Source organism: Streptomyces sp. NPDC045955 (assembly GCF_056430805.1).
Genome location: NZ_JBWKKY010000016.1, coordinates 57,672 through 171,387, shown reverse-complemented (window position 1 = coordinate 171,387; position 113,716 = coordinate 57,672). Strand labels below are relative to the sequence as shown.

Genomic DNA, 113,716 nt, shown 5'->3' with positions numbered 1-113,716 from the left:
GGCCTGGCGAACGTGTACGCGCAGACGCTGGGCACGATCTTCTCCAGCGCGGCGGAGAAGCCGTACGAGGTGGAGCTGGTCGTCGCGGAGGTCGGGGAGACGCCCGAGGGCGACCAGATCTACCGGTTGCCGCATGACGGCTCCATCGTGGACGAGCACGGCTCGGTCGCGGTGGGGGGCAACGCGGAGCAGATCAGCAGCTATCTGGACCAGCGGCACCAGGACGGTATGACGCTGGCCGAGGCGCTGAAGCTGGCGGTGCAGGCGCTGTCCCGCGACACCAACGGCAGCGAGCGGGAGATTCCCGCGGAGCGGCTGGAAGTGGCGGTGCTGGACCGTACGCGGCCGCAGAAGCGGAAGTTCAAGCGGATCAGTGGGCGCCAGCTGGGCCGGCTGCTGGAGGCGGACGGAGCGAGCACGGCGTCGGAGGCCGAGGCGGACGCCGCGGCGGAGGCGTCGGACGACGAGTGATCTCCACTGCCGCGCGCCCTGGCCGTTCTGCGGCTTGGGCGCGCGGCCTTGTGCCTGCGGCGGCCTGCTCGGGTGGGGTGGGGGTGCGCGTAGCGCCTGATGCCGGGTGGTGGGTCGGGGCCGCGTCGGGGGGTGTCCGTCCTCGGAACGGCGCGATGGGGTCGGATACCGGCTAACCGTTCGTTGACGCGCCAACCGCTGCGGGCGGACACCCCCCGACACGTCCCCTTCTCGCCGTGCGCGGGTGCGGGTCCGCTCAGCTGCCGAAGGGCCGCCGCTGCGGGGCGCCGGTCCCGCTCAGCTGCGGGCAGTCGTGCCGCTGGGGCGGCACGGGTGGGCGCAGCGGCACCCCGCTACGCCGGGCTGCGCAGTGCCCCGCCCCAGGCACCCAACGGCCCCCTACGGCAACCCGGGCGGTGCCGTGGAGCCCCGTACGACCAGCCGTACGGGGATGTCCCCGCCCTCGGGCTCGCGGCCCTCCAGGACGGCCAGCAGCGCCGCCATGCCCCGTTCGCCGAACAGCTCGGCGTCCAGGCGGACCGTCGTCAGCTCCGGGTCGATCGCCGTGGCCAGGGCCAGATCGTCCAGGCCGGTGACCGACAGGTCGTCCGGGACGCGCAGGCCCAGGCGGCGAGCTGCCTTGTACGTGCCGGCGGCCAGCAGGTCGTCGTCGCAGATCACCGCCGTGGGGAGGGGGCCGGGCCCCGAGAGGGCGGTTTCGGCCGCAGTCACCGCGCCTTCGATGGAGATCGGTGAGCGAGCCGTACGGACGGATGTGCCGGGCACCCCGGCCAGGCGGGCCGCCAGCTCCCGGGCGCGTACCTCGAAGGTCCAGGACGGCACGTCCGCCGCCAGGTGGAGGAACCGCCGGTGGCCCAGGGACAGCAGGTGTTCCGCGACCTGGCGGACACCGTCGGCGATGTCCAGGTTGACCGTCGCCGCCCCCAGACTGCCCGCCGGGTCGCTGTCCAGCATCACCAGCGGCAACGCCTCCCCGCGGATCGTGGTCAGCGCGTCGGCGGCCATGGAGGACGCGATGACGCCGTCGAGGGCGGCCTGCGCGGAGGCGAAGGGGTCCCGGGCGGGGCCGATGCCCTCGGGGGAGGGGTACAGGACCACGCCGAAACCGTGCTCGGCGGCGACGCGGGTGGCGCCCGTGTAGACGCCTGCGAAGAACTCCGTGGTCAGGGCCGGGACCACCAGCAGGACCGTGCGGGTACGGCCCAGGCGCAGGTTGCGGGCGGCCAGGTTCGGCCGGTAGCCCAGGTCGCGGGCGGCCTCGCGGACCCGCCGAGCGGTCGCCTCCGAGACGCGGCCGTGCCACTTGTCCCCCAGGACCAGGGAGACCGCCGCCTGGGACACGCCGGCGGCCTGGGCGACGTCCCGGCTCGTGGGGCGGGTGCTGCCTCGTGCCACCGTCGGGATGCTCCTTCGTCTGGACTCGTGAACAGCGGCCATGGTACGTATGGAGGTAGACGTTATACGTAAAACCTAGGGCGGGGACATGGCCACGGGATACCTGGAGATCCTTCGGGCGCGACACGCCGCCCGGCTGCTCGTCGGCACGCTCGTCGGCCGGCTGCCGAACGCGACGGCGGCCATCGCGATCCTGCTGTTCGTGCGGGCCGAAGGCGGTTCGTACAGCCTCGCGGGGGCGCTCGCGGGTGTGTACGGCGTCGCCAACGCCGTGGGGCAGCCGGTGCTGGGCCGGCTCGTGGACCTGCGTGGGCAGCCGCGCGTGCAGCTGCCGGCGGCCGTTGTCTCCGGGCTGGCCATGGCCGTCTTCGCCTTCGCCGGGATCGGATCGCTGCCCCTCGCGTATGCCGCCGTGGCCGGTGCCGGGCTCTTCACGCCGCCTCTCGAAGGCGGGCTCCGGGCCCTGTGGTCGTCGGTCCTCCGCAAGGAGGAACACGTGCACACCGCGTACGCCATGGACGCCGTGGCCCAGGAGGTGATGTTCACCGTCGGGCCGCTGCTCGTGACGCTGTGCGTGTCCCTGTGGTCGGCACAGGCCGCGCTGCTCGTGCTGAACGCGGTCGGGGTGCTGGGTGCGCTGTCCGTGGTGGTGTCGCCGCCCTCGCGCGCGTGGCGGTCGGCGCCGCGTGAGGCGCACTGGCTGGGCGCGCTGCGCTCGCCGGGGCTGCTCGCCCTGCTGGCGGCCTTTCTGTTCATCGGGATGGCACTCGGCTCCATCACGGTCGCCTCAGTGCCCTACGCCGACGACCACGGCGGTGACGTGGTGTACGGCTGGCTGATGGCGGCCCTGGGGTTCGGGGCGCTGGTCGGCGGCACCGTCTACGGAGCCCGGCAGTGGGCCGGTGAGCCCGCGCGGCGACTGCGGGTGCTGGTGGCCCTTCTGGTGGTGTGTTACCTGCCGCTGCTGCTCATGCCGGACGCGGTGCCCATGGTGGCGCTGACCGCCCTCGCCGGGGTCTTCCTCGCGCCCGCCATCGCCTGTGCGTTCGTCCTGGTCGATCGGCACGCGCCGCGCGGCACGGTCACGGAGGCGTTCTCCTGGCTGGTGACGACGTTCACCGTGGGCCACTCGGTCGGAACGGGCGTCGCGGGGCCCGTCGTGGAGACGGGCGGGGCACTGTGGGGCTTCGCCGTACCGGGTGTCGCGGGTGGCGTCTCCCTGCTGGTTTTGACGGCCACGGGACGGGTACTCGCAGTTCCCGGCGGGGGAGCGGTGGTTGCCGCCGGTTCGGAAAATGATCCAAACCGTGCCGTCGAACCCCGTTTCAGTTCAGGGGATCGGGCGTAATGTTCCCTCATGGACCGCCGCATTTTCGGGCTGGAGAACGAGTACGGCGTCACGTGCACGTTCAGGGGACAGCGCCGCCTGTCTCCTGACGAGGTGGCGCGGTACCTCTTCCGCCGTGTCGTGTCATGGGGCCGCAGCAGCAATGTCTTTCTGCGAAACGGCGCCCGCCTCTATCTCGACGTGGGTTCACATCCGGAATACGCCACACCCGAATGTGACAACGTGACCGAGCTGGTCACCCACGACAAAGCGGGCGAACGCATTCTCGAAGGACTCCTGGTGGACGCCGAACGACGCCTGCACGAGGAGGGAATCGCGGGCGACGTCTACCTCTTCAAGAACAACACCGATTCGGCGGGCAACTCCTACGGCTGCCATGAGAACTATCTGGTCGCCCGGCACGGGGAGTTCTCCCGGCTCGCGGACATTCTGATTCCGTTCCTGGTCACACGGCAGTTGCTGTGCGGCGCGGGCAAGGTGCTCCAGACGCCGCGCGGTGCCGTGTACTGCGTCAGCCAGCGCGCCGAGCACATCTGGGAGGGCGTCTCGTCGGCGACGACCCGCTCCCGGCCGATCATCAACACGCGTGACGAGCCGCACGCCGACGCAGAGCGCTACCGCCGCCTGCACGTCATCGTGGGCGACTCCAACATGTCCGAGACGACCATGCTGCTCAAGGTCGGCGCCACCGACCTGGTGCTGCGCATGATCGAGGCGGGCACCGTGATGCGGGACCTCACCCTGGAGAACCCGATCCGGGCGATCCGCGAGGTCAGTCACGACATCACCGGCCGCCGCAAGGTCCGCCTGGCCAGCGGACGCGAGGCCTCCGCCCTGGAGGTGCAGCGCGAGTACTACGAGAAGGCCGTGGACTTCTGCGAGCGCCGCGGCATCCGCACCGGCACCGTCGAGCAGGTCCTGGAGCTGTGGGGCCGCACCCTGGACGCGATCGAGACCGAGGACCTCGACCGCATCGGCACCGAGATCGACTGGGTCATGAAGTACAAGCTCCTCGAGCGGTACCGGGCCAAGCACAACATGACCATGTCGCATCCGCGCGTCGCGCAGATAGACCTCGCCTACCACGACATCCACCGGCGTCGTGGCCTGTACTACCTGCTCGAGAAGAAGGGGCAGGCGGCGCGCATCTGCAACGACTTGAAGATCTTCGAGGGCAAGTCCGTTCCGCCGCAGACCACTCGGGCCCGGCTGCGTGGTGACTTCATCCGGCGCGCGCAGGAACAGCGCCGTGACTTCACGGTCGACTGGGTGCACCTCAAGCTCAACGACCAGGCCCAGCGCACCGTGTTGTGCAAGGACCCGTTCCGGTCCGTGGACGACCGGGTGGAGAAGCTGATCGCCGGAATGTAAGCCGGTTCCGGCCGGTCCGGGAAGCCGATGCCCGGAGGTTTTCGGACCTCCGGGCATCGGCCCTTTCCGTTCCGGACCCGCCCGTGCGGGAGCGGCCCGGGTGCGGCGTGTCGCGAGGTGAGGCGAGTGAGGAGCGTGTACGCCGTAGAGTGGCGGCCATTGCCCCCACACCACCGATCCCAGTTGGACTGATGAACTACAACACGAAACGACGCGTGGCCGCGCTGCTGGCCGTTCCCGCCCTGTTGTTCACCGCCGCGTGCGGATCGGACGACGGGAACAACGGCGACACGGCGGGAGGCGTCGCCGAGGTCAAGGGGAAGGTCGGGGCGAAGCCCGAGATCTCCGTGCCCAAGGACGGCAAGCCGTCCGACAGGACCGTGGTCAAGACGGTCTCGGCGGGCAGCGGAAGCCCGATCAAGGGCTCGGACTTCGTCCGCCTGGACTGGACCGTCGAGAAGTGGGGCGGTGGCCAGGAGCTCGGCGGTACCTGGGCCGCGGGATCGACGAGTGCCAAGGCGCCCCGGCGGCAGTCCATCGAGCAGATCGGCAAGCCGAGCCAGCAGCTGCCCGAGAAGGTCCTCGACGCGGTGAAGGGCAAGAAGCCCGGCAGCCGGATCCTGGTGCAGGGCACCGCGGGCGACCTGATCGGCCAGAGCCTGAACACCTCCTCGGGGATCTCCGCGAAGGACGTGCTGATCTGGGTGGTCGACCCGGTCGGCGCCGCGAGCGTCGACTCCAAGGGTGAGGTCAAGGGAGAGCAGGTGCCCTCCGAGGCGGGCCTGCCCGAGGTGAAGTCGCCGTCGCAGAAGGCCGCGGCCATCACGATCCCCAAGGGCGGCAAGGCTCCCAAGGACCTCGAGGAGCAGGTGCTGGTCAAGGGCGACGGCAAGAAGGTCGAGGCCGGGCAGGGCCTCATCGCCCAGTACACCGGGGTCAAGTGGGAGGACGGCAAGAAGTTCGACTCCTCCTGGGACCACGGCGGGGCCACCGCCTTCCAGATCGGCAACGGCTCCGTGGTGGCGGGCTGGGACAAGGGCCTCGTCGGCAAGCACGTGGGTGACCGCGTGCTGCTGGTGATCCCGCCCTCGCTCGGCTACGGCGCGAGCCCGAACAGTGAGCTGGCCAAGAACACCCTGGTCTTCACGGTGGACATCCTCGGCACGGTCTGACCCGGCCGGTCTGTGAGACTGTTCCCGACGCAGGTCACGTAACAAGGAGAGATGAAGTGAGCATCGACAAGCCCGAGATCGACTTCCCGGGCGGCGAGCCCCCGGCGGACCTCGAGATCAAGGACATCTGGGAGGGTGACGGCCCGGTCGCGCAGGCCGGCCAGACCGTCACCGTGCACTACGTCGGCGTGGCCTTCAGCACGGGCGAGGAGTTCGACGCCAGCTGGAACCGCGGTACCCCGTTCCGCTTCCCGCTGGGCGGCGGCCGGGTCATCAAGGGCTGGGACCAGGGCGTGCAGGGCATGAAGGTCGGCGGCCGCCGCCAGCTGACCATCCCCGCCCACCTCGCCTACGGCAACCAGAGCCCGACCCCGGCCATCAAGCCGGGCGAGACGCTGATCTTCGTGGTCGACCTGCTCGGGGTCTGAGCAGGATCCGAACAAACTCGATCACGTGGGGCCCATGCCTGTTCGGGCATGGGCCCTCGGCTTTTGCCGGGCCACCGTGTGGCGGTACGGTCATCGCTCGTAAGCACCATAGGGAGGCGAAGCGCTTCGATGGCCATTGCCAAGGCCGAGCGTCTGATGAACCTGGCGCTGTGTCTGCTCGGGACGCGGCGGCCGCTCAGCAAGCGTGAGCTGCGCGACTCCATCGAGGCCTACGTCGAGGCCTTCGGGCCGGGCAACGGCCCGGGCGGCAACGACGACTCCTTCAACCGCATGTTCGAGCGGGACAAGGACGACCTGCGCGAGCTCGGACTGGTCATCGAGACCGTCGAGAGCCTCGACGGCGAGGTCGGCTATCTGGCCCGCCGCGACAGCAACCGCCTCCCGCCCATCACACTGGACGCCGAGGAGGCCGCCGCACTCGGGCTCGCCGCCAAGGTGTGGCAGCAGGCCCGGCTCGCCGGCGCCGCCAGCGGCGCCCTGCAGAAGCTGCGCGCCGCGGGACTCCCCGAGGACGTCGACCCCTACGGGTCGCACGGCGCGCTGGAGCCGCGCATCCCCGTGCACGAGGCGGCGTTCGAGCCGCTGATGCTCGCCTGCCGGGACCGCCGGCCCGTCGTGTTCGACTACCGCAAGGCCACCGCCGCCCACCCCGAGCAGCGGCACGTGGAGCCGTGGGCGCTGGAGTGCTGGCGGGGCCACTGGTACCTGGCGGGCTGGGACCGCGATCGGGGCGCCGAGCGGGTCTTCCGGCTGTCCCGGATCACCGGCAAGGTCCGCTCGCGCGGCGGCCGGTACACCGCCGACGTGCCGGACGTCGTCACCGTCCGTGAGACCGTCGCGAGCTGGGCCGGGGAGATCACCGACCGCTCGGCGCGGATCCGGCTGCGCTCGGCCGCGGGGTACCCCCTTCGGGCGAAGGCCACCTCGGTCCGGGAACTCGGTGACGGCTGGGACGAGTTGGAGATTCCGTACGGCCACGGGCTGGACGCCTGGCTGGTGGAGTTCGGGCCGGACGTGGTCGTCCTGGAGCCCGCCGAGCTGCGGGCCGACGTGGTGGACCGGCTGCGGGCCGTGGCCAAAGGCTGAGGGGGAGCGGACGAGACAGTGGCAGGCAAACCGGTCAGGCCCGTGAGCGCCATCGACCAGACCCGGCGGATGCTCTCCCTGGTGACGTATCTGAGGGAGCGCCCCGGGGCGCGGGTCGAGGACGTCGCGCGCGCCTTCGGCATCACCGAGGACGAGCTGGTCTCCGACCTCGACGTGCTGCCCATGTGCGGCACCAGCTTCCGCGGCGGTGACCTGCTCGACATCGACACCGACGGCGAGCGCATCTGGTGGCACAACCCGGCCGCCCTCGCGGCGGAGGCGGCGGAGCCGCTCAGGCTCGCCGCCGACGAGGCCACCGCCCTGCTCGTCGCCGCCCGGGCCGTGGCCACGCTGCCCGGACTGCGCGAGAGCGACCGGCAGGCCCTGCTGAGGGCCACGGCCAAGGTGGAGACGGCGGCCGGCGAGGCGGCGGGCGCCAGCTCGCGGCTGTCGGTGACCTTCGAGTCCGAGGGCGGCGTCTTCGCGGACGTCGACCGGGCGATCGCCGAGCGCCGCCGGCTGTGGATCCGCTACTACTCGCCCGCGCGCGACGAGGTCACCGAGCGGGAGATCGACCCGATCCGCCTGGTCAGCGTCGGGCACACGTATGTCGAGGCCTGGTGCCGCCGCTCGGAGGCGCGCCGCACCTTCCGGCTCGACCGGGTCGCCGAGATCAAGATCCTCGACGAGCCGTCGGCGCCGCCCGAGATCGAGCTGCGGGACCTGTCCGAGGCGCTGGTTCAGCCCGCTGCCGAGGACCCGGAGGTCGTGGTCGAGGTCGGGCCCGGCGGCCGCTGGGTCGCCGAGTACTACCCGCACGACAGTGCGGATGAGCTCCCGGACGGCGGCCTGCGTATCACTCTGCGGACCCCCGACCCGGCGTCGCTGCGGCGTCTGGCGCTGCGGCTCGGGCGGGACGGCCGCATCGTGTCGCCGCCCGAGCTGGCGGACAGCGCCCGGCAGGCGGCCCGCGAGGCGCTGGCGGCGTACGACGGGATCGAGGCCGTGGAGGCGGCCGGCGGGGCCGAGTCCGCCGGCGCGGGCGGGCCGGTTGCGGTGCACGCCGTCGCGGACGGGCCGGACGGCAGACGCGAGTGAGCCGCGGGTGCCACCGGCGTCGACGGCGGGAGCCGATCGTCCCGCGACACCGGCCGTGGCGCCCACGAGGCGAACGACCCGAGAAAGAGGAGCCAGGGCTGTGAGCGAGTCGGTGACGTCCGGTGCGGTGGGCATGACGGTGGAGTCCGCGTTCGCCGGGATGAGGACCGTGGCCCCGGTGGTGTTCAGGGCGGGCTGCCCGGACTGCCGGGAGCGCTTCGAGCTCACCGCGGGCGCCCTGCGCCTCGCCATCGGCGCCACGAGCCGCACGACCTTCTACTCCTTCACCTGCCCGGAGTGCGGCGCCGCTGTCCGCAAGCCCGCGGGGGAGCGGATCGTGGAACTGCTCACCGACGGCGGGGTACGCACCCTGCGGCTGCACTCCACGGTCTAGTGGGGCGGGGAATCCGGCCCGTCGGAAGGGTCTAGGCTCGGTGTCATGTTCTGGCCGATGTTCGCGATTGCCGTGGGATTCGTGGGTCTCGCCGTGCTCGGGGTGCTCGCCGTGCGGGTCTTCGTCGAGGCACAGCGCCTGGGCAGCCAGGTCTCGGACTCGGCGCGCCGCATCAACCGGGCGGCGGAGGACCTGGAGCGGGCCGCGGAGAGCGCGGCCCGGTCCGTGGACGCCCTGTGAGGTGTCCGGCCGGTGCCTGCGAGTCCGGCATTGGGACACTTCGCCCTGTCACCTCGGCGGTTAGGACAGGTACGCTGCTGGTCGCGGCCCGGTTAACGAGGCACTGGCCGCGGACGGGAGTACGCACAGGGGATGCAGAGGGATTGCCCCACGTTCACCCCTGAGCGTTACGATCGCTGTCAACACGATCGTTCGGACACATGTCCGACCGGTCGGACAGCACCCCACCACAGCCGCCTCGGTGAGAAGGTAAAGACTTATGTTCGGAAGGCTCGGAGCCCCCGAGATCATTCTCATCCTCGTCGTCATCATCCTGCTGTTCGGCGCGAAGAAGCTTCCGGACATGGCTCGGTCGCTCGGCAAGTCGGCCCGCATCCTCAAGAGCGAGGCCAAGGCCATGAAGGACGAAGGCAAGTCGTCCACGACCCCGGCCGGCCCGCCCAACACCGACGAGCCCTCGCAGCGCACCATCCAGGCAGCGCCCGGCGACGTGACCAGCTCGCGCCCGGTCAACGAGCCGACGGACACGACCAAGCGCTGACGCAGGGCCGGTGACCTCCGGCCCGCCGCACGAGATGGGAACGTGGGTTGCTGAAGTCTGCCCGCAAAAAGGAGAGGGATCCCGAGGGGCGGATGCCCCTCGCGGAGCACCTTCGCGAGCTCCGCAACCGGCTCGCCAAGGCGATTCTGGCGATCGTCGTCGTCACGGTCATCGCCGCCTTCTTCTACAACGACATCATCAACTTGATCACCAAGCCGATCCTCGACTCGGTCGGCTGTGACAAGACCTTCGCGGAACTGGCCCAGTCGCAGCCGGGCTCGAAGCCGTGCGCGCAGATCACCATCAACGGCCTGCTCACCCCCTTCACGCTGGCGCTGAAGGTGTCCCTGATGGCCGGTGTCGTACTGGCCTCGCCTATCTGGCTCTACCAGCTGTGGGCCTTCGTCGCGCCCGGCCTGCACCGGCACGAGAAGAAGTACGCCTACGCCTTCGTGGGCACGGGCGCCCCGCTGTTCGCAGTCGGTGCCTACTTCGCGTACACGGTCCTTCCCACCACCGCGAAGGTGCTGCTCGAATTCACCCCGGGCGGCACGTCCAACCTCCTCCCGCTGGACGACCTGCTCGACCTGGTCATGCGGATGGTGCTCGTCTTCGGTCTCTCCTTCGAGCTGCCTCTGCTGCTGGTCATGCTCAACCTCACCGGGGTGCTCACCGGTAAGCGCATGCTCGGCTGGTGGCGCGGCATGATCATGGGCATCACGGTGTTCGCGGCCATCGCCACGCCCAGCACCGACCCGTTGACCATGCTGGCCCTCGCGGCGCCGATCTGGATCCTTTACTTCGCCGCGGTCGCCTTCTCCCTGGTCAACGACCGCCGCCGCAACCGTCGTGAGGCCCTCGGCCCCGCCGACGACGAGGCCTCCGAGCTGGACCTCACCCCCGAGGACATCGGCGAGATCGAGCCCGTGACGACCAGCCGCGCCGCGCTGCCCGAGCAGGCGAGCGGGGACCGCACGGACCGGGTCAACGGTTATGACGACGTGACCTGAAGATCCGCGGGCAGCTCATAGGGTCGGTCGCGTGACCAGCGAGATCACCCTCTTCGTCAATCCCACCGCGGGTCGCGGCCGGGGCGCCCGCGCGGCGCAGCCGGCCGCTTCCGCTCTGCGGGCGGCCGGTTACTCGGTGCGTACGGTGCTCGGTGAGGACGCCGCGGACGCCCTCACCCGCGCGCGCGGCGCTGTCGCGGGCGGCACCGGAGCGCTGATAGCCGTCGGCGGTGACGGCATGGCCCAGCTCGCCCTGCGGGCGGTCGCGGGCACGAGCACCCCCCTCGGCCTGGTCGCGGTCGGCACCGGCAACGACTTCGCCCGCGCCCTCGGGCTGCCTGTGCGCGAGCCGGCCGCCGCGGGCCGCATGATCGCCGACGCCCTCAAGTGCGGCCGGCTCCGCGACATCGACCTGGGCCGAGTGGGGGACCACTGGTTCGGCACGGTCCTCGCCTCCGGCTTCGACTCCCGGGTCAACGACCGGGGCAATCGCATGCGGTGGTCCTCCGGCCGCTTCAAGTACGACCTCGCGATGATCGCCGAACTCGCCGCGTTCCGGCCCCTCCCGTACCGGCTCCGCCTCGACGACGGCGAGGTCCGCGAGATCGAGGCGACCCTCGTCGCCGTCGGCAACGGCTCGTCGTACGGCGGCGGCATGCGGATCTGTCCCGGCGCCGACCTGACCGACGGGTTGTTCGACATCACCGTGGTCGGGGACTGCGACCGTACGACGCTGTTGCGGGTGTTCCCGCGGGTGTACCGGGGGACGCACGTCGAACATCCGAAGGTGACCGTGCTGCGGGCGGCCCGGGTCGAGATCGCCGCCGAGGGGATCACCGGGTACGCGGACGGGGAACCGCTCGGCCCGCTGCCGCTGACCGCGCGCTGCGTGCGCGGGGCCGTGCGGGTCGTCGGCCCCTGAGCCGCGCTGCCCCTGAGCTGCGCCTATCCCCGGTTTCACAGGAACGGATCCGGATAATGATCGTCCTGTTGTCAGTGCGGCCCGGTACGCTCGAAAGCACGATGACAGAGGATCTCTCACCGGCCGAGCGGTACGCGGCAGCCCGTAAGCGTGCTGCCGAGCAGGCCACCGCACTCGCCTCGTTCCGCGAGATGTACGACTTCGGCCTCGACCCCTTCCAGATCGAGGCCTGCCAGGCGCTCGAGGCGGGGAAGGGCGTGCTGGTCGCCGCGCCCACCGGCTCCGGCAAGACGATCGTCGGCGAGTTCGCCGTCCACCTCGCCCTCCAGCAGGGCAAGAAGTGCTTCTACACGACACCCATCAAGGCCCTGTCGAACCAGAAGTACGCCGACCTGTGCCGCCGCTACGGCACGGACAAGGTGGGCCTGCTCACCGGCGACAACAGCGTCAACTCCGACGCCCCGGTGGTCGTGATGACCACCGAGGTGCTGCGGAACATGCTGTACGCCGGTTCCCAGACCCTCCTGGGCCTCGGCTACGTGGTCATGGACGAGGTGCACTACCTCTCCGACCGGTTCCGCGGCGCCGTCTGGGAAGAGGTGATCATCCACCTCCCCGAGTCGGTCACGCTCGTCTCCCTCTCGGCGACCGTGTCGAACGCCGAGGAGTTCGGCGACTGGCTCGACACGGTCCGCGGCGACACCGAGGTGATCGTCTCCGAGCACCGGCCCGTGCCGCTGTTCCAGCACGTGCTGGCCGGGCGGCGGATGTACGACCTGTTCGAGGAGGGCGAGGGCCACAAGAAGGCCGTCAACCCCGACCTCACGCGCATGGCGCGCATGGAGGCGACCCGGCCGTCGTACCAGGACCGCCGGCGCGGCCGGCTGCGCGAGGCCGACCGCGAGCGTGAGCGCAGACAGCGGTCCCGGGTGTGGACGCCGAGCCGGCCCGAGGTCATCGAGCGGCTCGACGCCGAGGGGCTGCTGCCCGCCATCACCTTCATCTTCAGCCGCGCCGCCTGCGAGGCCGCCGTCCAGCAGTGCCTGTACGCGGGCCTCCGGCTGAACGACGAGGAGGCACGCGAACAGGTCCGCTCCCTCGTCGAGGAGCGCACGGCGTCCATCCCGCGCGAGGACCTGCACGTCCTCGGCTACTACGAGTGGATGGAGGGCCTGGAGCGCGGAATCGCCGCTCACCACGCGGGCATGCTGCCGACCTTCAAGGAGGTCGTCGAGGAGCTGTTCGTACGCGGCCTGGTCAAGGCCGTGTTCGCGACCGAGACCCTCGCCCTCGGCATCAACATGCCCGCCCGCTCGGTGGTGCTGGAGAAGCTCGTGAAGTGGAACGGCGAGCAGCACGCGGACATCACCCCGGGTGAGTTCACGCAGCTGACCGGGCGGGCCGGGCGGCGCGGCATCGACGTCGAGGGCCACGCCGTGGTGCTGTGGCAGCGCGGCATGAACCCGGAGCACCTGGCGGGCCTGGCCGGCACGCGCACATACCCGCTGCGCTCCAGCTTCAAGCCCTCGTACAACATGGCGGTCAACCTGGTCGAGCAGTTCGGCCGGCACCGCTCGCGCGAGTTGCTGGAGACGTCCTTCGCGCAGTTCCAGGCGGACAAGTCGGTCGTCGGGATCTCCCGGCAGGTGCAGCGCAACGAGGAGGGTCTTGAGGGCTACAAGGCCTCCATGACCTGCCACCTCGGCGACTTCGAGGAGTACGCGCGACTGCGCCGCGAACTGAAGGACCGGGAGAACGAGCTGGCCCGGCAGGGTGCGGCACAGCGGCGCGCGGAGGCCGCAGTCGCGCTGGAGAAGCTGAAGCCCGGTGACGTCATCCACGTGCCCACCGGCAAGTACGCCGGCCTGGCCCTGGTGCTGGACCCGGGCCTGCCCGCGGGCCGTTCGAACGGCCATCGCGGATTCGAGCACCATGACGGGCCGCGCCCGCTGGTGCTGACCGCCGAGCGGCAGGTGAAGCGGCTGGCGGCCATCGACTTCCCGGTGCCGGTCGAGCCGCTGGAGCGGATGCGGATCCCGAAGTCCTTCAACCCGCGTTCCCCGCAGTCCCGTCGGGACCTCGCGTCCGCGCTGCGCACCAAGGCCGGGCACATCCCGGCCGACCGGCACCGCAAGCGGCGCTCCCAGGCGGCCGACGACCGCGAGATCACCCGGCTGCGGACCGCGCTGCGCGCGCACCCCTGCCACGGCTGCAGCGACCGTGAGGACCACGCCCGTTGGGCCGAGCGCTACCACCGGCTGCTGCGGGACACCTCGCACCTGGAGCGGCGCATCGAGGGCCGTACGAACACCATCGCGCGGACGTTCGACCGGATCGTGGCGCTGCTGACCGAGATGGACTACCTGCGCGGCGACGAGGTCACCGAGCACGGCAAACGGCTCGCGCGGCTGTACGGCGAGCTGGACCTGCTCGCCAGCGAGTGTCTGCGCGAGGGCGTCTGGGAGGGGCTCGGCCCGGCCGAACTGGCCGGGTGTGTCTCGGCGTTGGTGTACGAGGCGCGGGTCGGGGACGACGCGCTGGTGCCGAAGCTGCCGTCGGGCAAGGCCAAGTCGGCGCTGGGCGAGATGGTGCGGATCTGGGGGCGGCTGGACGCACTGGAGGAGGAGTTCCGGATCAGCCAGACCGAGGGGGTCGGGCAGCGGGAGCCGGACCTCGGGTTCGCCTGGGCCGCGTACATGTGGGCTTCCGGGAAGGGGCTCGACGAGGTGCTGCGCGAGGCGGAGATGCCGGCGGGGGACTTCGTGCGGTGGTGCAAGCAGGTCATCGATGTGCTGGGGCAGATCGCCGCGGCTGCGCCGCAGGGCTCCAGTGTCGTGAAGAACGCCCGTAAGGCCGTTGATCTGTTGCTGCGGGGGGTTGTCGCCTACTCGTCGGTGGGGTGATTGCCGCGGTGCGGGTGCGGTTGTCCGTGGTTGCTCGCGCCCACGCGGCGGAGCCGCACATTGACACAGCCCCGCGCCCCTAGAGGCCTTTTCCCCAAGCCCCTCACCCGTTGCGGTGAGGGGCTTTCGCACGCCTGTTTGCTGTTACGCGTTGTATTCGAACGGTGTCGCAGCGTGTAAACGGCTGAGCGTACTATCCCTCCCCGTCCGGTTTCCGGCAGTTGCTGAATATGACACGGCGATGATCCGGTCGGACTAAGCTCGCCCGCGGCGCACCGGCTTGAGCTGAATTCGTGCGCTTGTTCCCCAATGTGCGGAAGAGTCCTACAGTTTCATGACTTACCCCCCTGCAAGCCCTCCCGAACCCCAGCCGACTCCTTTCAGAAGGCCCACATGGTGAGTGTTCAATCCCCTCCCGGTCGCGGTGAACTTCCCTACGCGCGCGTGCTGCTGCTGCCGGCCATAGTGATGGCCGCGGCGACCGGAGCCGCTGTCGCCCTGGTGACGGCGCCGGCCCGGCTCGCCGTCGGCTGGTGCGGTGGTATCGCCACCGTGCTGGTGATCGCGACGGCGGCCGAGGCGGTGCGCCGCGGCCGTGCCCTGCGCAAGCAGCGGGGCGAGCACGCCCGTCACACCGCGCACCTGGAACAGCGGATCGCGGCCCACGAGAACGAGTTGGTCCGCTTCTCGCGGGAGATCATCCCCGCGGCGCTCCGGCTGCTGAGCACCGGAGAGTCCCCCAGGGAGGTGATCCGCAAGCTCGGCCTCGCCGACCCCCAGTACCGCGACCTGCCCGCACCGCAGACCGAGACGCTGCTGACGGTGCTGAAGATCGTCGACCGCGAAGTGACCATGCGCGACGCCGCCGCGCGCTCCTTCGTCAGTGTCGCCCGCCGCGTCCAGGCGATCATCCACCAGCAGGCCGAGGAGCTCCGGGAGATGGAGGAGGACCACGGCCGCAACCCCGAGGTCTTCGACGACCTGCTGCGCATCGACCACGGCAACGCCCTGATCGGCCGCCTCGCCGACTCCGTCTCCGTCCTCGGCGGCGGCCGCCCCGGACGGCAGTGGCCCGAGCCGGTGTCCCTCTACAGCACACTGCGCGGCGCGATGTCCCGCATCCTGGAGTACCGGCGCATCCAGCTGTCCTCCATCGCCAAGGTCAGCGTCAAGGGCATCTACGTCGAGCCGGTCATCCACGCCGCCGCCGAACTCCTCGACAACGCCACGCGCTACTCGCCGCCGCAGACCAAGGTGCACGTCACCGCCACCGAGGTGCAGACCGGCGTCTGCATCGAGATCGAGGACGGCGGTGTCAACCTCAACGAGGAGGCACGCGCCCGGATCGAGGGCATGCTGGAGGCCGCCAAGGCGGGCGTCGACCTCCAGGACATCGGCGAGCACCCGCGCCTCGGCCTCGCCGTCGTCGGTCGCCTCTGCGCTGCGTACAACATGCAGGTCTCGCTGCGCGCCTCCGCGTACGGCGGTGTCCGCGCCATCCTCATCGTGCCGAGCGAGATGATCACCCACGAGCCCGGCGTCGGACTCGCCCACGGCATCGGCGCCACCGGCATCCCCATGCCGGTCGGCATCCCCGAGGGCCCGAAGCGCACGCCCAAGAAGCGCCGCCCCACCAACCCGCGCGTCCCCGAGACGGTCTCCCTGGAGGACGACGACGTCCCCGTGGTCACCGAATGGACGCCCAACGGCCTGCCGCAGCGCCGCAGCCGGGTGAAGACGTCCCTCACCGAGAGGATCGCCCAGCAGGCCGCCTACGACCGGGAAGACCGGGAGGCCGCGGCACGGGGCGAGGCGAACCCCTGGGCGACACCCGAGCCGGAGCCCAAACCCCTGCGCGACATGAGCGCCCCCGACGCCCCCGGCAAGGGCCTCGAGGCGTTCTGGGAGGGGCTCAAGCAAGGCATCGAGCCCGGCACCCACCCCACCGACTTCATCCGGAACCCGACCAAGTACCTGCACCTGCTCAACGACCCGGCACCCACCGAGGCCGATGACGAGGGGGACCTCAAGTGATCCAGCAGCGAGGCAACTTCGACTGGATGCTCAAGCAACTCGCCGACGGCGTGCCGGGCATCGAGATGATCGTGGTGCTGTCGGCCGACGGTCTGCGTATCGCCCGCTACGGCGGCGAGCCCGACGCGGCCGACCGGGTCGCCGCGGCCTGCGCCGGCCTGCAGTCCCTCGCGGGCAGCGTCTGCCAGGAACTCACCGTCGGCGACGGTGAGATGAAGCTCGTCATGATCGAGATCGACCGCGGCTACTTCTACCTGATGAGCGCCGGAGCCAACGCCTTCCTCGCGGTGCTCTCCGACGTGCGGTGCGAACCCGGCCGGATGAGCGCGATGATGCGCGACCTCGTCGTCCGCATCGGCGGCCATCTGACCAGTCCGCCCCGGCGGAACGGGCAGATCGTATGACGCCTCCCCAACGCCAGAGGCGCGAGCCCGCTGCGGAACCGCCCAAGCCCGAGGAGGGCGAGGGCAACGTCCGCAACCCGGAGCGCATGTACGTGGTGGCCGGCCCGGACGGTGAACGGGCCGAGCTCGACCTGGTGACGTTAATCGTGGCGCGTGCCGCGGACCCGCCGCCCTCCGCCTCGCCCGAGCAGGCGGCGTTGCTCCGGCTCTGCGCCGCACCCCTGTCCGTGGCCGAGCTCTCGGCCTATCTCAGCCTGCCGTTCAGCGCGATCGGCGTGCTGCTCACCGAACTGCTGACGGCGGATCTGGTGACGGCGCGCTCCCCGATCGTCCGCCAGGCGCTCCCCGACCGTTCCCTCCTCGAAGCGGTGATGAATGGACTTCAAAGGCTCTGACACCATCCCGGGCCCCCGGGCCGAGGACCAGTTGCCACACACGGCACAGGCCGCGGCCAAGATCGTGATCGTGGGGGGCTTCGGTGTCGGAAAGACGACCATGGTCGGCTCGGTCAGCGAGATCAAACCGCTGACCACCGAGGAGACCATGACGCAGGCCGGCATCGGTGTCGACGACAACTTCGGTTCCGCGTCCAAGACGGCCACCACCGTGGCGATGGACTTCGGCCGGATCAGCATCACCGACCAACTCGTGCTGTACCTCTTCGGCACACCCGGCCAGCAGCGCTTCTGGTTCCTGTGGAACGGCCTGTTCGAGGGTGCGCTCGGCGCGGTGGTGCTGGTCGACACCCGCCGTCTGGAGGTCAGCTTCGACGTCATGGGTCGCCTGGAGGAGCGCGGCGTGCCGTTCGTGGTCGCCATCAACTCCTTCCCGGACGCGCCCCGTTACCCCGTCGAGGAGCTGCGCACGGCGCTCGACCTCTCCCCGGACATCCCGATCATGGAGTGCGACGCGCGGCGGCGGGCCTCCAGCCGTGACGTCCTGATGACCCTCATGCGCTTCCTGCACTCGCTCGCCATGACGGGCTCGCTCACCTGATCCGGTTCCGTCCCACCCCACACCTCCCCCCCCCAGACACCTGGAAAGTTTCGGAGCGACCACTGTGACGCCTGAATCCCACGCCTCGACGGGTACGGACACCCCCCTGCCCGGCCCGCCCTCCGGCTGCCCCGCGCACGGCCTCGGGCCGGGAGGGCTGCACCGGCTGCACGAGTCGGAGGACCTGGCAGGGCTGTACGAGCAGCTGCGGAAGGAGCACGGCCCCGTGGCGCCCGTGCTGCTCCACGACGACGTACCGATCTGGATCGTGCTCGGCCACGCCGAGAACCTGCACATGGTGCGCTCGCCCACGCAGTTCTGCCGGGACAGCCGTATCTGGAACCCGCTCAAGGAAGGCCTGGTCAAGCCCGATCATCCGCTGATGCCGCACATCGCCTGGCAGCCCATCGCCTCGCACGCCGAGGGCGACGAGCACAAGCGGCTGCGCGGCGCGGTCCAGGGCGCCATCTCGACCATCAACTTCCGCAGCCTGCGCCGCTACATCAACCGCAGCACCCAGGCCATCGTCAACCGGTTCTGCGAGCAGGGCGAGGCCGACCTCGTCGGCCAGTTCGCCGAGCACCTGCCGATGGCGGTGATGTGCGAGATCCTCGGCATGCCCGACGAGTACAACGACCGCCTCGTCGAGGCCGCCCGCGACGCGCTCAAGGGCACCGCGACGGCGATCGCCAGCCACGCCCACGTCATGGACGCCCTGAGCCGGCTCACCGCCCGGCGCCGCGCCCAGCCGGAGGAGGACCTGGCGAGCTACCTGATCACCCACCCGGCCCGGCTGAGCGACGACGAGGTCAGGGAGCACCTGCGCCTGGTGCTCTTCGCCGCCTACGAGGCCACCACCAACCTGCTGTCCAACGTGCTGCTCACGGTGCTGATCGACCCGCGGTTCAGGGCCCAGCTCAACGGCGGACAGATGACGGTGCCGGAGGCGGTGGAGCAGTCGCTGTGGAACGAGCCGCCGTTCAGCACGGTCTTCGCCTACTTCGCCAAGCAGGAGACCGAACTGGGCGGTCAGCGCATCCGCCGGGGCGACGGACTGCTCTTCGCCCCGCTGCCGGCCAACGTCGACCCGCGGGTGCGGCCGGACCTGAAGGCCAGCATGCAGGGCAACCGGTCGCACCTCGCGTTCGGCGGCGGCCCGCACGAGTGCCCCGGCCAGGACATCGGCCGCTCCATCGCGGACGTCGGTGTCGACGCGCTGCTGATGCGGCTGCCGGACGTCGAACTCGACTGCGAGGAGGACGAGTTGCGCTTGACGGCGTCCATCGCCTCCCGGCACCTCGTGTCCCTGCCGGTGGCGTTCGCGCCCAAGCCGCCGCAGGACGTGACCCAGACGCCGAACCACAACCACGTCCCCGCCCAGCGCTCCGACTGGCAGATCGGCATCACGCAGCCGCAGCCCGCGCCGGTCGCCGCCGCGCAACCGCAACCCCAGCCGGCCCCGGCGCAACCCCAGCCGGCTCCCGTACCGCCGCGGGCGCAGCCGGCGGAGGAACCGGCGCGCCGCAAGGGCGTCTGGCAGCGTTTCCTGAGCTGGTGGCGCGGTTACTGACCGTGCGACGGGCCGTCGGGCGCCCCGGCGGCCCACCGGTCGTACGACGCCCAGGCCGTGAGCACCCGGCCGCTGCGGAACCGGTGTTCCTCGCCCGTTACCGGGTCGGTGAACTCCAGGGCCCGTGCCAGCAGCTGGAGCGGGCGCCGGAAGTCACCGGCCGGCACGGGAGCGGTGACCTCGGGGTAGAGCGGGTCGCCGAGGATCGGCACGCCCAGCGCGGTCATGTGCACGCGCAGCTGGTGGGTCTGCCCGGTGCCGGGCACCAGCCGGTACCGGGCGAGTCCGCCGGCCCCGTCCGGGCGGTGTGCGACGAGTTCGACGCGGCTGACGGCGTTGGGTTCGCCCGTCACCTCCCGGGCGGTGAGCTCGCCGCGTTCCTTCACGATCCGGCTGCGCACGGTCCGGGGGAGCGCGAGTCCGGGATCGTACGGGGCGACGGCCTCGTACTCCTTGTGCACGAGCCGGTCGCGGAAGAGCGTCTGGTACGCGCCGCGCTCCTCGGGGCGCACGGTGAACAGCACGACTCCGGCGGTGAGCCGGTCCAGACGGTGCGCGGCGGCGAGCGTGGGGATGTCCAGCTCGCGGCGCAGCCGGGCCAGCGCGGTCTCGGCTACATGGCTGCCGCGCGGGGTGGTGGCGAGGAAGTGCGGTTTGTCGGCGACGACGATGTGCTCGTCCCGGTACACGACCTCCAGCGGGAACGGCACGGGCACCTCGTCGGGCAGTTCCCGGTGGAACCACACGAACATCCCGGGCACATACGGCGCGTCCGCCGGCACGGCCCGGCCGTCCGCCCCGACGACGAGTCCCGCGTCGAACATGCCGTCGACGACACCGGCACCGGCTCCCGAGAGCCGCTCCACCAGATGCTCACGCACCGTGGCCCACGCTCCTGCGGCGGGCAGCCGTACCCGCACCGGGTCCACCCCGTGGCGCTGCGGCAGGGGAGCGGGCGGGATGCGCGTCTTCCGTCTCATCGCGGCCCAGCGTACGAGGCGGCCGGGCACCGGCGGAAAACCACTGGGGCCGCCCACCGCCCCTTGTCAGGATAGGGGCATGCCCTTCCTCATCAGCCCGGTCCTGACCCCCGAGGCCTTCACCGGCCGGCCGCAGCCCACCCTCGTCGCCGGCGACGGGCTCCTCCTGCGCCCCTGGCGGGCCGAGGACGCGCCCGCGGTGTACGAGGTCTTCCAGGACCCGGTGATGCACCAGTGGCACGCCCGGACCGCCGGCTCCGAGGAGGAGGTCGCCGACTGGATCCGGGACTGGCGTCAGGCGTGGGAGGAGGAGCGGGAGGCGCAGTGGGCCGTCGTCGACGCGGACTCCGGCCGGCTGCTGGGGCGGGTGGCGCTGCGCGAGATACGGCTCGGCGACGGCACGGCGGAGGTGGCGTACTGGACTGTCCCGGCGGCACGCGGCCGGGGCGTGGCGGCCCGGGCCACGACCGCGCTGGCCCGCTGGGCGCTCGACGAGATCGGTTTCCACCGTCTCGAACTGCTGCACGCCGTGCGCAACGAGGCCTCCTGCCGGGTCGCCTCACGGACCGGATTCGCCCTCGAAGGCACCAAGCGCAGCGCCATCCTGCACCCGGACGGCTGGCACGACATGCATCTGCACGCGCGCGTGCGGGGCGACTGACCCGCACCGGCAGGCCGCGCACGCCCAGGGCCGCAGTGACGTTTTCGCGTCGGTCGCTCAGGCGGCCGGGGTGCTTTCCTGTTCCGCCTCGATGCGGGCGTTCCACTCGCGCTTCGAGGCCTGCCAGCCGTCCTCGTTGTGGCCGCGGCGCCAGTAGCCGGAGATCGACAGGTCCTCGCGTGCGATGCCGCGCTCGACGCGGAGCAGTCGGCGCAGTTCCTTCACGAAGTGCGCCTCGCCGTGGACGAAGGCGTGCACCCGGCCCTCGGGGAACGCAAGGCCCCGTACGGCCTCGACGAGGGCCTCGCCGAGCGGCCGGTCGCCGCGGTGCAGCCAGACGACCTCCACGTCCGAGTCGATCTTCTGCTCCTCCTCGGGGCCGGAGACCTCGATGAAGACGTGGGCCCTGGCCCCGCGCGGCAGCGACTCGAGGGAGCGGGCGATCGCGGGCAGCGCGCTCTCGTCGCCGACGAGCAGGTGCCAGTCGGCGTCCGGGTCGGGCGCGTACGCCCCGCCGGGGCCCATGAACCACACGGTCTCGCCCGGCTGGACGCGGGCCGCCCACGGGCCGGCCAGGCCCTCGTCGCCGTGGATGACGAAGTCCAGCGTCAGCTCGCGGTGTTCGGCGTCCCACTGGCGCACCGTGTACGTCCGGGTCACCGGCCACTGTTCGCGCGGCAGCTCGTCGCGGACGCGCTGCATGTCGAAGGGTTCCGGATAGGTCACGCCCTCGGGCGGGAACAGCAGCTTCACATAGTGGTCGGTGCACGTGCCCGCCTCGAAATCGGCGAGGCCCTCGCCGCCGAGCACCACGCGCTGCATGTGAGGGGTCAGCCGCTCGGTGCGGACGACCTGAGCGGAATGCGGCTTGCGCGGCTGGCGTCCCGGTCGCTCTGCCATGAGGGCCTCCCTGATTCGTGTAGTTAGGCTTACCTAAGTTAGCACCTCGCCCCCACTTGACACCTCCCGCATGAGAAGTTGATGAGGGCCACCGGCCTCAGGGGGCCACCGGCCCCCGCGTCCGTCACGTGGCGAGCGTCGTCAGCAGGCGCTCCAGTGACCCGCCCAGTCCCCAGCGCTCCGCCAGTACCTCCAGCTCCGCGGGGTCGCGCGGTGTCCGCGGCACCGCCGTCGCGACGTCCGGCAGCGGCACGTCGTCCGCGACCCGGACCACCTTCGGCGCGACCGCGAGATACGGGCGTGCCTCGTCCAGCCGCCTGCGCTGCGTCGGCGTCAGCTTCGCCCCCCGGTCGTCGACCGCCGCCAGGATCCCGGCCAGGTCCCCGAACTCGGCCAGCAGCTTGGCGGCCGTCTTCTCGCCGATGCCCACCACGCCCGGCAGGCCGTCGCTGGGGTCGCCGCGCAGCAGGGCCAGATCCGCGTACCCGCTGCCGTCGACCCCATACTTCCCACGGAGCCATGCCTCATCGGTGAGCTGCAGCGTGCCCACGCCCTTCAGCGGGTACAGCACGCGCACCCCGCGCGCGTCGTCCACCAGCTGGTACAGGTCGCGGTCGCCCGTGACGATGTCGACCGGGCCCTTCGCCCGCGCCGTGAACGTGCCGATCACGTCGTCGGCCTCGTATCCCGCGACGCCCACGCGCGCGATGCCCACCGCGTCCAGCACCGCCTCGATGACCGGCACCTGGGGCGACAGGGTGTCGGGCACCTCCTCCTCGTCCGGGCCGGCCGCGTGCTCCTCGGCGACGCGGTGGGCCTTGTAGGAGGGGATCAGCTCCACCCGCCAGTGCGGCCGCCAGTCGGCGTCCATGCAGGCCACGAGATGGTCCGGCCGGTGGTCCCGGACCAGGCGGTCGATGAAGTCGAGCAGCCCGCGCACGGCGTTCACCGGCGTGCCGTCCGGTGCCTTCACCGAGTCCGGGACGCCGAAGTAGGCGCGGAAGTACAGGGAGGCGGTGTCGAGGAGCATCAGTCGTCCGGTCACGTCACGCATCATGCCGTACGCCACCGACAGCGACATGCCTCATATGTGACACGCCCCACTTGTGCGTTTGGGATCCGGAATCGAGGGGAGGCGCCGCCCCGCAGCGAGGTTGGTTGCACAATTCAACTTTTGCGTCCTGGCCTCGCTCTGTTCCATTGCCGTCCAAATTGAGGTGCACGTGTCAGCAAGGCTTCAGGCAGAGGGCCTGTACAAGGTGTTCGGCAGGAGACCGGACCGAGCGGTCGAGCGGCTCCGCGCCGGGGCCGACCGGGAGGAGCTGCGCGCCGAGGGCGCCACCGCCGCCGTGATCGACGCGTCCTTCACCGTCGAGCCCGGCCAGATCTTCGTCGTCATGGGCCTGTCCGGCTCCGGCAAGTCCACCCTGCTGCGCATGCTGAACGGCCTGCTGGAGCCGACCGCCGGACATGTGCGCTTCGACGGCCAGGACCTGACCACGCTCGGCGACCGCGAGCTGCGCAAGGTCCGGTCCCAGAAGATCAGCATGGTGTTCCAGCACTTCGCGCTCTTCCCGCACCGCAGCGTCCGCGAGAACGCCGCCTACGGCCTGGAAGTGCAGGGCGTGCCCCGCGCCGAGCGCGTACGCCGCGCCGACGAGGCGCTCGCCCTGTGCGGCCTGGCCGGCTGGGAGAAGTCCTGGCCCGACGAGCTGTCCGGCGGCATGCAGCAGCGCGTCGGTCTCGCCCGAGCACTCGCCACCGACGCCGACCTGCTGCTGATGGACGAGTCCTTCAGCGCCCTCGACCCGCTGATCCGCCGCGACATGCAGGACCAGCTGCTGGAGCTCCAGCAGAAGCTGAAGAAGACGATCGTCTTCATCACCCACGACCTGAACGAGGCCATGCGCCTCGGCGACCGCATCGCCGTCATGCGCGACGGCCGCATCGTGCAGATCGGCACCGCGCAGGACATCCTGCTGCGGCCGGAGAACGACTACGTCGCCTCCTTCACCCAGGACGTCGACCGCTCCCGCGTGCTGACCACCGGCGAGCTCATGGACACCTCGGTCACCGGCGACGACCCCGGCTGTCACTGCGAGACCGCCACGGCCGAGACCCCGTTCACGGAACTGTGCGCGATCAGCGCCCGGCTCTCCCACCCCGTCTCGGTCGTGGACGAGGACAACAAGCTGATCGGCGTCGTCCCACGGCAGCGCCTGGTCGGCTTCCTCGGCGACGAACAGGACGCCACCCCGCAGCCCTGCGACTCCCCGCGGGACGCGGGCGGAGAGAAGGTGACCGCCCGTGCCTAGGATTCAGCTCGGCACCTGGGTCAACGACGCGGTCGACTGGCTCACCACCCACATGGGGTGGCTGTTCGACTTCTGCAAGACCGTCTTCCTCGGCCTGTACGACGGCATCAACGCCGTCCTCCAAGCCCCCCAACCGCTGCTCCTCGCGGGCATCTTCGCCGTGATCGCCTTCTGGCTGCGCGGCACCCTCGCGGGTGTCCTCACCTTCGTGGGCTTCGCGTTCATCGACTCCCTCGACCTGTGGGAGAACGCGATGATCACCCTGACGCTCGTCCTCGTGGCGACCGTCATCGCGCTGGTGATCTCCATACCGGTGGGCATCTGGGCGGCCCGCTCGGACCGCGTCAGCGGTCTGGTCCGGCCCGTCCTGGACTTCATGCAGACGCTGCCCGCGATGGTCTACCTCATCCCGGCGATCCTCTTCTTCGGCACCGGCGCCTCCGCCGGCATCGTCGCCACCCTGATCTTCGCGCTCGCCCCGGGCGTGCGCATGACCGAGCTCGGCATCCGCCAGGTCGACCGGGAACTGGTCGAGGCCGCCGACGCCTTCGGCACCACACCGCGCAACATCCTGCTGCGCGTCCAGCTCCCCCTCGCACTGCCCACGGTCATGGCCGGCGTCAACCAGGTCATCATGCTCGGCCTGTCCATGGCCGCGATCGCCGGCATGGTCGGCACCGGCGGTCTCGGCGGCGACGTCAATCAGGCCATCGGCCAGCTCAACGTCGGCCTGGGCGCCGAGGCCGGCGTCGGCATCGTGATCCTGGCGATCTACCTCGACCGCATGACCAGCGCGCTGGGCACCCAGGTCTCCCCGCTCGGCCGCCGCGCCGCCGCCCGGCTGCGCGCCGCCCAGGGGCTGAAGATCTGGTCGTACCGGCCCCGCCCGGCCGTCGCCGTGATCGGCGTCGTCGTGCTCGCCCTCGTCTCCGGCGGCATGGGTGTCTTCGGCAGCGGCGGCACCGGCACCACCGCCGCGGCCGGCGGCAAGGACGTCGGCCAGGGCAAGAAGATCAGCATCGGCTACATCCCCTGGGACGAGGGCGTCGCCTCCACCTTCCTCTGGAAGGAGGTCCTGGAGCAGCGCGGCTACCAGGTCGAGGCCAAGCAACTCGACGCCGGCCCGCTCTACACCTCCCTGGCCCAGGGCGACGTCGACTTCCAGACGGACGCCTGGCTGCCCACGACCCACGCCCAGTACTGGAAGAAGTACGGCAAGCAGCTCGACGACCTCGGCGCCTGGTACGACAAGACGTCACTGGAGCTCTCCGTGCCCTCCTACATGAAGGGCATCGACTCCCTGGCGGACCTCAAGGGCAAGGCGTCCGAGTTCGGCGGCAAGATCACCGGCATCGAGTCCAGCGCCGGCGAGATGGCCCTGCTCAAGAGCAAGGTCCTCAAGGAATACGGCCTGGACAAGGAGTACAAGGTCGTCGACAGCTCCACGCCCGCCATGCTGGCCGAGCTGAAGCGCGCGTACGCCGAGAAGGAGCCGATCGTCGTCACGCTCTGGTCGCCGCACTGGGCGTACAACGACTACAAGCTGACGAAGCTCAAGGACCCCAAGGGTGCCTGGGGCGCGGGCGACGGCGTGCACACGCTGGCCCGCAAGGACTTCGCGGGCGACGACCCGACGGTCGCCGGCTGGCTGAAGAAGTTCAAGATGAGCGAGAAGGAGCTCACCAGCCTCGAAGCCGAGATCAACAAGGCGGGCAAGGGCAACCAGCAGCAGGCCGTCCGCGCCTGGCTGAAGCAGCACCCCGGCTACGTCGACAGGCTCGCTCCCGTGAAGGGCGCCGGCCGCAGCACGCCCGCCGAGGCGAAGCGGCCGCTGGACGTGGCGTGGTTCCCCTGGGACGAGGACATCGCCGTCACGTACCTGTGGAAGAACGTCCTCGAACGGCGCGGCTACACGATGAACCTGAAGCAGATGGACGTCGGCCCCGTCTACACCGGTCTGGCCTCGGGCGATCTCGACCTCAACTTCGACGCCTGGCTGCCCTACGCCCAGAAGAACTACTGGGACAGGAACAAGGACCGGCTCAAGGACCTCGGCACCTGGTACGAACCGACCTCCCTGGAGATCGCCGTGCCGTCCTACGTCAAGGGCGTCGACTCCCTGGCGGACCTCAAGGGCAAGGCCGGCACCTTCGACGGGAAGATCATCGGCATCGAGCCCGGCACCGGCGAGATGGACCTGCTGAAGAACAAGGTCCTGCCCGGCTACGGCCTCGACAAGGAGTACGAGGTCGTCGACGGCTCCACCCCGGCCATGCTGGCCGAGCTGAAGCGCGCGTACGCCAAGAAGGAGCCGATCGCCGTCACGCTCTGGTCGCCGCACTGGGCCTACAGCGACTACGAGCTGACCAAGCTGAAGGACCCCAAGAAGGCCTTCGGCGAAGGCAACACGATCCGCACCATCTCCAACGAGAAGTTCCCCGAGGAGTACCCGCAGCTCACGAAGTGGATCAAGAACTTCAAGATGAGCGAGGACGAACTCGGCAGCCTGGAGAGCGAGATCAAGAACCGCGGCCAGGGCCATGAGGAAGAGGCCGTCGCCGCGTGGCTGAAGCAGCACCCCGACATGGTGGAGCGCATGACGCCGCAGTGAGACCCGGTACGGGGCGGGACGCGACACACCGCGTCCCGCCCCGTACGCGTACCCTCACTCGTACCCGGACCCCACTCGGGGCCCGGACGCACGAGCAGGATCCGGACAACCACAGAGCGCCATGCCACCCCCCGAACCCCTCGCTTCGCCCTGTTCCTCCCGTAGGAGGAATCCGCGCGCCGCCCGGGAGCGGGCGGATCCCTGGCGCGAAGTGTGAGGTCGCACACCGGCCGGTACGACGTCGATGTGACAGGCGCATGCACCGGTTTGCCGAACATGCGTAGGGTGCAGACAACTCAAGAGACGCAGTGCGCCGGGCCACCGGCGTACCGGGACCGGAATCGACGGGCGAAGGAGGGAGCCGGAGCGATGGGCGACCACAAAGAGCAGCCCCTTCGGGTGGGCGCGGCCGTGCGGCGGCGGCGCCGCGCCCTGGAGCTCACCCTCGCCGTCGTGGCCGAGCGCAGTGGCCTGTCGGTCCCGTTCCTCAGCCAGGTCGAGAACGACCGGGCGCGGCCCAGCACCAGTTCCCTGGAGAAGGTCGCCGACGCCCTGCGCACGACGGCGGTCGAGCTCCTCGCCGCGGCCGACCCGGCGTGCAGCGTGGACGTCGTGCGCGCCGACGACCCCGAGCCGGTGCCCCGTCCCAGGACCCGGTCCCTGGTGCGCGGCCACCACCAGATGCACGCCTCCGAGTTCACCGGCGACCACGACGCCGGCCGTGAGTTCCAGTACCGCAACGACCAGTTGATGTACGTCGCCGACGGCGCGGTGGAGATCGAGGCGGAGGGCCGCGCCTACCGGCTCGGCCGCGGCGACACGCTGTACCTCACCGGCGGTGTCCGGCACCGCTGGCGGGCGGCGGAGTCCGACACCCGGGTGATCGTCGTCGCCGTGGCGGAGCACATCGAGGCGGTCCGGGACCGGCCACGCCGGTGAGGGTCGTCTCGCTGGTCCCGTCGCTGACCGAGGCCGTGGCCCGGTCCGCGCCCGGCGCCCTGGCCGGAGCCACCGACTGGTGCACCCATCCGCACGGACTCGACGTCGTACGCGTCGGCGGCACGAAGAACCCGAAGACCGACCGGATCATCTCCCTCGCTCCCGACCTGGTGATCGCCAACGAGGAGGAGAACCGCGAACCCGACCTCGCGGCCCTGCGCGCGGCGGGTGTCGAGGTCCTGGTCACGGAGATCCGCGACGTGCCGCAGGCCTTCCGGGAACTGGCCCGGGTCCTGGACGCCTGCGGGGTGCCGGCCCGCCCGCGCTGGCTGGACGAGGCGGAGGAGACCTGGTCGTCCCTGCCGCCGCCCCCGGCCCGCCTGAGGGCGGTCGTACCCATTTGGCGCCGCCCCTGGATGGTCCTGGGCCGCGACACCTTCGCGGGTGACGTCCTGGCCCGCCTCGGTGTCGACCACGTGCACGCGACGCACCCCGACCGCTACCCGCGCGTCCCGCTGGAGGAACTCCGTGCCGCCGCGCCGGACGTGGTGATCCTGCCTGACGAGCCCTACCGCTTCACCGCGGACGACGGCCCGGAGGCCTTCCCCGGCCTGCCCTGCGCGCTCGTCAGCGGACGGCACCTGACGTGGTACGGGCCGTCGCTGGCCGAGGCGCCACGGGTACTGGGCCGGGCCCTGCGAGCAGCTCGCCCCTGAGCAGCCCGCGTACGGTGCCCACGGCGGCGGTGCCCCACGCGGCGACCAGCACCGCGTACAGCGCGAGAGCCGGCCCCGCGTAGGCCACGAGCCCGGTGTGGCGGCCGGGCGCCTCGGCGCCCGTGACACAGGTGCCGACCGGGAAGGTCAACGACCACCAGGTCATCGAGAACCGCATCCCCTGCCGCCGGGCGCGCAGCACATGGGCGGTGGCGAGGCAGAACCACAGCAGCGCGAACCCCATCACGGGGACGCCGTAGAGCACGGCGAGGACACCGAAGCCCTGGCTGTACGGCGCCGGCACGGCCCCGGGGGCGACGTCCGCGAACGCGCCGACGGCGGTCGTGGACTGCCCGAGCGGCCCGAGCACCAGGAACAGCGTCGGGGTGAGGGCGAGCGGCAGCGGCCCGCCGGTGATCAGCCGCCCGAAGACCAGCGGCAGCATGAGCAGGGTCGCGATTAGGCTCAGCCCGAACAGCGCGACGCAGACGAGCAGCAGCGTCTCGCGGGCCTGACCGGGAGGCAGATGCGGCACCAGCGGCGGCCCGACGGCGGCGGACACCATGGGCGCGACCAGCGGCAGCAGCCACACGGGCGTGGCCTGTCCCGGCTCGACCCGGTGGCGTACGGCCATCAGATACGGCACCGCGACGGCGGCGGCCAGCCCGAGAGCCGTACCGGCGCTGAACAGCACGGCGTCCAGTGCCACGGCCGCCCGCACGCCGATCCAGTCCCGGCCGACGCCGAGGGCACCCCCGCCGACGGCCAGCAGGGCCATGGCGAGGCAGCCGTGGAAGGGGGCCGTCGCCGGATCGAGGAGGTGGGCGCGGGCCTGGTCCCGGTGGCGGGCCCAGTGCGCGGCCCGGGCACAGAGCAGGGTGACGAGCAGAAGCAGCGAGAGGGCCCAGACACCGGCCAGCGCGCCGCGCAGTCCGGGGAGGTGCGGCGACAGGGCGGTCCCGGCGGTGGCGACCACGGCGGTGCCCATGACGGTGGCGTACCAGTTGGGCCCGAGGTGACGGACGGAGACTGCGCACGGAAGGGGCCGGGCCGGCCGGGCTGCGGTGACCATGACTCCCACGGTCGGGCCGTGGGCACCCCGCCGCCAGGGAGCATTCCTCTATGGCGACATAAGCTGGGTTTATGAGCAGGACGGAAGAGCAGGGTGAGGTCCCGGCCGGCGGGTCTCTCGCGCACCGGGTGCCGGATCTGGGCGGCCTGGAGCTGCTGCTGGCGGTGGCACGGCTCGGGAGCCTCGGCGGGGCGGCACGGGAACTGGGCATCACCCAGCCCGCGGCCAGCAGCCGGATCCGGTCGATGGAGCGGCAGCTCGGTGTGGCGCTGGTCGACCGCTCACCGCGCGGGTCCCGGCTCACGGACGCCGGCGCGCTGGTGACGGACTGGGCGCGGCGGATCGTCGAGGCGGCGGAGGCGTTCGACGTGGGGGCGCAGGCGCTGCGCGACCGGCGTGACTCGCGGTTGCGGGTGGCGGCGAGCATGACGATCGCCGAGTATCTGCTGCCCGGCTGGCTGCTCGCGCTGCGCGCCCAGCGGCCCGACACGGCGGTGTCCCTGCATGCCGGGAACTCGACGGTGGTCGCGGAGCGGCTGCTGGCGGACGAGGCGGACCTCGGGTTCGTCGAGGGGCTGACGGTGCCGACGGGGCTGGACTCGGTGGTCATCGCCCATGACCGGCTGATAGTGGTCACGGCTCCGGCCCATCCGTGGGCCCGGCGGCGGCGTTCCCTGGCCGCGCAGGAACTGGCGTCGACGCCGCTGATCCTGCGTGAGAAGGGCTCCGGGACCCGTCAGGTCCTGGACGCGGCGCTGGGCGGGCTGGCCCGGCCGTTGATCGAGCTGTCGTCCACCACGGCGGTCAAGGCGGCGGCGGTGAGCGGGGCGGGGCCGGCGGTGCTGAGTGAACTGGCGGTGGGGGAGGAGCTGGCGATGCGGCGGCTGGTGCGGGTGCCGGTGGAGGGGGTCGCGCTGGCGCGGGACCTCAGGGCGGTGTGGCCGACAGGGCACCGCCCTACCGGGCCGGCCCGGGATCTGCTGTCGCTGACGCGGGGATAGATTCCTCGCCTCCGCCGCCCCTGCCCGTCCCATCCCCAGGGGCTCCGCCCCTTCGACCCCGCCAGGGGGCTCCGCCCCCTGGACCCCCATCGGCCCTGAACGGCCTCGTCCTCAAAACGCCGGACGGGCTGGGGGAAGTGACTCAGCCCGGCGTTTCGACCCGGGCATCATGGCCGGCCGATTCGCCGGACGGGCTTGGGGGCCCGGCCGCTTGGCCGACCGATTCGGGTGGTGGGCGGGCATAGGCCTGGGGTCCAGGGGGCGGAGCCCCCTGGGACCTTGCGTTCACCGGCTCAGGCCACCATCGCCGCCTCCACCAACGCCCGCATCACCCGCACGTCCTCGCCCATCTCCGGATGCCACTGCACCCCGAGCACCCAGCCCTCCCCGGTCGGCAGTTCCAGCGCCTCCACCGTGCCGTCATCCGCGTAGGCCGACGGCACGAGTCCCTCGCCCAAACGGTCCACAGCCTGGTGGTGGTACGACGGCACCGACGTCTCCTCCGGCACGACACCCGCGTACAGACTCCCCGGCACCGGCTTGACCGCATGGCTGCCGAAGACGCCTACGACCTCCGCATGACCGTCGACGTGCTGCACCAGCGTCCCGCCCAGGGCGACATTCAGCAGTTGCATGCCCCGGCAGATGCCCAGCAACGGCACACCCGCCGTCAGCGCCGCGTCGATCAGGGCCAGCTCCCACGCGTCCCGCTCACGCGCCGGCGGCCCCGTGCGGGGATGCGGCTCGGCGCCGTACCGTACGGGCTCCACATCCGGCCCGCCCGCGATGACCAGCCCGTCCAGCCGGGCGACGGCCGCGGCCGCGTGCGCGGGATCGTCCGGCGGGAGCATCGCCGCCAGGCCGCCCGCCCGCTGCACGAGCCGGGGGTAGCCGACCGGCAGCAGCGCGGCCTCCAGTTCCCACACCCCCCAGCGCGCACCGGACTCCAGATAGGTGCTGACACCGATCAACGGCCTGGCCACCACAACTCCCTCGACAATCGACGCCTCAGTCCCGTGTCAACTCTGCCTCGGCTGCGGCCAGCGCCGCGAACTCCTCCTCCGGCGCCTTCGCCACCAGCCGCTTCCGGCTGTACAGACCGAAGTACGCGAGAGCCACGACGTACACCGCGAGGGCGATGAACGCCGCCGTCACATCCACCAGGAACGTCGCCACGAGCGCCGCACAGGCCAGCACCAGGGCGACGGAGGAGGTCAGCACCCCGCCCGGCGTGCGGTACGGCCGCGGCAGCTCCGGCTCGCGACGGCGCAGCACGATGTGCGACAGCGACATCAGCGCGTAGGAGATGGTCGCGCCGAAGACCGCGATGTTCAGCATCCGGGCGCCGTTCCCGGACACCGCAGCCAGCAGGAAGCCGATCGTGCCGGGCACCAGCAGGCCCAGGTACGGCGCCTTGCGGCGGCTGGTGAGGGACAGGAAGCGGGGCAGATAGCCCGCGCGGGACAGGGCGAACAGCTGGCGCGAGCCCGCGTAGATCAGGGAGAAGAACGACGCCACCAGGCCGGCCAGGCCCGCGTAGTTCACGATCCGGCTCAGGGTCGTCGCCCTGCCGTCCGGCTGGAGCGCCTCGACGAGCGGGTTGCCCGCCTCCTGGATCGCGGCCGAGCCGCGTGCTCCCGCCGCCGCGACGAAGGTCACCACCGCCAGGACCACCAGAATGCCCATCGACCAGCGGATCGCCTTCGGCAGCGTGCGGGCCGGCTCCCTGGTCTCCTCGGCGGCCAGCGGCACGCCCTCGACGCCCAGGAAGAACCACATGCCGAACGGGAACGCCGCCCAGATGCCGAGCAGCCCGAACGGCAGCCAGGAGCTCGACCCCGCGGCGTCGGGGTCGACGGGGATGTCGTCCAGCGAGGCGACCGAGAAGTCGGGCAGTGCCGCCAGCGCGAACACGACCAGGGCGACCACCGCGATGCCCGTGACGACGAAGCTGAAGCGCAGCGCCTCGCCCACGCCCCACAGGTGGATGCCGAGGAAGATCGCGAAGCAGACCAGGTACATCGGCCAGCCGGACTCCAGACCGAACAGGCCCAGAGACTCGACGTAGTCGCCGATGAAGATGACGATGGCGGCGGGCGCGAGGACGTACTCGATGAGGATCGCCGTACCGGTCAGGAAGCCGCCCCACGGGCCGAGTGCCCGCCGGGCGAAGCCGTAGCCGCCGCCGGCCGTCGGCAGGATCGAGGACAGCTCCGCGAGGGCGAAGACCATGCACGCGTACATGGCGCCCATGAGCACCATGGCGATCGCGAGGCCCCCGAAGCCGCCCTCGGCCAGGCCGAAGTTCCAGCCCGAGTAGTCACCGGAGACGACGTAGGCGACGCCGAGTCCGGTCAGCAGCACCCAGCCGGCACTGCCGCGGCGCAGCGCCCTGCGTTCCAGATAGTCGTCCGCCTGCGCGGCGGCGGGTGGGCTGGTGGATTCCTGGGGCATGGCAGACTCCCGAGCTCCGGCTCAATGGATCGGATCCATACCTTTTCGGTGCCGGCCGGGAATGGCAATACCCGTGCGTTAATCGCCCGTAAATCCTCACGCCGCCCGTACCCCCGCACGCGCCGCGAGCCGTGCCCGGCTCAGCCGAGGAAGCCGCGCAGCAGCGCCGCCGTCCCCGCGCAGTGCTCGCGCGTGATCTCCCGCGCCTGGTCGGCATCGCCCTCGATCACGGCCTCCACCAGGGCCGTGTGCTGCCGCTGCGAGTGTTCGAGGTTGCGCACGAGCAGCGGGATGCAGTCCAGCAGGTCGTTCACCGTGGCCCGCACCGCCGCGTACTGCGCGGTCAGTGTCGGGGAGCCGCACAGCTCGGCCAGCGTGAGGTGCAGCAGCGTGTCCAGGCGGCGGTAGTCGGAGAGCGGAGCGTCGTGCGTGCGCGCCAGGGCTTCCCGCAGCCGCCGCGCCTGCTCCTCGTCCAGCCCGTGCACCGCGCACAGCCCGGCCGCGCCCACCTCCAGCACCTCCCGGAACCGCAGCACGTCCTCTATGTCGATCTCGGCGATCCGGCGCCGCAGCTCGTCCTCGCCGCCGGCGTCCGTGCGGGGCAGCACGAACGTGCCGCCGTACCGGCCCCGCCGCGATTCCACCAACCCCTGGTCCTGGAGCACCTTCAGCACCTCGCGCAGCGTCACCCGGCTGATCCCCAGCCGCTCCGCCAGCTCCCGCTCGGCCGGCAGCCGCTCGCCCCCCGGTACCAGGCCCAGCCGTACGACCTGGAGGATCTGCTCCAGTGCCTCCTCGAAGCCGTTGCCCGCGCGCACCGGCCGCAGCACCGGCGTCAGCCCGTCCCGCATCTCGCCGCCAGCTTCCTCCGGCATGTGGCCGTACCCCCTTCCCAAGCAATGGTTCTCAGGAATACCTTATGGCTTCCGGCGGAACCAGAGCCAAGGAGGCCCTCCCGTGGCAGACCGCAGACCCCCGCTGAGCGTCGAGGAACTGCACGCCCTCGTCGCGGGCGGTGAGATCGACACTGTCGTCCTGGCCTTCCCCGACATGCAAGGGCGGCTCCAGGGCAAGCGGTTCGCCGCGCGCTTCTTCCTCGACGAGGTCCTCCAGCACGGCACGGAGGGCTGCAACTACCTGCTCGCCGTCGACACCGAGATGAACACCGTCGACGGTTACGCGATGTCCTCCTGGGACCGCGGTTACGGCGACTTCGCCATGCACCCGGACCTGAGTACCCTGCGCCGCGTCCCCTGGAACGAGGGCACGGCCATGCTCCACGCCGACCTCGCCTGGAACGACGGCTCGCCCGTGGTCGCCGCACCCCGCCAGATCCTGCGCCGCCAGCTGGAGCGCCTGGCCGAACTCGGCTACACCGCCCAGGTCGGCACCGAGCTGGAGTTCATCGTCTTCAAGGACACCTACGAACAGGCCTGGGACGCCAACTACAGAGGCCTGACCCCGGCCAACCAGTACAACATCGACTACTCGGTCCTCGGCACCGGCCGCATCGAGCCCCTGCTGCGCCGCATCCGCAACGAGATGGCGGCCGCGGGCCTCACCGTCGAGTCCGCCAAGGGCGAGTGCAACCCCGGCCAGCACGAGATCGCCTTCCGCTACGACGAGGCCCTGGTCACCTGCGACCAGCACGCCGTCTACAAGACCGGCGCCAAGGAGATCGCCTCCCAGGAGGGCATGTCGATCACCTTCATGGCCAAGTACAACGAGCGCGAGGGCAACTCCTGCCACATCCACCTCTCGCTCGCGGACGCGGACGGCACCAACGCCATGGCAGGCGACGGCGAGGACGGCATGTCGGACGTCATGCGCCACTTCCTCGCCGGCCAGCTCGCCGCGCTGCGCGACTTCTCCCTCCTCTACGCCCCCAACATCAACTCCTACAAGCGGTTCCAGCCCGGCTCCTTCGCCCCGACCGCCGTCGCCTGGGGCCATGACAACCGCACCTGCGCGCTGCGCGTGGTCGGCCACGGCCGCTCGATGCGCTTCGAGAACCGGCTGCCCGGCGGCGACGTCAACCCCTACCTCGCCGTGGCCGGGCTGGTCGCGGCCGGACTGCACGGCGTCGAGCAGAAGCTGGAACTGCCCGAGCCCTGCCCCGGCAACGCCTACACCGCCGACTTCGCCCACGTCCCCACGACGCTGCGCGAGGCCGCCGAGCTCTGGGAGCACAGCCCCATCGCCCGGGCCGCCTTCGGGGACGAGGTCGTCGCGCACTACCGCAACATGGCGCGCGTCGAACTGGACGCCTTCGACGCCGCGGTGACCGACTGGGAGCTGCGCCGCTCCTTCGAACGTCTGTGAGGCCCCCCTCTTGTCCTCTGAGTACCTTCTTGAAGTACTGAACCCCGCGACCGAGGAGGTCGTCGCCGCCATCGCCGGGGCGAGTCCGGCGGACATCGACGCGGCCGTCACCCACGCCGCCAGGGCACAGCGGATCTGGGCCGCCCTCACCCCCGGCGACCGCGCCCGGCTGCTGCGCCGCTTCGCGGCCACCGTCGACGAGCACCTGGAGGAACTGGCCCGCCTGGAGGTCCGGGAGGCCGGCCACACCATCGGCAACGCCCGCTGGGAGGCGGGCAACGTCCGGGACCTGCTGGACTACGCGGCCGGGGGAGTGGAGCGGCTCACCGGCCGGCAGATCCCGGTGCCCGGCGGCCTCGACGTCACGATCCTCGAACCACTCGGCGTCGTCGGCGTGATCGCGCCCTGGAACTTCCCCATGCCGATCGCCGCCTGGGGCACCGCACCCGCCCTCGCGGCCGGGAACGCGGTCCTCCTCAAGCCGGCCGAGACCACTCCGCTCACCGCGCTGCGCCTCGCCGAACTCGCCCTGGAGGCCGGGCTCCCGGAGCACCTCTTCCAGGTCCTGCCCGGACACGGCGCCATCACCGGCGACGCGCTGGTACGCCACCCCGGAGTCGCCAAGATCGTCTTCACCGGCTCCACCAGGACCGGCCGGCGCGTCGCGGCGCTCGGCGCCGAGCAGATCAAGCCGGTGACCCTCGAACTCGGCGGCAAGAGCCCGAACATCGTCTTCGCCGACGCCGACCTGAAGGCCGCCGTCGACCCCTTCTCCTTCCTGGACAACGCCGGTCAGGACTGCTGCGCCCGCACTCGCATCCTGGTCCAGGAGACGGTGTACGACGAGGTCCGCGAGCTGCTCGCCGAGACGCTGGCCGCCGTGGTGGTGGGCGACCCGGCCGACGAGAAGACCCAGATGGGCCCGCTGATCTCCCGGCAGCAACTCGACCGCGTCAAGGAGTTCGTGTCCGAGGACGCCCCGGCCCTGCGCGGCAGCGCGCCCGAGGGGCCCGGGTTCTGGTTCCCGCCGACCGTGCTCACCGGGGAGCGGCCCGACTCGGCGGCGGCCTGCGAGGAGATCTTCGGCCCGGTCGCCGTCCTGCTGCCCTTCACCGACGAGGCCGACGCGATCCGCCTCGCCAACGACACCCCGTACGGCCTCTCCGGCTCCATCTGGACCCGGGACGTCGGCCGCGCCCTGCGCGTCTCCCAGGCCGTCCGCGCCGGCAACCTGTCCGTCAACTCCCACGCCAGCGTCCGCTACTGGACCCCGTTCGGCGGCTACAAGCAGTCGGGCGTCGGCCGCGAGCTCGGCCCCGAGGCCCTGGCCGCCTTCACCGAAACCAAGAACGTCTTCATCAGCACGGAGGGCCCCGCACAGTGACCGCTCAGGAAAGCATCTGCCGCCGGCTGGTCGGCCGCACCGCCGTCGTCACCGGAGCCGGCAGCGGCATCGGTCTCGCCGCCGCCCGCCGCCTCGCCTCCGAGGGCGCGCACGTCGTCTGCGGCGACGTCGACGAGGTCCGCGGCAAGGCGGCCGCCGAGGAGACCGGCGGCATCTTCGTGAAGGTGGACGTCACCGACCCCGAACAGGTCGAGGCCCTCTTCAGGACGGCCCACGACACCTACGGCAGCGTCGACATCGCCTTCAACAACGCCGGCATCTCCCCGCCCGACGACGACTCCATCCTGGAGACCGGCCTGGAAGCCTGGAAGCGCGTCCAGGAGGTCAACCTCACCTCCGTCTACCTCTGCTGCAAGGCCGCCATCCCCTACATGCAGCGCCAGGGCAAGGGCTCGATCATCAACACGGCGTCCTTCGTGGCGAGGATGGGCGCGGCCACCAGCCAGATCTCGTACACGGCCTCCAAGGGCGGCGTCCTCGCCATGTCCCGTGAGCTGGGCGTGCAGTTCGCCCGGGAGGGCATCCGCGTCAACGCCCTGTGCCCCGGGCCGGTCAACACCCCGCTCCTCCAGGAGCTGTTCGCCAAGGACCCGGAGCGCGCCGCGCGCCGCCTGGTGCACATCCCGCTGGGCCGGTTCGCCGAGGCCGAGGAGATCGCCGCCGCCGTGGCCTTCCTCGCCAGCGACGACTCCTCCTTCGTGAACGCCACCGACTTCCTGGTCGACGGCGGGATCGCCGGGGCGTACGTCACACCCCTGTAAGCCCGTGTCCGGCGGGCCCGGGTCGCGCCCTACAGTGCCGGGATGAGCATGACGCCACCGCCCGGCTGGTACCCCGACCCGCACGGCCCTCATCTGGAACGCTGGTGGGACGGCACGGCCTGGACCGAGCACCGTCGCGCGCCCGAGGCCCCCGCCGCCTTGCCGCCGGGTGGCGGCACCGGCCGGACCAAGGTGGTCGCCCTGACCGCCACGGGCGTCGTCCTGGTCGCGGCGATCGTCACCGGAGCCGTCGCCCTCAGCGGGGGCGACGGCGGCGGCACGGAGATCAGAACGGCCCCGACTTCCACTGTCGAGCCCACCCCCGACTCGCCGGAGCCGACCCCCGAGGCGTCCACCTCCGAGCCGTCCGCCGACGACCCCGCGACCGTCGAGGACCAGCTCAACGGCATCACGTTCCCGCTGCTCGACGGCTGGGTCCGCCCCCAGTACGTCGCCCAGGACGACGTCGTCATGACGACCGACGGCACCTACGACTGCCCAGGCGGCGTGGGCCTGTGCCGCCACGGCATGGTCTTCTCCCGCACGGTGACCGAGAACGACGAGAAGTCCCCCGAGGCCCTCGCCAAGGCGGACATCAAGGACGCGGCCGACGGGGCCTACGACCGCGACGAGCTCGGCCGTGAGCTCTACGGGGGCATGACGTCCCACCAGGTCGTGAAATCCGGGCCGGTCGCGGTGGCGGGCCGCGCCGGGTACCTCGTGCGCTGGCGTGTCGGGACCGCCAAGGGTCCGGGCGGCTACGTCCAGTCGCTCGTCTTCCCCTCCAGCGTCGGCACCGAGTCACCGGTCCTCGTCCGGTACGTCTTCGACGCGGGCGAGGACGGACCGCCGCTCGCCGACATGGACCGCATCACCAAGGGCATCCGGCCGTTCGGCGACGCGGACACGGGCGGTGGCGTGGGCAGCAGCATCGGCCCGGCGGGCTGACGACGCACAGGCCCTACAGAAACGTGTGGCCCTCGCCGCGGTAGGTCGGCACCGTCGCCGTCACCGCGTCCCCTTCGACCAGGTGCAGCGCGTCGAACCGCTCGCACAGCTCCCCGGCCTTCGCATGCCGGAACCACACCTTGTCACCGATCAGCAGGTCGTCGGCGGGCGAGCCGAGCAGCGGCGTCTGCACTTCGCCGGCTCCCTCCTGAGGGTCGTAGCGCAGCCCCTCCGGCAGATACGGCACGGGCAGCCGGTCGGGCCCGGCCGCGCCGGAGGCGGGATACCCGCCGCCGAGGACCGTCACCACGCCCACCCCCGGTCGCCGTACGACGGGCTGGGCGAAGAGGGCCGCCGGACGGCCGCTGAACGACGTGTAGTTGTCGAACAGCCGCGGCACGTACAGTCCCGACCCGGCGGCGATCTCGGTCACCGCGTCCTCGGCCGCCGTGTGCTGCACCGAGCCGGTGCCGCCGCCGTTGACGAATTCCAGTCCCGGCACCACGGCCCGCACCGCGCGCACCACCTCCGCGCGCCGCTCGGCGAGTTCACGCTTGGCGGCGGCCTGCATCAGCCGGACGGCACGGGACCGCAGCGGACGCCCGGCCACGGCGTCCCCGACGCCGGCGACATGCCCCTCGTACGCCATGATCCCCACGACCTCGAAGCCCGGCCGGCGGGCCACGGCCCGGGCCACGTCGGCGACCTGGGCGGGGGAGTGCAGCGGCGAACGCCGGGCCCCGACGCGCACCCGCCCGCCGAGCAGCTTCAGGGAGGTGTCCAACTCCAGGCACACACGCACGACTTCACGTCCGCCGCCCCGCGAGGCGTCGATCAGGTCGAGCTGGGCGACGTCGTCGACCATCACGGTCACGGCCGCGGCAAGCTTGGGATCACCGGCGAGTTCGGCGTACGCGGCCCGGTCCGCGGACGGGTAGGCGAGCAGTACGTCGTCGAACCCCGAGCGCGCCAGCCACAGCGACTCGGCGAGGGTGAACGACATGAGCCCCGCGAAACCGTCCCGGGCCAGGACGCGTTCCAGCAGCGCCCGGCACCGCACGGACTTGCTCGCGACCCGGACGGGCTTGCCCCCGGCGCGACGGACCAGGTCGGCGGCGTTGGCGTCGAAGGCGTCCAGGTCCACGATCGCGAGGGGGGCGTCGAGATGGGCGGTGGCCCGGTCGTAACGGGCCCGGTCGGAGGCGCGCGCAGTCATGAACGCAGCCTGCCAGACAGGATTACCGCAGGGTAGGGGGACGTTCCGGGCAGATGCCCCGGGCTCGTGGACTGGTTCCCGTTCGCGCAGGAACAAGCCGTAGAGTGACGCGCACGTACGGCGGAGCGACGCCGGCCGGACTTCGCGCTGGGATGACGCTCCATCCGTACGGGTATGTGTGCCCGGGACGACTCAGTGCCGGGCCTCGGGCAGGACGACACGGCCCGCGCAGTACGCAGCGGCCCGGGTACGAGGAAACGGGGGGTGCATGAGCACGGAAGCGCAGCGTGCCTCTTTCCCTCCCCGCCCCAGCACCCCACCCCGCCCCTCGCACTCCCCGACCTCGCCCGAGGACGCCCGGACGGCACCTTCCGAGGCGACATCGGGTGACGCCCCGTCGGTTTCGGACGAGCGGGGGCGTTCCGGCGCGGGCGGGCCGAGTGCGGGTGCCCGGCGCCCTTCGCCGGAGCGGGACACGGACTCGTCAGGGTCCGCCGACGCCGGGCAGGAAAGGGCTGTTCGTGGCGGTGGTGCGGCTTCCGCTCGGGCCGACGGCTCGAACGACGGCCCCCGTTTCCCCAGTTTCGGCGCCACCCGTACCGAGCCCGCCGCGCCCCGGCGGGCCGAGCCCGCTTCCCCGCCCCCGCCCCGCGCCTCCGACCGCTTCCCGGACATGCAGCCCGGCGTGGGCCGTGTGACGCGACCCGAGTCGAGCAGGCCGTCCACCCCACCCGACGCCCCTCCGCGACCGCGTCACCTCCCCACTCCCGGCTCGTCCGGACGTCCGGGGTACACCCCCACGTCACGCCGTACCGGCGCACCCTCCGGAAATTCCTCGGAGACGACCGCACGCCTGCGGCCGGTCCCAGCCGACCCGTCACCCTCCGAGCGTGCCGAGCGCCCGTCCTCCGAGCCTGCTGAACCCTTCGGCCACCCCCGTCCCGCGCGGCCCGGTGTTCCGCCGCGCCCCTCGCGGGCGCCTCAGATCGGCGCCGACACCGACACCGGTGCCACTGCCGGGCGTGGCATGCGCATGCCCCCCGCGCCGGCCCACCGGCCCACCGGCGTCTCTCCCGACCCGTCCCTCTCCTGGAACGCCCCCGCGACCTCCGGCGCACGCCCCGTCGTGTCCTTCGGGGAGCCCGAGGGGTACGACGGCGACGCGCGGCCCCGGCCGCTCGGGCGGCGCGGGGCGTCCCAGGCCGCCGCTGCCGCCGTCTGTCTCGTGCTCGGACTGGGGCTCATCTCGGGCGCCGTCACCGGGAGCTGGCTCGTGGGGGACTCAGGGGCGAAGGGCTCGCCCTCCACCTTCGCCGCGGCCGGCAGCCTCTGGCACAGCGTGCCCGTCGACCAGCTGTTCCCGCCCACCGTGCAGGGGCAGGGCGCCGGCCCCGGCGGAGCCGACCGCACCTGGACCCGGATCGCCGTCGCCCCGGACAGCGGCTGCAAGGACGCCTTCGACCCCCTGCTGCGCAAGGCCCTCGCCCCCGTCGGCTGCGAGCGGCTCCTGCGCGCCACCTACACCGACGCCACCGAGAGCTACGTGACCACCGTCGGCCTGCTCTTCACCACGGCCGACGCCCCGGGCATGACCTCCCTCGCGAACCGTTTCCGCAACGAGCGCCTGGACCGCCGCAGCGACCTGATGCCCCTGCCGTACGCCGCGAAGGACACGCCCGCGGCCCGCTTCGGCCCGCAGCAGCGCGCCGCCTGGACCGTCTCCGTGCTGACCGAGGCCCCGGTCGTCGTCTACGCCGTGTCCGGCTGGGCCGACGGCCGTACCGTCGACGACCCGCAGCCCGCCGGGGACGCCATGGAGTCCGGCGCCACCACAGCCCCCGCGCAGGCCGGCCTCGGCAACGAGGCACAGGGCCTCGCCGACCGCGTCGAACGCGACCTGCGCAAGAACGTCCGCTCGGCCACGGAGCAGCCGTCGTGAAAGCCGTCATGTCCCGCGCGGGCGGGTTCCTGAGTGTTCTCCTCGCCGCCGGCCTCGTCCTGGCCCCCGCCACCACCGCGCACGCCGACGGCATCCGCGCCCAGCAATGGGCCCTGGAGGCCATGCACACCCAGGAGGCCTGGCGGACCACCAAGGGCGAGGGCGTCACCGTCGCCGTCCTGGACACCGGTGTCGAGGCCGACCACCCCGACCTGATCGGCAACGTCCTCACCGGCAAGGACCTGATCCGCTTCGGAGCCGAACCCGGCGACCGCGCCTGGGCCCGGCACGGCACCGCCATGGCCGGCATCATCGCCGGGCACGGACACGGCCCCGGCGACGCCGACGGCGTCCTCGGCATCGCCCCCGAGGCGAAGATCCTCCCCGTCCGTGTGATCCTGGAGGACGGCGACCCCTCCCGCGCCAAGGCCCGCAGCACCCGCGGCAACGCCCTCGCCGAGGGCATCCGCTGGGCCGCCGACCACGGCGCCGACGTCATCAACCTCTCCCTCGGCGACGACTCCGCCTCCGCGCATCCGGAACCCGCCGAGGACCAGGCCATCCAGTACGCCCTGAAGAAGGGCGTGATCGTCGTCGCCTCCGCCGGCAACGGCGGTGAGAAGGGCGACCGCATCTCCTACCCCGCCGCCTACCCGGGCGTCATCGCCGCCACCGCCGTCGACCGCGCCGGAACCCGCGCCCCCTTCTCCACCCGCCGCTGGTACGCCACGGTCAGCGCCCCCGGCGTCGACGTCGTCATCGCCGACCCCGACCACAAGTACTACGAGGGCTGGGGCACCAGCGCCGCCGCCGCCTTCGTCTCCGGCGCCGCGGCCCTGGTCAAGGCCGCCCACCCCGATCTGACCCCGGCCCAGGTCAAGTCGCTCCTGGAGGACACCGCCCGCAACGCCCCGTCCGGAGGACGCGATGACTCCCGCGGCTTCGGCTTCGTCGACCCGGCCGCCGCCATCAAGGCCGCCGGCCGGCTGAAGCCGCAGGGCCTGCACTCGGCGGCCTACGGCGCGAAGTACTTCGGCAGCGGCCCGGACGCCACCGGCTCCGGCGACGACACCGCCGACTGGGCCGCCCCCCTCGCAGGCAGCGCCGGCGGCGTCCTGCTGGTCGCGGCCGTGGTCCTGTGGCGCGGCCGCCGCGCGAGCCACGACGACTTCTGACCTTCGGCCGGCAGGACCGCCCGCCGAAGCGGCGGCACCCGGCCGATAGGCTCGACGACCGTGGCGAACAAGAACATCCCCGACCCCGGCTTCTCCGACGACGACGGCTCCGCCGACCCCCGGGTGAGCGCGGCACTCGCCGCCTGGTCGGAAGACCGCCGTGCCGTGGGCCCGGTCCTCGACGCCCTCAAGGGCGCCCGGCTGCTCGTCCCCGTCGTGGCCGTGCTCGGCGAGGTCGAGGAGGACGAGCGGGGACTGCGCCGCGAGAAGACCAGCGACATGGCCGTACCGACCCTGAAGGCCGGGAACCGCACCGCGCTGCCCGCCTTCACCTCCACCGACTCCCTCGCCCGCTGGGATCCGGAGGCCCGCCCCGTCGCCGTACCCCTGCACCAGGCCCTCCAGGCCGCCGCGCACGAGAAGGCGGACACGGTCGTGCTCGACCTGGCCGGGCCCGTGCCCTTCGAACTGACCGGCCCGGCCCTGCTCGCCCTCGCGGAGGGCCGTACGACCACCGACCCGCTCGCCGACCCGGCCGTCGTCGGGGCCGTACGCGACGCGGTGGCCGCCGAGCCCGCCGTCCGGCGCGCCCACCTCGGCCCGGGCCGGGCCGACGGCACCCTCGCCCTGGTCCTCGACCCGGCCGCGGCCCCCGCCGAAACCGCCCAGGCGGTCGCCCGGCGGCTCGCCGCCGACGAGACACTGAGGGCCCGCCTGGTGCACGGCCTCGACCTGGCACTGCTGCCGGCCGGGGCGACGCCACCGGGCGAGCCCTTGTACGAACGCTGAGGGACCTGCGTACCGGCTATCCGTAGACCGGGCCCGTGTACTTCTCGCCCGGGCCCTTGCCCGGCTCGTCCGGGACGAGCGACGCCTCGCGGAACGCCAGCTGGAGCGACTTCAGGCCGTCGCGCAGGGGCGATGCGTGGAACGAGCTGATCTCGGTGGCGGACGCGTCCAGCAGGCCGGCCAGCGCGTGCACCAGCTTGCGGGCCTCGTCCAGGTCCTTGTGCGTGTCGCCCTCCTCGGTCAGACCGAGCTTCACCGCGGCGGCGCTCATCAGGTTGACGGCGACCGTCACGATCACCTCGACCGCCGGGACCTCGGCGATGTCGCGGGCCATGGCGTCGAAGTCGGGGGACTCAGGAGGGGTCTCACTCATGCCCCACACGATAGGCGCAGGCCGGGCATGCGCCGTACCGGCCCCCGGGGCGCCACGATTCGCCGTTCCTGGCCAATCCTGGTAATCTCGTGTAACGACCGGTCGGACCCGTATGCCTAGCGGCCCGCGAGCCCGACCCACAAGTGGAGGCTTTCGAACTCCCACCTGACCGCCCCCAGGGCGTCGGGTCACCGGTCAGACGGTCCCGTCCCAGCGGCGGCGATCCGTCCGAAAGCGCGCCCCGCGGCTCCCCGCGGCGGTGCTCCGGTAGTTCGAGGAGCCCCGCCTGGGAATCGTCCGGGGCATTTTTTGTGCTTCGGCGCGGTTAGGTCTATCGAATAGAGACGTTACGCGGCCGTCCGCCAGACCGTCGCGTGGTGCTACCGAGGAGGATCCATCAGCGCCGAGCCCCGCATCAACGACCGGATTCGCGTTCCCGAGGTGCGACTTGTCGGTCCCAGTGGCGAGCAGGTGGGCATCGTCCCCCTGGCCAAGGCACTGGAGCTTGCGCAGGAGTACGACCTGGACCTGGTCGAGGTCGCGGCGAACGCCCGTCCGCCCGTGTGCAAGCTCATGGACTACGGGAAGTTCAAGTACGAGTCGGCCATGAAGGCCCGTGAGGCGCGCAAGAACCAGGCGCACACGGTCATCAAGGAGATGAAGCTCCGGCCGAAGATCGACCCGCACGACTATGACACCAAGAAGGGTCACGTCGTTCGGTTCCTCAAGCAGGGCGACAAGGTCAAGATCACGATCATGTTCCGTGGTCGCGAGCAGTCCCGGCCCGAGCTGGGCTACCGACTGCTCCAGCGGCTCGCGGAGGACGTCCAGGACCTCGGTTTCGTCGAGTCGAACCCGAAGCAGGACGGCCGGAACATGATCATGGTTCTCGGTCCGCACAAGAAGAAGACCGAGGCGATGGCCGAGGCTCGCCAGGCGCAGGAGGCCCGCAAGGCCGAGGCGAAGGCCAACCCCGGCAAGTCGCAGAACGCCGCCGAGGCCGAGCTCGCCGAGGACTCCGCCGAGGCTCCGGCCGAGGCTTCCGCCGACGCGTGATCCCGGGGGACGCGAGTCCCCAGGAAGCAACCGAAACAAGACGACGCTCCACCGTGCCCGGTTTCACGACCGGGCACCGGAGCGCCACCGACGAGGAGAGTACGGCGCTATGCCGAAGAACAAGTCGCACAGCGGGTCCAGCAAGCGCTTCAAGATCACCGGCTCCGGCAAGGTGCTCCGCGAGCGTGCCGGCAAGCGCCACCTGCTCGAGCACAAGTCGTCCCGTGTGACGCGTCGCCTCACCGGCAACGCCGAGATGGCCCCGGGCGACGCCAAGAAGATCAAGAAGCTTCTCGGCAAGTGACGCTCCGGCGCCTGAGCGCCGTACGTCAGGACCGGGACCCAATCGATTTCGGGCCGTGTGCGGACCACCGCGGCCCCGCTACAAGGAGTTAAAAAGTGGCACGCGTCAAGCGGGCAGTGAACGCCCACAAGAAGCGCCGGGCGATCCTCGAGCAGGCCTCCGGCTACCGCGGTCAGCGTTCGCGCCTGTACCGCAAGGCCAAGGAGCAGGTCACCCACTCGCTGGTCTACAACTACAACGACCGCAAGAAGCGCAAGGGTGACTTCCGTCAGCTGTGGATCCAGCGCATCAACGCCGCTGCCCGCGCCAACGGCATGACCTACAACCGCTTCATCCAGGGTCTGAAGGCCGCGAACATCGAGGTCGACCGCAAGATCCTGGCCGAGCTGGCCGTCAACGACGCCGGTGCGTTCGCCGCGCTCGTCGAGGTCGCCCAGAAGGCGCTGCCGAGCGACGTCAACGCCCCCAAGGCGGCCTGACGCCGGCTCCGAGCCGATGTGACTCAAGGACCCGCAGGCCACCGGCCTGCGGGTCCTGCTGTGCAGCCAGCTACTGAGAAAGCGAACGCGATGCCCCCCGCCACCCCCGAGCTCATCTCTCCCCGTTCCACCCGCGTCCTGGCCGCGCGGCGGCTGGCGAAGCGGAACTTCCGGGGGAAGGAGCGGCTGTTCCTCGCGGAGGGGCCGCAGGCGGTGCGTGAGGCGGCCGGGCACCGGACCGGGGGCGCGGCGACGCTCGTGGAGCTGTTCGCCACGCCGGAGGCCGCCGAGCGATACGCCGACATCGTGGGGGCGGCCCGGGACGCCGGCGCCCGGGTGCACCTCGCCGCCGAGCAGGTCATCGCCGACATCTCCACCACCGTCACCCCGCAGGGCCTGGTCGGCGTCTGCCGGTTCCTGGACACGCCCTTCGAGCAGGTCCTCGCGGCCCGCCCCCGGCTCGTCGCCCTCCTCGCCAACGTCCGCGACCCGGGCAACGCCGGGACCGTGCTGCGCTGCGCCGACGCCGCCGGTGCCGAGGCCGTCGTCCTGACCGACGCCTCCGTCGACGTGTACAACCCCAAGGCCGTCCGCGCCTCCGTCGGCTCCCTGTTCCACCTGCCCGTCGCCGTCGGCGTCCCCGTGGAGCAGGCCGTCGCAGGGCTGCGGGCCGCCGGTGTCCGGGTCCTCGCCGCCGACGGGGCGGGCGATCGCGACCTCGACGACGAGCTCGACAAGGGCACCATGGGCGGGCCGACCGCCTGGGTCTTCGGCAACGAGGCCTGGGGCCTGCCCGAGGAGACCCGCGCCCTCACCGACGCCGTCGTCCGCGTCCCGATCCACGGGAAGGCCGAGAGCCTGAACCTCGCCACCGCCGCCGCCGTATGTCTCTATGCGTCGGCGCGTGCACAGCGCGCCGCCGGAGGGTGCCGCTCCGTCACCGGGAACTAGTAGGGTGACCAGCTCAGGGACCCCTCTGTGGAGCCTTGGAGGTGGGGTACGGGGATGAGCGTCGGCACGAGCAGCGCACCGGGGGCCCAGGACGCCGGGAGCCCGCCCGCCGCGTCCCGGCCGCCCGGTGATCTCGCCGACGTCGGCATCGACCCCGACATGCTGCCCGACGGACTCGTCGTCGCCGACGAAGAGGGCCGGATCGTCTGCTTCAACGCCGCCGCCGAGCGCATCACCGCCGTCCGCACCCGGGACGCCCTCGGACAGCCCCTGGAGAAAGCCCTGCCATTAGAGGATCTGGAGGGGCGCCGCTGGTGGCAGCTGACCGACCCGTACGGCGGTCTCGCGATCCGGGTCGGACAGCCCGAGCGCAACCTCCTCCTCCCCGGCGGCCGTGAGGTGCTGGTCTCCGCGCGCTACGTCCGCACCCGGCCCACCGGGCCCCTGAGGCGCCTCGTCGTCACCCTGCGCGACACCGAGGCCCGCCGCCGCACCGAGCGCAGCCACGCCGAGCTGATCGCCACCGTCGCCCACGAACTGCGCTCCCCGCTCACCTCCGTCAAGGGCTTCACCGCCACGCTGCTCGCCAAGTGGGAACGCTTCACCGACGACCAGAAACGGCTGATGCTGGAGACCGTCGACGCCGACGCCGACCGGGTCACCCGGCTCATCGCCGAGCTGCTCGACATCTCGCGGATCGACTCCGGGCGCCTGGAGGTGCGGCGCCAGCCCGTCGACATCGGCGCCGCCGTCGGCCGGCACATCCAGGCCTACGTCGCCGCCGGGCAGCCCGCCGACCGGTTCCTGCTGCGTGTCCAGCAGCCGCTGCCCGACCTGTGGGCCGACCCCGACAAGATCGACCAGGTGCTCAGCAACCTCCTGGAAAATGCCGTGCGGCACGGTGAGGGAACTGTCACGATCGACGTCACGGCCACGGCGTCCCCCCGCGAGGGCGAGGACATCGGCACGTCGGTCACGGTGAGCGACGAGGGGCCCGGCATCCCGGAGGAGTCCATGAACCGCGTCTTCACCCGCTTCTGGCGGGGCAGCAAGCGCGGCGGCACAGGCCTCGGGCTCTACATCGTCAAGGGCATCGTCGAAGCCCACGGGGGCACCATCACGGTCGGCCGCGCACCCGGCGCCGGCGCCGAATTCCGATTTACGTTGCCCGTGAGCGCTCCGGCCTATCTCGCCTGAGCAGCCCGCGGGCGCATTCGTACACCTCCACCCCGTTAGACTCGGCCCTTGGCACCTTTGTGTCCCGCAGACGGCCGTCGGAGTCGGTGACGGGGACCTTCAGCCAGCCAATCGGAAGCACGGGAAGAGATGTCGGCACCGAATAAGTCGTACGACCCTGTTGAGGTCGAGGCGTTGAAACCGGAAGAGATCGAGCGCATGCGGGACGAGGCGCTCGCCGCCTTCGCCGCCGCGGACTCCCTCGACGCGCTCCACGAGGCCAAGGTCGCCCACACCGGCCCCGCCTCCCCGCTGGCCCTCGCCAACCGCGAGATCGGCGCCCTGCCCCCGCACGCCAAGGCCGACGCCGGCAAACGCGTCGGGCAGGCCCGCGGCGCCGTGAACAAGGGCCTCGCCGCCCGCCAGGCGGAACTGGAGGCCGAGCGGGACGCCCGTGTGCTGGTCGAGGAGGCGGTGGACGTCACCCTGCCCTACGACCGCGTACCGGCCGGCGCCCGGCACCCGCTCACCACGATGATGGAGCGGGTCGCGGACGTCTTCGTGGCCATGGGCTACGAGGTCGCCGAAGGGCCGGAGGCCGAGGCGGAGTGGTTCAACTTCGACGCCCTGAACTTCCTGCCCGACCACCCGGCCCGGCAGATGCAGGACACGTTCTTCGTGCAGGGCCCCAAGGGCACCGAGGAGTCCGGGTCCGGCGTCGTGCTGCGCACCCACACCTCACCGGTGCAGGCCCGTGCGCTGCTCGACCGTGAGCTGCCGGTCTACATCGTCTGCCCCGGCCGGGTGTTCCGTACCGACGAGCTGGACGCCACGCACACGCCCGTCTTCCACCAGATCGAGCTGCTCGCGGTGGACGAGGGCCTGACGATGGCGGACCTCAAGGGCACGATGGACCACATGGTCCAGGCCCTGTTCGGCGCGGACATGGAGACCCGGCTGCGGCCCGCCTACTTCCCGTTCACCGAGCCGAGCGCCGAGATGGACATGCTCTGCTACGTGTGCAAGGGCGAGTCCGCCGGTAACCCCGACCGGCCCTGCCGCACCTGCTCCTCCGAGGGCTGGATCGAGCTCGGCGGCTGCGGCATGGTCAACCCGCGGGTGCTCACCGCCTGCGGCGTCGACCCCGAGAAGTACAGCGGCTTCGCCTTCGGGTTCGGCATCGAGCGGATGCTGATGTTCCGCCACAACGTCGAGGACATGCGAGACATGGTCGAGGGTGACGTCCGGTTCACCCGGCCGTTCGGGATGGAGATCTGATGCGGGTCCCGCTTTCTTGGCTGCGGGAGTACGTCGACCTGCCGGCCACCGAGACCGGCCGAGACGTCCAGGCCAAGCTCATTTCGGCCGGTCTGGAGGTCGAGACCGTCGAGCAGCTCGGCGCCGACCTCAAGGGCCCCCTGGTCGTGGGCCAGGTCGCGACCATCGAGGAGCTGACGGAGTTCAAGAAGCCGATCCGCTTCTGCACCGTCGACGTCGGCCAGGCCAACGGTACGGGCGAGCCCCAGGAGATCGTCTGCGGCGCCCGCAACTTCGCCGTCGGCGACAAGGTCGTCGTGGCCCTGCCCGGCGCCGTCCTGCCCGGTGACTTCCAGATCGCCGAGCGCAAGACCTACGGCAAGATGTCCCGCGGCATGATCTGCTCCAGCGACGAGCTGAACATGGGCGACGACGGCACCAAGGGCATCATCGTGCTGCCCCCGGAGACCGAGGTCGGCAAGGACGCGATCGAGCTGCTGGAGCTGGTCGACGAGGTCCTCGACATCGCCGTCACGCCCGACCGCGGCTACTGCCTGTCGATGCGCGGCATCGCCCGCGAGACCGCCATCGCCTACGGCCTGCCGCTGCGCGACCCGGCCCTGCTCGACGTGCCCGGCCCGAACGCGTACGGCTACCCGGTGCGGATCTCCGACCCCACCGGCTGCGACCGCTTCACGGCCCGCACGGTGACCGGCCTGAGCGCCGAGGCCCGCTCGCCGATCTGGCTCCAGCGCCGGCTCCAGAAGGTCGGCATGCGCCCGATCTCGCTCGCCGTCGACGTCACCAACTACGTGATGATGGAGCTCGGCCAGCCGCTGCACGCCTACGACCGCGGCCTGGTCCAGGGCACGATCGGCGTGCGCAGGGCCGAACCGGGCGAGAAGCTCACCACCCTCGACGGTGTCGAGCGCACGCTGGACGCCGAGGACCTGGTGATCACCGACGACCGCGGCCCGATCGGCCTCGCCGGTGTCATGGGCGGCGCCAACACGGAGATCGCCGACCACGACGACACCGAGAACTCCACGGCCGACATCGTCATCGAGGCCGCCCACTTCGACGCGGTGTCGATCGCGCGCACGGCCCGCCGCCACAAGCTGTCCTCCGAGGCGTCCCGGCGCTTCGAGCGCGGTGTCGACCCGCAGGCCGCCGCTGCCGCCGCGCAGCGCACGGTGGACCTGCTGGTCCTGCTCGCGGGCGGTACCGCCGAGGCCGGCGTCACCGAGGTCCTCGCCCCGACCGCGCCCCGCACCATCACGATCCCGGCGGACCACCCGGACAAGGTCGCTGGTGTCGCGTACGGCCGGGAGACCGTCGTACGGCGGCTCCAGGAGATCGGCTGCGACGTGTACGGGCAGGACGAGCTGATCGTCACTGTGCCGTCCTGGCGCCCCGACCTCACCGACCCGAACGACCTGGCCGAAGAGGTCATCCGCCTGGAGGGCTACGAGAACCTGCCCTCCACGCTGCCCAAGCCGCCGGCCGGTCTCGGCCTGACCGATCGGCAGCGGCTGCACCGCCGCGTCGGCCGTGCCCTGGCCGGTGCCGGGTACGTCGAGGCGCTGAACTACCCGTTCATCGGCGAGCAGGTCTTCGACCAGCTCGGCCTCGAAGCGGACGACCCGGTCCGCCGCGTCGTGAAGCTCAGCAACCCGCTGAGCGACGAGGAGCCGGCGCTGCGCACGACGCTGCTGCCGGGCCTGCTCACCGCGCTGCGGCGCAACGACGGCCGGGGCTCGCACGACCTCGCGCTGTTCGAGACCGGCCTGGTCTTCAAGCCGCGCGAGGAGCAGCGGATCGCCGACGTGCTGCCCGTCGACCGCCGCCCGACCGATGCGGAGCTCGCCGAGCTGAACGCGGCGCTGCCCGAGCAGCCGCGGCACGCCGCCATCGTCCTCGCCGGTGCGCGGGAGCAGGCCGGCTGGTGGGGCAAGGGCCGCCCGGCCGACTGGGCCGACGCGGTGGAGGCGGCGCGTTCCGTCGCCCGTGAGGCAGGCGCCGAGCTGATCATCCGCAAGGGGCAGTACGGGCCGTGGCACCCCGGGCGGTGTGCCGAGCTCGCGATCACCGTGGACGGTGCCGAGCGCGTCGTGGGCCACGCGGGGGAGTTGCACCCGCGCGTGGTGAAGGCGCTGGGGCTGCCGGAGCGCACCTGCGCGATGGAGATCGACCTGGACGCGGTCGAGTCGGCGGGTGACGCCACGGCGCGGGCGCCGCGGATCTCCACGTTCCCCGTCGCCACGCAGGATGTCGCCCTCGTCGTCGACGCGGTCGTTCCCGCGGCGGAGGTCGAAAAGGCCCTGCGTGAGGGCGCCGGGGAGCTGCTGGAGTCGATCCGCCTGTTCGACGTGTACGAGAACGCCGAGCAGTTGGGGGACGGGCGCAAGTCGCTGGCGTACGCGTTGCGGTTCCGGGCGGCCGACCGGACGCTGACCGTGGACGAGGCTTCCGCTGCTCGCGACGCGGCGGTTGCGCTCGCGGGCGAGCGTGTCGGGGCTGAGCTGCGGAGTTGATGCCGCCTCACTCGTTTGAGTGGTAAAGGTAGGTAAGCCTGCCCTTCCGGGTGTGCTGTCGACAGAATCGGACCGGCCTGTTCGGGCCGGTCCGATTCTGTGTGTCAGGGGCCTATTGGGGGGCCATCGGCGTGATCCGCATCAGGGGTCGGGTGCGAAGTCTCGGTCTGCCGACGGTATGGGGCGCGGCGGCCGTCACGTACAAGCTGGCCTGTCCGCTCGCCCAGGAGACCGGCCTCGAAGCGCGGATCGTGACCAGTGCCGTGTTCTTCGCGGTCGGTACCGGGCTGATCCTCCATGTGCGGCAGACGCTGATGCGTGAGCTGCGGCAGTTGCGCCGTGTCGCGGGTGCCGCGCAGAGCGCGCTGCTGAGGCCGCTGCCCCCGTGTGTCGACGGACTGGACGTCGCCGCCGCCCAGTTGCCCTCGGAGCGGGAGGCGGCCATCGGCGGTGACCTGTACGAGGTCGTCGCCACCGAGTACGGCGTACGGGCCGTGATGGGCGACGTCCGAGGGCACGGCATCGGGACGTTCGGGACCGTCGCCGCCCTGCTCGGCTGTTTCCGTGAGGCCGCGCACGACGAGAAGGACCTCGGTGGGGTGCTGCACCGGCTGGAACGCGCCCTGGCCCGGCACCTGCGCCAGGAGCACCCGGCGGGCGCCGCCGAGGAGTTCGTGACCCTGCTGCTCGTGGAGATCAGCGCCGACGGGGAGATGACCGCACTGAACTGCGGACACCCGTGGCCGTACCGGCTGAGCGGCACGGACGCCGACCAACTCGCCCCGGCCGATCCGTATCCGCCCCTGGGCCCGTTCCCGCTTCCGGCCGAGCGGTCCACCGTAGGTCTGGGGTATCTGGAGCAGGGTGACGCCCTGTTCCTCTTCACGGACGGTGCCCAGGACGCGAGGGATGCCCGTGGCCGGTTCTTTCCCCTGTCGAGCGTCGTGTCGAGCGTCGTGCGGGAGGAGGCCCTTTCCGCGCAGACCGTTCTGCGCGGGATTCTCACCGCCCTCCAGCACCACACCGGGGGTACGTCGTCGGACGACATCGCCCTGATGGTTCTCAGGAACGACCGGGGCAGGTCCTTGAGGGGCGCGGGGCACTGCGCGACCAGCCACAGCCCACCCGCGGCCGACGACGCACCCCTGACGCCACGGCGATGACTCGCCCCGCCCGGCCGGCGGAGCCGTCCGCCCCGCCACGGAGTGTCGGGCAGGCGGCTGGGCGGACGGCGGAAGCGGGCCGCCGCACTGTACGAGGGGGAGCCGGCGGCCCGGCCGGCCTCTTTCGAGGCATTTCAGTCAACCGGCTGACGACTCTCCGCGACAGTGCGCGCACAGTGCGGATTCGAGCACTCCGTTCACACCCCGTGTGAAGGGGGAGCCACTAATCTGGCCGCACCGAGCCACCCGGGGGGCCCACATGCAGCCCAACACTCTCCTCGACGCGATCCTGGACGAGGCCGGGATCTCGCACGCGGGGCTGGCCGCACACGTCAACCAGGCGGGACGGGCGCGTGGTCTGTCCCTGCGGTACGAACACACCGCCGTCGCCCGGTGGTTGAAGGGGCAGCGTCCCCGGGGGCAGGTCCCCGACCTGATCTGCGAGGTGCTCGCCGCCCGGTTGCAGCGGCAGGTGACCCTGGACGACATCGGCCTGGGCGTGCCCGGGGAGCCGTCCGCCGCGCACACCGGTTCGCTGTCCGGCTTCGTCGAGCGGGCCACCGCCCTGTGGCGCTCCGACCAGCAGCAGCGCCCGCACATCCTGGGCGCGCCCGCGCTCACCGGCACGCCCGCCGTGATGCCGGTGTGGGAGTGGGAGAACCCGCCCGAGGACGTGGACGTCTCGCGCGGCGGCAGACACCGGGTCACCCCGGGCGACCTGGACATGCTGCGGGCCGCCCGCACGCACTACGAGATGCTGTACCGCAAGGCCGGGGGCATCGCGACGCGGGCCCGCATCGTCGGTTTCCTCAACTCCGAGGCCGCGCCGCTGCTGCGCGGCAGCTACACCGACGAGACGGGCCGTCAACTCCACCGCGCCACGGGCGGGCTGGTGGCCGTCGCCGGGATCTGCGCCTACGACTCCGACGCGCACGGCCTCGCGCAGCGCTACTTCCACCAGGCCCTGCGGCTCGCCAAGGCCAGCGGGGACCGCGGACTCGGCGCCTACGTCATCGCGCTGCTGGTCAACCAGTCGCTGTTCATGCGGGAGTACCGGCAGGCCGTGGCCTTCGCCGAGGCCGCGCTGCGGGCCGCCGGCAAGCACATCACCCCGGCGCTCGCCTCCGACCTCTACGCGATGCAGGCCAAGGCGTACGCGCATCTCGGCGACGGCACGAGCGCTCTGTCTTGCATCCGGCGGGCCGAGCAGGCCGCGTCCCGCATCCGGCGCGGCTACGAGCCCGACGAGACCGGTTATGTCCAGCCGGGGCTGGTCAACGTCCAGGTGGCGGAGGCGCTGCTGAGCCTCGGGGAGATCGCGGCCGCCGGGGAGCACGCCGCGGCCGCGGTCGACAACCCGGCGCACGACCGCGGCCGGGTGCACCGGCTCGCCATGCTCAGCACGATCGAGCTGCGGCAGGGCAACGCGGACAAGGCCGTGGCCATCGCCGTGCAGATGGCCGAGCAGGCCCGCGGCATGGAGTCCCAGCGGTTGCGCGACCGGCTGCGCGCGGTGCGGGAGCACCTGATGCGCAGCGGCTGCGCCGGCACGGCCGAGGCCGCCGAACTCATCGACGGGGCCCTGCGCGTACCGTTGTAGACCCCGGGCGCCGCCGCCCGTGTCATCCCGAGCGACGTCCAGTGCGCCTGCTGTCCGTACGTCCCTACTGCGATATTGCCACTTACTCGACGGAAGGTGGCAGAACCGTGCAGTGGACGAAACACAACGAACAAACTGTGTACTCAAACCGTTGGTTCAGCGTCAATCTTGCCGATGTCGGACTGCCGGACGGCCGGCATCTGGACCACTTCCTCATACGGCTGCGGCCCGTTGCCGTGGCCACGGTCGTGAACGCGGCCAACGAGGTCCTGCTGCTCTGGCGGCACCGCTTCATCACCGACAGCTGGGGCTGGGAACTCGCGGCGGGCGTCGTCGAGGACGGCGAGGACGTCGCCCGCGCGGCCGCCAGGGAACTGGAGGAGGAGACCGGCTGGCGGCCGGGACCCCTGCACCACCTCATGAGCGTGGAGCCGTCCAACGGACTCACCGACGCCCGGCACCACGTGTACTGGGCCGACGAGGGCGAGTACGTCGGTCACCCCGTGGACGACTACGAGTCGGACCGCAGGGAATGGGTTCCCCTCAAGCTCGTCCCCGACATGGTCGCCCGCGGGGAGGTCCCGGCCGCCAACATGGCGGCCGCGTTACTGCTGCTGCACCATCTCAGGCTCGGACAGGACACCTTGCCCTGAGCTAACGTCCCAGTGCCTGCCAGATCGCCACGACGAGGGCACCCACGGCGGTGAGGGCGGCGACCGCGGGCAGCGGCCAGCGCGCGTGTTCGAGTGAGTTGATCCGGGTGTTGAGCTCGTCGAGTTCCTTGGCGGTCTCCTCGGTACGGTGGCTGAGCAGAGCCAGCCCGCCCTCGACACGGGCGTACGCCACATCGAGGCGGCGTCGTAACTCTGCGAGTTCTCCATGAACGACCGGATGCTCGGGATCGACGGTCACGAGTCCGCTCCTTTCCGTAGTCGTTGCACATCCCTTGCATGCGCATGAGGAGTCAACTCGCCTGGTGGGCGGCTGGGGAGAGTGTGCGACGGGCATATGCGAGCCCGGCGCGCACACGGTGTGTGAATGCCATGGGCCCGGCACCCCTTCAGGTGCCGGGCCCATCGCTTGGCCGAATTCTGACCGTCCGTAATCAGCCTCGATGGCGTGTGCGGCGTCAGTCGTACGTGTAGAAGCCCGACCCGGTCTTGCGGCCCAGTCGGCCCGCGTCGACCATGCGCTGCAGCAGCGGGGGAGCGGCGTACAGGGGCTCCTTGTACTCCTCGTACATCGACTGGGCCACCGAGGCGACCGTGTCCAGGCCGATGAGGTCGGAGAGCTTCAGCGGGCCCATCGGGTGGGCGCAGCCCATCTCCATGCCGTTGTCGATGTCCTCGCGGCTGGCGATGCCCGTCTCGAACATCCGGATCGCGGAGAGCAGGTACGGGATCAGCAGCGCGTTGACCACGAAGCCGGAGCGGTCCTGGGCGCGGATCGCGTGCTTGCCCAGCAGCTTCTCGGTGAACAGCTGGGCCCGGCTCAGCGTGCCCTCGGACGTGGTGAGGGCCGGGATCAGCTCGACGAGCTTCTGCACCGGGGCCGGGTTGAAGAAGTGGATGCCGATGACCTGGTCGGGCCGCGACGTCGCCACCGCCAGCTTCACCAGCGGGATGGAGGAGGTGTTGGAGGCCAGGATGGCGTCGGGCCGGGTCACGACCTGGTCGAGCACCTGGAAGATCTCGGTCTTGACCTGCTCGTTCTCGACGACGGCCTCGATCACCAGGTCGCGGTCGGCGAACTCGCCGAGGTCCGTGGTGAAGCTCAGACGGGCCTGCGTGGCCTCCAGCTCCTCCTCGGTGATCTTGCCGCGCTCGGCTGCCTTGGCCAGGGAGTTGAACAGCCGGGTCCGGCCGATCTCCAGGGCCTCGCCGGTGGTCTCGGCGACCATGACGTCCAGACCGGACCGGGCGCACACCTCGGCGATCCCCGCGCCCATCTGACCGCAGCCCACGACTCCGACGCGTGCAATGTCTCCCGCTGGGGTGTCCGTCACATCGTCCCTTTCGCTGCTGATCCACTTCCGGGCAGGTGCTCCGGGTCCCGGTGCCTGCTCCGTTCGTGCACGTTACTCCCAAGTATCGATGATCGATCGCGGGGGTCGGGTCCGCTTCGGGCATGCTGGGCGCGGAGCGATCCGCGACCGGGCGGATCCGCGGCTTTTTGGGGCATGCGGATGGGACGAGTGTCACGCAGGGCGTTCGCGGTGGCGGCGCTGTCGGCTTTCACGATGATGCCTCCGGCGTCGGCCGCGCCCAAGTCGGCCGCCGGGGGGCACGGCCGGGGCGGCGACAGGGCGGTCTCCGAGATGCGGGGCGTGTGGCTGGCCACCATGGCCAACCGCGACTGGCCGTCGAAGCCGGGCCTGACCGCCACGCAGCAGCGGGCCGAGCTGATCACCCACCTCGACAGGGCGGTCCGCAACCGGCTCAACACGGTGATCTTCCAGGTCCGGCCCACGGCGGACGCCCTGTGGCCCTCGCCGTACGAGCCGTGGTCGCAGTACCTCACCGGCACCCAGGGCAAGGACCCCGGCTGGGACCCGCTGGGCACGGCCGTGGAGGAGGCCCACGCCCGCGGCCTGAAGCTGCACGCCTGGTTCAACCCGTACCGGGTCGCCGCCCACGCCGACCTGACCCGGCTGGCCGCCGGCCACCCCGCCCGCAGGAACCCGGACTGGGTGGTGACGTTCGGCGGGAAGCTCTACTACAACCCCGGGCTGCCCGAGGTGCGGGGCTTCGTGCAGGACGCGATGCTCGACGCGGTGGAGGAGTACCCCGTGGACGGCGTCCACTTCGACGACTACTTCTACCCGTACCCGGTGGCGGGCCAGAGCTTCGACGACGACGAGGCCTACGAGGAGTACGGCGGCGGCTTCCCGGACCGGGCGGCGTGGCGGCGGGACAACATCGACAAGCTGGTGCGCGAGACGGCGGAGCGGGTCAAGCAGGTCCGGCCCGGCACCCCCTTCGGCGTCAGCCCCTTCGGCGTGTGGCGCAACGCCGCCACCGACTCGCGCGGCTCGGACACCCGGGCGGGCGTGCAGACGTACGACGACCTGCACGCGGACACGCGCAAGTGGGTGCGCGAGGGCTGGATCGACTACATCGTCCCGCAGCTGTACTGGAACATCGGCTTCGCCGCCGCCGACTACGCGAAACTACTGCCCTGGTGGGCGGAGGTCGCGCGCGGCAGCTCGACGCGGCTGTACGTGGGGGAGGCGCTGTACAAGGCCGGTGACCCGGCGCAACCAGCGGCCTGGCAGGACCCCGCCGAGCTGTCCCGGCACCTGACGCTGGCCAGGGGGCACGCGCAGGTGCGCGGGAACGTCTACTTCGCCGCCAAGGACGTGGCGGCCGATCGGATCGGGGCGATGGCGAGGGTGGTCGCCGACCACTACGGGCAGCCGGCGCCGCCGCCGCGCTGAATCACGGCCCGGTGGTGGTCTCCCGGTGCCGGATCTCGGTGTCGGGTCCCGGCGAGCACACGCCCTCGTGCCCGTCCTCGAACCGGACGCGGTACGGGGGGTTGCCCTCCTGGCCCAGCACTTCGACGATCTCGCCGACCTTGTCGTGCTGACCGACCACCCTGCCGTGCTGGACAAGCTGGTCGCCCACGGTTGCGCGCATCTGGGGCCTCCTCACGAGGTGTGGAGCAGCGGTCCGTGGCCTTTGAGTCTACGGCCGGGGGCGCGACTCGGCAGGGGCCGTGCGGGCCCCGCTCAGCCGCGCGCCCGTTGTGTGACGGCGATGCAGACCAGCACCGCCACAGCTGTCAGCGGGGCGGCCACCGGCAGGTGCTCGCCCAGCAGCAGCACCGACCACACCAGTGTGAGCAGGGGCTGGGCGAGCTGCAACTGGCTGGCCTTCGGGATGCCGACGGCCGCCATGCCCCGGTACCAGACGACCAGTCCGAGGAACTGCGAGCCCGCGGCGACCCACAGCAGCCCGGCGACGCTGTGCGCGGTCAGCCGTACGGGTTCCTGCGCCAGGGCGAACGCGGCGACGGGCAGGGTCAGCGGCAGGCACAGCACCAGCGCCCAGCCGATGACGTGCCAGCCCGGCATGACCCGGGCCAGCCGGCCGCCCTCGGTGTAGCCGGCCGCGCACACCAGCAGGGCCGCGAAGAGGTACAGGTCGGCCCTGCTCAGGGCACCGCCGCTCTGCTGCACGGTGAAGGCCAGCACCGCCGCCGCGCCGGCGAGGGCCGCCGCCCAGAAGGTACGCGAGGGCCGGGTACCGACGCGCAGGGCGGACAGGAGCGCGGTGGTCAGGGGGAGCAGTCCGACCACGACGGCGGCGTGCGCGGTGGTCGAGGTCTCCAGCGCGAGCGTGGTCAGCAGCGGGAAACCGAGCACGACACCGGCGGCGACGACCGCGAGGCCGAACCAGTGGCGGCGGGCGGGCAGCGGCACCCGCAGCGCCAGCAGAGCACCGCCCGCGATCGCCGCGGCCAGGACGCTGCGGACGGCGACCAGCGACCAGGGACCGAAGCCCTCCAGACCCCAGGCAGTGGCGGGGAAGGTGAGGGAGAAGGCGATGACGCCCAGGGCGGCCTGGAGGGTGCCGAGGCCGGGCCGCTGCTCCCGCTCCGCGGCGACCGCTATCCTCGAAGGGGTAGTAGCGCTACTCTGTGCTCTCATGCAAGAGCGTAGCAGCGTCGGTGAACTGGCGGAACAGCTGCGGCGGGAGCTCGACCGCTACTCTCCGGGTGGAAAGCTGCCGTCGAGCCGGGCCCTGATCGAGCGGTTCCGGGTGAGCCCCGTGACCGTGTCGCGGGCGCTGGCGCAGCTCGCCGCCGAGGGACTGGTCGTCACCCGGCCCGGCGCGGGCGCGTTCCGCGCGCAGGCCCGGACGGCACCGGCCGCGGCCGGTGACACCTCCTGGCAGGAGGTCGCGCTCAGCGCGGACGGTGCCGCCGACCTCGTGCCGCGCTCGGTGGACGCCTCCGGGGTCCTCGTCTCGCTGGCAGCCCCGCCGCCCGGCGTGATCGAGTTCAACGGCGGCTATCTGCACCCCTCGCTGCAGCCGGAGCGCGCCATGGCCGCCGCCCTCTCGCGCGCCGGACGCCGCCCCGGCGCCTGGGGACGCCCGCCCATGGAGGGGCTGCCGGAGCTGCGCGAGTGGTTCGCACGGGGCATCGGCGGGTCCTTCACGGCCGCCGAGGTGCTGGTCACCGCGGGCGGGCAGTCCGCCCTCACCACCGCCCTGCGCGCCCTCGCCCCGCCCGGCGCCCCCGTCCTCGTCGAATCCCCGACCTACCCCGGCATGCTCGCCATCGCCCGTGCGGCGGGCCTGCGCCCGGTGCCCGTCCCGGTGGACGCGGACGGCGTGAAACCGGCGTTGCTCGCCGACGCGTTCCGGGCCACCCGTGCCCCGGCCTTCGTCTGCCAGCCGCTCTTCCAGAACCCCACCGGTGCCGTGCTCGCCCCCGAGCGGCGCGGCGAGGTGCTGCGCATCGCCCGCGCGGCGGGCGCGTTCATCGTCGAGGACGACTTCGTGCGGCGACTCGTGCACGAGGACGCGGGACCGCTGCCGCGCCCGCTGGCCGCCGACGACCCCGACGGTGTCGTCGTCCACGTCTGCTCGCTGACCAAGGCGACCTCCCCGAGCTTCCGGGTGAGCGCCCTGGCCGCGCGCGGCCCGGTCCTGGAGCGGCTGCGCGCGATCCAGGTCGTCGACACCTTCTTCGTGCCCCGGCCCCTTCAGGAGGCGGCACTGGAACTCGTCGGCTCGCCCGCCTGGCCGCGCCATCTGCGAGCGGTGTCCGCCGAGTTGAAGGCGCGCCGGGACGTGATGACCGCCGCGCTCGCGCAGCACCTGCCGGAACTCGTCCTGCCGCATGTGCCGTCCGGCGGCTACCACCTGTGGCCGCGCCTGCCGGACGGGACGGACGAGCCGGCCCTCATGGCGGCCGCCTTGCGCGCGGGCGTCGCGATCACCCCCGGCCGCCCCTACTTCAGCGCCGAGCCGCCGGCCGCGCACATGCGGCTGAGCTTCGCGGCGGTCGCGGGGACCGGGGAGATCACGGAGGGGGTACGGCGGCTGCGCACGGCCTGCGACGAGGTGCTGGGATAAGGGTTCGACGCTTGGCCCGCTGACCTGCCAGTATCCCGTCATGACCGACACACAGAGCCTGCCCGAGGGCTACGAGATCTCCACCGACACCGCCCGCGTCGACGCCGAGCGGGTCCACCACTGGCTGTCCACCGACGCGTACTGGGCGCTGGGCCGTACCCGCGAGAAGCAGGACCGGGCGATAGAGGGGTCGCTCAACTTCGGCGTGTACGACACGGTGTCGGGGGAGCAGGTGGCGTACGCCCGGGTCATCACGGACCGGGCGACCTTCGGGTGGCTGTGCGACGTGTACGTCGACCCGTCGGTGCGCGGCAAGGGTGTCGGCACCGCGCTGGTGGCGGCCGTACGGGACGAGCTGCGGCAGTACGGGGTGCGCCGGGTCCTGCTCGCCACGCACGACGCGCACGGCGTCTACGAGAAGCTCGGGTTCGCCGCGCTGGAGCGGCCCGAGGATTGGATGGCGCTCATCTTCGGCCCGTGAAGGCCGGTGCACCCTGGGTAACTCCCTGGTAATGCCTCTTGACCTGCGTACATGCGGCGCTCACCATCACCGCATGCCACTTCGGGTCACGTTCGTCGCCGCCGCGCGCAGCTCCCCGCTGCTCGCCGAACGCTTCGAGGACGACCGGCCGCTGGACCAGGCCGGCTGGAGTGAGGTGGAGCGCGTCGCACACGAGCTGCTGCCGCTCGCCGCGGCCGAGCTGCGCTACTGCTCGCCGACCCCGCGCAGCCGTGCGACGGGGGAGGGGCTCGGGTACGCGCCGCTCGTGCAACTCGGCCTGCGGGACTGCGACATGGGCCGCTGGCGCGGGCTGACCCTGGGCGAGGCGATGGCCCGGGAGCCGGAGGCGGTGGACGCCTGGCTCGCCGACCCGCGCGCCACACCGCACGGCGGGGAGTCGCTGGTGGACTTCATCACCCGCGTCGGCGGCTGGCTCGACACCCGGCCCGTCGAGGACGGCTGCCGGGTCGTGGCCGTCGCCGAGCCGTCCGTGATCCGCGCCGCCCTGGTGTACGTCCTGAAGGCACCGCCCTCGAGCTACTGGAACATCGACGTCCGCCCGCTGTCGACGACCGCCGTGACGGGCCGGGCGGGGCGCTGGAACCTGCGCTTCGACGGGGTGTCGGCTCAGACGTCCCGCGCGTAGCCGGTTCGGAGTTCGCGGGCGTAGCTCGCTTCGGACCGTGGGCTCGTAGCCGGTTCACACGTCGCTGGCGTCGCTCGTTTCGGACGTCGCGCTGGCAGCCGGTCCGCACTGCGCGCACGCAGCCATGTCAGACCTCGCGGGCGTATGCGGTGCGCAGGACGAGGTCCTTGGCCGGGCCGCGTACGTGCCACACCGTTTGCCAGTGGTCCGCGTCCCGGACGGTGAACTCGCCCCGGTAGAGGTCCGCCGCGCAGGGGTGGTCGGCGACGTGCCGCCCGGATGTCAGGTCCAGGTCGTGGAAGGGCCGCCCGTCCGCGAACCGCACGTCCGCCGTGCCGCCCGGACCCGGCAGGAACCGCAGCCTCCGTTCGGCGGGCCGGGCGACGCCCTGCCAGACGAACGTGCCGGACTCGTGGTGCAGCAGCCCTGCGCCCTCGAGCGGCCTGCCGCCCTCCACCGCGGTGAACACGGTCGTTCCGGAGAACTCCCCCTGCTCGCCGCTCGCGAGATCCCGCACCGACCGGGCCACGCGCCAGCGCCCGGCCAGGTACGCCAGTACATCCGGCACTGGCCAGAACTCGCCCATCCCGTACCGCTCTCCGTCCCAGCCGTTGCTGCGCGACCCATTGACGCGCATCCGCCCCCTCCCTATCTTGCCGTTCGAAGTGCTGATCAATGTCTGATATTTCGAACACTCCAACCAGAGAGCCGCGGAGTATCCATGCCACGCACCGCCCGCACCCGATGGAGAGTCGGTCTTACGACCACCGCCCTCCTGACGGCAGCAGCCCTCGTACCGGCCCCCGCGCACGCCGAGGACGTCACCGACTACGCGATCACCGTCGACCCGTCCGCCAAGGGAGCGGCGATCGACGACACGATGTACGGCGTCTTCTTCGAGGACATCAACCGGGCCGCCGACGGCGGTCTGTACGCCGAGCTCGTGCAGAACCGCTCCTTCGAGTACTCCACCGCCGACAACGGCTCCTACACGCCCCTGACCTCCTGGACGGCCGGCGGCACGGCCGAGGTCGTGAACGATCCGGGCCGCCTCAACGAGCGCAACCGCAACTACCTCTCCCTGGGCGCCGGTTCCTCCGTGACGAACGCCGGCTACAACACCGGCATCAGGGTCGAGCAGGGCAAGAAGTACGACTTCTCGGTGTGGGCCCGAGCGGAGAGCGGCAGCACGCTCACCGTCTCCCTCAAGGACGCGGCGGGCACGCTGGCCACCGCCCGGCAGGTCGCCGTCAAGGGCGGCTGGGCCAAGTACAAAGCCACCTTCACCGCGAGCCGCACCAGCAACCGCGGCCGCCTCGCCGTGGCCTCGACGAACGCCGCCGCGCTCGACGAGATCTCGCTGTTCCCGCGCGACACCTACAAGAACCAGCCGAACGGCCTGCGCAAGGACCTCGCCGAGAAGATCGCCGCCCTGAAGCCCGGCTTCGTGCGCTTCCCCGGCGGCTGCCTGGTCAACACCGGCTCCATGGAGGACTACAGCGAGGCCTCGAACTGGCAGCGCAAGCGCAGCTACCAGTGGAAGGACACCATCGGACCCGTAGAGCAGCGCGCCACCAACGCCAACTTCTGGGGCTACAACCAGAGCTACGGCCTCGGCTACTACGAGTACTTCCGCTTCGCCGAGGACATCGGCGCCATGCCGCTGCCCGTCGTCCCCGCCCTGGTGACCGGCTGCGGCCAGAACAAGGCCACCGACGACGACGCCCTGCTCAAGCGGCACATCCAGGACACCCTCGACCTCATCGAGTTCGCCAATGGCCCGGCGACCTCCAAGTGGGGCAAAGTGCGTGCGCAGATGGGCCACCCCAAGCCCTTCCACCTGACCCACCTCGGTGTCGGCAACGAGGAGAACCTCTCGAAGGAGTTCTTCGCCCGCTTCCAGCAGTTCCGGGCCGCCATCGAGGCCAAGTACCCGGACATCACCGTCATCTCCAACTCCGGCCCGGACGACGCCGGCACGACCTTCGACACCGCCTGGCAGCTCAACCGCGAGGGCAAGGTCGACATGGTCGACGAGCACTACTACAACAGCCCGAACTGGTTCCTGCAGAACAACGACCGCTACGACTCCTACGACCGCAAGGGCCCCAAGGTCTTCCTCGGCGAGTACGCCTCCCAGGGAAACGCCTGGAAGAACGGCCTCTCCGAAGCCGCCTACATGACCGGCCTGGAGCGCAACGCGGACATCGTCAAGCTCGCCTCGTACGCCCCGCTGCTCGCCAACGAGGACTACGTGCAGTGGCGGCCGGACATGATCTGGTTCAACAACCACGCCTCCTGGAACTCGGCCAACTACGAGGTCCAGAAGCTGTTCATGACCAACGTCGGCGACCGCGTCGTCCCGTCGAAGGCCACGACCACGCCGAACGTCAGCGGCCCGATCACCGGTGCCGTCGGCCTGTCCACGTGGGCGACCAGCGCCGCGTACGACGACGTGAAGGTCACCGCTGCGGACGGCTCGACGCTGCTCAGCGACGACTTCTCCGGTGACGCCTCGAAGTGGACCACGAGTGGCCGGGGCAGCTGGAGCGTCCAGGACGGGCAGTACGTCCAGACCGACACCGCTGCCGAGAACACCATGGTCACGGCGGGCGACCCGGCCTGGAAGGACTACGACCTGCATGTGAAGGCCACCAAGAAGTCCGGCAAGGAGGGCTTCCTCGTCGCCTTCGGCGTCAAGGACACCGGCAACTACTACTGGTGGAACCTGGGCGGCTGGAACAACACCCAGTCCGCGATCGAGCAGGCCGTCGGCAGCGGCAAGGGCACGCTGATGACGAAGGCCGGGTCGATCGAGACGGGCCGCGCCTACGACATCGACATCAAGGTGCGCGGCCGTCAGGTCACCCTGTTCCTGGACGGCAAGGAGTGGGGCACCTTCAAGGACGACAAGCCGGCCGAGCCGTTCCGCCAGGTCGTCACCAAGGACGCGAAGACCGGTGACCTGATCGTCAAGGTCGTCAACGCCCAGTCCGCCGAGGCCCGTACGGCCGTCGACCTGGGTGGCGCGAAGGTCGCCTCCACGGCCCGCGTGACCACGCTGGCCGCCGACGAGGACGCGGTGAACACCGAGACGGACACGCCGGTGACGCCGGTGACGTCCACGTTCCGGGGGGTGGACCGGAAGTTCACCTACACCTTCCCGGCGAACTCCGTCACGTTCCTGCGGATCAAGCAGAGGTAGCAAGCACCTCGCGTGGGCCGCTGCCCCCCGGGGTGGTGGCCCACGCTCGTGGGTGTCGCCGGGATCCGCGTCAGCGCGGGCCGAGGACGCAGAACTCATGGCCCTCCGGGTCGGACAGGCACGTCCACGGGACGTCGCCCTGGCCGAGGTCGAGGTCGGTGGCACCGAGGGTTTTCAACCGGGCCACCTCCGCCGCCTTGTCGTCACCGGGGTACGGCAGCAGGTCGACGTGGACGCGGTCCGGCACGGTCTTCGCCTCGGACGAGCGGCGGAACTCGAGGTACGGGCCGACTCCCTGGGCGGAGCGCAGCACCGCGTGTTCGTCCGTCACCTCGTGCAGGGTCCAGTCCGTCGCCTCGCCCCAGAACCGGGCCATGGCCCGCGGATCGACGCAGTCGACCACCACCCGGGCGATCGGCCCGGTGTCCCGGTAGATCTCCCGGGGCTCCAGCACACAGAACTCGTTTCCCTCCGGGTCGGCGAGGACCGTCCACGGCACGTCGCCCTGGCCCACGTCGGCGGGCGTCGCACCGAGAGCCTTCAGCCGCGCGACCCACTCCGCCTGATGGGCCGCGGAGGTGGTGGCGAGATCGAGGTGCACACGGTTCTTCGTCGCTGTCTTGGGTTCCGGGACGGTGACGACGTCGATGCAGACGGCGACCGGGTCCGGCCAGACGAAGCCGTCGCCGGGTTCCACGTTGGTCACGCCGGGCCCCTCGCTGGAGACACCCCAGCCGAGCGCCTCCGCCCAGAACCGGCCGATCGCCGAGTCGTCAAGGGCCTTTATGTTCACCTGAACAGGTCGCAGTGCCATGCCGGTGATCTTATGTACTCGCTCGGCAACGGCACCCCGAATTCGGCCTGCCGCCGACGTATCGAAAACCGGCTACGCCGTCGCAACGGCCCTTCGCCTCCCATGGAAGGCGCGCCGGAGGCAGCCGCTCGCACGCGGAGTTCCTGATTGCATAAAACTGCAGAGAAACGTATAGTCATGCCCTCTAAGGAGGAGGTTCCATGGCGGTACGTGCGGCAGTGGCCGGAGCGAGTGGATACGCGGGCGGGGAACTGCTGCGTCTGCTCCTGGCGCACCCCGAGGTCGAGATCGGCGCCCTGACCGGCAACTCCAACGCCGGGCAGACGCTCGGTGCGCTCCAGCCGCACCTGCTGCCCCTGGCCGGCCGGGTGCTCCAGGAGACCACGCCGGAGGTGCTCGACGGCCACGACGTCGTGTTCCTCGCGCTGCCCCACGGGCAGTCCGCCGCCGTCGCCGAGCGGCTCGGGCCGGACGTGCTGGTGATCGACATGGGCGCCGACTTCCGGCTGACGGACGCCGTCGCCTGGGAGAAGTTCTACGGCTCGCCGCACGCCGGAACCTGGCCCTACGGCCTTCCCGAACTGCCGGGCGCCCGCGCCGCGCTGGAGGGGTCCAAGCGCGTCGCGGTGCCCGGCTGCTACCCCACGGCCGTGTCGCTGGCGCTCTTCCCGGCGTACGCCGCCGGGCTCGCCGAGGCCGAGGCCGTGATCGTCGCCGCGTCCGGCACCTCCGGCGCGGGCAAGGCGCCCAAGCCGCACCTGCTGGGCAGCGAGGTCATGGGCTCGATGTCCCCGTACGGCGTCGGCGGCGGGCACCGGCACACCCCCGAGATCACCCAGAACCTCAGCGCGGCCGCCGGCGAGCCGGTCTCGGTCTCCTTCACGCCGACCCTCGCGCCCATGCCCCGCGGCATCCTCGCCACGTGCAGCGCGAAGGCGAAGGACGGGGTCACCGCCGAGTCCCTGCGCGCCGCCTACGAGAAGGCGTTCGCCGACGAGCCCTTCGTGCACCTGCTGCCCGAGGGCCAGTGGCCCGCCACGGCGTCCGTCTATGGTTCGAACGCCGTTCAGGTGCAGGTCGCACACGACACGGCCGCCGGACGGATCATCGTGATCAGCGCCATCGACAACCTCACCAAGGGCACCGCCGGCGGTGCCGTCCAGAGCATGAACATCGCCCTGGGGCTCGACGAGACCACCGGACTGACGACGATCGGAGTTGCGCCGTGAGTGTGACGGCAGCGAAGGGATTCACGGCGGCGGGCATCGCCGCCGGAATCAAGGAGAACGGCAACCCCGACCTGGCCCTCGTGGTCAACACCGGGCCCCGCCGCGCCGCCGCCGGCGTCTTCACCTCCAACCGCGTGAAGGCCGCCCCGGTGCTGTGGTCCGAGCAGGTCATGAAGAGCGGCCAGGTCTCCGCCGTCGTCCTCAACTCCGGCGGAGCCAACGCCTGCACGGGCCCGAAGGGCTTCCAGGACGCGCACGCGACGGCCGAGAAGGTCGCCGAGGTCCTCGGGCGGGGCGCCATCGAGGTCGCCGTCTGCTCGACCGGCCTGATCGGCATCCTCCTGCCGATGGACAAACTGCTCCCGGGCGTGGAGCAGGCAGCCGAGTCGCTGAGCGAGCACGGCGGTGAGAAGGCCGCCATCGCCATCAAGACCACCGACACCGTCCACAAGACGTCCGTCGTCACCAAGGACGGCTGGACCGTCGGCGGCATGGCCAAGGGTGCGGGCATGCTCGCCCCCGGCCTCGCCACGATGCTCGTCGTCCTCACCACCGACGCCGACCTGGACAACGACGTACTCGACAAGGCGCTGCGGGCGGCCACCCGGACGACCTTCGACCGGGTCGACTCCGACGGCTGCATGTCCACCAACGACACCGTGCTGCTGCTCGCCTCCGGCGCGGCCGAAGTCACCCCGGAGTACGAGGAGTTCGCCGAGGCCGTCCGGCAGGTCTGCGACGACCTCGGGCAGCAGCTCATCCGGGACGCCGAGGGCGCCAGCAAGGACATCAAGGTCGAGGTGATCAACGCCGCGACCGAGGACGACGCCGTCGAGGTGGGCCGCTCCATCGCCCGCAACAACCTCCTCAAGTGCGCGATCCACGGTGAGGACCCCAACTGGGGGCGCGTCCTGTCCGCCATCGGCACGACGAAGGCCGCCTTCGAGCCCGACCGGCTCAACGTCGCCATCAACGGCGTCTGGGTGTGCAAGAACGGCGGTGTCGGCGAGGACCGCGACAAGGTCGACATGCGCTACCGCGAGGTCCACATCGTCGCCGACCTCGCCGCCGGGTCCGAGACCGCGACCATCTGGACCAACGACCTCACCGCGGACTACGTCCACGAGAACAGCGCGTACTCGTCATGAGCACTACGCGTAAGCACACCGCCCTGCCCAAGGCGCAGATCCTCATCGAGGCGCTGCCGTGGCTGGTCCGGCACAACGGCAAGACGGTCGTCATCAAGTTCGGTGGCAACGCCATGATCGACGAGGATCTGAAGGCCGCCTTCGCCCAGGACGTCGTCTTCCTGCACCACGCCGGCCTCAAGCCCGTCGTCGTGCACGGCGGCGGCCCGCAGATCAGCGCCGCCCTCGACCAGCACGGCATCGTCAGCGAGTTCAAGGCGGGCCTCAGGGTGACCACCGAGGACGCCATGGACGTCGTACGGATGGTGCTGGCCGGCCAGGTGCAGCGCGAGCTGGTCGGGCTGCTCAACCAGCACGGCCCGCTCGCCGTCGGCCTGACGGGCGAGGACGCGCACACCATCACCGCCACCAAGCACCAGCCCGAGATCGACGGCGAACTGGTCGACATCGGCCGGGTCGGCGAGATCACCGCGATCGACACCGGCGCGATCGAGGCCCTGCTCGCCGACGGCCGCATTCCGGTCGTCTCCTCGATCGCCCGCTCCCAGGACGACGGACATGTCTACAACGTCAATGCTGATACGGCGGCTGCGGCACTCGCTGCTGCACTGGGCGCCGAAACCCTCATGGTCCTCACGGACGTCGAGGGACTCTACGAGGACTGGCCGAACAGCGACGAGGTGATCAGCCGCCTCACCGCCTCCGAGCTGGAGCGGCTGCTGCCGGACCTCTCCTCCGGCATGGTGCCGAAGATGGAGGGCTGCCTGCACGCCGTGCGGGGCGGCGTCACCACCGCCCGGGTCATCGACGGCCGGGTCCAGCACTCGATCCTGCTGGAGATCTTCACCGACGAGGGGATCGGCACGATGGTCGTGGCCGACGAGAAGCCCGAGGGACCGGGCGGACAGGGGGAGTCGTGAGCAACCAGGAACTGACGGCGCGGTGGCAGAGCGCGCTCATGAACAACTACGGCACCCCGAGGCTCCCGCTCGTCCGCGGTGCGGGCACCAGGCTGTGGGACGCCGACGGCAAGCAGTACCTGGACTTCGTCGGCGGCATCGCGGTCAACGCGCTCGGCCACGCCCACCCGGCCGTCGTCGAGGCCGTGAGCCGGCAGATCGCCACCCTCGGACATGTCTCCAACCTGTTCGTCGCCGAGCCACCGGTCGCGCTCGCCGAACGGCTGCTCCAGCTCTTCGGCCGCGACGGCAAGGTCTACTTCTGCAACTCCGGCGCCGAGGCCAACGAGGGCGCCTTCAAGATCGGCCGGCTCACCGGGCGGACCCACATGGTCGCGACCCAGGGCGGCTTCCACGGCCGCACCATGGGCGCCCTCGCGCTCACCGGCCAGCCCGGCAAGCGGGAACCCTTCCTGCCGCTGCCCGGCGACGTCACGCACGTCCCCTACGGCGACGCGCAGGCGCTGGCCGCCGCGGTGACGGACGAGACGGCCCTGGTCATCATCGAGCCGGTCCAGGGCGAGAACGGCGCCGTGGTCCCGCCCGCCGGCTACCTCAAGGCCGCCCGGGCCATCACCGCCGCCACCGGCGCGCTGCTCGTCCTCGACGAGGTGCAGACCGGCGTCGGCCGGACCGGGCACTGGTTCGAGTACCAGGCACACGAGGGCGTGCTGCCGGATGTCGTCACCCTCGCCAAGGGCCTCGGCGGCGGACTGCCCCTCGGCGCGACCGTCGCCTTCGGACGCGCCGCCGAGCTGCTCCAGCCCGGCCACCACGGCACGACCTTCGGCGGCAACCCCGTCGCCTGCGCCGCCGGGCTCGCCGTCCTCGACACCATCGAGAACGAGGGGTTGCTGCAGAACGTCAAGCGGCAGAGCGAGAAGTTGCGGGACGGAATCGAGGCCCTCGGCCACGAGTTGATCGATTACGTCCGGGGCGCGGGTCTCCTCCTGGGTATCGTGCTCACCGAGCCGCTCGCGCCCCAGGTGCAGCAGGCGGCTCAGGACGCCGGCCTCCTGGTGAACGCGCCCGCCCCCGACGTCGTACGGCTCATGCCGCCGCTGAACATCGCCGACGACGAGGTGGACGCCTTCCTCCGGGCGCTGCCCGGCGTCCTCGACGCAAGCGCAGCCGACGGGGACGGACGATCCGGGGAATGAGACGACGATGAGCCAGGCGCAGGACCACGAGCAGCCGGGGGCGAACGGGCCCGCCGTGCCGCAGACCCGCACCGCACGCCACCGCCGGATCGTGGACATCCTCAACCGGCAGCCCGTGCGGTCGCAGAGCCAGCTGGCGAAGCTGCTCGCCGACGACGGGCTGAGCGTCACGCAGGCGACGCTCTCCCGGGACCTGGACGAGCTGAACGCGGTGAAGATCCGCAACGCCGACGGCGACCTGATCTACGCGGTGCCGAGCGAGGGCGGTTTCCGCACGCCGCGCGCTCCACTGGGCGGGTCGGCGAAGGAGGAGCGGATGCGGCGGCTCTCGCAGGAGCTGCTGATCTCCGCGGAGGCTTCGGCGAACCTCGTGGTCCTGCGGACTCCTCCGGGGGCTGCGCAGTTCCTGGCGTCGGCGATCGACCAGGCCGAGCTCCACGACATCCTGGGGACGATCGCCGGTGACGACACGTTGCTGTTGATCAGCCGGAACCCTGACGGCGGGCAGGCGCTGGCCGACCACTTGCTGAGGCTGGCGCAGAACGGGCATTGAGCGCCGTTGTGGTGTGCGGGGGAGCTGTGGCCGGTCGCGCAGTTCCCCGCGCCCCCGAGTCACTCGGCAGCGGGCAGTCGTGCCGCTTGGGGCGGCTTGGGGCGGCACCCGTCCCAAAGAAGCGGCACCCCGCCGGCGCGGGTGGAGCGAACGCCCCGCCCCCAGCCCCCCCGCTCACCCCAGCCGCGCAGCCAACCCCCCAGTACAGCGCACCTCATCGCCGGCCGTGATCAACAGCGCCTCAACCCCGGGCAGCGACTCCAGCCAGGCCAGCCCCTCCCGCGACCCCATCGCGAACGCCGCCGTGGCCCAGCAGTCCGCCCACGTCAGCCGGGGCCCCACCACTGTCACGGCGACCAGGTCGGTCACAGCCGAACGCCCGGTCCGCGGGTCGACGATATGCGCCCCCCGCTCCGCGGTCCCGGACGTGGCCACGGCCAGTTCGTCCACCCCCGCCGCGGAGACCACCGCCGCGAGACCCCCAGGCCGCAGGGGATCGGAAACCCCGACCCGCCACGGCCGCTGCGCCCCCGGAACCCCGAGCAACTGCACATCACCGCCGCCGTTGACGCTCACCCCGCTCACCCCGGGCACCGACGCCAGCCGCCGCGCCGCGCGCTCGACCGCCCAGCCCTTCACGATGCCGGTCGGATCCAGCCGGCCCCCGTACGACGTGCTGAACCAGCCGTCACTCAGCCGCTCCGCCTCGGCCGCCAGCTCCAGGACCTCGGCGACCTCGGGATCACACTCCTCGACCGTCAGCAGACCGCGTTGCAGCCGGGAGATCTGGCTGTCCTCGCGATAGGTGCTGAACACCTCGTCGACCTGGTGCAGCCCGGCGACGGCCTCGTCCACCGCCGCGCGCACGGCGCCGGGTTCCCCGCCGCGGACGTCGAAGGAGAAGACGGTCCCCATCGTCTCCTCCGCGTGACGTACCGCGGCGGGAGCCTGTGCGGAGTCGGCCACGGTGTCAGCCACCGGCCTGGTCCAGCGCCGACTGGAGGGACTGCTTGTAGCCGGCGCTGGTGTAGGTGGCTCCGGAGACCGCGTCGATCTGCGCGTTCCCGGCCGCGACGGCCGCCTGGTTGAGGCGGGGGATGGAAGCGGAGGTGATCTGGTCGCTGCGGCCGCCCTTGGGGGCCTGGACGGCTTCGGCCTTGGTGATCTTGCCGCCGGCGACGGTGATGCGGACCTGGACCGGGCCGTACTGCGTCTGCGCCACGCTGCCGGTGAGGGTCTGCGTCTGGGCCTGACCGCCCCCGGAGCCGGCGGCCTGGGAAGAACCGCCCCCGGAACCGGCGGCCTGGGAGGAGCCGCCCCCTGCCGGGGCCTTGTCCAGGGCGGACTGGAGGGACTTCTTGTAGCCGGCGCTGGTGTAGGTGGCTCCGGAGACCGCGTCGATCTGCGCGTTCCCGGCCGCGACGGCCGCCTGGTTGAGGCGGGGGATGGAAGCGGAGGTGATCTGGTCGCTGCGGCCGCCCTTGGGGGCCTGGACGGCTTCGGCCTTGGTGATCTTGCCGCCGGCGACGGTGACGCGGACCTGGACCGGGCCGTACTGCGTCTGCGCCACATCGCCCGTCAGGGTCTGGGCGTTGCCCGAGCCCTGCGCGCCGCCGGCCGAGGCCTTGGCCTTTTCCAGCGCCGACTGGAGGGACTTCTTGTAGCCGGCGCTGGTGTACGTCGCCCCGGACACGGCGTCGATGTCCGCGCTCTGGGCGGCGACCGCCGCCTGGTTGAGGCGGGGCACGGAGCTGGCGGTGATCTGGTCACTGCGGCCGCCCTTGGGGGCCTGCACCGCCTCGGACTGAGTGATCTTGCCGCCGCTCATGGTCAGGCGTACCTGCACCGGGCCGTACTGCGTCTGCACCGCGTCACCGGTGATCGCGCCGTTCACGCCGCCCTGCGGGGCCTGCCCGGCGGCCGCGGGCGGCAGCTGACCGCCCGCGGCCTGGGCGGAGCCCGGGTCGGAGGCCGGCTTCAGTGACAGCAGCAGCACGATCCCGGAGACGGTGGCTGCGCCGGCGAGCACGGCACGCCGGACGGGGTGAGACTTCCTCATCGTTTCTCAAGCTCCTGAAGGGCCGTTGATGTCCCGTCGCTCACATCTCGAACGACTCGTGATGGATACGGCGGGCGGGGACTCCCGCGCCGCGCAGTGCCTCGTACACCGACTGCGCGAAGCCGGGCGGCCCGCACATGAAGACGTCGTGGTCGCCGATGTCCGGGATCTTCCGCTGGAGTGACTCCGCGGAGATGTCGGGGCGTTCCCCGTCGGGGCTGTTGACCGCGTACATCAGCCGCGCCCCGCGCTCGTCGGCGATCTTGGCGAGTTCGCCCCACAGGGCCAGGTCCTGGGTGCTGTTGGCCCGGTAGAGCAGCGTGATGTCCCCGGACGCGCCCGGCAGGGTCTCGAACAGGGCCCGCATCGGGGTGATGCCGACACCGCCCGCGACCAGCAGCACCTTGCCGCGGCTGCGGCGCTGCGCGGTCATCGCGCCGTACGGGCCCTCCGCCCACACCTTGGTGCCGGGCTCGAGCTCGCGCAGCCGGGAGGTGTGGTCGCCGATCGCCTTGACGGTGATCCGCAGCATGTCCGGGCGGGGCGCCGCCGACAGCGAGTACGGGTGCGAACTGAAGCGCATGCCGGGCGCCTTGAACCGCCAGCGGAAGAACTGGCCCGCCTCCGCGCCCATCCGGTGCAGCTTGCGCCCGCCGATCAGCACGGACACGATGCCGGGGGTCTCCTCGATGACCGCCTCCACCCGCATGCGGTGCCGCAGGTTCAGCCGGATCGGCGTGAGGATCCGGAACCAGAGGACGAGCGCCGTCACCGCGCCGTACAGCCCGTACCAGAAGGTCTTCGCGGCGGGCTCGACGGCGAACTCGTTGCCGGTCGTGATCTGGTGCCAGAACGTCAGGTAGACGGCCGCGTAGGTGAGCAGGTGCACGTGGTACCAGGTGTCGTACCCGATCAGACGGCGGACGCCGCCGATCGAGAGGATCCCGATGACGAACAGCAGGCCCGTGCCGATGGCGGCCTTGCCCATGTCCGGCAGCTGGTTGATGGAGTCGATCGTCTGCTGGACGATGTCGCCGAGCCCCTTGCCCGCCTGCAGGGCGTAGCCCCACATGGTGAGGAAGACGTGCGCGAGGACCAGGCAGAGCGTGTACCGGCCGGTCATCGCGTGCCAGCGGGCGACCCGGTCGGTGCCCACCCGCCGCTCCAGCGCGGGCACCCGGGCCATCTGGAGCACCACCAGCGCCATGAGGTAGCCGGCGAGCAGGCCGGTGATCCGGCCCGCGGCCAGGATCTTGCTCGTGGTGTCCGCGAGGGACGGTGTGTTGTCCCACCACAGCCACAGCACGGCCGCCGCACCGGCCCACAGGGCGATCAGCAGCGGTACGGCCGGGGAGCGGCGCGGGCGGATGCGGCGCATCGTCTGACGGCGGGCGGCACGGCCGCCTGCGAGCGTGGTGGTCACGGTTCCTCCGTGGGGACTTGACCCTTGGCCCACAGATACGTGCCGGGACACGGGAGTGTTCAGCCGTGCACCGAGTCGTGTGCTTGCAGGAGTGACCAGCGGTAACCCGAACAGGTTCCCCGGCGGCCTCCCGGCCCTAGTAGCGGGTCACGGCCGTGGTCCCGCTCGCCGTCCCGACGGCGATGTGCGGGCGCTGCGCCGGGTCGGCCCAGCGGAGGATCGTCCGCATGGCGCGCTTGGGCACGGACACGCAACCGGCCGTCGCCCCCCGCCCGTTGACATGGAGAAAGATGCCCGCGCCGCGTCCCCGCACGGGACGCTCGTAGTTGAAGCCGAGGACGAGCGCGTGAGCGTACCGCTCACCGTAGGTGATCAGATGCTCCGACTCGGCGGCCCGGCAGTCGGCCGCGCGGGGCTCGGTCCAGCGGTTGTAGGAGCGGGAGTCGTTGTCCTGGCACCACCAGGAGTCCCGGTGCACCCGGCGGTAGGTGTACGCCGTCCCGGGCGGCGCCGCCCGGATGCCGAAGGCGTACGGCAGGCCGTACAGCCCCGTGGGTGTCGTGTTCGTGCCCTGGGTGCGGGAGGCGCCCTCCACCAGCCCGTTCGCTCCGAAGCGCGCGGGCGCCGAGCCCGTCCGCACCCACCGCCCGCCCTCGCGGTCCCACCAGGTCACCGTGCCCGTCGTCGAGGCCGTCCGCGGGGCCACCGCGGTGATCAGCTGGGTGCCGCCGCCCGTGTCGGCCATCCGGGCCGGCAGCGGGGACGAGGGGGCGGGCGGCCCGGCGCCGAGCACGACGAGCGAGGAGACGGCGAGGGCGACGGCACCGGGGCGCATGCCTCAGACCGTAGAGGGCGGCAGCGGCAACGGCAGCCCGGGCAGTCCGTCCAGGCTGGTCGCGATGTGCTCCTTCTTGGTGAAGTACTCGCTGAGCGAGGCGTCGTCCTCGCGGGCGAAACGCTTGCCGTGCAGGTCGCGGTCCGCCTCGTACGCCATGAAGGGCACGGCGTAGCCGCAGGTGTCGCGGACGAGCTCGGCCGTGACGACGATGATCGCGCGCAGCCCGTGCCGGGCCGGGTCGATGTCCGGGAAGTGGCCGAGCAGCTCCCCGAAACGCGGGTCGTCCCGGAAGACCGGCTCCCCGCGGCCGTGCACCCGGACGATGTTCGGCGGGCCCTGGAAGGCGCACCACATCAGGGTGATCCGCCCGTTCTCCCGCAGATGGGCGATGGTCTCGGCGTTGGACCCGGCGAAGTCGAGGTAGGCGACGGTGTGGTCGTCGAGCACCACGAAGGAGCCCTTGAGGCCCTTGGGGGAGAGATTGACCGTGCCGTCGGCGGACAGGGGAGCGGTGGCGGTGAAGAAGACCGGCTGCGCCTCGATGAACGAGCGGAGCCGGCCTTCTATGCGCTCATGAGTTTTTCCCATGCTGCCGATTATGACGCAGGTCTTTCGACTGTCTAAGAAAATTGCGAACCCGTGGCCGCCCCGGCCGGCGCTCACGCGGGGCGGCCACAGCGCCTGTCACCTCACTTGGTGAGCGTGCAGGCGGCCAGCGAGTCCAGACCGGCCGGCTTCTCGGCCGTGCGGCCGATGGCCGTGGCGATGCGGTTGACGGTGGAGATCCGCTTGTCCTCCAGCGGGCCGAGGATGGCGTTCTGGACGAAGTTCGGTCCGCCCTGGCCGACGGTGTCGACGAGACGCTTGTTGGCCTCCGCGACCTGCGTGTCCAGCAGCGCCAGGTTGCGGTCGACCTCGGCCTTCGCGGAGGCCGGGACCGCCGGCAGCTGGGACGCGACGTCCGGGCAGCTGATCGTGCCGGCACCGGCGTTGCCCGCCTCGCCGGCACCCGCGTCCTCGCCGGCACCCGCGTCCTCCCCGGCGCCCGCACCGGCCTCCGCGCCCGCGCCCGCCTCGGCGCCCGCGCCCGCCTCGGCACCGGCTCCTGCCTCAGCGCCCGCGCCGGCCTCCTCACCAGCGCCCGCCTCGCCACCCGCCGCCTCGCCCGCTCCGGCGCCGCCGTCGGCGTTGAGCTGGCAGGCGGCGAAGGCCTCCAGCCCCTCCGGCTTCTCGGCGGCACGCCCGATGGCGGTCTCAATGCGGTTCAGGGCGGCGACGCGCTTGTCCTCCAGCGGGCCGAGGATGGCGTTCTGGACGAAGTTGGGCCCGCCCTGCCCGACGGTGTCGATGAGGCGCTTGTTGGCCTCCTCGATCTGGGTGGCCAGATCGCCGAGATTGCGGTCGACCTCGGCCTTCGCGGAGGCCGGGATCTCCGGCAGCTGGCCGGTGACGTCCGGGCACGTGATGGTGCCGGGGCCCGCCAGCGTCCGGGCGTTCGTCCCGCCGCTGTCCGGCGTCTCCCCGGCGAGGGCGAAGCCGGCGATCACCGTGCCGGACAGTGCCACCGCGGCGGCGCCGCCGATGAAGCCGACGCGACGCTTGTTGTACTTCGGAAGAGCCCTGGACATGCGGATGCCTCACTAGGGGTCGGGGGTGTCGTCGGTGTCAAACGCGGCGCCTGCGTTCGGCGAGAGGTACGGGTAAGCGGTTTCGCGCGTTCAAAGGATCTTCAAAGTCATCTCGCATGGCCGGAATCAGGCCCTCGATCCGAGGTGCATTGACGAATCATGCGGAGGTCTGCATAATCATGCAGGATAGTGAGCGCAGGATGAGGGGAGGAAAGCCGTGACCGAGCGCGTCGTACTCCCCCCGCTCAAGCGCGCTCTCGACGGCTTCGTCAACGAGGCCAGCCTGCACGTCACCGGCGACATCCGGATGACCCTGCACGGCGGCCGCGCGGTCGTCACCGGCCGGCGCTCCGAGCAGTCGCTGTACGACGTCGACCTCGCCACGTACGACACGGGCGACACCTTCGACCAGTCCGCCGCCAAGGGTTTCATCGACATCTACAGCCTCGAAGATCGCGGCGCAGCGTCGACCGCGGACGCGGCCCGACGGGAACCCGGCGTAGGCATATAAAGGTCTGCGTCACATCCACACCTCTCTAGGAGCAACGCAAGTGAGCAGCAACAGCGGTGACGTACGGCTCTGGGGCGGCCGTTTCGCCGACGGTCCCGCCGAGGCCCTGGCCAAGCTGTCCGCGTCCGTCCACTTCGACTGGCGGCTCGCGCCGTACGACATCGCCGGTTCGCGTGCCCACGCGCGCGTGCTGCACAAGGCGGGCCTGCTCACCGAGGACGAGCTGACCCGGATGATCGCCGGGCTCGACCAGCTGGAGGCGGACGTCGCCGACGGCTCCTTCGTGGGCACCATCGCCGACGAGGACGTGCACACCGCACTGGAGCGCGGCCTGCTGGAGCGGCTCGGCCCCGACCTGGGCGGCAAGCTGCGCGCGGGCCGCTCCCGCAACGACCAGGTCGCGACCCTGTTCCGCATGTACCTGCGCGACCACGCCCGGGTCATCGGCGGCCTGATCGCCGAGCTCCAGGACGCGCTGATCGGCCTGGCCGAGGCCCACCCGGACGTGGCGATGCCCGGCCGCACGCATCTCCAGCACGCCCAGCCGGTGCTCTTCGCCCACCACGTCCTGGCCCACGTCCAGTCGCTGTCCCGGGACGCGGAGCGGCTGCGCCAGTGGGACGCGCGCACGGCGGTGTCGCCCTACGGCTCGGGCGCGCTGGCGGGTTCCTCCCTGGGGCTGGACCCGGAGGCGGTCGCGAAGGACCTCGGCTTCGAGCACGGCAGCGCCGGCAACTCCATCGACGGCACGGCGTCGCGGGACTTCGTCGCCGAGTTCGCGTTCATCACGGCGATGATCGGCGTCAACCTCTCCCGGATCGCCGAGGAGGTCATCCTCTGGAACACGAAGGAGTTCTCCTTCGTGACCCTGCACGACGCGTTCTCGACGGGCTCGTCGATCATGCCGCAGAAGAAGAACCCGGACATCGCCGAGCTGGCCCGCGGTAAGTCCGGCCGCCTGATCGGCAACCTGACGGGCCTGCTGGCCACGCTCAAGGCCCTCCCGCTGGCGTACAACCGCGACCTCCAGGAGGACAAGGAGCCGGTCTTCGACTCCATCGACCAGCTGGAGATCCTGCTCCCGGCCTTCACCGGCATGATGGCCACGCTCACGGTCCACCGCGAGCGCATGGAGGAACTGGCCCCCGCCGGCTTCTCACTCGCCACGGACATCGCCGAATGGCTGGTCAAGCAGGGCGTACCGTTCCGCGTCGCCCACGAGGTGGCGGGCGAGTGCGTGAAGGTCGCCGAGGCGGAGGGCAAGGAACTGAACGACCTGACGGACGAGCAGTTCGCCAAGATCTCCTCCCACCTCACGCCCGAGGTCCGCTCGGTCCTCAACGTCCCGGGCGCCCTGGCCTCCCGCAACGGCAGGGGCGGCACGGCTCCGAGTGCGGTGGCGATCCAGCTGGCAGAGGTGAAGGCGGACGTGGCGACCCAGCACGAGTGGGCCCTGGCCAAAAAGAAGAGTTGAGGGGAACGGACCCCAGGGGGCGCGGGGAACTGCGCGCTGAGCCCCGCAGAAGCCGCACTCGCGAACACACATCAAGCCCCGGGTTCTGAGGCGAAGGTCATCCCGGGGGTTACGTTGGTCGAAAGCCGCAGCCGACCGAACGGAGCCCCCGGATGCCCTTCGCCCGCCTGGCCAACGCAACAACCCCCACCTGCCACATCGGCCTCGGTCTCGCCGCCGTCGGACGCCCCGGCTACATCAATCTGGGTCGTGATCAGGACCTGCCGGCAGAGCGCACGGTCGACGCTCTGCGCGAGCGCACACACGAACTCCTGGACGCCGCCTACGCACAGGGGGTCCGCTACTTCGACGCCGCCCGCTCCTACGGCCGCTCGGAAGAGTTCCTCGCCGACTGGCTGAACACAAGGCCCGGCCTCGATGACATCGTCATCGGCAGCAAGTGGGGCTACACCTACACCGCCGACTGGTCCACCGACGCCGAGACGCACGAGGTCAAGGACCACACCCTCGCCGCCTACGAACGGCAGCGCGCCGAGAGCGACGCCCTGCTCGGCGACCGGCTCGACCTCTACCAGATCCACTCGGTGACCCCGGACAGCCCGGCCCTGACCGACAAGGAACTGCACGCGAAGCTCGCGGAAGCCGCCGCCCAGGGACTCACCATCGGCTTCTCCACCAGCGGCCCCGCCCAGGCGGAGGCCATCCGCGCCGCCCTCGCCGTGACGGTCGACGGCGAACCCCTCTTCCGTACCGTCCAGTCGACGTACAACGCGCTGGAGACCTCCGCCGCGCCCGCCCTGGCCGAGGCCCACGACGCCGGGCTCACGGTGATCGTCAAGGAGGGCATGGCCAACGGCCGGCTCGCCGGGCCGCACGCACCGGACGTCCTCAGGGAGATCGCCGAGGAGACCGGGCTGGGCTGCGACGCCGTCGCCCTGGCGGTGGTCTTGCGCCAGCCCTGGGCCGGAGTGGTCCTTTCCGGCGCGGCCACCACCCACCAGCTCGCCTCCAACCTGCACGCGGCGGTCGTCGACCTCGACGACGACCAGCTGACCCGCCTGGCCACGCTGGCCGAGGCACCGCAGGCTTACTGGGAGCGGCGCGGGCAGCTGCCCTGGCACTGACACTCCCGCACTCCTGACCGGCAGCCATGAGTCACGCATGCTCAGTGTGAGACATTGATGTCTCATATGGTGTACGGTTGTCTCATGGCTGTCGATCCTGACCACGTGCTGCGCACCGCCGCGGCCCTGCTGACCCGCAAATCCACCGCGACCATGGACGAGGTCGCCAAGGCCGCCGGGATCAGCCGCGCCACGCTGCACCGCCACTTCGCCGGGCGGGACGCCCTCGTCCGCGCGCTGGAGTCGCTGGGCATCGCCGAATGCGAGGCCGCGCTGGACTCCGCCCGGCTCGACGAGGGCACGGCGAGCGAGGCCGTGCGCCGGCTGGTCGGGGCCATCGAGCCCGCCGCCGGACTGCTCGGGTTCCTCTACACCGAGAACCAGCTCTTCGAGGGCGAGGAGCAGAACCCCGGCTGGACCCTGATCGACGACCGGATCTCCGCCCTGTTCCGGCGCGGCCAGCTCAGCGGCGAGTTCCGCATCGACCTCACGCCGGCCTGGCTCACCGAGGCGCTCTACGGCCTGCTGGCCTCCGGCGCCTGGATGGTGCAGAGCGGCAAGGGCGCCCCCAAGGACTTCCAGCACATGATCGTCGAGCTGCTGCTCGGCGGCGCACTCCGGAGAGAGGAATCATGACCAGCACCCTGCAGCCGGCTCAGACGGCCGAGGCGGTGAAGCGCCCGGGCCGCTGGCTCGCGCTCGGCGTACTCGTCCTCGCCGTGCTGCTGGTGGCCGTCGACGCGACCGTTCTCGGTCTCGCGACCCCCTACATCAGCGAGGACCTGAAGCCCTCCGGCACGCAGCTGCTGTGGATCGGCGACGTGTACTCGTTCGTCATCGCCGGTCTGCTCGTCTCCATGGGCAGCCTCGGCGACCGCATCGGCCGCAAGCGGATCCTGCTCGTCGGTGCGACGGCGTTCGGCGCGATATCCGTGCTCAACGCCTACGCCACGACACCCGAGATGATGATCGTGGCGCGGGCGCTGCTCGGCGTCGCCGGCGCGACCCTGATGCCGGCCACGCTCGCCCTGATCCGCAACATCTTCCACGACCCGCGGGAACGCAGTCTCGCCGTCGGCATCTGGGGCGCCACCGCCTCCGCCGGTACGGCCGTCGGCCCGATCGTCGGCGGGTTCCTGCTGGAGCACTTCTGGTGGGGCTCGGTGTTCCTGATCAACCTGCCCGTGATGGTCGTCCTGGTCGTCGTCGGCATCAAGCTGCTGCCCGAGTCGCGTACGGCGAACCCCGGTCCCTGGGTCGGTGTGGTGTACGCGGTCAAGGAGGCCGCCGCGCACGGCTTCGCGTGGGACGCGCTGGCCGCGGGCCTGCTGGGTGCCGCCGCCCTCCACGGCTTCGTACGCCGCCAGCTCACGCTGCCGGCCCCGCTGCTGGACATGCGGCTGTTCCGTCACCGCGGCTTCAGCGGTGCGGTGCTGGCCGACCTGCTGACCATCCTGGGCCTGAGTGGGCTGGTGTTCTTCCTCTCCCAGTACCTGCAACTCGTCCAGGGCAGGGGCCCGTTCGAGGCGGGCCTGGCGGAGCTGCCCGCCGCGATCGGCGCGGTGGTGGCCGGTCTGCTCGCGGGACGTGCGGCCCGGCGCTTCTCGGTGCGGGCCGTCGTCTCCGGGGGGCTCGCGGCGATCGGCCTCGCCCTGGCCGCGCTCACGGTGATCGACCAGTCCACCGGCTACCCGCTGCTCGGTGCCGCGCTGCTGGTGGTCGGCGTCGGAGCCGGCTTCTCGTTCACCGTGACCGCCGACGTGATCCTCTCCAGCGTGCCCAAGGAACAGGCGGGTTCGGCGTCCGCCGTGTCCGAGACGGCGTACGAACTCGGCGCGGCCCTCGGCATCGCCGTGCTCGGCTCGATCGTGACCGGCGTCTACAGCGACTTCACCGGCCCGGCGGGCACACCGGCCGCGGCCCACGAGTCACTGGGGGGCGCCGTCGAGGCGGCCGGGAGCATGCCCGCCCACACCTCCGCCGTGATGCTGGACGCGGCCCGCACGTCCTTCGTGGACGGCTTGGCGCTGGCGGCGGGGGCAGGCGCGGCGGTGCTGCTCGCCGCGGCCGTAGCGGCATGGTTCATGCTGCGCGGCCAACGGCTCGACGGCCGGCCTTGAGGGGCGCGGGGCTGTACCTGAGAAGCCGAACGGCGCTACGCGGCCTCTTTGGCCTTGCTCGCGTACATGTCCACGTACTCCTGCCCGGACAACCGCATGACCTCGCTCATCACCGAGTCGGTCACAGCCCGCAGCACGTACCGGTCCCGGTCCATCCCCTCGTACCGGGAGAACTCCATCGCCTCACCGAACCGGACCGTGACCTTCCCTGGCCGCGGCAGCCCCGCCCCGCCCGGCTGAAGCCTGTCCGTGCCGATCATCGCGAACGGCACCACCGGCGCCCCGGTCATCAGCGTGAGCCGGGCGATCCCGGTACGCCCCCGGTACAGCCGGCCGTCGGGCGAGCGCGTGCCCTCCGGGTAGATGCCGAAGACCTTGCCCTCCTCCAGCACCCGGCGTCCGGTCATCAGGGCGGCGACCCCGCCCCGGCCGCCGTCGCGGTCCACGGGGATCATGCCGACGCCGGTGAAGAACCAGGCCATCAGCCGACCCTTGAAGCCCTTCCCTGTTACGTACTCGTCCTTGCCGATGAAGAAGACCTGACGGTCGCAGACCAGCGGCAGGATCATCGAGTCGATGAACGTCAGGTGGTTGCCGGCCAGGATGACCGGACCGTCGCCGGGAATGTGCTCCGCACCTTCCACCTGAGGGCGGAACATCAGGCGCATGATCGGACCGAGCACTGCCTTGATGAGCGCGAAGCGGGACAACGGACCCTCCGGTGTCAAGGATTCTGTATGAGTCTGTGCAGGTGAGGACGATACTCGCGGCGCGGGGGATCGCGCACATCGGGCACGGCGACTTAACTGAGGCCTTACGTACTGTTGACGCGCATTTACCTGCGGTGACGCGCCCTGGACGGTGCGTGACCCGGCCGTCCCATGTGACGGACGTCGCTCCCCGGCCGTATCGGACGCGTTCCCAGAACCGCCGCACCGAATCGCCGGGACGCGACGAACCCGGCGTGCCGCCCACGTGCCGCCGACGAGCCGTCAGTTCGCCGCCCCCACCAGCCACTACGACATCCGTCGTCACCCGCGTGTTCCGCCCGGCGTCTCCCACTCGTCATGTACGCGCCCGTACGATCGCCCCGCACGGACGAGTTCACGGCAGGGAGGGCGCTCATGGGAACGCAGAGGCCGAACGAGGAAGCGAGCGGAACCGGACGGCGGGCCCTGCTCGGCGCGGCGGCATTCGGTGCCGGGGGAGCGGTCCTCGGCATGACCGGCACGGCGAGAGCCGACGGCGCCCGGACCGGCGGCGGACAGAGCGGGAACGGCGGGCTGAAGAGCCTGCCCAAGCCGACGATCGTCGGCCACCGCGGGGCCAGCGGCTACCGCCCGGAGCACACCTTCGGCTCGTACCAGCTGGCCCTCGACCTGGGTGCCGACATCGTCGAGGCGGGCGACCTGGTGCCGACGAAGGACGGTCACCTCGTCTGCCGTCACGAGCCGGAGATCGGCGGTACCACGGACGTCGCCGACCACCCGGAGTTCGCCGACCGCAAGAAGACCAAGCTCCTCGACGGCGTGTCCACCACCGGCTGGTTCACCGAGGACTTCACGCTCGCCGAGCTGAAGACCCTGCGGGCGATCGAGCGCATCCCGGCCAACCGCCCGCACAACACCCTCTACAACGGGCGCTGGGAGATCCCCACCTTCGAAGAGGTCCTGAAGTGGCAGGACGAGCAGACCCGCGCGCGCGGCAAGCAGGTGTGGATCTACCCCGAGCTCAAGCACCCCACCTACTTCCGCAAGCAGGGCCTGCCCCTGGAGGAGCGGGTCGCCAAGCTGCTGCGCAAGCACCGCAAGGACCGGCGCACCTCCCCGGTCATCATCCAGTCCTTCGAGCCGACCAGCGTCGAGCGCCTCGACAAGCTCGTCGACAACCCCCTGGTCGTCCTGCTGTCCTCGGCGGACAGCCGCCCCTGGGACTTCGTCGAGACGGGCGACCCGCGCACCGTCGCCGACCTGGTCAAGCCGGCCGGCCTGCGGGAGATCGCCTCCTACGCGCAGGGCATCGGCCCGACCCTGGACCTGGTCATCCCGCGTGACGCCAAGGGCCACCTCACCCAGCCGACGGCACTCGTCCGGGATGCCCACCAGGCGGGTCTGATCCTGCACCCCTGGACGATGCGCAACGAGAACCCCTTCCTGCCCGCGAACTTCCGCAAGGGCACGGACGCGGACGCCTACGGTGACGTCTTCGGCGCGTACAAGGCGTACTTCGCGACCGGCATCGACGGCGTCTTCACCGACCAGCCCGACACGGGCGTACTGGCCCGCGAGGACTTCGTCGGCGACTGAGCGTCAACATCCGAGTCCACACCCCTCGGTCGGGTGACCTTCGGCCGCCCGGGCAACCCATGCCCCGGGCGGTCGCGTCGCTCCGCATATGACGCCCGACCTGGTCACCGCCCTGCGCCCGCTGCTCACCGCCGAGGCATCCGCGGAGGCGTATGCCGCCGGAGCCGACGCGGGCGACCTGGAGCAGGCGGTCTGGCTCCGTCTGCTGGAGCGCCTCGACGCCGAGGGGCCGCCGCTCGACCCGCAGGAGTGGCTCCGCCGAGCCGTCCGCTCGGAAGCGCGCCGCACCCGCCGTACGAGCCGCCGCGAACAGCCGTACGCCGTCGAACCGGTCGACGACGGTGACGACGCCCCCGAACGGCTCGCCCTCGCCGCGGCCCGCGGCCGTGCCCTGCGCGCGGCCGTGCGCCGCCTCCCGGGCCGCTGTCCCCGCCTGATGGAAGCCCTGCTCTCTCCCGAAGACCTGACATACCGGGAAATCGCAGGGGAGTTGGGTATCTCACAGGGGAGTCTTGGCCCGGAACGTTCCAGATGCCTGGGATGTCTGCGGAGATTACTCACGCCGGAGGTTGCGGCCCGCTGAGGACGGGGATAGGAGTGAGGAACGACCGGTGATCAGATGAGCGGGAGGCGTGCGCACATGGGCATGAGCGTGACCATCTCTGCGGCGACCGAGCAGGACGCGGAGCAGATCTTCAGGCTGCAGTACCTGTGTTTCCAGCCGGAGGCGGCGCTGTACGGGAACTACCGCATCGACCCGCTCGTCCAAACCCTCGACTCGGTCCGCGAGGAGGTCGCCCGTGACTGCGTCTTCGTGGCCCGGCTCGGCGACGAGGTCGTCGGCTCGGTGCGCGGCTCGGTCACCGAGGACGGCGCCGCCGCGATCGGCAAGCTCTGCGTCCACCCCCGCCTCCAGGGGCACGGCATCGGCGCCCGCCTGCTCCGGGCGGCCGAAGCGGCCCTCACCGACCAGCACGGCGCCACCCGCTTCCGCCTGCACACCGGCCACCGCAGCGAGGGCAACCTCCGCCTCTACCGCAAGGTGGGCTACGAAACGGTGGGCACGTCCCAGGGCGCGGACGGCGTACCGATGATCGTCCTGGAGAAGCCGGCCAGTACGTACGCGGCGACGGCGTGAAACCTTAGGGGCGCGGGGCACTGCGCGAACAACCACCTTCGGCCCGCAGCCGCCTGATCACCTCAGGCGGCATCCCCATCCCGCGAACGCGAAGCGCGCAGCCAGTAGATCGCCGACACCGGCAACAGGATCGGGATGAACAGATACCCCATCCCGAAGTCCGACCACACGGTCGCGTCGGGAAACGCCGACGGCTCGACCAAGGTCCACGTCCCCACCGTCAGCACCCCCACCAACTCCACGACACAACACACGAGCGCCGCCCGCCGAGCCGTCTCCCCACCCCGCACCAGCGAGTACGTGATGAACCCGTACACGACACCCGCGACGGCCGACAGCGCGTACGCGAGCGGCGCCCGGTCGAACTCGGTCGCGATCTGGTAGGCCGACCGCGACACCGCTCCCACGACCATCACGCCGTACAGCCACACCAGCAGCGTGCCGGGCCCACTGATCAGCCGCCGCCGGCTCACCTCAGCCTCCCCAGATGTCATAGAGCCGCACCTCCAGCACAGCCAGCACCACACCGCCGGCGGCGACCGTCACCGAACCCCACCGGGTGCGCTCCGCCAGCGACATGAACCCCGCCGCCGGGACACACGCGAACGCCCCGAGCAGATACGCCACGAAGATCGTCGTGCCTTGCTCGGGCTTCTCGCCCTGCGCCAGCAGCACGATCCCCACCACCAGCTGGACCAGCGTCAGCAGGGTGACCACGGCCATCCCGATGAAGTGCCAGTCCTTCGTCGGCTGGTCACGGTAGGCGGCCCAGCCGCACCAGGCGGCGAGCAGCAGCGCGGCGACGCCGGTCACCAGCGTCAGGGCATCAAGCATGCTGCGACCTTATTACGCCCGAAAAGGCCCGGTGCTTCCGGCCCTGGCCTGCACCGTAAGGTCGAGGGCATGAAGATCCACGCGCACGCCCTGCTGTTCGACAACGACGGAACCCTCGTCTCCTCCCTCGCCTCGGTGGACCGCTGCTGGACGCGGTGGGCCACGGAGTACGGGATCACGGCCGAGGAGTTCGCCCGGGTCGAGCTGCACGGCCGGCCGGCCGCCGAGATAGCCGCCGACCTGCTGCCCGCCGACGTGGTGCCGCAGGCCGTCGCGCGGATCGAGGACCTCGAGGTGGAGGACGTGCCAGGCGGCGGGGTGCACCTGCTGCCGGGGACCCGAGCCTTCCTCGACGCCCTGCCCGTCGAGCGCTGGGCCGTCGTCACCTCCGCCACCCGGCGGCTGGCCGAGGCCCGGCTCGACGCCGTCGGCATCCTGCCCAAGACGCTCGTCGCCGCCGATGACGTCACCCACGGCAAGCCCGACCCCGAGCCCTATCTGCTCGCCGCCCGCACCCTCGGCGTCGACCCCGCCCGGTGTGTCGTCTTCGAGGACGCCCCCGCGGGCCTGACGGCCGGCCGCGCCGCCGGCATGACCACCGTGGCGTTGACCACAACCCACCAGGCCCACGAGCTCCAGGCCGACCTGGTGGTCGAGAACCTGTCGGCCCTGTCGGCACTGGTCACCGAGCAGGGTGTCGAGATTTCCCTGCGCGGCTGACGGAAGACGGCGGATCCCGCCCCCTGTCCACCGCTGTCCAGCATCCGGACAGCGGCGGCCGGTCAGGACCGTACGCGTGTTTTACTGACGGCATGACCACGACGAGCGACCGCATCCCCGCGACCGAGGCGACCATGACGCCCGGTGCTCGTTGTATGTGTCGAATGTGCGCCTTCTAGAGGGCCCCCGCATCACCCCCCGAGCTCGCGCCCCGAAGCGAGACCGCGGCATGTCCGCACGCCCTGAGCAGTGCGTGACACCAAGCCGCCCGCGCACATGTTCTCCCCGGTTCCACGCCTCAGCGAGAACCGTGTCGCGTCCCTGAACGAATGCCTCTGTGCCCGGGCACACCCACGCCCGCGCACTCGACAGTGACGGAAACCCACGTGATCACCACAACGGACCTGACCAAGGTCTACCGTTCGCGCGGCCGCGAGGTCACCGCCCTGGACGGCGTCGACCTGCACGTCCGCGAAGGCGAGGTGTACGGCGTCATCGGCCAGTCCGGCGCCGGCAAGTCCTCGCTCATCCGCTGCGTCAACCTCCTGGAGCGCCCCACCTCCGGCACCGTGACGGTCGCCGGGCAGGACCTCACCGCCCTGGCCGGCCGCGGACCGCGCGCCGGAAGGGAACTGCGGCAGGCGCGCAGCCGGATCGGCATGGTCTTCCAGCACTTCAACCTGCTGTCCTCCCGGACCGTCCAGGACAACGTCGAACTGCCGCTGGAGATCCTCGGGAAGTCCGGGCAGGAACGCTCCCGCAAGGCGCTGGAACTGCTCGACCTGGTCGGCCTCGCCGACAAGGCGAAGGCCTACCCGGCGCAGCTCTCCGGCGGTCAGAAGCAGCGCGTCGGCATCGCCCGCGCCCTGGCCGGCGACCCGAAGGTGCTGCTCTCCGACGAGGCCACCAGCGCCCTCGACCCGGAGACCACCCGCTCGATCCTGGCGCTGCTGCGTGACCTGAACCGGCAGCTCGGCCTGACCGTCCTGCTCATCACGCACGAGATGGACGTCGTGAAGTCGGTCTGCGACTCCGCCGCACTCATGGAGAACGGCCGCATCGTCGAGTCCGGCACGGTCAGCGAGCTCCTGGCCACTCCCGGCTCCGAACTGGCCGCCGCGCTGTTCCCGCTCGACGGCGAGGCCTCCGGCGAGGACCGCACCGTCGTCGACGTCACCTTCCAGGGCGAGAGCGCGACCCAGCCCGTCATCTCGCAGCTCGCCCGCACCTACAACATCGACATATCGATCCTCGGCGCCGCCATCGACACCGTCGGCGGCCTCCAGGTCGGCCGGATGCGCATCGAACTGCCCGGCCGCTACGAGGACAACGTCGTGCCGATCGGCTTCCTGCGGGAAAAGGGCCTCCAGATCGACGTCCCAGGCCGCGAGTCCGTACTGGTGAAGGAGGGTGCCAAGTGACCTGGTCCGAGATGCAGCCCCTGCTGGAGCAGGCGTGTTGGGACACGCTCTACATGGTCGGCTGGTCCACGCTCATCGCCGTCGTCGGCGGACTGCCGCTCGGGATCCTGCTGGTTTTGACCGACCGCGGCGGCCTGCTCCAGAACCTCGCCGCCAACAAGGTCATCGGGCAGATCGTGAACATCGCCCGCTCCCTGCCGTTCATCATCCTGATGGTCGCGCTGATGACCTTCACCCGCTGGATCACCGGCACCACCATCGGCCGCGAGGCCGCCATCGTGCCGCTGGCCATCGGCGCCATCCCCTTCTTCGCGCGGCTGGTCGAGACGGCCGTCCGCGAAGTGGACCACGGGCTCGTCGAGGCCGTGCAGGCCATGGGCGGCAACACCTGGACCGTCGTCCGCAAGGTCCTCGTCCCCGAGTCCCTGCCGTCGCTGATCTCCAGCACCACCACCACGATCGTCGCCCTCATCGGCTACTCGGCGATGGCGGGCACCGTGGGCGCAGGCGGCCTCGGCGACATCGCCATCCGCTACGGCTACCAGCGCTTCGAGACCCAGCTGATGTGGATCACCGTCGCGATACTCGCCGTCGTCATCTCGGTCATCCAGTTCGCCGGCGACTACGCGGCCCGCTCCCTGCACCGCCGCGGCGCCCACTCGGGTCCCGCCCCGAAACTGCGGCTGCTCAAAGCCGCCTCCTGAACCCCTCGTCCACCCACGACGAGGTCGCACCACTCGCAAGGCCATAAGGAAAGGCACTTTTCGTGCGTAACACCGCCAAGATCACCACCGCCGTTCTCGCCGCCGGAGCCCTCACCCTCGGGCTCAGCGCTTGCGGCGCGGGCGACTCCGGCTCCGACGGACCCCTGATCGTCGCCGCGAGCCCCGTCCCGCACGCCGAGATCCTGAACTACGTCAAGGACAACCTCGCCCAGAAGGAAGGCCTCGACCTCCAGGTCAAGGAGTTCACCGACTACGTCACGCCGAACACGGCGACGCAGGACGGCTCCGTGGGCGCCAACTACTTCCAGAACAAGCCGTACCTCGACGACTTCAACAAGAAGAACGGCACCGACATCGTGCCCGTCGTCACGGTTCACCTGGAACCGCTCGGCCTCTACTCCCACAAGGTCAAGAAGGCCGACGACCTGAAGAGCGGTGCGACCGTCGCCATCCCCAACGACACGGTCAACGAGGCCCGCGCCCTCAAGCTCCTCGCGGCCAACGGGCTCATCACCCTCAAGGCGGGCGTCGGCAACGAGGCGACCCCCTCCGACATCTCCAAGAACCCCAAGAACCTCAAGTTCAAGGAGCTGGAGGCGGCCCAGACGCCGCGCTCCCTCGACGACGTGGACGCCGCCGTCGTCAACGGCAACTACGCCCTCGAGTCCGACCTCAAGCCCTCGAAGGACGCCCTCGTCCTGGAGTCCCCGAAGAACAACCCGTACGGCAACTTCCTCGCCGTGAAGAAGGGCGAGGAGAACGACCCGCGCGTGAAGAAGCTCGCGAAGCTCCTCACCTCGCCCGAGGTGAAGAAGTTCATCCAGGACAAGTACACCGACGGCTCCGTGCTCGCCTCCTTCTGAGCCCACGCCCGGCACCCGTCACGCACGGGGTCCTCCCTCACCCGGTGGGGAGGACCCCGTGGTGCGGATCAGTGCTTTCATGCTGCATGCTGGGCAGTTCAGCAGGCCCCGAAGGTTCACCGAAGGTTACGGAGCGGCGCATGACGAGCACCTTTCCCAACGTCTCCATCAGCACGGAGCGGTTGGTCCTGCGCCCCTTCGAGGAGCCGGACATCCAGTCGTTCGCCGACATGATGAACGACGAGCTCGTCACCGCCTGGACCACCGTCCCGCACCCCTACACCGAGGCCCACGCGCGCTCCTGGATCACCGAACAGGCCCCCGCCGAACGGGCCGAGGGCCGCGGCATCGTCTTCGCCGTCACCGAGTTCCTCACCCAGCGCCTCGTCGGCATCGTCCACCTGCGGAACACCGACTGGCGGATCCGCTCCAGCGAGCTCTCCTACGTCATCGCCCCGTGGGCCCGCGGCGAGGGCTACGCCTGCGAGGCGGCGCTCATCACCGCGCAGTGGCTCTTCAACGACCAGAAGTTCGAGCGCCTGGAACTGCGCACCCCGGCCGACAACACCGCCTCCCAGCAGGTCGCTCAGAAGATCGGCTGCATCAGCGAGGGAGTGCTGCGCGGCGCCTGGATAGCCCGGGCACGGAGGGACGACGGCGCGTGGACCGAGGTACGCACCGACCTGATCGTCTGGAGCCTGCTCCCCGAGGACCTCGACGGCGTGGGCGACCAGTTGCCCGGCGGCTTCACCTCCTTCGGCGACTGGAACTGACGCCGGCGACCGGAAACCGGCCGGAACCGACCGGAACGGACACCGCGCGCGACGGCACCGCCGCCCCCTCCACCGGCTTCACCGGGTACTCTCACGGAGCCCGCCCGCGGGCAGCTCATCACACGGCACGAACGACTGACACAGACGACCTGCGCAAACCTCTGGAGACTGACGACGATGGCCGACCGGGTCACGGTGATCGGCTGGGACGGTTCGCCGCTGACCGCCGCGGCACGCGCCGCCCTCGGTGCCGCCACGCTCGTGGCGGGCGCCGCCCACCACCTGGCGCTCCCCGAGGTACCCGCCGGCGCCGAGCGCATCCGCCTCGGCAGCGTCGCACTCGCCGCCCGCCGCATCGCCGCCCACCGCGGCACGGCCGTCGTGCTCGCCGACGGTGACCCCGGCTTCTTCGGCGTCGTCCGCACCCTGCGCGCCCCCGAGTTCGGCCTCGAAGTGGAGGTCGTCCCCGCCGTCTCCTCGGTCGCCGCCGCCTTCGCCCGCGCCGGCATGCCCTGGGACGACGCACAGGTGGTCGTCGCACACCGACGCACCCTGCGCCGCGCGGTGAACGTGTGCCGCGCCCACACCAAGGTGGCGGTTCTCACCTCACCCGGCGCCGGACCCGCCGAACTCGGCCTGCTCCTCGAAGGAGTCCACCGCTCCTTCGTCATCTGCGAGGAACTCGGCACCGCGCACGAGCGGGTCAGCGTCGTCACCTCCGAAAAGGCCGCCGACTTCACCTGGCGCGACCCCAACGTCGTCATCGTCCTCGGCGGTCCGGCCGGACCCGGCACCACGAGGGAGAGCGGCTGGATCGCCGGCCGCGACCCGTCCGCCGGACCGCGCGGCTGGTCCCTGCCCGCCGAGGCGTACGGCGGTGACCTCGGCGAGGGCGAGACCCAGCTGCTGCGCGCCTCCCAACTCGCCCGTCTCGGACCGCGTGTCGGCGACCTCGTGTGGGACATCGGCTGCGGCAGCGGCGCCTTCGCCGTGGATGCCGCGCGCGCCGGCGCCGCCGTCCTCGCCGTCGACAGCGACCGGGCGGCCTGCGCCCGCACCGACGCGGCCGCCCGCCGCCTCGGCGTCCAGCTCCAGATCGTGCACGGCACCGCCCCGCACGTCCTGGAGAACCTCCCCGAACCCGACGTCGTCCGCGTCGGCGGCGGGGGAGCGGCCGTCGTCTCGGCCGTCGCCGACCGCCGTCCGCAGCGCATCGTCACGCACGCCGCCACCCGGGACGCCGCCGAACTCATCGGCCGGGACCTGACGGAGCACGGCTACGGTGTCGAGTGCGCCCTGCTCCAGTCCGTCGAACTCGACACCCGGGCCTGGACGGAGAAGGAACGGAGTGTCGCGTTCCTGCTCAGCGGGGTGCTGCCGCGCCGCAGCGGCTGACCCCGCCGCCGTCCCCGTGATCGGGTTGTCGTACTGCGCGCGGTAGGCTGGCCGATCGCTGCACCGCACGCGGACGTCCGGCAGTTCGTCGGCCAATGTCCGGAAAACCCGCCCGTTTTGGGGGGAGTGTGGTACGGCAGAACCGGAGGACGCGCAACGTGGCGCAGTCCACAGCGGAACCGTCGCGGATCGAGGTGCCGTGACGGTGCTTCGGCCGCAACAATGCCACTGAGTGGCTTTGTCGCCTTTTCCGGGCGGGCCGTTCGTGCCGCTGGGGACGCACGCTCGTTCTTCACTGTGGGGCGGTCGGTGCGCCGTTCCGGGTGAGCTGGTCGTAGGAGCACTAACCGATGGGCGAGGGGTACGCATGACCGACACCGGCCAGGTCCCGGGCGAGGGACTGCCGGAGAACGCAGGCATGGTGGAACAGCCGGGCGCCTCCGCGCACGGTGCGTACGCCTACCTCTCCGAAGACACCGCCGAGGACGAAGACCTGCTGCTGCCGGGCTCGCATGGCGCCTGGGGCAACGAGGTCGCCCCGCCCGCGCCGGAGCCGGTGGTCGAGGCCGTCCACCAGCCGGGCCCGCACGAGATCTCCGGCCGCGACAGCGGCTCGGTCGACCTCGGCGGCGTCCGCCTGCCCGACCCGCCGCCGATCCCGCCCATCACCCCGCGCCGGCCGTTGCACCTCGGCCCGCCCCTGCCCGACAGCTCCGCCAGCCCGGTCCGCTCGCTCGCCGACCGCGGCCCGGCGGAAGCGCCGGCACGACAGTCCGCGGGCGCGGCGCCCGGCCCCGAGTACCTCGACGCCCCGCGCGCCCCTGAGGCGCCCGCGCCGGCTGCCGCGCCCTGGGGCGCGCAGGTTCCGGCCCAGGCCCCGGTGAGCGCCGGGGCGGCGCCTGCGGAAACGGTTGTTCCGGCAGCGGAGCAGGCGGGCACGGCCCAGGCCGTCGCCACCCGCGTCGCCCCGGAGCCGGAGCCTGCGCCTGCGGCAGCGACGGCCCCGGCCGGGTCGGCGCAGGGTGCTTACGCCGGGCAACCTGTGCAGGATGCCAACGCCGAGCAGCCCGCGCAGGGTGCGACGGCGCCGGGCGAGCCCGCCGGTGCCCCGGTGGCTTCCGGCGAGCCGGAGCAGGCCGTTCCCGCCGAGGGTGCGGTCGTTGTGGGTGACCCCGCCGGCGTGGGCCCCGGCACCGGTACCTCCGGGGAGCAGGTGGCCGCGGCTGAGCCCGGAGTCGCCGGTGAGCCGGCTGGTGTGAGCGGCGGCCCGGATGGTGAGCCAGTGGCCGTGACCGTGGCCGAGCCCGTGCAGGGCGCGCCGGTTGAGGCCGAGCCGGCTGGTGCGGGCGACGGTCCGGTGGGTGAGCCGGTGGTCGCGGCGGAGCCGGAGCAGGGCGAACCCGAGCAGGGCTCGGGTGTTGTGGGTGACCCCGCCGGCGCGGGCGTCGGCCAGGAGGCCGCGGCCGTGGCCGCTTCCGAGCCGGTTCCGGGGGAGGCGCCGGCGTCGGTCGTGCACGGTCCCGGCCAGGATGGCGAACCGGCGCTCGCCGATGGTGCTCCCGGCGCACCCGGGCCGGATGCCGCCGGCGCATCCGCCGACGGTGGTGAGCAGGCCCCGGCCTCCGCCCCTGCCCCGGAGGCCGCCCCTGCCCCGGAGGCCGCACCGGTGCCCGAGGCGGTCCCGGCCCCGGAGGCCGCTGCCGCGCCCGAGCCTGCTGTCGTAGCCCCGCCCGAGGCGGATGCGGCGCAGACCGTGCCTGCTCAGGCGCCGGACACGACTGCGCGGACACCGGCGGCGGGGGTCGTCCCCGAGGCCGCCGCGCAGGAGCCGGAGGCCAGTGGGGACGAGACCGCCGCGCCCGCCACTGAGCCGATCGCGCCGCAAGCTGCCCCCCAGGCTCCCGAGGCAGCCGTGCAGGAACCCGAGATGACGGCACCGCAGACCGCGGCTGCCACGCCTGAAGCGCCCGCCCCTGCCCCCGAGGCGCCTGCCCCGGCGACCGAAGCGCCCGCCCCGGTAGCCGGCGCTCCGGCTACCGAGGTCCCTGCGCCCGCCGATGTGCCCACTCCGGCCGCACCCGCCGCCGCACCGGAGGCCCCCGAAGCCCCCCAGCCTCCTGCCGCAACGGCGCCTCCTCAGCCCATCGAGACGGCCCCCCCTGACTCCGCAGCAGAGGCCCCCGCACCTGCCCATGCGGCACCCCCCGCGACCGCCGAGGCAGCGGCGGCGGTACCGGCTCAGGAACCCGCAACACCCGCGCCCGGCCCCACAGCCGAGCCGGCGGCGCCGGCGCCCGAGCCGGTGGTCACCACACCGGAGCCGACGGCCGCCGTGCCCGAGCCGGTGGTCACCACACCCGAGGCGACGGCCGCCGTGCCCGAGTCGGTGGTCACCACACCCGAGGCGACGGCCGCCGCGCCCGAGCCCACCGCAGCCACCCCTGCCCCCGCGGCATCGGAGGCCTCCGAAGCTCCCCAGTCCTCACAGACCCCCCAAACCCCCCAGTCCTCACAGACTCCCCAAACCCCACCCCAGACCCAGGAGACCCCCCCGGCACCCGCCGAGGACGTCACCGTCGTACTCCCCGGCACGGCCCCGGACGAGCGGGCCGGACAGCACGTCCAGGGCCCGCAGCAGTCCCAGGCCGCCGTCCCCCAGCCGGCCCAGCCCGAGGCGGAACCCGTGGTCATCGTCCCCGCACCCCGCGAAGGCGACGCCGAACTCGCACAGAACGCCGACGACCTGGACACCCGGGGCGCAGAACAAGAAGACCTGGCGGACCAGGAACGCCACGAAGCAGAGAGTGCGGCCGCAGTGGGAGAAGCACGGCAGTCCACCGGTCCCGCCGCCCCCGGCTACGAGCCGGCCGAGCGCGAGGCCGTACTGAAGGTCATGCGCGAACGCCGCGACATCCGCAACGGCTTCCGCAGCGACCCCATCCCGCACGAGGTGCTGCTCCGTGTCCTGGAGGCCGCCCACCACGCGCCCTCCGTCGGCCACTCGCAGCCCTGGGACTTCGTCGTCATCCGCTCCGCCGACACCCGGCGCGCGATGCACGAACTGGCCATGCGCCAGCGCGACGCCTACGCGAAGTCCCTCCCCAAGGGCCGGGCCAAGCAGTTCAAGGAACTGAAGATCGAGGCCATCCTCGACACGCCGGTGAACATCGTCGTCACCGCCGACCCGACCCGCGGCGGCCGCCACACCCTCGGCCGCCACACCCAACCCCAGATGGCCCCGTACTCGGCCGCCCTGGCCGTGGAGAACCTCTGGCTCGCCGCCCGCGCCGAAGGCCTCGGCGTCGGCTGGGTCAGCTTCTTCGACGAGCGCGAGATGGTCCGCGCCCTCGACCTGCCCGAGCACCTCGAGGTCATCGCCTACCTGTGCGTCGGTTACGTCGACGAGTTCCCGGACGAGCCCGAGCTGCTGCAGGCGGGCTGGTCCAAGCGCCGCCCGCTGTCGTGGGTCGTGCACGAGGAGACGTACGGCCGACGCGCACTGCCCGGAGAGGAACCGCACGACCTGCTCGCCGAGACCGTCGCGCAGATCCGCCCGCTCGACGCCAAGGCGCTCGGCGAGGCGTGGGAGCGCCAGAAGCGTATGACCAAGCCGGCCGGTGCGCTGGGCATGCTGGAGATCATCTCCGCGCAGCTGTCCGGCCTGTCCCGCCAGTGCCCGCCGCCCATCCCGGAGCCCGCCGCCGTCGCGATCTTCGCCGGGGACCACGGCGTGCACGCGCAGGGGGTCACCCCCTGGCCGCAGGAGGTCACGGCCCAGATGGTGGCCAACTTCCTCGGCGGCGGAGCCGTCTGCAACGCCTTCGCCACCCAGGTCGGCGCCGAGGTCTGCATCGTCGACGTGGGCGTCGCCGCCGACCTCCCGGCCACGCCGGGCCTGCTGCCCCGCAAGGTCCGGGCCGGCACGTCCGACATGACCACCGGCCCCGCGATGACCCGCGAGGAGGCCAAGCAGGCCATCGAGGTGGGCATCGACACCGCCCGCGACCTGGTCGCCGCCGGCAACAAGGCACTCCTCACCGGCGAGATGGGCATCGCGAACACGACCGCGTCCGCCGCCCTGATCTCCGTCTTCACGGGGGTGGACCCGGCCGAGGTGACGGGCCGCGGCACCGGCATCAACGACGAGACCCTCGCCCGCAAGACCGAGGTCGTCCGCCGTGCCCTCGAACTCCACCAGCCGGACCCGGCCGACCCGATCGGCGTGCTCGCCGCGATCGGCGGCTTCGAACACGCCGCCATCGTCGGCCTCCTCCTCGGCGGCGCGTCGCTGCGCACGCCGGTGATCCTGGACGGCGTCAGCGCCGGCGCCGCCGCCCTGGTGGCGCGGGCCATCGCCCCGGAGGTCCTGGCGGCCTGCATCGCAGGCCACCGCAGTGCCGAGCCAGGCCATGTGGCCGCCCTGAACAAGCTCGGCCTGCGTCCCCTGGTCGACCTCGACCTCCGCCTCGGTGAAGGCACGGGCGCCCTCCTGGCCCTCCCCCTGGTCCAGAGCACGGCCAGAGCGATGCACGAGGTGGCGACGTTCGATTCGGCGGGAGTGACCGAGAAGTAAGGCACCTGTGGCTCCGGTGGTCCGTGTCCGGCGAGGACGCCCAGCCACCGGACACCTGTGCCCCCACAACGACTCGCACCTTAAAATCCGCACGTCAGGGCATTGAACCCGCCGCAACAGGAGCCGCACCCCATGGCCGAACACCCCGCCTACCCCGTAGGCCTCCGCCTCACCGGCCGCCGCGTGGTCGTCCTCGGCGGCGGCCAGGTCGCCCAGCGCCGCCTCCCGGCGCTCATCGCCGCGGGCGCGGACATCCTCCTGGTGTCCCCCGAGGTCACCCCCTCCGTAGAGGCCATGGCGGACGCCGGTGAAATCACCTGGCACCGGCGCCCCTACGAGGAGGGCGACCTCGCGGACGCCTGGTACGCGCTGATCGCCACCGGCGACACGGAAGCGAACACGAGGGCCTCCGCCGAGGCGGAACGCCGCCGCGTCTGGTGCGTCCGCTCCGACGACGCCGACGAGGCGACGGCCTGGACCCCGGCCACCGGCCACAGCGAGGGTGTCACGGTCGCCGTGCTGACCACGGACGCCCGCGGCCGCGACCCCCGCCACACCGCCGCCATCCGCGACGCGGTCGTCGAGGGCCTGCGCGACGGCACGCTCGTCGCCCCGCACCACCGCACCCGCACACCCGGAGTCGCCCTGGTCGGCGGCGGCCCCGGCGACCCGGACCTGATCACCGTGCGCGGCCGCCGCCTGCTCGCCGAGGCGGACGTCGTCATCGCGGATCGCCTCGGCCCGCGCGATCTCCTCACCGAACTCCCGCCCCACGTCGAGGTGATCGACGCGGCGAAGATCCCTTACGGCCGCTTCATGGCCCAGGAGGCCATCAACAACGCGCTGATCGAGCACGCGAAGCAGGGCAAGTCGGTGGTCCGCCTGAAGGGCGGGGACCCCTACGTCTTCGGCCGCGGCATGGAGGAACTCCAGGCGCTCGCCGAGGTCGGCATCCCCTGCACGGTCGTCCCCGGGATCTCCAGCTCGATCTCGGTCCCGAGCGCGGCCGGTATCCCGGTCACCCACCGCGGCGTCGCCCACGAGTTCACCGTGGTCAGCGGCCATGTCGCGCCGGACGACGAGCGCTCCCTGGTCGACTGGCCGTCCCTGGCCAGGCTGACCGGCACGCTGGTGATCCTCATGGGCGTCGACAAGATCGGGAAGATCGCGGAGACGCTCGTCGCCCACGGAAAGCCGGCCGACACCCCCGTCGCCCTCGTCCAGGAGGGCACCACGGCGGCTCAGCGCCGAGTCGACGCGACCCTCGCGACGGTCGCGGAGACGGTCCGTACCGAGGACGTGAAGCCTCCCGCGGTCATCGTCATCGGCGAGGTCGTGAAGGTCGGCCCCACGGCCGCCGCGCCCCGCGAGTAACCCGGGGTAACACAACCGTCCCAAGCCGTTGGCACCGCACCCAGGACAAGGCAGTATCACTCTGTGGCCGATCTCATCACCGTCGAGGATCCCGACGACCCGCGCCTGCGCGACTACACCGGCCTGACCGACGTGGAGCTGCGCCGCAAGCGCGAACCCGCCGAGGGCCTGTTCATCGCGGAGGGCGAGAAGGTCATCCGAAGGGCCAAGGAAGCGGGCTACGAGATGCGGTCCATGCTGCTCTCGGCCAAGTGGGTCGACGTCATGCGCGACGTCATCGACGAACTCCCCGCCCCGGTCTACGCGGTCAGCCCGGAGCTCGCCGAGCAGGTCACCGGCTACCACGTGCACCGCGGCGCGCTCGCCTCCATGCAGCGCAAGCCCCTGCCCACGGCCGCCGACCTCCTCCAGACCGCCCGCCGCGTGGTGATCATGGAGTCGGTCAACGACCACACCAACATCGGCGCGATCTTCCGCTCCGCCGCGGCCCTGGGCATGGACTCGGTCCTGCTCTCCCCGGACTGCGCCGACCCCCTGTACCGCCGCAGCGTCAAGGTTTCCATGGGCGCGGTCTTCTCCGTGCCGTACGCCCGTCTGGACACCTGGCCCAAGGGCCTGGAGTCGGTCCGCGAGGCGGGCTTCACACTCCTCGCCCTCACCCCCGACGAGAAGGCCCGGCCCCTCGACGAGGCCGCCCCGCACACCATGGACCGCGTCGCCCTCATGCTCGGCGCCGAGGGCGACGGCCTCTCCACCCAGGCCCTGGTCGCCGCCGACGAGTGGGTCCGCATCCCCATGTCCCACGGCGTCGACTCCCTCAACGTGGGCGCGGCGGCGGCCGTCGCCTTCTACGCCGTGGCCACCGGCCGCCCTCAGTCCTAGGTCCTGGGGGGCAGTACGTGGAACAGCGCCAGGCGATCGTCGCCGTACTGCGGCGCGGGGACCGCGTCCTCGCGATCCGGCGCGGCCCGCGGGTCGCCCGTCCCGGCTACTGGCAGCCGCTGAGCGGCAAGCTCGAACCGGGCGAGACCCAGGAGCAGGCGGTCGTCCGGGAGGTCCGCGAGGAGGTCGGCCTCACCGTCGTGCCGCTGGCGAAGGTGTGGGAGTCGGAGACCGACGACCGCCTCTTCCGTCTCCACTGGTGGACCGCCCGCGCGGACACGGGGGAAGTCGTCCCCGACCCCGGCGAGGTCGCCGAGACCCGCTGGGTCACGCCGGAGGAGTTCCTCGCCCTGGAACCGGTCTTCGACGGCGACCGCGAGTTCTTCGAACGGATCCTGCCCGAACTGTGACGGCGGCGGCCCTCAAAAACCGGCCCTACGGTGGGATTCCTGCGGTTCGTAGCCCTGCTGGACGTGCTCCTGCCGGGCCCCGCCTCCGTCGTCGCCGAGTCCCCGCGCCGAGCCCTGGCAGCCCTGCACCAGGGCGATGCCGACCGCCACCAGCAGAGTGACCACGACGAACACGAACAGCCGCTGCCGCAGCAGCCGGGGATTGGCGGGCCGCAGCCCGGTCCCGGTGTTCCTGGACGCAGGTCGTCCGGTACCGCTGTGGGGCGTGGGGCGGCTGCCGCTGCCGGACCGGGTTCCGTTGCGCCCGGTGGGCGTCGGCCGTGCCCCGGACCGCGACGGGGTGCCGCCGCGCGAGGCGCCGGAGCCGCGCACCGGAGTCCTGCCGCGGCTCCCACCGCCCGCCGCCCGGGAGCCGCCCCGCGCGCCGGCTCCGCTCTGGGAAGCCGGGCCGTCCGGCGACGGAGTGCCGTCCCCGGGCCCGGGGGAGCGCCGAGGCGGGGGAGTGCCCCGGCCCCGCTGCGCCCCGGCAGTCCCCGCACCCTGCTGTCCCTGCGGACGACGGCCGCGCTCGGGGTAGGTGTCGGTGAGCCGGTCGGTCTCGGCGCCGCGCGGTGCGGGCGGCCGGACGCCGGCGACGTCCTGCGCCTCGCGGGCCGCGATCTCCTTGAGCCGCATGGACAGTTGGAGTGTGCTGGGCCGTTCCTCGGGGTCCTTCGCCAGGCACGCCTGGACGAGCGGAGCCAATGCGTCGGGTACGCCGTGCAGCTGCGGTTCCTCGTGCACGACGCGGTACAGCATCACCTCGGAACTGCCGTGCCCGAAGGGCGAGTCGCCCATCGAGGCGTACGCGAGCGTGGCACCGAGCGAGAACACGTCCGTGGCCGGTGTGACGGCGGCCCCGCGCACCTGCTCCGGTGCGAGGAAGCCCGGCGAGCCGACCGCCGTCCCCACGTGGGTGAGCGTCGAGGCGCCGGTCGCCCAGGCGATGCCGAAGTCGATGATCCGCGGACCCTTCGGGGACAGCAGGATGTTGGACGGCTTCAGGTCCCGGTGTACGACCCCGGCCTCGTGCACGGCGACCAGGCCTTCCGAGAGGGCGGCACCGACGGCGGCGACGTCGGCCGCGCCGAGCGGTCCCTCGGCGGCGACCTTGTCGTGCAGGGAGGGGCCGGGTACGTACTGCGTGGCGAACCAGGGCCGGTCCGCGTCGAGGTCGGCGGCCACGAGCCGTGCCGTGCACCCGCCGCGGATGCGTCTGGCCGCCGAGACCTCACGGGCGAACCGCGAGCGGAACTCCTGGTCCTCCGCCAGATCAGGCCGGATGACCTTGAGCGCGACCCGCTGCCCCTTCTTGTCGGAGCCCAGGTAGACCACGCCCATCCCGCCCGCGCCGAGCCGTCTGTGAAGCCTGAACGAGCCGACGACGCGCGGGTCCTCGCGCCTCAGGCGCATCATCGCCATGTTCATCCCCGCTGCCCGGTCCTGTGACGAGCCACAGCTTACGTTTCCACAGCCGCCCGCGCGCAGAGGCCGCGCCCTCTCGGGGCGATGGATTGTCAGTGGTGGGTGGGTGACGTGAAGGGTGGTCAGGGGGCGTGCGAACAGGCCGCGTTCGCGCGGAGGATGACCCCAACCGCCTGGCCCGGGAGGGGGATTGGACCCGTGCAGGGTGACCGTGCGGCGATGATGGTGGACGCCGGCGACCCGACGCGCGCGTACGCGGTGGTGGCGAGCAGGGCGGGCCACAGGGTGGAGACGGCGGTACGCCGAAGTGTCGTGGAAGTGAGCGAAGTCACCGGGTGGGGGTCCCTCACGCCGTTCAGGCAGTGAGGGAGGAACAGTCGTGCGTACGGCCCGCTTCATGGCGAACCGGGTGCCGGCCCTGGTCGAACAGCCCATTCCGAGGGAGGAAAAACCGAACAAATCGGGGTGAGCCGGGCGCCCCGTCGGGGAAGACCCTGAGACCACGGTCTCCGTCTCCACCCAGGGGAGTACATCGCTGGTGACGGCTCATCCTCCGGGAGGCCCGGCAATCGGTACGAGGGCATGACGCCCGGGACGGGCCGGACACCTAGATTTGAGGTCAAGCGGCGGGTGCAGCACTCGTCCCCCGAGGTCAGACACCCGCCGCTGCCAACGACAACTGAGAACGGTCAGGAGAAGGACCATGGCCCACACGGCACCGCGGGCACTGATCCGCGATGAGGGACGCAAGGTGTACGCCGCCGCGTTCCGCTCCCGCCGTCAGGGCCGCCGCCACCCCGTGGTGGCGACGCTGATGGCCCTTCCCCTGGCGGTCCTGCTCCTCCTCGTCTTCGACGGGTGGGAGACAGTGGCCACACAGGCGTCGTCCGTGGGAGAGATGCTGGGGCGCTGAGCGGCGACCCCAGGCCCGGAAGAGCGGTCCGGGCGGGGACATCCCACCCATGAAACCCCGTGGGGACGGGGGTGCGGCGGACGGCACAAATGCCGGCGCAGCTGGGGAGCTGCGCCGGCATTACCCTTTCCACGCGCCTGCGCGGGTGCGGCCCGCCGGCCGGCCCTGCGGGCAGTCGTGCCTCCCCCCCCAGTGCCTCAAGGGAGGGCCTGGGAGGTGCGCCCAGCCACCCCCTCGGGCTCAGCCGTCGGCGGTACCCGTTCCGCCGGGCCGCGCGCCCACCCGGCACCGGCACCGACGCCGAGCACCTGAAGCCGACAGCGCCTTACCGCCCGGGCCCACCTGCGCGTACTCTCGCCCCGGTGAACCCCGCCCCCGCCCTGCTCGTTCAACAGCTCACCGTCAAGGCCCGAGCCACCGCTCACGCACGCTCCTCGGCCTGCCCCTGCGGCGCAGCCACCCTCGCGGACCGCCCCGACGGCATCGTCGTACGCCACGCGGACACCGTCGCGAAGGCTCACCCCGAGGACACCGACCCGGCCGAACTGACCACCCGCCTCGCCCTCGCCACCGACCACCCCGGCATCCTCCTGCCACCTCTCACCCCGGCCCCGGCCGAGCTGCACGACCGCCTCGTGACGTTCTGGCCGTACGGCACCCCGGTCGACCCGGACACCCCCGACGCCGCCCCCTGGGAAGCCGCCGCCACCCTCCTCGCCCGACTGCACCGGACTCCGGCCCCGCCGGGGACGCCCACCATGCGAGGCCCCGCCAAGGCGGCCCACGCCATCGCCCGGCTCCGGGACGCCGGCCCGCACCCCGCCGCGCTCCCCGTCCTGCGCGCCTGGGACACCCTCCCCGCCTGGGCCCGGGCCGAGGCCCCGATGCCGCAGACCGGCACCCTGTGCCACGGCGACCTCCACCTCGGCCAGCTCGTACGCCACCCCGCCCCCGAAGGCCCCTGGCAGCTGATCGACGTGGACGACCTCGGCGTCGGCGTCCCGGCCTGGGATCTCGCCCGCCCCGCCGCCTGGTACGCCTGCGGACTGCTCCCGCCCGGCGACTGGGCCCGGTTTCTCGCCGCCTACCGCGCCGAGTGCGGCCCAGCCGTCCCGGCCGACGGCGACCCCTGGCCCGCCCTGGACGTCCCCGCCCGCGCCCTCACCGTGCAGACCGCGGCCCGGGCCGTCGCCAAGGCGGTCGCGGCAGGTCGCGCCCTGGACGAGGTGGAGCAGTCGGTCGTGGACGCCTGTGACCGAATGGCTACCGTCCCGCCACAGTTGGCGCAGGAGCACGCGAAGTAGGGTGCAACCGACCACAAGCCGGACAGAGTCTGTCCTGGCGACACACGAAGCAGGACCGACCGGCGAGGAGTTGAACCACCATGCAGTGTCCGAAGTGCCATGCCCCGATGCACACCTACAACCGCAACGGTGTCCAGATCGAGCAGTGCAGCGGCTGCCGCGGGATCTTTCTCGACTACGGCGAGCTGGAGTCGCTGACACGTCTGGAGGCCCAATGGTCGCAGTCGGCCCCGCCGCCCCCGCCTGCCCCGCAGGCCTACCCCGCCCCGCCGGCCCCCGCCTGGGGCGCCCCGCACGGCGGTCACGGACACCATGGCCACCACGGTCACCACCGGCAGAAGAGCTTCGGGCGCATGCTGTTCTCGTCCTGACACGGCGATCACCACACGACGAAGCCCCCGGCCGATGCGTACGGCCGGGGGCTCCGGTGTGGTGTGGACGATACTGGGATTGAACCAGTGACCTCTTCCGTGTCAGGGAAGCGCTCTCCCGCTGAGCTAATCGTCCTCGGGACCGTGACCACCGACTGCAGCGGATCACGGGCACTGCGTGCGCGATACTGGGATTGAACCAGTGACCTCTTCCGTGTCAGGGAAGCGCTCTCCCGCTGAGCTAATCGCGCGGGTCGGATCTTGGAGCAGATCCAGTGGACGATACTGGGATTGAACCAGTGACCTCTTCCGTGTCAGGGAAGCGCTCTCCCGCTGAGCTAATCGTCCATGGAGGTGGAGACGGGATTTGAACCCGTGTAGACGGCTTTGCAGGCCGTTGCCTCGCCTCTCGGCCACTCCACCAGGAGTGCAAGGGGCCGGGAAGCCCCCTGTTCCTTCGAGCGGACGACGAGGTTCGAACTCGCGACCTCAACCTTGGCAAGGTTGCGCTCTACCAACTGAGCTACGTCCGCTTGTCGTTTCGGTCCGCTCTCGCGGCCCGGCGACGAGTTGAACTCTAGCGGATTCCGGGGCCAGCACAAAAACGCGTTTGTGCAGCGTGCTGCGCTTCCCCTGCTCAGGGCGGTCGCAGGGCCTCACGAAGGGACATCCGCCGGTCACCCGCGGGACACCCGCCATAGACTCGACTGCGTGCTCGACCTCCCTCCTCTCGCCCGCTTCGGCGACCGTGTCGCCACCGGGCTCCTCGACGTCACCCACGATCCCGCAGCCCTGGAGTCCAGCGGTTTCTGGGCGGTCTGCGCCGACTTCGAGGGCCGTCTGACCTGCGCACGCTTCCAGGACGTGCGGCAGGCGGCCGTGCCCGCCCCCGTGCCCGGCGCGTGGCGGGGGCCGACGGTGGGTGACTGGACGTCGTCGCTCGACCGCACCGCGTACACGGCGGCGGTGCGGCGGATCCGTGAGTACATCGCGGCCGGCGAGGTCTACCAGGCGAACCTGTGCCGGGTACTGTCCGCGCCCGTCGCGCCCGGAGCCGACGTGGACGCCCTCACGTCGCTGCTGGCCCTCGGCAACCCGGCACCGTATGCAGGAACGATCCGCCTGCCCGGTCACGGCGTGGAGATCGCCACCGCGTCCCCCGAACTGTTCCTGCGGCGCGAGGGACGCGTCGTCGAGTCCGGGCCGATCAAGGGCACCGGCCGCACCGAGACGGACCTGCTGGAGAAGGACTACGCCGAGAACGTGATGATCGTGGACCTGGTCCGCAACGACATCGGCCGGGTCTGCGCCACCGGCAGCGTGACGGTGCCCGACCTGTGTGCGGTCGAGAAGCATCCGGGGCTGGTCCATCTCGTGTCGACGGTCCGCGGTGAGCTGGGGGAGGGGACCGGCTGGGCCGAGCTGCTCGCCGCCGCCTTCCCGCCCGGCTCGGTCACCGGCGCGCCCAAGTCGAGCGCGCTGCGGATCATCGACGCGCTGGAGACCGCGCCCAGAGGGCCGTACTGCGGGGGGATCGGCTGGGTCGACGCCGATCGGCGGGCCGGTGAGCTGGCCGTCGGTATCCGTACCTTCTGGATCGACCGGGCCGACGGCATGCTGCGCTTCGGTACCGGCGCCGGCATCACATGGGGCTCGGATCCCGAGGGGGAGTGGCGGGAGACCGAGCTGAAGGCGGCCCGGCTGCTCGCGATAGCGTCGGGAGCGTATGAGGTGACTGGAGAGGACCTGACGTGAAGATCTGGCTCGACGGCGGCTTGCAGGACATCGAGTCCGCCCGCGTCTCCGTCTTCGATCACGGGCTGACCGTGGGCGACGGCATCTTCGAGACGGTGAAGGCCGTGGACGGCCGGCCGTTCGCGCTCACGCGGCACCTCGACCGGCTGACCCGGTCGGCGCGCGGCCTCGGGCTGCCCGACCCGGACCACGACGAGGTGCGCCGCGCCTGTGCCGCCGTACTGGAGGCCAACCCCATGCCGCTCGGCCGCCTGCGCATCACCTTCACCGGCGGCCACGGCCCGCTCGGCTCCGACCGCGGCGAGCACGGCCCGACCCTCGTCGTCGCCCTCGGCGAGACGACCCGCCGTCCCGACTCCACCGCCGTGATCACGGTCCCCTGGACCCGCAACGAGCGCGGCGCGCTCGCCGGCCTGAAGACGACCTCGTACGCCGAGAACGTCGTCGCACTCGCCCGCGCCCGCGAACAGGGCGCCTCCGAGGCCCTGTTCGGCAACACGGTGGGACAGCTCTGCGAGGGCACGGGGGCCAACGTCTTCGTCGTCCTCGACGGCGAGATCCACACTCCGCCGCTCGCCTCGGGCTGTCTCGCGGGCATCACGCGCGCGCTGGCGGTCGAATGGACCGGCGCCGCGGAGACCGACCTGCCGCTGGACGTCCTGGAGCGGGCCGACGAGGTCTTCCTGACGTCGACCCTGCGGGACGTGCAGGCCGTGCACCGGGTCGACGACCGTGAGCTGCCCGGCACGCCCGGCCCGGTGACCGCCAAGGCCATGCGGATCTTCGAGGAGCGGTCCGGGGACGACCTCGACCCCTGACGGCTCCCGCTTATTCGGCTGACCAGGGCCGTGGTTGCGGGTAGAACACCCCTGATGACCACGACCCTGCGGCCGACCGAGCCGCTTCAGCAGAACGCCGACGGGACGCGCTCACGCCGCTACCAGGTGTGCGTGAACAGCCGTCCCGTAGGGGCGATACATCTCGGCACGCATCCCGTGTTCGGTGACGCCGTGGCCCGGATCATGAAGCTGCGCATCGAGGAACCGGACCGCAGGCGCGGCCGGGGCACGGTGGCCGCGCTGGCCGCCGAGGAGGTGGCACGCGGCTGGGGGTGCCGCCGCATCGAGGCGACCGTGCCCGCGGACTCCGAGGCGGCGTTCCGGCTCGCCACCGCCCTTGGCTACGTCGTCCGCAACCGCGGCATGGACAAACCCCTCGGCGACACCCCGCCACAGCTGCCGGAGGGCAGCCGTGCCCGGCCCATGACCGAGGCGGAGTTCGGCCCCTGGCTGGAGAAGGGCAAGGAGGACTACGCGCAGAGCTGGATCGAGCGGGGCGTCCCGGAGGCCGAGGCCCGCGCCAAGTCGGAGCGGGACCACGCCACTTTGCTGCCCGACGGCCTCGCCACCCCCGGCATGCTCGTCAGCGTCGTGGAACACGAAGGGAAGGCGGTGGGCACCCTGTGGCTCGCCGTGCGCGAGGACAGCGCCTTCGTCTTCGACGTCGAGACCCACGCCGCCCACCGCGGCAAGGGCCACGGCCGCACCCTCATGCTGCTGGCCGAGGCCCAGACGATCGTCGAAGGCAGGCGCACCATCGGCCTCAACGTCTTCGCCGGAAACACCCCGGCCGAGCGTCTCTACGCGTCGCTCGGCTACGAGACGAAGCTGTACGCGATGTACAAGCCGCTGTTGTAACGGCCCGGCGGCCCGGCCGGGCCGGGGTGAGGGCCGTCGGGTCAGCCCTGCTGCTCCTGGTCCTGCTCCGTCCCGGCCAGCAGCCGGTCCGCGATCTGCTCGATCCGCTCGCGCAGCCCCTCCTGGCTCTTGCCTCCGTCGAGCCGCTCACCGCCGATGACGTACGTCGGGGTGCCGGTCACGCCGACCGCCTTGCCCTCGGCCTGGTCGGCGTCCACGATCAGGGTGTGCCGGCCGTCGATCAGGGCGGTGTCGAACTCCTCGGCGTCCAGGTCCAGCTCGCGGGCCAGCTCGACCAGGAAGGGTTCTCCCTTGCGGCCCAGCTCCTCGACCCGCCCCAGGAGCGCTTCGGCGTACTCCCATCCCCGGTCCTGCTCCCACGCCTCCTCCGCGGCCTGGGCGGCGGCGAAGGCGTGCTTGTTCTTCTCCAGGGGGAAGTGCCGCAGCCGCAGCTCCAGACGGTTGCCGTAGCGGGCGCGCAGGGCACGGAGGTCGTCCAGCGCGGTGCGGCAGTCCGGGCACTGGAGGTCGCACCAGACCTCGAGGACGGGGGCGGCGGCAGGGGCAGAGGAGGAGTCGCTCATACGGACAGTCTCCCAGGCCGTGCGCCGGCACCGGCACCTGCGGAGGAGGCGACCCGGAGATCTCCCTGATGTCGGGCCCGGGCATGGCCGCCCGGGGGGAGGCGGGTGCAGGATGGAAGGGACGAAGTGCCCCTTCCCGACCGCGCCACGCCTGGAGGACCGGATGATTGCCGAGACCGTCTGCTCCGCCGTGTCCGCGGCAGGCCTGGGCATCGCGGCCGTCACGGCGTACCGCAAGCGATTCCTCGCGGCCACCCGGATCGCTGCGTACTCGCTCGTGCCGATCGGCCTGGTGATGACGGGCGTCGTCGAGTGGCTGGCCGACACCGCGCTGAGCCTGACCGCCTGGGCGGGCTTCGGGGTGCTCGCGGTGGCGTGGGTGCTGTTCATGACGACGCGTCTCGTGGAGCGCCGCCGCGGCGGCACCCGCAAGGAGCGCAGGGCGGCCCGCGCGGCGGCCCGAGCGGACACGGTGGCTCCGGCGGCCTCGGCGCCCTCCCTGAGCCAGGGGGCCGGCCCGGCCGCCCGGCCCGCCGCGTCGTCCCGGGGGGACGACGACTTCAGCGACATCGAGGCCATCCTCAAGAAGCACGGCATATGACGACCGCGTGGCGGCTGAATCGTCACAGTGGGTCCGAGGGCGCGCGGAAGTGATCACAACCTGATCCGGACCTCGCGGAATCGGTGCATACCCGTACGGAACGAGGCCGCTGATCGCGTCCGGCCGGTGACTGCGTCATCATCGCCGCGAGATGCTGGACACGACGGAACAGAGCGACCCCGCGCCGCCGCAGGACGAGCCATGTCCCCGGCAGGACGAGCCACGTGGTTGCCTCTTCGCCCTATCCCAGCCACCGCTCATGATCTTCCTTGCGGTGATCGGGACTCTGCTGCTCATGGCCTCGTTGCACGATCTGCTGTTGCTGTGAGCCGTACCCGCGGTACCCGGCGCCACCCGCCGGGACCGCGTCGGCATCGATGATCCGCCTGCCACTCGCTTTTTGCGGTGGCGGTCAGCCCGCCGCTTCCTTGCGCCGCGCCCGGTACGCGGCCACATGCAGGCGGTTCCCGCAGGTCCGGCTGTCGCAGTAGCGCCGCGAGCGGTTGCGGGACAGGTCGACGAAGGCCCGCCGGCAGTCGGGCGCCTCGCACCGCCGCAGCCGCTCCTGCTCCCCGGCGACCACGAAGAAGGCCAGGGCCATCCCGCAGTCGGCGGCCAGGTGGTCGGCAATGGAGGCGCCGGGTGCGAAGTAGTGGACATGCCAGTCGTAGCCGTCGTGGTCCGTGAGCCGGGGTGTGGTGCCCGCGGCGGCGACCAGCTCGTTGATCTGGGCTGCGGCGGCCCGGGCGTCGGGGGCGGCGAAGACGGCGGCGAACCGCCCGCGGATCTCGCGCACCGCGGAGAGGTCGAATTCCGAGAGCACTCCCACGTCGCTGATCTCGTGGTTTCGTACGAAGTCCGCGAGGGTCGACACGTCCGGCAGCCCGTCCGGCGCCGTGTCGTCCTCCGGCGCGGTGTTCACCAGATCGACCACGGTGTCGAGGGCGCACCGGGTGTCGTGGGTGATCAGCACGATTCGCTCCCTGGCCTGGGGGTCGGGCGGGCGCCCGCCGATGGTGGCCGATGGTAACGGCTCCACCCCCGCCGGACCGCCCTCATGCCCGCACACGGCTTCGAATACAACGCCGCCGGGCAAGCCAGGGTTCCCGCCCGGCCTCCGGGCAGCGGAAGGCCGCGCTGCGGGCCTCCATCCGGCGGCCCACGCGAGCCGGCGCCGCACCGCGTGATCCGCGGTGCCGACGCCGGTGTATCCCGTATGCGGTTGTTCTGGCCCGAGCCGTCTCCCCGAGTCGACGGCGCCGGGCTGCTCGGTGAGCGCCTCGCTCTAGCTTTCCGCCAGGATGTGCGAGAGCTCCTGATCGAGGTCGAAGTGCCGGTGTTCCGTGCCGGGCGGCACGGCGGCGTCGGTCCGCTTCAGGAAGGACTCCAGAGCCCGTGCCGGGGCCTCGAGCAGGGCCTCGCCCTCCGGTGAGCTCAGGGCGATGCACACGACGCCCTGACCGTGACTGCGCGACGGCCAGACGCGGACGTCGCCGGTTCCGGTAGGGCGGTGAAGCCCCTCGGCGAGGAGGTCGCGGGCGAACACCCACTCGACGGTCTCCTCGGCTCCGGTGTGGAAGGTGGCGTGCACGGCGTAGGGGTCGGCCGTGTCGTACCGCAGGCCTGCGGGGACAGGCAGGGAGGACTCGCTCGACACAACGAGGCGCAGGTGCAGCTCGCAGCTGACCGTGGTGTTCATAAGCGCCAGGGCCTTTCGCTCAGTGTGCGCTCGGGGATTCGCACGTCGGCGAAATCGACATGCCACCTACGGTGCCGTTGTAAACCCCTCTGAGTGTTTTGCGTGCCTTTACGTAACTCTTCCGGCCGAGAGATCGTTCGCGCCGTGCGTCCATTCCGGTGACTGGTTTCGCTCGGGTAGTGTTTGCCCGTATGAATACGGGGAGTGACGAGCCGGGCGAGGTGGCCGTGGCGGCGGACGAGACGGGGACGGACGAGGCGCGCAGCGAGCAGGAGCGGGCGCTCGGCTCCCGGGCACCGGAATTCGTCAAAGCGCGCCGGCTGCTGCATGTGAGCTGGCAGGTCGGCATCTTCATCATCGGGCTCGCGGTCGTCGGGGCGGGCATCATCATGCTGCCCCTGCCCGGACCGGGCTGGGTCGTGATCTTCGGTGGCATGGCGATCTGGGCGACCGAATTCGTGTGGGCCCAGCTGGTGCTCCGCTGGACCAAGCGGAAGGTCACAGAGGCCGCGCAGCGCGCCCTCGATCCCAAGGTGCGGCGCCGGAACATCATCCTGACGAGCATCGGGCTGGTGATCGTGGCCGTACTGGTCGGCATCTACCTGTGGAAGTTCGGCATCGTCATGCCGTGGAAGATCAAGGACCAGTGAGTCGCGGCGGGGTGCCGAGGCCGGCCCGGCGCTGGTCACAGGCACCCCCTGACATGGGGTAATGTTCTTCCTGCGTCCGGGCGATTAGCTCAGTGGGAGAGCGCTTCGTTCACACCGAAGAGGTCACTGGTTCGAACCCAGTATCGCCCACCGGATCGGCGGCCCACCTGCGACTGTGCAGGTGGGCCGCCGTCGTTCGAGGTCCGGGCCGCCCCGCGCCGGTGCCACCCGTCCCGGGCCGTCGAGCGTCCGGCCGGCCCTCTCGGGCGTTCGGTCGGCGTCCTCGGACATCCGGCCGCGTCCTCCTCAAGGACACAAACCGGTCACCTTCCGTCCGGTCCCGCACCACCCGCCCCGGCGTCGCCTTTCGGTCGCTCCGGAAAGCCGTGCGGGCGCCCCCGCCCCGTTCGGCCCGCCGACCGCACCGGCCCCACCAGTGACGTCACCCCGGCGGCCCCGGCGTACCACCGTCCCGCCCCGCCTCGCCGTCGGCCCGCTCGGTAAGAAAATCTTGTCCGAATCATTGACGCACCCTCAGCCCCTCCGTAACTTGTGCCAGCAAGCGCTTACTTGAAACGATTCATGCGAGCGGGACGATGTGCGGGGAGGGCCAACCGTGGTGAACGGCAGGAATGTTGAGAGACGTACGATTCTGAAGGCGGCCGGGGCCACGGCGGCCACGCTGGGGCTGGCGGCGACCACCGGCTGCGGTGGCGACGGAGGGACCTCCGCGGACGGGACGGTGACGATCCGTTACGCGTGGTGGGGTGCGGAGGACCGCGCCGAGCGCATCAACAAGACCATCGCGCTCTTCGAGAAGAAGTACCCGAAGATCAAGGTGAAAACGGACTTCCAGCCTTATCTCGACTTCTGGAAGAAGTTCAACACCCAGGCCTCCGGCGGAAATCCGCCGGACGTCTTCCAGAATGCCATCGGGTTCCTGCGCAAATACGACGCGAAGAACGTGCTGCTCGATCTCAGCGAGCAGGTCAAGGCCGGCAACCTCCGGATGGAGGGATTCCGCGCCGGATTGGAGAAGTTCGGCGAGATCGACGGCAAGCTCCTCGGAGTTCCGGTCGGTTCCAACTCGATGGCCCTGGTCATCGACAAGCCCGTCTTCACCCGGGCCGGTGTGAAACCGGAGCAGGGCTGGACCTGGGACGACTTCGACGCGGCGATGAAGAAGATCCGCGACAGGACGGGCCGCGCCGGCGACAGCGGCATGTACGGCGTCATGTACCTCTACGACCCCTACCTGCGCCAGCAGGGCAAGGCGTTCTTCACCGAGGACGGACTCGGCTTCACCGAGGCCGATCTGACGGAGTGGTGGACGAAGGCCAAGAAGGGCGTCGAGGAGGGCGTCTACGCCGACCCCAAGAAGGTCGCGCAGATCAAGCCCAAGTCGGCGGTCGCGGCGGAGCTCGCCGGCGGCGAGTTCACCTGGGACAACTTCACCGTCCGCTACACCTCCGAGGGCAAGAGCGAGTACGGCCTGGCGCCCATCCCGACGACGGACGGCAAGAAGACCGGCCAGTACCTCGGCTCCCTCATGCTGAGCGCCTCCAAGCGCACCCAGCACCCCAAGGAGGTCGCCCAGTTCATCGACTTCATGGTGCACGACCCCGAGGTCGCCAAGATCATGGGCTACGACCGCGGTGTGCCCGCGACACAGGCCCAGTTCGACGCGTACAAGCCGACCGATCCGGTCAACAAGGCCATCGCCGAGTACGAGCAGTCCCTCGTCGAGGCGGGCGTCCTGGAGCCCATCACCCCGCACCCCGAGGGCGCCGACATCTGCGAGGCCGCGTTCCTGCGCATCTCCGAGGAGATGGCTCTGGGCAAGCGCTCGGTGGACGACGCCGTCAAGCAGTTCTTCACCGAGTCGAAGACGGCTCTCGGCAGCTGATGGGAACCACCGTGACACACGCCCCTGCGATGGAGGGCCTCTCCCAGGACTCCGAGCCGCGGCACGGTCCGGTGAAGCCCGTGCGCCCCGCCGCCCTCAAGCGGCGGCGGCGCCGGGAGAACCTGGCCGGCTATCTCTTCATGTCTCCCTGGATCGCCGGGTTCCTGCTGCTCACCGCGGGCCCGATGGTCGCCTCGCTCTACTTCGCGTTCACCGACTACAACCTGTTCGACGCCCCCAAGTGGATCGGCCTCGACAACTTCTCCGAGATGTTCGGCGACCCCCGCTGGCGCCACTCGGTGCAGGTGACGCTCTGGTACGTCGTCGTCGGAACGCCGCTCAAGCTGCTGGCGGCCCTCGGTGTGGCCCTGCTCCTCGCGCAGCAGCGGCGCGGACAGGCCTTCTACCGGGCCGCCTTCTACGCGCCGTCGCTGATCGGCGCGAGCGTCTCCGTAGCGATCGTCTGGAAGGCGATCTTCTCGGACGACGCGATCGTGGACCGTACGCAGAAGATCTTCGGGGTCGACGTCGGCGGCTGGACCGGCGACCCGGACATGATCATCTACAGCCTGGTGGCGCTCACCGTCTGGCAGTTCGGCGCCCCCATGGTCATCTTCCTGGCCGGCCTCAAGCAGGTCCCGCGCGAGCTGTACGAGGCGGCCGAGGTCGACGGGGCCGGCAAGCTGCGGCGGTTCTGGAACATCACTCTGCCCATGATCTCCCCGGTGCTCTTCTTCAACGTCCTGCTGGAGACGATCCACTCCTTCCAGATCTTCAGCTCGGCGTACATCGTCGGCGGCGGCGCCGGAGGCAACGCCTGCGGTCCCGCGGACGGCTCGATGGTCTACACCTGCTACCTCTACGTCCAGGGTTTCGAGAACAGCCGGATGGGCCTGGCCTCCGCCATGGCCTGGATGCTGCTGGTCGCGGTCGCCCTGGTGACGGCGGTGCTGTTCTGGTCCCAGAAGCGCTGGGTGCACTACGAGGAGGGCGCCCGATGAGCGCGCAGGCCACCGACATCACTCCGGCCCCCGCCGCGCGAGCGGGCGGACTGCGGCACAAACTGCCCGGATCCCTCGCCTGGCACATCGGCTCCCTGCTGGTCCTGGCGGTGATCCTCTATCCGGTGATCTGGGTCATCGGCGGATCGCTCAAGAAGAGCGAGGACATCGTCGGCAGCCTGGACCTCTTCCCGGGCGACCCGATCATCTCCAACTACACCAGCCTCGCCGACGGCATCGCCGACATCTCGATCTCCACCTTCTTCTACAACTCGCTCTTCCTCGGCGTCGGTTCGGTGATCGGGATCCTGGCGTCCTGCTCGCTGACGGCCTACGCCTTCGCGAGGATCAGGTTC

108 protein-coding genes, 6 tRNA genes and 2 pseudogenes (2 of these 116 only partly in view) are annotated in these 113,716 nt (G+C 71.6%); 82 read left to right on the top strand and 34 right to left on the bottom strand.

The genetic code is table 11. The features are described from left to right. On the top strand, positions 1-471 hold the 3' portion of the coding sequence (gene prcA, locus AC07F0_RS29560; protein ID WP_478983097.1) for a proteasome subunit alpha. The gene continues 291 nt to the left of window position 1, outside the view; the window shows 471 of its 762 coding nt (coding positions 292-762); the start codon falls outside the window, past its left edge; it ends in the stop codon at positions 469-471. Between the two features lie 399 nt (positions 472-870). Here prcA and AC07F0_RS29555 read toward each other — a convergent pair whose 3' ends face one another. After that, positions 871-1,887: a LacI family DNA-binding transcriptional regulator gene (locus tag AC07F0_RS29555; RefSeq protein WP_478983096.1), complete on the bottom strand. Its 1,017-nt coding sequence runs from the start codon at positions 1,885-1,887 to the stop codon at positions 871-873. A gap of 88 nt (positions 1,888-1,975) precedes the next feature. On the opposite strand from AC07F0_RS29555, the gene AC07F0_RS29550 reads away from it, so the two are divergent. The 17 genes from AC07F0_RS29550 to AC07F0_RS29470 all read left to right on the top strand — a co-directional run bounded on the left by AC07F0_RS29550 (position 1,976) and on the right by AC07F0_RS29470 (position 19,425). Then, positions 1,976-3,235 carry an MFS transporter gene (locus AC07F0_RS29550; protein WP_478983095.1) on the top strand — a complete coding sequence of 420 codons (1,260 nt, stop codon included), beginning with the start codon at positions 1,976-1,978 and terminating at the stop codon, positions 3,233-3,235. Between the two features lie 9 nt (positions 3,236-3,244). Next, on the top strand, positions 3,245-4,606 hold the full coding sequence (gene pafA, locus AC07F0_RS29545; RefSeq protein ID WP_119101884.1) for a Pup--protein ligase: 1,362 nt from the start codon (positions 3,245-3,247) through the stop codon (positions 4,604-4,606). 191 nt (positions 4,607-4,797) lie between these two features. Then, the gene (locus AC07F0_RS29540) at positions 4,798-5,778 is read left to right on the top strand and encodes an FKBP-type peptidyl-prolyl cis-trans isomerase (protein WP_478983094.1); all 981 of its coding nucleotides are present in this window, start codon (positions 4,798-4,800) and stop codon (positions 5,776-5,778) included. Positions 5,779-5,834: 56 nt separating this feature from the next. Further along, positions 5,835-6,206: an FKBP-type peptidyl-prolyl cis-trans isomerase gene (locus tag AC07F0_RS29535; RefSeq protein WP_019754140.1), complete on the top strand. Its 372-nt coding sequence runs from the start codon at positions 5,835-5,837 to the stop codon at positions 6,204-6,206. A 129-nt stretch (positions 6,207-6,335) separates the two neighbouring features. Beyond that, positions 6,336-7,313, top strand: coding sequence for a helix-turn-helix transcriptional regulator (locus AC07F0_RS29530; RefSeq protein ID WP_478983093.1), 978 nt, complete (start codon positions 6,336-6,338; stop codon positions 7,311-7,313). 18 nt (positions 7,314-7,331) lie between these two features. Beyond that, on the top strand, positions 7,332-8,411 hold the full coding sequence (locus tag AC07F0_RS29525) for a helix-turn-helix transcriptional regulator (protein ID WP_478983092.1): 1,080 nt from the start codon (positions 7,332-7,334) through the stop codon (positions 8,409-8,411). Positions 8,412-8,511: 100 nt separating this feature from the next. Next, positions 8,512-8,805: a hypothetical protein gene (locus AC07F0_RS29520; RefSeq protein WP_436727360.1), complete on the top strand. Its 294-nt coding sequence runs from the start codon at positions 8,512-8,514 to the stop codon at positions 8,803-8,805. A gap of 45 nt (positions 8,806-8,850) precedes the next feature. Beyond that, positions 8,851-9,045, top strand: a complete 195-nt coding sequence (locus AC07F0_RS29515) for a hypothetical protein (protein ID WP_399412279.1) — start codon at positions 8,851-8,853, stop codon at positions 9,043-9,045. Positions 9,046-9,304: 259 nt separating this feature from the next. Further along, positions 9,305-9,586 carry a Sec-independent protein translocase subunit TatA gene (tatA, locus tag AC07F0_RS29510; protein WP_020271424.1) on the top strand — a complete coding sequence of 94 codons (282 nt, stop codon included), beginning with the start codon at positions 9,305-9,307 and terminating at the stop codon, positions 9,584-9,586. A 47-nt stretch (positions 9,587-9,633) separates the two neighbouring features. After that, positions 9,634-10,596 (top strand): twin-arginine translocase subunit TatC, encoded by a 963-nt coding sequence (tatC, locus tag AC07F0_RS29505; protein ID WP_478983091.1) that lies wholly within the window; start codon positions 9,634-9,636, stop codon positions 10,594-10,596. A 31-nt stretch (positions 10,597-10,627) separates the two neighbouring features. Further along, on the top strand, positions 10,628-11,518 hold the full coding sequence (locus AC07F0_RS29500) for a diacylglycerol kinase (RefSeq protein WP_478983090.1): 891 nt from the start codon (positions 10,628-10,630) through the stop codon (positions 11,516-11,518). A gap of 56 nt (positions 11,519-11,574) precedes the next feature. Next, positions 11,575-14,421, top strand: a complete 2,847-nt coding sequence (locus AC07F0_RS29495) for a DEAD/DEAH box helicase (protein ID WP_478983089.1) — start codon at positions 11,575-11,577, stop codon at positions 14,419-14,421. 393 nt (positions 14,422-14,814) lie between these two features. After that, positions 14,815-16,455 carry a sensor histidine kinase gene (locus AC07F0_RS29490; RefSeq protein WP_478983088.1) on the top strand — a complete coding sequence of 547 codons (1,641 nt, stop codon included), beginning with the start codon at positions 14,815-14,817 and terminating at the stop codon, positions 16,453-16,455. Continuing rightward, positions 16,452-16,859, top strand: a complete 408-nt coding sequence (locus AC07F0_RS29485; RefSeq protein ID WP_031141974.1) for a roadblock/LC7 domain-containing protein — start codon at positions 16,452-16,454, stop codon at positions 16,857-16,859. Before AC07F0_RS29490 ends, AC07F0_RS29485 begins: the two co-directional genes overlap by 4 nt. After that, a complete protein-coding gene (locus AC07F0_RS29480) occupies positions 16,856-17,254 on the top strand; it encodes a DUF742 domain-containing protein (RefSeq protein WP_478983087.1) in 399 nt (132 codons plus the stop codon). The genes AC07F0_RS29485 and AC07F0_RS29480 overlap by 4 nt, the downstream gene beginning before the upstream one ends. Beyond that, positions 17,235-17,855 (top strand): GTP-binding protein, encoded by a 621-nt coding sequence (locus tag AC07F0_RS29475; protein WP_397620386.1) that lies wholly within the window; start codon positions 17,235-17,237, stop codon positions 17,853-17,855. Before AC07F0_RS29480 ends, AC07F0_RS29475 begins: the two co-directional genes overlap by 20 nt. A 64-nt stretch (positions 17,856-17,919) precedes the next feature. Further along, positions 17,920-19,425 (top strand): cytochrome P450, encoded by a 1,506-nt coding sequence (locus AC07F0_RS29470; RefSeq protein ID WP_478983086.1) that lies wholly within the window; start codon positions 17,920-17,922, stop codon positions 19,423-19,425. Here the strand turns inward: AC07F0_RS29470 and AC07F0_RS29465 are convergent. After that, entirely contained in the window at positions 19,419-20,405 is a 987-nt protein-coding gene (locus AC07F0_RS29465; protein ID WP_478983085.1) for an RluA family pseudouridine synthase, read from the bottom strand. The two genes, AC07F0_RS29470 and AC07F0_RS29465, sit on opposite strands and share 7 nt — an antisense overlap. 79 nt (positions 20,406-20,484) lie before the next feature. Here AC07F0_RS29465 and AC07F0_RS29460 point away from each other — a divergent pair, with 79 nt between their 5' ends. Further along, positions 20,485-21,066, top strand: a complete 582-nt coding sequence (locus AC07F0_RS29460) for a GNAT family N-acetyltransferase (RefSeq protein ID WP_478983084.1) — start codon at positions 20,485-20,487, stop codon at positions 21,064-21,066. A 57-nt stretch (positions 21,067-21,123) separates the two neighbouring features. On the opposite strand, the gene AC07F0_RS29455 is transcribed toward AC07F0_RS29460, so the two are convergent. Together AC07F0_RS29455 and AC07F0_RS29450 are read right to left on the bottom strand one after the other, a co-directional pair. After that, positions 21,124-21,966 carry a siderophore-interacting protein gene (locus AC07F0_RS29455; protein ID WP_436731132.1) on the bottom strand — a complete coding sequence of 281 codons (843 nt, stop codon included), beginning with the start codon at positions 21,964-21,966 and terminating at the stop codon, positions 21,124-21,126. A 124-nt stretch (positions 21,967-22,090) separates the two neighbouring features. Next, the gene (locus AC07F0_RS29450) at positions 22,091-23,047 is read right to left on the bottom strand and encodes a 5'-3' exonuclease (protein ID WP_478983083.1); all 957 of its coding nucleotides are present in this window, start codon (positions 23,045-23,047) and stop codon (positions 22,091-22,093) included. A gap of 142 nt (positions 23,048-23,189) precedes the next feature. On the opposite strand from AC07F0_RS29450, the gene AC07F0_RS29445 reads away from it, so the two are divergent. The 4 genes from AC07F0_RS29445 (at position 23,190) to AC07F0_RS29430 (ending at position 28,547) form a co-directional block, all read left to right on the top strand. Continuing rightward, the gene (locus AC07F0_RS29445) at positions 23,190-24,281 is read left to right on the top strand and encodes a quaternary amine ABC transporter ATP-binding protein (RefSeq protein WP_436731134.1); all 1,092 of its coding nucleotides are present in this window, start codon (positions 23,190-23,192) and stop codon (positions 24,279-24,281) included. Next, positions 24,274-26,892 (top strand): ABC transporter permease/substrate binding protein, encoded by a 2,619-nt coding sequence (locus AC07F0_RS29440; RefSeq protein ID WP_478983082.1) that lies wholly within the window; start codon positions 24,274-24,276, stop codon positions 26,890-26,892. Before AC07F0_RS29445 ends, AC07F0_RS29440 begins: the two co-directional genes overlap by 8 nt. A gap of 369 nt (positions 26,893-27,261) precedes the next feature. After that, on the top strand, positions 27,262-27,831 hold the full coding sequence (locus AC07F0_RS29435) for a helix-turn-helix domain-containing protein (protein WP_478983081.1): 570 nt from the start codon (positions 27,262-27,264) through the stop codon (positions 27,829-27,831). After that, positions 27,828-28,547 carry a helical backbone metal receptor gene (locus AC07F0_RS29430; protein WP_478983080.1) on the top strand — a complete coding sequence of 240 codons (720 nt, stop codon included), beginning with the start codon at positions 27,828-27,830 and terminating at the stop codon, positions 28,545-28,547. The genes AC07F0_RS29435 and AC07F0_RS29430 overlap by 4 nt, the downstream gene beginning before the upstream one ends. Here AC07F0_RS29430 and AC07F0_RS29425 read toward each other — a convergent pair. Then, positions 28,459-29,619, bottom strand: a complete 1,161-nt coding sequence (locus tag AC07F0_RS29425; RefSeq protein WP_478983078.1) for a TDT family transporter — start codon at positions 29,617-29,619, stop codon at positions 28,459-28,461. The two genes, AC07F0_RS29430 and AC07F0_RS29425, sit on opposite strands and share 89 nt — an antisense overlap. A 71-nt stretch (positions 29,620-29,690) precedes the next feature. Between AC07F0_RS29425 and AC07F0_RS29420 the strand changes: the two genes are divergently transcribed. Next, positions 29,691-30,620, top strand: coding sequence for a LysR family transcriptional regulator (locus tag AC07F0_RS29420; protein WP_478983077.1), 930 nt, complete (start codon positions 29,691-29,693; stop codon positions 30,618-30,620). Positions 30,621-30,913: 293 nt separating this feature from the next. On the opposite strand, the gene AC07F0_RS29415 is transcribed toward AC07F0_RS29420, so the two are convergent. The 3 genes from AC07F0_RS29415 to AC07F0_RS29405 all read right to left on the bottom strand — a co-directional run bounded on the left by AC07F0_RS29415 (position 30,914) and on the right by AC07F0_RS29405 (position 33,949). Next, the gene (locus AC07F0_RS29415) at positions 30,914-31,606 is read right to left on the bottom strand and encodes a gamma-glutamyl-gamma-aminobutyrate hydrolase family protein (protein ID WP_478983076.1); all 693 of its coding nucleotides are present in this window, start codon (positions 31,604-31,606) and stop codon (positions 30,914-30,916) included. A gap of 22 nt (positions 31,607-31,628) precedes the next feature. Then, a complete protein-coding gene (eat, locus tag AC07F0_RS29410) occupies positions 31,629-33,074 on the bottom strand; it encodes an ethanolamine permease (protein ID WP_478983075.1) in 1,446 nt (481 codons plus the stop codon). Positions 33,075-33,214: 140 nt separating this feature from the next. After that, positions 33,215-33,949: a FadR/GntR family transcriptional regulator gene (locus AC07F0_RS29405; RefSeq protein ID WP_478983074.1), complete on the bottom strand. Its 735-nt coding sequence runs from the start codon at positions 33,947-33,949 to the stop codon at positions 33,215-33,217. A gap of 82 nt (positions 33,950-34,031) precedes the next feature. Here AC07F0_RS29405 and AC07F0_RS29400 point away from each other — a divergent pair, with 82 nt between their 5' ends. The 4 genes from AC07F0_RS29400 to AC07F0_RS29385 are packed head-to-tail and all read left to right on the top strand — an operon-like array spanning position 34,032 to position 38,510. After that, complete coding sequence (locus tag AC07F0_RS29400; RefSeq protein ID WP_478983073.1) at positions 34,032-35,396, top strand: glutamine synthetase family protein; 1,365 nt, start codon at positions 34,032-34,034, stop codon at positions 35,394-35,396. 10 nt (positions 35,397-35,406) lie between these two features. Beyond that, positions 35,407-36,780 carry an aldehyde dehydrogenase family protein gene (locus AC07F0_RS29395; RefSeq protein WP_478983072.1) on the top strand — a complete coding sequence of 458 codons (1,374 nt, stop codon included), beginning with the start codon at positions 35,407-35,409 and terminating at the stop codon, positions 36,778-36,780. Next, positions 36,777-37,562 (top strand): 3-oxoacyl-ACP reductase, encoded by a 786-nt coding sequence (locus AC07F0_RS29390; RefSeq protein ID WP_478983071.1) that lies wholly within the window; start codon positions 36,777-36,779, stop codon positions 37,560-37,562. The genes AC07F0_RS29395 and AC07F0_RS29390 overlap by 4 nt, the downstream gene beginning before the upstream one ends. Positions 37,563-37,610: 48 nt before the next feature. Continuing rightward, on the top strand, positions 37,611-38,510 hold the full coding sequence (locus AC07F0_RS29385; protein WP_478983103.1) for a DUF2510 domain-containing protein: 900 nt from the start codon (positions 37,611-37,613) through the stop codon (positions 38,508-38,510). 13 nt (positions 38,511-38,523) lie between these two features. Here the strand turns inward: AC07F0_RS29385 and AC07F0_RS29380 are convergent, their stop codons facing one another. Beyond that, a complete protein-coding gene (locus AC07F0_RS29380; protein WP_478983070.1) occupies positions 38,524-39,726 on the bottom strand; it encodes an amino acid deaminase/aldolase in 1,203 nt (400 codons plus the stop codon). Between the two features lie 1,126 nt (positions 39,727-40,852). On the opposite strand from AC07F0_RS29380, the gene AC07F0_RS29375 reads away from it, so the two are divergent. The 3 genes from AC07F0_RS29375 to AC07F0_RS29365 are packed head-to-tail and all read left to right on the top strand — an operon-like array spanning position 40,853 to position 43,629. Then, the gene (locus AC07F0_RS29375; RefSeq protein WP_478983102.1) at positions 40,853-41,665 is read left to right on the top strand and encodes a hypothetical protein; all 813 of its coding nucleotides are present in this window, start codon (positions 40,853-40,855) and stop codon (positions 41,663-41,665) included. An 8-nt stretch (positions 41,666-41,673) separates the two neighbouring features. Beyond that, positions 41,674-42,840 (top strand): type VII secretion-associated serine protease mycosin, encoded by a 1,167-nt coding sequence (gene mycP / locus AC07F0_RS29370; protein ID WP_478983101.1) that lies wholly within the window; start codon positions 41,674-41,676, stop codon positions 42,838-42,840. 60 nt (positions 42,841-42,900) lie between these two features. Further along, on the top strand, positions 42,901-43,629 hold the full coding sequence (locus tag AC07F0_RS29365) for an SseB family protein (RefSeq protein ID WP_478983069.1): 729 nt from the start codon (positions 42,901-42,903) through the stop codon (positions 43,627-43,629). A 16-nt stretch (positions 43,630-43,645) separates the two neighbouring features. Here the strand turns inward: AC07F0_RS29365 and AC07F0_RS29360 are convergent, their stop codons facing one another. Then, complete coding sequence (locus AC07F0_RS29360) at positions 43,646-44,002, bottom strand: DUF1844 domain-containing protein (protein WP_356925577.1); 357 nt, start codon at positions 44,000-44,002, stop codon at positions 43,646-43,648. A 396-nt stretch (positions 44,003-44,398) separates the two neighbouring features. Between AC07F0_RS29360 and infC the strand changes: the two genes are divergently transcribed. From infC to AC07F0_RS29310, 10 genes are all read left to right on the top strand, one after another. Beyond that, positions 44,399-45,058, top strand: a complete 660-nt coding sequence (gene infC / locus AC07F0_RS29355) for a translation initiation factor IF-3 (protein WP_306970877.1) — start codon at positions 44,399-44,401, stop codon at positions 45,056-45,058. Positions 45,059-45,167: 109 nt separating this feature from the next. Beyond that, positions 45,168-45,362 (top strand): 50S ribosomal protein L35, encoded by a 195-nt coding sequence (gene rpmI, locus AC07F0_RS29350; RefSeq protein ID WP_059419477.1) that lies wholly within the window; start codon positions 45,168-45,170, stop codon positions 45,360-45,362. Positions 45,363-45,457: 95 nt separating this feature from the next. Then, positions 45,458-45,841, top strand: a complete 384-nt coding sequence (gene rplT, locus AC07F0_RS29345; RefSeq protein WP_010045263.1) for a 50S ribosomal protein L20 — start codon at positions 45,458-45,460, stop codon at positions 45,839-45,841. 90 nt (positions 45,842-45,931) lie between these two features. Further along, a complete protein-coding gene (locus tag AC07F0_RS29340) occupies positions 45,932-46,792 on the top strand; it encodes a TrmH family RNA methyltransferase (protein WP_478983068.1) in 861 nt (286 codons plus the stop codon). Positions 46,793-46,846: 54 nt separating this feature from the next. Further along, complete coding sequence (locus AC07F0_RS29335; protein WP_478983067.1) at positions 46,847-47,989, top strand: sensor histidine kinase; 1,143 nt, start codon at positions 46,847-46,849, stop codon at positions 47,987-47,989. Positions 47,990-48,118: 129 nt separating this feature from the next. After that, positions 48,119-49,246, top strand: coding sequence for a phenylalanine--tRNA ligase subunit alpha (gene pheS / locus AC07F0_RS29330; protein WP_478983066.1), 1,128 nt, complete (start codon positions 48,119-48,121; stop codon positions 49,244-49,246). Continuing rightward, positions 49,246-51,759, top strand: coding sequence for a phenylalanine--tRNA ligase subunit beta (gene pheT / locus AC07F0_RS29325; RefSeq protein ID WP_478983064.1), 2,514 nt, complete (start codon positions 49,246-49,248; stop codon positions 51,757-51,759). The genes pheS and pheT overlap by 1 nt, the downstream gene beginning before the upstream one ends. A gap of 152 nt (positions 51,760-51,911) precedes the next feature. Beyond that, positions 51,912-52,922 carry a PP2C family protein-serine/threonine phosphatase gene (locus AC07F0_RS29320; protein ID WP_478983063.1) on the top strand — a complete coding sequence of 337 codons (1,011 nt, stop codon included), beginning with the start codon at positions 51,912-51,914 and terminating at the stop codon, positions 52,920-52,922. Positions 52,923-53,181: 259 nt separating this feature from the next. Continuing rightward, positions 53,182-54,522, top strand: a complete 1,341-nt coding sequence (locus AC07F0_RS29315) for a transcriptional regulator (RefSeq protein WP_478983062.1) — start codon at positions 53,182-53,184, stop codon at positions 54,520-54,522. Between the two features lie 107 nt (positions 54,523-54,629). Further along, a complete protein-coding gene (locus AC07F0_RS29310) occupies positions 54,630-55,175 on the top strand; it encodes an NUDIX hydrolase (protein WP_436730083.1) in 546 nt (181 codons plus the stop codon). A 1-nt stretch (position 55,176) separates the two neighbouring features. On the opposite strand, the gene AC07F0_RS29305 is transcribed toward AC07F0_RS29310, so the two are convergent. Then, positions 55,177-55,434, bottom strand: coding sequence for a hypothetical protein (locus AC07F0_RS29305; protein ID WP_010045250.1), 258 nt, complete (start codon positions 55,432-55,434; stop codon positions 55,177-55,179). 217 nt (positions 55,435-55,651) lie between these two features. Continuing rightward, positions 55,652-56,527, bottom strand: coding sequence for a 3-hydroxybutyryl-CoA dehydrogenase (locus AC07F0_RS29300; protein WP_078945615.1), 876 nt, complete (start codon positions 56,525-56,527; stop codon positions 55,652-55,654). A 180-nt stretch (positions 56,528-56,707) separates the two neighbouring features. On the opposite strand from AC07F0_RS29300, the gene AC07F0_RS29295 reads away from it, so the two are divergent. After that, entirely contained in the window at positions 56,708-57,958 is a 1,251-nt protein-coding gene (locus tag AC07F0_RS29295; protein ID WP_478983061.1) for a glycoside hydrolase family 10-like protein, read from the top strand. 1 nt (position 57,959) lies between these two features. Here the strand turns inward: AC07F0_RS29295 and AC07F0_RS29290 are convergent, their stop codons facing one another. Next, positions 57,960-58,160, bottom strand: a complete 201-nt coding sequence (locus tag AC07F0_RS29290; protein WP_010045242.1) for a DUF1918 domain-containing protein — start codon at positions 58,158-58,160, stop codon at positions 57,960-57,962. Positions 58,161-58,252: 92 nt separating this feature from the next. Then, a complete protein-coding gene (locus AC07F0_RS29285; RefSeq protein ID WP_478983060.1) occupies positions 58,253-59,173 on the bottom strand; it encodes a DMT family transporter in 921 nt (306 codons plus the stop codon). Here AC07F0_RS29285 and AC07F0_RS29280 point away from each other — a divergent pair. From AC07F0_RS29280 to AC07F0_RS29270, 3 genes are all read left to right on the top strand, one after another. Then, positions 59,172-60,608, top strand: coding sequence for an aminotransferase-like domain-containing protein (locus AC07F0_RS29280; protein WP_478983059.1), 1,437 nt, complete (start codon positions 59,172-59,174; stop codon positions 60,606-60,608). The two genes, AC07F0_RS29285 and AC07F0_RS29280, sit on opposite strands and share 2 nt — an antisense overlap. A gap of 40 nt (positions 60,609-60,648) precedes the next feature. Continuing rightward, on the top strand, positions 60,649-61,089 hold the full coding sequence (locus AC07F0_RS29275; protein WP_478983058.1) for a GNAT family N-acetyltransferase: 441 nt from the start codon (positions 60,649-60,651) through the stop codon (positions 61,087-61,089). Positions 61,090-61,162: 73 nt separating this feature from the next. After that, entirely contained in the window at positions 61,163-61,756 is a 594-nt protein-coding gene (locus tag AC07F0_RS29270; RefSeq protein WP_478983057.1) for a histidine phosphatase family protein, read from the top strand. A 127-nt stretch (positions 61,757-61,883) separates the two neighbouring features. On the opposite strand, the gene AC07F0_RS29265 is transcribed toward AC07F0_RS29270, so the two are convergent. Further along, positions 61,884-62,342, bottom strand: a complete 459-nt coding sequence (locus AC07F0_RS29265; protein ID WP_478983100.1) for a DUF6314 family protein — start codon at positions 62,340-62,342, stop codon at positions 61,884-61,886. Positions 62,343-62,477: 135 nt separating this feature from the next. Here AC07F0_RS29265 and AC07F0_RS29260 point away from each other — a divergent pair, with 135 nt between their 5' ends. After that, positions 62,478-64,961 carry an alpha-L-arabinofuranosidase C-terminal domain-containing protein gene (locus AC07F0_RS29260; RefSeq protein WP_478983056.1) on the top strand — a complete coding sequence of 828 codons (2,484 nt, stop codon included), beginning with the start codon at positions 62,478-62,480 and terminating at the stop codon, positions 64,959-64,961. Between the two features lie 70 nt (positions 64,962-65,031). Here AC07F0_RS29260 and AC07F0_RS29255 read toward each other — a convergent pair whose 3' ends face one another. Beyond that, positions 65,032-65,775: a VOC family protein gene (locus tag AC07F0_RS29255; protein WP_478983055.1), complete on the bottom strand. Its 744-nt coding sequence runs from the start codon at positions 65,773-65,775 to the stop codon at positions 65,032-65,034. A 200-nt stretch (positions 65,776-65,975) separates the two neighbouring features. Between AC07F0_RS29255 and argC the strand changes: the two genes are divergently transcribed. From argC to AC07F0_RS29230, 5 genes are read left to right on the top strand one after another with little or no spacing between them, the layout of a single operon-like run. Further along, positions 65,976-67,004: an N-acetyl-gamma-glutamyl-phosphate reductase gene (gene argC / locus AC07F0_RS29250; protein WP_478983054.1), complete on the top strand. Its 1,029-nt coding sequence runs from the start codon at positions 65,976-65,978 to the stop codon at positions 67,002-67,004. Beyond that, entirely contained in the window at positions 67,001-68,152 is a 1,152-nt protein-coding gene (argJ, locus tag AC07F0_RS29245) for a bifunctional glutamate N-acetyltransferase/amino-acid acetyltransferase ArgJ (protein WP_436730074.1), read from the top strand. Before argC ends, argJ begins: the two co-directional genes overlap by 4 nt. Continuing rightward, complete coding sequence (gene argB, locus AC07F0_RS29240; RefSeq protein ID WP_436730073.1) at positions 68,149-69,072, top strand: acetylglutamate kinase; 924 nt, start codon at positions 68,149-68,151, stop codon at positions 69,070-69,072. Before argJ ends, argB begins: the two co-directional genes overlap by 4 nt. Then, positions 69,069-70,271 carry an acetylornithine transaminase gene (locus AC07F0_RS29235; RefSeq protein WP_478983053.1) on the top strand — a complete coding sequence of 401 codons (1,203 nt, stop codon included), beginning with the start codon at positions 69,069-69,071 and terminating at the stop codon, positions 70,269-70,271. The genes argB and AC07F0_RS29235 overlap by 4 nt, the downstream gene beginning before the upstream one ends. Before the next feature lie 7 nt (positions 70,272-70,278). Further along, positions 70,279-70,824, top strand: a complete 546-nt coding sequence (locus AC07F0_RS29230; protein ID WP_086561825.1) for an arginine repressor — start codon at positions 70,279-70,281, stop codon at positions 70,822-70,824. A gap of 174 nt (positions 70,825-70,998) precedes the next feature. Here the strand turns inward: AC07F0_RS29230 and AC07F0_RS29225 are convergent, their stop codons facing one another. The 6 genes from AC07F0_RS29225 to AC07F0_RS29200 form a co-directional block, all read right to left on the bottom strand. After that, on the bottom strand, positions 70,999-71,802 hold the full coding sequence (locus AC07F0_RS29225) for an FAD:protein FMN transferase (protein WP_478983052.1): 804 nt from the start codon (positions 71,800-71,802) through the stop codon (positions 70,999-71,001). Continuing rightward, entirely contained in the window at positions 71,795-72,883 is a 1,089-nt protein-coding gene (locus AC07F0_RS29220; protein ID WP_478983051.1) for an FMN-binding protein, read from the bottom strand. Before AC07F0_RS29220 ends, AC07F0_RS29225 begins: the two co-directional genes overlap by 8 nt. A gap of 40 nt (positions 72,884-72,923) precedes the next feature. Continuing rightward, positions 72,924-74,306, bottom strand: a complete 1,383-nt coding sequence (locus tag AC07F0_RS29215; RefSeq protein WP_478983050.1) for a ferredoxin reductase family protein — start codon at positions 74,304-74,306, stop codon at positions 72,924-72,926. A gap of 136 nt (positions 74,307-74,442) precedes the next feature. Continuing rightward, positions 74,443-75,141: a L,D-transpeptidase family protein gene (locus AC07F0_RS29210; RefSeq protein ID WP_478983049.1), complete on the bottom strand. Its 699-nt coding sequence runs from the start codon at positions 75,139-75,141 to the stop codon at positions 74,443-74,445. Between the two features lie 3 nt (positions 75,142-75,144). Continuing rightward, positions 75,145-75,732, bottom strand: coding sequence for a pyridoxamine 5'-phosphate oxidase family protein (locus AC07F0_RS29205; protein WP_478983048.1), 588 nt, complete (start codon positions 75,730-75,732; stop codon positions 75,145-75,147). Positions 75,733-75,833: 101 nt separating this feature from the next. Continuing rightward, positions 75,834-76,772, bottom strand: coding sequence for a hypothetical protein (locus AC07F0_RS29200; protein WP_478983047.1), 939 nt, complete (start codon positions 76,770-76,772; stop codon positions 75,834-75,836). A 241-nt stretch (positions 76,773-77,013) separates the two neighbouring features. Here AC07F0_RS29200 and AC07F0_RS29195 point away from each other — a divergent pair. From AC07F0_RS29195 to AC07F0_RS29175, 5 genes and pseudogenes are all read left to right on the top strand, one after another. Next, a pseudogene (locus AC07F0_RS29195) lies at positions 77,014-77,283 on the top strand (hypothetical protein); the annotation flags it as partial. A 40-nt stretch (positions 77,284-77,323) separates the two neighbouring features. Continuing rightward, positions 77,324-78,757, top strand: a complete 1,434-nt coding sequence (gene argH, locus AC07F0_RS29190) for an argininosuccinate lyase (protein ID WP_478983046.1) — start codon at positions 77,324-77,326, stop codon at positions 78,755-78,757. A 152-nt stretch (positions 78,758-78,909) separates the two neighbouring features. Then, on the top strand, positions 78,910-79,881 hold the full coding sequence (locus AC07F0_RS29185) for an aldo/keto reductase (protein WP_478983045.1): 972 nt from the start codon (positions 78,910-78,912) through the stop codon (positions 79,879-79,881). Positions 79,882-79,965: 84 nt separating this feature from the next. After that, positions 79,966-80,517 (top strand): TetR/AcrR family transcriptional regulator, encoded by a 552-nt coding sequence (locus AC07F0_RS29180; RefSeq protein WP_478983044.1) that lies wholly within the window; start codon positions 79,966-79,968, stop codon positions 80,515-80,517. Continuing rightward, positions 80,514-82,001 carry an MFS transporter gene (locus AC07F0_RS29175; RefSeq protein ID WP_478983043.1) on the top strand — a complete coding sequence of 496 codons (1,488 nt, stop codon included), beginning with the start codon at positions 80,514-80,516 and terminating at the stop codon, positions 81,999-82,001. The genes AC07F0_RS29180 and AC07F0_RS29175 overlap by 4 nt, the downstream gene beginning before the upstream one ends. Positions 82,002-82,036: 35 nt before the next feature. On the opposite strand, the gene AC07F0_RS29170 is transcribed toward AC07F0_RS29175, so the two are convergent. After that, positions 82,037-82,711 carry a lysophospholipid acyltransferase family protein gene (locus AC07F0_RS29170; RefSeq protein ID WP_020269491.1) on the bottom strand — a complete coding sequence of 225 codons (675 nt, stop codon included), beginning with the start codon at positions 82,709-82,711 and terminating at the stop codon, positions 82,037-82,039. 414 nt (positions 82,712-83,125) lie between these two features. Here AC07F0_RS29170 and AC07F0_RS29165 point away from each other — a divergent pair, with 414 nt between their 5' ends. The 3 genes from AC07F0_RS29165 (at position 83,126) to AC07F0_RS29155 (ending at position 85,445) form a co-directional block, all read left to right on the top strand. Beyond that, positions 83,126-84,307, top strand: coding sequence for a glycerophosphodiester phosphodiesterase (locus AC07F0_RS29165; RefSeq protein ID WP_478983042.1), 1,182 nt, complete (start codon positions 83,126-83,128; stop codon positions 84,305-84,307). Positions 84,308-84,395: 88 nt separating this feature from the next. Further along, complete coding sequence (locus AC07F0_RS29160) at positions 84,396-84,890, top strand: RNA polymerase sigma factor (RefSeq protein ID WP_478983041.1); 495 nt, start codon at positions 84,396-84,398, stop codon at positions 84,888-84,890. A gap of 57 nt (positions 84,891-84,947) precedes the next feature. Then, positions 84,948-85,445 (top strand): GNAT family N-acetyltransferase, encoded by a 498-nt coding sequence (locus AC07F0_RS29155; RefSeq protein WP_478983099.1) that lies wholly within the window; start codon positions 84,948-84,950, stop codon positions 85,443-85,445. 62 nt (positions 85,446-85,507) lie between these two features. Here AC07F0_RS29155 and AC07F0_RS29150 read toward each other — a convergent pair whose 3' ends face one another. Continuing rightward, positions 85,508-85,939 (bottom strand): hypothetical protein, encoded by a 432-nt coding sequence (locus tag AC07F0_RS29150; RefSeq protein WP_478983040.1) that lies wholly within the window; start codon positions 85,937-85,939, stop codon positions 85,508-85,510. Continuing rightward, a complete protein-coding gene (locus AC07F0_RS29145) occupies positions 85,920-86,279 on the bottom strand; it encodes a hypothetical protein (protein WP_356925610.1) in 360 nt (119 codons plus the stop codon). Before AC07F0_RS29145 ends, AC07F0_RS29150 begins: the two co-directional genes overlap by 20 nt. A gap of 69 nt (positions 86,280-86,348) precedes the next feature. Between AC07F0_RS29145 and AC07F0_RS29140 the strand changes: the two genes are divergently transcribed. The 10 genes from AC07F0_RS29140 (at position 86,349) to AC07F0_RS29095 (ending at position 99,415) form a co-directional block, all read left to right on the top strand. Then, on the top strand, positions 86,349-86,999 hold the full coding sequence (locus tag AC07F0_RS29140) for an HAD family hydrolase (RefSeq protein ID WP_478983039.1): 651 nt from the start codon (positions 86,349-86,351) through the stop codon (positions 86,997-86,999). Between the two features lie 386 nt (positions 87,000-87,385). Then, entirely contained in the window at positions 87,386-88,420 is a 1,035-nt protein-coding gene (locus AC07F0_RS29135) for a methionine ABC transporter ATP-binding protein (RefSeq protein ID WP_478983038.1), read from the top strand. Further along, positions 88,417-89,124 carry a methionine ABC transporter permease gene (locus AC07F0_RS29130; protein WP_467370620.1) on the top strand — a complete coding sequence of 236 codons (708 nt, stop codon included), beginning with the start codon at positions 88,417-88,419 and terminating at the stop codon, positions 89,122-89,124. Before AC07F0_RS29135 ends, AC07F0_RS29130 begins: the two co-directional genes overlap by 4 nt. Before the next feature lie 62 nt (positions 89,125-89,186). Next, positions 89,187-90,008, top strand: a complete 822-nt coding sequence (locus AC07F0_RS29125; protein WP_478983037.1) for a MetQ/NlpA family ABC transporter substrate-binding protein — start codon at positions 89,187-89,189, stop codon at positions 90,006-90,008. Between the two features lie 140 nt (positions 90,009-90,148). Continuing rightward, entirely contained in the window at positions 90,149-90,781 is a 633-nt protein-coding gene (locus AC07F0_RS29120) for a GNAT family N-acetyltransferase (protein WP_478983036.1), read from the top strand. 177 nt (positions 90,782-90,958) lie between these two features. After that, the gene (gene cbiE / locus AC07F0_RS29115) at positions 90,959-92,176 is read left to right on the top strand and encodes a precorrin-6y C5,15-methyltransferase (decarboxylating) subunit CbiE (protein WP_478983035.1); all 1,218 of its coding nucleotides are present in this window, start codon (positions 90,959-90,961) and stop codon (positions 92,174-92,176) included. A gap of 367 nt (positions 92,177-92,543) precedes the next feature. Further along, positions 92,544-96,749, top strand: coding sequence for a nicotinate-nucleotide--dimethylbenzimidazole phosphoribosyltransferase (gene cobT / locus AC07F0_RS29110; protein ID WP_478983034.1), 4,206 nt, complete (start codon positions 92,544-92,546; stop codon positions 96,747-96,749). A 132-nt stretch (positions 96,750-96,881) separates the two neighbouring features. Further along, a complete protein-coding gene (gene cobA / locus AC07F0_RS29105) occupies positions 96,882-98,123 on the top strand; it encodes a uroporphyrinogen-III C-methyltransferase (RefSeq protein WP_478983033.1) in 1,242 nt (413 codons plus the stop codon). Positions 98,124-98,186: 63 nt separating this feature from the next. Further along, entirely contained in the window at positions 98,187-99,005 is an 819-nt protein-coding gene (locus AC07F0_RS29100) for a TrmH family RNA methyltransferase (RefSeq protein WP_478983032.1), read from the top strand. A 17-nt stretch (positions 99,006-99,022) separates the two neighbouring features. After that, positions 99,023-99,415, top strand: coding sequence for an NUDIX domain-containing protein (locus tag AC07F0_RS29095; protein ID WP_478983031.1), 393 nt, complete (start codon positions 99,023-99,025; stop codon positions 99,413-99,415). A 12-nt stretch (positions 99,416-99,427) separates the two neighbouring features. Here AC07F0_RS29095 and AC07F0_RS29090 read toward each other — a convergent pair whose 3' ends face one another. After that, on the bottom strand, positions 99,428-100,882 hold the full coding sequence (locus AC07F0_RS29090) for a serine/threonine-protein kinase (protein ID WP_478983030.1): 1,455 nt from the start codon (positions 100,880-100,882) through the stop codon (positions 99,428-99,430). Positions 100,883-101,077: 195 nt separating this feature from the next. Here AC07F0_RS29090 and AC07F0_RS29085 point away from each other — a divergent pair. The 4 genes and pseudogenes from AC07F0_RS29085 (at position 101,078) to AC07F0_RS29070 (ending at position 103,467) form a co-directional block, all read left to right on the top strand. Then, a pseudogene (locus AC07F0_RS29085) lies at positions 101,078-101,348 on the top strand (hypothetical protein). Positions 101,349-101,582: 234 nt separating this feature from the next. Next, a complete protein-coding gene (locus AC07F0_RS29080) occupies positions 101,583-101,792 on the top strand; it encodes a hypothetical protein (RefSeq protein WP_436731441.1) in 210 nt (69 codons plus the stop codon). Positions 101,793-102,154: 362 nt separating this feature from the next. Further along, a complete protein-coding gene (locus tag AC07F0_RS29075) occupies positions 102,155-103,096 on the top strand; it encodes a phosphotransferase family protein (protein ID WP_478983029.1) in 942 nt (313 codons plus the stop codon). Positions 103,097-103,176: 80 nt separating this feature from the next. Beyond that, positions 103,177-103,467, top strand: a complete 291-nt coding sequence (locus AC07F0_RS29070) for a TFIIB-type zinc ribbon-containing protein (protein ID WP_082319853.1) — start codon at positions 103,177-103,179, stop codon at positions 103,465-103,467. A 64-nt stretch (positions 103,468-103,531) separates the two neighbouring features. Here the strand turns inward: AC07F0_RS29070 and AC07F0_RS29065 are convergent. From AC07F0_RS29065 to AC07F0_RS29045, 5 genes are all read right to left on the bottom strand, one after another. Then, positions 103,532-103,603, bottom strand: a tRNA-Val gene (locus AC07F0_RS29065). A 43-nt stretch (positions 103,604-103,646) separates the two neighbouring features. Continuing rightward, positions 103,647-103,718, bottom strand: a tRNA-Val gene (locus AC07F0_RS29060). A gap of 25 nt (positions 103,719-103,743) precedes the next feature. After that, positions 103,744-103,815, bottom strand: a tRNA-Val gene (locus tag AC07F0_RS29055). 1 nt (position 103,816) lies between these two features. Beyond that, positions 103,817-103,890: transfer RNA gene (locus AC07F0_RS29050), tRNA-Cys, on the bottom strand. Positions 103,891-103,927: 37 nt separating this feature from the next. Further along, positions 103,928-104,000: transfer RNA gene (locus AC07F0_RS29045), tRNA-Gly, on the bottom strand. Positions 104,001-104,178: 178 nt separating this feature from the next. Between AC07F0_RS29045 and AC07F0_RS29040 the strand changes: the two genes are divergently transcribed. The 3 genes from AC07F0_RS29040 to AC07F0_RS29030 are packed head-to-tail and all read left to right on the top strand — an operon-like array spanning position 104,179 to position 106,919. Further along, positions 104,179-105,222 (top strand): chorismate-binding protein, encoded by a 1,044-nt coding sequence (locus AC07F0_RS29040; RefSeq protein WP_478983028.1) that lies wholly within the window; start codon positions 104,179-104,181, stop codon positions 105,220-105,222. Further along, on the top strand, positions 105,219-106,040 hold the full coding sequence (locus tag AC07F0_RS29035) for an aminotransferase class IV (RefSeq protein ID WP_478983027.1): 822 nt from the start codon (positions 105,219-105,221) through the stop codon (positions 106,038-106,040). Before AC07F0_RS29040 ends, AC07F0_RS29035 begins: the two co-directional genes overlap by 4 nt. A gap of 54 nt (positions 106,041-106,094) precedes the next feature. After that, the gene (locus AC07F0_RS29030) at positions 106,095-106,919 is read left to right on the top strand and encodes a GNAT family N-acetyltransferase (protein WP_478983026.1); all 825 of its coding nucleotides are present in this window, start codon (positions 106,095-106,097) and stop codon (positions 106,917-106,919) included. A 41-nt stretch (positions 106,920-106,960) separates the two neighbouring features. Here the strand turns inward: AC07F0_RS29030 and AC07F0_RS29025 are convergent, their stop codons facing one another. Further along, on the bottom strand, positions 106,961-107,503 hold the full coding sequence (locus tag AC07F0_RS29025) for a DsbA family protein (RefSeq protein ID WP_478983025.1): 543 nt from the start codon (positions 107,501-107,503) through the stop codon (positions 106,961-106,963). A gap of 163 nt (positions 107,504-107,666) precedes the next feature. Here AC07F0_RS29025 and AC07F0_RS29020 point away from each other — a divergent pair, with 163 nt between their 5' ends. Further along, positions 107,667-108,104: a hypothetical protein gene (locus AC07F0_RS29020; RefSeq protein ID WP_478983024.1), complete on the top strand. Its 438-nt coding sequence runs from the start codon at positions 107,667-107,669 to the stop codon at positions 108,102-108,104. 412 nt (positions 108,105-108,516) lie between these two features. On the opposite strand, the gene AC07F0_RS29015 is transcribed toward AC07F0_RS29020, so the two are convergent. Together AC07F0_RS29015 and AC07F0_RS29010 are read right to left on the bottom strand one after the other, a co-directional pair. Beyond that, positions 108,517-109,077 (bottom strand): CGNR zinc finger domain-containing protein, encoded by a 561-nt coding sequence (locus tag AC07F0_RS29015; protein ID WP_478983023.1) that lies wholly within the window; start codon positions 109,075-109,077, stop codon positions 108,517-108,519. Between the two features lie 312 nt (positions 109,078-109,389). Continuing rightward, positions 109,390-109,803 carry an SsgA family sporulation/cell division regulator gene (locus AC07F0_RS29010; RefSeq protein WP_004002642.1) on the bottom strand — a complete coding sequence of 138 codons (414 nt, stop codon included), beginning with the start codon at positions 109,801-109,803 and terminating at the stop codon, positions 109,390-109,392. A 191-nt stretch (positions 109,804-109,994) separates the two neighbouring features. Between AC07F0_RS29010 and AC07F0_RS29005 the strand changes: the two genes are divergently transcribed. The 5 genes from AC07F0_RS29005 to AC07F0_RS28985 all read left to right on the top strand — a co-directional run. Further along, positions 109,995-110,453, top strand: coding sequence for a TIGR02611 family protein (locus AC07F0_RS29005; RefSeq protein WP_478983022.1), 459 nt, complete (start codon positions 109,995-109,997; stop codon positions 110,451-110,453). 78 nt (positions 110,454-110,531) lie between these two features. Continuing rightward, positions 110,532-110,603, top strand: a tRNA-Val gene (locus tag AC07F0_RS29000). A 466-nt stretch (positions 110,604-111,069) separates the two neighbouring features. After that, on the top strand, positions 111,070-112,359 hold the full coding sequence (locus tag AC07F0_RS28995; protein ID WP_478983021.1) for an ABC transporter substrate-binding protein: 1,290 nt from the start codon (positions 111,070-111,072) through the stop codon (positions 112,357-112,359). Then, on the top strand, positions 112,359-113,360 hold the full coding sequence (locus AC07F0_RS28990; protein ID WP_478983020.1) for a carbohydrate ABC transporter permease: 1,002 nt from the start codon (positions 112,359-112,361) through the stop codon (positions 113,358-113,360). Before AC07F0_RS28995 ends, AC07F0_RS28990 begins: the two co-directional genes overlap by 1 nt. After that, a protein-coding gene (locus tag AC07F0_RS28985; RefSeq protein WP_478983019.1) for a carbohydrate ABC transporter permease crosses the window boundary here: on the top strand, positions 113,357-113,716 show its 5' portion. 534 nt of this gene lie beyond the right edge of the window; only the first 360 of its 894 coding nucleotides appear in the window; the start codon lies at positions 113,357-113,359; its stop codon lies off the right edge, out of view. The genes AC07F0_RS28990 and AC07F0_RS28985 overlap by 4 nt, the downstream gene beginning before the upstream one ends.

Coding starts and splice junctions, on each gene's coding strand:
- rpmI (WP_059419477.1), top strand. CDS start 45,168: ATGCCGAAGAACAAGTCGCACAGCGGGTCCAGCAAGCGCTTCAAGATC.
- AC07F0_RS29295 (WP_478983061.1), top strand. CDS start 56,708: ATGGGACGAGTGTCACGCAGGGCGTTCGCGGTGGCGGCGCTGTCGGCT.
- AC07F0_RS29140 (WP_478983039.1), top strand. CDS start 86,349: ATGAAGATCCACGCGCACGCCCTGCTGTTCGACAACGACGGAACCCTC.
- AC07F0_RS29315 (WP_478983062.1), top strand. CDS start 53,182: ATGCAGCCCAACACTCTCCTCGACGCGATCCTGGACGAGGCCGGGATC.
- AC07F0_RS29175 (WP_478983043.1), top strand. CDS start 80,514: ATGACCAGCACCCTGCAGCCGGCTCAGACGGCCGAGGCGGTGAAGCGC.
- pheT (WP_478983064.1), top strand. CDS start 49,246: ATGCGGGTCCCGCTTTCTTGGCTGCGGGAGTACGTCGACCTGCCGGCC.
- argC (WP_478983054.1), top strand. CDS start 65,976: ATGGCGGTACGTGCGGCAGTGGCCGGAGCGAGTGGATACGCGGGCGGG.
- AC07F0_RS29070 (WP_082319853.1), top strand. CDS start 103,177: ATGCAGTGTCCGAAGTGCCATGCCCCGATGCACACCTACAACCGCAAC.
- AC07F0_RS29285 (WP_478983060.1), bottom strand. CDS start 59,173: ATGAGAGCACAGAGTAGCGCTACTACCCCTTCGAGGATAGCGGTCGCC.
- AC07F0_RS29420 (WP_478983077.1), top strand. CDS start 29,691: ATGAGCAGGACGGAAGAGCAGGGTGAGGTCCCGGCCGGCGGGTCTCTC.
- AC07F0_RS29515 (WP_399412279.1), top strand. CDS start 8,851: ATGTTCTGGCCGATGTTCGCGATTGCCGTGGGATTCGTGGGTCTCGCC.
- AC07F0_RS29160 (WP_478983041.1), top strand. CDS start 84,396: ATGACGCCCGACCTGGTCACCGCCCTGCGCCCGCTGCTCACCGCCGAG.
- argB (WP_436730073.1), top strand. CDS start 68,149: ATGAGCACTACGCGTAAGCACACCGCCCTGCCCAAGGCGCAGATCCTC.
- AC07F0_RS29155 (WP_478983099.1), top strand. CDS start 84,948: ATGGGCATGAGCGTGACCATCTCTGCGGCGACCGAGCAGGACGCGGAG.
- cobA (WP_478983033.1), top strand. CDS start 96,882: ATGGCCGAACACCCCGCCTACCCCGTAGGCCTCCGCCTCACCGGCCGC.
- AC07F0_RS29455 (WP_436731132.1), bottom strand. CDS start 21,966: ATGGCAGAGCGACCGGGACGCCAGCCGCGCAAGCCGCATTCCGCTCAG.
- AC07F0_RS29480 (WP_478983087.1), top strand. CDS start 16,856: ATGACGCCTCCCCAACGCCAGAGGCGCGAGCCCGCTGCGGAACCGCCC.
- AC07F0_RS29080 (WP_436731441.1), top strand. CDS start 101,583: ATGGCCCACACGGCACCGCGGGCACTGATCCGCGATGAGGGACGCAAG.
- AC07F0_RS29435 (WP_478983081.1), top strand. CDS start 27,262: ATGGGCGACCACAAAGAGCAGCCCCTTCGGGTGGGCGCGGCCGTGCGG.
- AC07F0_RS29210 (WP_478983049.1), bottom strand. CDS start 75,141: ATGCGCCCCGGTGCCGTCGCCCTCGCCGTCTCCTCGCTCGTCGTGCTC.
- AC07F0_RS28990 (WP_478983020.1), top strand. CDS start 112,359: ATGGGAACCACCGTGACACACGCCCCTGCGATGGAGGGCCTCTCCCAG.
- AC07F0_RS29530 (WP_478983093.1), top strand. CDS start 6,336: ATGGCCATTGCCAAGGCCGAGCGTCTGATGAACCTGGCGCTGTGTCTG.
- AC07F0_RS29230 (WP_086561825.1), top strand. CDS start 70,279: ATGAGCCAGGCGCAGGACCACGAGCAGCCGGGGGCGAACGGGCCCGCC.
- eat (WP_478983075.1), bottom strand. CDS start 33,074: ATGCCCCAGGAATCCACCAGCCCACCCGCCGCCGCGCAGGCGGACGAC.
- AC07F0_RS29280 (WP_478983059.1), top strand. CDS start 59,172: ATGCAAGAGCGTAGCAGCGTCGGTGAACTGGCGGAACAGCTGCGGCGG.
- AC07F0_RS29490 (WP_478983088.1), top strand. CDS start 14,815: ATGGTGAGTGTTCAATCCCCTCCCGGTCGCGGTGAACTTCCCTACGCG.
- AC07F0_RS29150 (WP_478983040.1), bottom strand. CDS start 85,939: ATGACATCTGGGGAGGCTGAGGTGAGCCGGCGGCGGCTGATCAGTGGG.
- AC07F0_RS29380 (WP_478983070.1), bottom strand. CDS start 39,726: ATGACTGCGCGCGCCTCCGACCGGGCCCGTTACGACCGGGCCACCGCC.
- AC07F0_RS29385 (WP_478983103.1), top strand. CDS start 37,611: ATGACGCCACCGCCCGGCTGGTACCCCGACCCGCACGGCCCTCATCTG.
- AC07F0_RS29220 (WP_478983051.1), bottom strand. CDS start 72,883: ATGAGGAAGTCTCACCCCGTCCGGCGTGCCGTGCTCGCCGGCGCAGCC.
- cobT (WP_478983034.1), top strand. CDS start 92,544: ATGACCGACACCGGCCAGGTCCCGGGCGAGGGACTGCCGGAGAACGCA.
- AC07F0_RS29180 (WP_478983044.1), top strand. CDS start 79,966: ATGGCTGTCGATCCTGACCACGTGCTGCGCACCGCCGCGGCCCTGCTG.
- pheS (WP_478983066.1), top strand. CDS start 48,119: ATGTCGGCACCGAATAAGTCGTACGACCCTGTTGAGGTCGAGGCGTTG.
- AC07F0_RS29145 (WP_356925610.1), bottom strand. CDS start 86,279: ATGCTTGATGCCCTGACGCTGGTGACCGGCGTCGCCGCGCTGCTGCTC.
- AC07F0_RS29450 (WP_478983083.1), bottom strand. CDS start 23,047: ATGTCGCTGTCGGTGGCGTACGGCATGATGCGTGACGTGACCGGACGA.
- AC07F0_RS29025 (WP_478983025.1), bottom strand. CDS start 107,503: ATGAGCGACTCCTCCTCTGCCCCTGCCGCCGCCCCCGTCCTCGAGGTC.
- AC07F0_RS29090 (WP_478983030.1), bottom strand. CDS start 100,882: ATGAACATGGCGATGATGCGCCTGAGGCGCGAGGACCCGCGCGTCGTC.
- AC07F0_RS29165 (WP_478983042.1), top strand. CDS start 83,126: ATGGGAACGCAGAGGCCGAACGAGGAAGCGAGCGGAACCGGACGGCGG.
- AC07F0_RS29005 (WP_478983022.1), top strand. CDS start 109,995: ATGAATACGGGGAGTGACGAGCCGGGCGAGGTGGCCGTGGCGGCGGAC.
- AC07F0_RS29265 (WP_478983100.1), bottom strand. CDS start 62,342: ATGGGCGAGTTCTGGCCAGTGCCGGATGTACTGGCGTACCTGGCCGGG.
- pafA (WP_119101884.1), top strand. CDS start 3,245: ATGGACCGCCGCATTTTCGGGCTGGAGAACGAGTACGGCGTCACGTGC.
- AC07F0_RS29360 (WP_356925577.1), bottom strand. CDS start 44,002: ATGAGTGAGACCCCTCCTGAGTCCCCCGACTTCGACGCCATGGCCCGC.
- AC07F0_RS29030 (WP_478983026.1), top strand. CDS start 106,095: ATGACCACGACCCTGCGGCCGACCGAGCCGCTTCAGCAGAACGCCGAC.
- mycP (WP_478983101.1), top strand. CDS start 41,674: ATGTCCCGCGCGGGCGGGTTCCTGAGTGTTCTCCTCGCCGCCGGCCTC.
- AC07F0_RS29540 (WP_478983094.1), top strand. CDS start 4,798: ATGAACTACAACACGAAACGACGCGTGGCCGCGCTGCTGGCCGTTCCC.
- AC07F0_RS29275 (WP_478983058.1), top strand. CDS start 60,649: ATGACCGACACACAGAGCCTGCCCGAGGGCTACGAGATCTCCACCGAC.
- AC07F0_RS29425 (WP_478983078.1), bottom strand. CDS start 29,619: ATGGTCACCGCAGCCCGGCCGGCCCGGCCCCTTCCGTGCGCAGTCTCC.
- AC07F0_RS29185 (WP_478983045.1), top strand. CDS start 78,910: ATGCCCTTCGCCCGCCTGGCCAACGCAACAACCCCCACCTGCCACATC.
- AC07F0_RS29120 (WP_478983036.1), top strand. CDS start 90,149: ATGACGAGCACCTTTCCCAACGTCTCCATCAGCACGGAGCGGTTGGTC.
- AC07F0_RS29260 (WP_478983056.1), top strand. CDS start 62,478: ATGCCACGCACCGCCCGCACCCGATGGAGAGTCGGTCTTACGACCACC.
- AC07F0_RS29020 (WP_478983024.1), top strand. CDS start 107,667: ATGATTGCCGAGACCGTCTGCTCCGCCGTGTCCGCGGCAGGCCTGGGC.
- AC07F0_RS29405 (WP_478983074.1), bottom strand. CDS start 33,949: ATGCCGGAGGAAGCTGGCGGCGAGATGCGGGACGGGCTGACGCCGGTG.
- AC07F0_RS29340 (WP_478983068.1), top strand. CDS start 45,932: ATGCCCCCCGCCACCCCCGAGCTCATCTCTCCCCGTTCCACCCGCGTC.
- AC07F0_RS29335 (WP_478983067.1), top strand. CDS start 46,847: ATGAGCGTCGGCACGAGCAGCGCACCGGGGGCCCAGGACGCCGGGAGC.
- AC07F0_RS29255 (WP_478983055.1), bottom strand. CDS start 65,775: ATGGCACTGCGACCTGTTCAGGTGAACATAAAGGCCCTTGACGACTCG.
- AC07F0_RS29205 (WP_478983048.1), bottom strand. CDS start 75,732: ATGGGAAAAACTCATGAGCGCATAGAAGGCCGGCTCCGCTCGTTCATC.
- AC07F0_RS29290 (WP_010045242.1), bottom strand. CDS start 58,160: ATGCGCGCAACCGTGGGCGACCAGCTTGTCCAGCACGGCAGGGTGGTC.
- AC07F0_RS29495 (WP_478983089.1), top strand. CDS start 11,575: ATGATCGTCCTGTTGTCAGTGCGGCCCGGTACGCTCGAAAGCACGATG.
- AC07F0_RS29200 (WP_478983047.1), bottom strand. CDS start 76,772: ATGTCCAGGGCTCTTCCGAAGTACAACAAGCGTCGCGTCGGCTTCATC.
- cbiE (WP_478983035.1), top strand. CDS start 90,959: ATGGCCGACCGGGTCACGGTGATCGGCTGGGACGGTTCGCCGCTGACC.
- AC07F0_RS29270 (WP_478983057.1), top strand. CDS start 61,163: ATGCCACTTCGGGTCACGTTCGTCGCCGCCGCGCGCAGCTCCCCGCTG.
- AC07F0_RS29010 (WP_004002642.1), bottom strand. CDS start 109,803: ATGAACACCACGGTCAGCTGCGAGCTGCACCTGCGCCTCGTTGTGTCG.
- AC07F0_RS29465 (WP_478983085.1), bottom strand. CDS start 20,405: ATGAGACGGAAGACGCGCATCCCGCCCGCTCCCCTGCCGCAGCGCCAC.
- AC07F0_RS29550 (WP_478983095.1), top strand. CDS start 1,976: ATGGCCACGGGATACCTGGAGATCCTTCGGGCGCGACACGCCGCCCGG.
- tatA (WP_020271424.1), top strand. CDS start 9,305: ATGTTCGGAAGGCTCGGAGCCCCCGAGATCATTCTCATCCTCGTCGTC.
- AC07F0_RS29460 (WP_478983084.1), top strand. CDS start 20,485: ATGCCCTTCCTCATCAGCCCGGTCCTGACCCCCGAGGCCTTCACCGGC.
- AC07F0_RS29475 (WP_397620386.1), top strand. CDS start 17,235: ATGGACTTCAAAGGCTCTGACACCATCCCGGGCCCCCGGGCCGAGGAC.